Genomic DNA, 84234 nt, shown 5'->3' with positions numbered 1-84234 from the left:
GCGCGAGATCATGGCCTCGCTCGGCTTCCGCACCTTCAACGAGATGGTCGGCCAGGTTCAGCTGCTCGACCAGACCAAGCTGGTGGCGCACTGGAAGGCGAAGGGCCTCGATTTCTCGAAGCTGTTCGTCAAGCAGAAGGAAGACAAGGGCCAGAAGATCTATCACTCCGAGCGCCAGAACCATCATCTGGAGGCCGTGCTCGACCGCTCGCTGATCGAGAAGGCGAAGCCCTCGCTCGACCGCGGTGCGCCGGTGAAGATCGAGGCTGCGATCAACAGCACCAACCGCTCTGCGGGTGCGATGCTGTCAGGCGCGGTCGCCAAGATCTACGGCCATGCCGGCCTGCCGCAGGACACCATCCATGTCAGCCTCAAGGGCACGGCCGGCCAGGCGTTCGGCGCGTGGCTCGCCAACGGCGTTACCTTCGAGCTCGAGGGTGAAGCCAACGACTATGTCGGCAAGGGCCTCTCGGGCGGCAAGATCATCGTCAAGCCGCCGGCGAATAGCGGCATCGTGCCGGAGGAGAGCATCATCGTCGGCAACACCGTGATGTACGGCGCCATCCAGGGCGAGTGCTACTTCCGCGGCGTCGCCGGCGAACGCTTTGCCGTGCGCAACTCGGGCGCGGTCGCCGTGGTCGAAGGCGCCGGCGATCATTGCTGCGAATACATGACCGGCGGCATCGTGGTCGTGCTCGGCAAGACCGGACGCAATTTCGCGGCCGGCATGTCCGGCGGCATCGCCTACGTGCTCGACGAAACCGGCGACTTCAACAAGCTGTGCAATCTCAGCATGGTCGAGCTCGAGCCGGTGCTGTCGGAAGAGCTGATCAACGCCGGCACGTATCACCACTCCGGTGATCTCGAGGCGCACGGCCGGGTCGACGTGTTCCAGAACCTGCTCGCATCCGACGTCGAGCGTCTGCACGTCCTGATCACGCGCCATGCCAAGGCGACCGGCTCCAAGCGCGCCGCGGACATCCTTGCCAATTGGAAGGAATGGCTGCCCAAATTCCGCAAGGTGATGCCGGTCGAGTACCGGCGCGCGCTGCGCGAAATGGCCGCCAACGCGGACGCCGAGCCGAAGATCGCGATCGGGGCGTAAGGCATCACACCCGTCATTGCGAGCGTAGCGAAGCAATCCAGACTTTCTTCCTTGATGCAGACTGGATTGCTTCGTCGCTTCGCTCCTCGCAATGACGGTGAGGAAACAACAAAACGACTAAGCGGCAGGGACTTCGGGTTTAATGGGCAAGATCACGGGTTTTCTCGAAATCGAACGGCACGATCGCAAGTACACCCCCGTCGCCGAGCGCGTGAAGCATTACAACGAGTTCGTCGTTCCCTTGAGCGAGAAGGAAACGCGCGACCAGGCCGCGCGCTGCATGAACTGCGGCATTCCCTATTGCCACGGCACCGGCTCGGTCGCGCCGGGCACGCCCGGTTGCCCGGTCAACAACCAGATCCCCGACTTCAACGACCTCGTCTATCAGGGCAATTGGGAAGAGGCCTCGCGCAATCTGCACTCGACCAACAACTTTCCTGAATTCACCGGCCGCATCTGTCCGGCGCCGTGCGAGGCGTCCTGCACGCTCAACATCGACGACAACCCCGTCACCATCAAGACCATCGAATGCGCGATCGTCGACCGCGCTTGGGACAATGGCTGGCTGAAGCCTGAGATCGCCGCGGTCAAGACCGGCAAGAAGGTCGCGGTGATCGGCTCGGGTCCGGCCGGCATGGCCTGCGCGCAGCAGCTGGCCCGCGCCGGGCACGACGTGCATCTGTTCGAGAAGTACGCCAAGGCCGGCGGACTGCTCCGTTATGGCATCCCGGACTTCAAGATGGAGAAGGGCGTCATCGACCGCCGCGTCAAGCAGATGGAAGGCGAAGGCGTCACCTTCCACTACAACAGCCATGTCGGCGTGGACGGCAATGTCGATCCGCGCGAGATGCTCAACCAGTACGACGCGATCGCGCTGACCGGCGGCGCCGAAGCCCCGCGCGATCTGCCGATCCCCGGCCGCGAATTCGACGGCATCCATTATGCGATGGACTTCCTGCCGCAGCAGAACCGCCGCGTCTCCGAGGAGCCGCTGGGTGGCGTCAAGGAGATCCTCGCCGGCGGCAAGCATGTCGTCGTCATCGGCGGCGGCGACACCGGATCCGACTGCATCGGCACCTCGCTGCGCCAGGGCGCGCTGTCGGTGACGCAGCTCGAGATCATGCCCGCTCCGCCCGAGCGCGAGAACAAGGGCCTGACCTGGCCGAACTGGCCGCTGAAGATGCGCACGTCGTCGAGCCAGGCCGAAGGCGCAATCCGCGAGTTCGCCGTGCTGACGCAGAAGTTCACCGGCGAGAACGGCAAGGTCAAGAAGCTGCACTGCGTGCGCGTCGACGACAAGTTCAAGCCGATCGCAGGCACCGAGTTCGAGCTCGATGCCGAGCTCGTCCTGCTCGCGATGGGTTTTGTGCATCCCGTGCACGAGGGTCTGCTCAAGCAGCTCGCGGTCGACCTCGACCCGCGCGGCAACGTCAAGGCCAACACGCTTGATTACCAGACCTCGCGTCCGAACGTGTTCTCCGCCGGCGACATGCGCCGTGGCCAGTCGCTGGTGGTCTGGGCCATCCGCGAAGGCCGGCTGTGCGCCCGCTCGATCGACACGTTCCTGATGGGGAAGACGGATCTGCCGCGGTGAGTGTTACTCGCGGCCAAACTAGGCAACGGTGTCATCGCCCGGCTTGACCGGGCGATCCAGTATTCCAGAGACGTTTTTATTGAACCGAGAAGCCGCGGCGTACTCGATGTCCCAGTCAAGCCGGGGCATGACAGCGGAGTGAGTTGAAAGCTTGCCGCTTACTAAGACGCATCAGTTCAAATCCCTACGCGCCGCTAATTCTGCAACCGCACGCCCAGCATCACCACCGTGCCCTGCGAACTCGAGCCCGGCTGGTTCGAATCCAGGATGTCGTGGCGCAACGTGCCCTTGATCCAGATGTTGCGGTTGAGCTTGTAGATCAGATTGCCTTCGAGCGAGTAGGTCTTGTCGTTGCGATTCTGGCCCTGATAGTCGTAGGTGCCGTAGGTGAACTTGCCGACCGCCGTCAGCCAGCGGCGGAAGTCGTGGTCGACTTCGGCGGCATAGGTGTGCACCAGCACGCCGGAGGAGCCGGGGATGGTGGTTTCCGCGATTTGGGTGTCGGTGTTGAATTTCACCGTCGTCAGCCCGCTGGCGTTCCAGATCAGCGATCCCGAGGTGAGGAAGCCCGAGAGCTGGCTCAGGCGAGGGTCGACATAGTTGCGCGCGGAATAGCCGACCGAGACTTCGCCGGTGAGGATGCGCGAGAACTCGAAGGACGAGCCGACCTTGGCATAGCCGCCGTTTGAATCGCGCAAATAGCCGTTGCGATCCGCAGCCTGGTCGTGGACGCGGTTGTCGCCCTCGATCTCGACGAACGGTTTTAAGCCCGGCTTCAGCTCGTAGGAGAAGCGTCCGACGCCGCCATACTGGTTGAAGTCGCGGTCGTCATTGCTGAAGGTCGACCCGTCGGTGAGTTTTGAATCCGTGTAGGCGGTGCGATCGATCGTGGCGCCGGCGGCGACCTGGAAACGGTTGAAGGTCTGGTCGAATCCGAAGGTGCCGCCATAGGTGGCGTAAACAGGATATTTCTGCAGGCCGGCCTGCACGTTCGGGCTGCCAGGGTTGTCGGTGGCAAGCCGCAGCCGGAATTGCGAGGTCAGCTTGAGGTCGCGGTCGACGTCGTAGCGGCCGTCGACATGGCCGGTGAAGTCGGGGCGGTTGATCTCGACAGGCGACGGCGAGGGAAGTCCGTCGATCGTCGCCGGCATGTTGTTGGTGTAGCCGGAGAACGAGCCGCGCAAGTCTGCGACCAGCGCGTGGCGCTCCCAGTCGGACATGACAAGCAGATCCGGCGCGACGACATAGACAGGCGAGCCGACCGGCTTGCTGAGACGTGCAGGATTGGTGTCGTAGCCGGTGGAAAGCTCGAGCCCGCCCTTGATCAGAAAGCTGCCGGCGTAGTCGCCGACCGCGCCGAAGGCATCGTCGTCGACCTTGAGGCGGCGGCGCTGCGGCTGGCCGGGCACGGTGCCAGCCATCGCCGGCGGCAATGGCGTCTTGTTCGCGGTCTCCGACGGCGGCGGCGCAATACGGGGAGGACCGAGCGTGGAGACCGGCGGCGTTGCAGTTGGCACCGGCGAGCCGGGGCCGGCGGGCTTCTTCGGCTTCGGCTGGCCCGGATAGAGTTTTGGCTGCTGGCGCTTGCGATTAAGCGAGTCGTAGCCCGAGCTGCTCGCACCGTTCGCGGCGGGAAGGCCATATGTCGGGACCTGGCCAATTCGCGTTGTCGCGGGCGCGTCGCTCTTCTTGCGCGGATCCTCGTTGGGATCCGGCGGCTGCGGGGGCTGCGGAACCGCGTCCGACGGCGCCGGCAGGACGCCCGCCGTGCGGCGCGTCGGCAGCGTCTCAGGCGAAACGAAGCCGCCGCGGCTGGGATTGAACAGGTCGGGCGTGAGGCTCTGGGCGGCCACTGGTGAGCTTTCCAGCGCGGTCAGCAGCAGGCATGGCAAAGCGGCGCGAAAGACGTACGCGCGACTGCTCCGGCCCCTACCTGGAGGCGACCCCACGATGGAATAACTCCAACGAAATCAGATACTTCACTGATGGCCTTCCGCGAACGCGCGGAAACCATCGTTAATGGAGTTAAAACAATTATGGTTAATGACCCGTTGAGGGATTTGGCGGTCGCGTCGCCTCGGAAGCCGAGGCGTGCTAAGGAGGCGGCCAACGGGCTGACGCCCCTCCTCCCTGGACCTGAGCATGCCGAGTTCGAAACCGCTGATGACCTCCTCATCCGGCCTCACCCCCACGTCAGTCGAATCCGCACTCCGCACGCTGGAGACGGAGAGCGGCGGCATCAACGCGCTCGCCGCCGCCCTGCGCGGCCCGCTGGGCGAGGCGTTCGCCAGGGCGGTCGACCTGATCCGCAACGCCAAGGGCCGCGTCATCGTCACCGGGCTCGGCAAGTCCGGCCACATGGCGCGCAAGATCGCGGCGACCCTGGCCTCGACAGGCACGCCGGCCTTCTTCGTTCATACGGCTGAAGCCGCCCATGGCGACCTCGGCATGATCACGACCGACGATGTCATCATGGCGCTGTCCTGGTCCGGCGAGCAGCCAGAGATGAAGACGCTGGTGAACTATTCGGCGCGCTTTGCGATCCCGATGATCGCGGTGACGTCGAATGCGGCGTCCTCGCTCGCCCAGGCCGCCGACATCGTCATCGAATTGCCGAAGGCGCGCGAGGCCTGCCCGCACAATCTGGCGCCGACCACCTCGACCATGATGCAGGTCGCGATCGGCGATGCCATCGCGATCGCGCTGCTCGAAGGCCGCGGCTTCACCGCGCTGGAATTCGCCCACTTCCATCCCGGCGGCAAGCTGGGCGCGATGCTGAAATTCGTCCGCGACTATATGCGCACCGGCGCGGAAATCCCGGTCAAGCCTGAAGGCACCAAGATGTCGGACGCGGTGGTGGAGATGTCGGCCAAGGGTTTGGGCTGCGTCTGCATCGTCAATGACGCGAACGAGGCGGTCGGCATCATCACCGACGGCGATCTGCGCCGCCACATGCGGCCGGATCTTTTGACTGTGACGGTCGATGAGATCATGACCAGGCAGCCCAAGACCGTGCCGCCCTCGATGCTCGCAAGCGAGATGATCGAGGTGCTGAACACGCGCAAGATCACAACGCTTGTTGTGACCGAGGCGGACAAGGTGGTCGGCATCGTGCATCTGCACGATCTGCTGCGGGCGGGTGTGGCGTAGGTCCTACGGCTCTCTCCACGTCATTGCGAGTGTAGCGAAGCAACCCAGAATCTTTCTGCGGGGACGGTCTGGATTGCTTCGTCGCATCAGCGCAAAATTGCTTCGTAATTTTGTTGCGAGCTCCTCGCAATGACGCATGGTTAGACTGTTGGAAACCGCGCCGCGTTCTCCTCCAGCGGCAGCCTCAGCCCGTTGGCCAGATACGACACCGTGCGATAGAAGCCGCACAGCAGCATGATCTCCAGGATCTGCGCCTCGTCGTAATGCGCGGACAGCGCGGCGAACTCGGCGTCGGTGAACGTCGCGCGGGTGTGCAACGCGTCCACCGCTGCGATCAGGGCCTGCTCGGCCGCGGACCAGCTGGCCGAATTCGCATCGCCCCCCACCGTCGCACGAACCTCATCCTCGCTAAGCTTCGCCGGGCCGGCGAAGATCGCGACATGGACGCCCCATTCATATTCGCATCTGTTCAGCGCGCAGGTCCGATCGATGACGATCTCGCGCTCCCGCAACGATAACGGCCCGGGATCGAGCAGGCCGCCGGCACGAAACTTGTCCCAGGCGCGGCTGTGGCCGGCCATCACCCGGAAAAGCATTAGCGGCGGCGCGCCGCGCATGATGCGGTCGAACTGCGCCTGGATCTCCGGGGGATAAGGCTGATCGAGCGCGGCGATACGAGGAGCCGGGGATGACATGGGCATCTTCCTTGCTACAATTATTGTAGCAACACGCTACATTATCTGTAGCACGACGCAAGAGGGTGTGATGGCGAAACAGACGGGCTCAGGGGAACGTCGCGTGCGCGGCTCGCGTACCGGGCGGCCGATCATGGCGCTGCTCGACCTGCTCGGGCGGCGCTGGGCCTTGCGGATATTGTGGGAATTGCGCGCGGAGCCTCTCACCTCGCGCGCATTGCGCACGGCCTGCGATGAGGCTTCGCCGACGGTGTTGCAAGTGCGGCTGACGGAGTTGCGCGAGGCGGGGTTTGTGGAGCTGGGCGACGGCGGAGGCTATGGCCTGACACCGGTGGGCCGGGAGCTGTGCGAGACGTTCATGCCACTGCACAGGTTTGCGGAGAGGTGGCGCAGCAAGAGTGGCGCCTAGCTAGGTCTGGCAATCCAGCCTCAACAAGCTCGTCATTGCGAGCGCAGCGAAGCAATCCAGAATCTTTCTGCGGCAACAGTCTGGGTTGCTTCGCTACGCTCGCAATGACCGCACCTACGCCGCGGCCACCGTTAGATTCACGCCATCCACCTGCACCACCTTCACACGCGTCCCTGCCGGAGTGTCCGGGCCCGCCACGCGCCACACCGTGTCGCCGATGCGCATGGTGCCGTTGCCGTCGATGATCGGCTTCTCCAGCGTGAACTCGCGGCCCAGCAACGCCTCGGTGCGCTTGTTGAGGAACGGGCTGGCGCTTGCATCGAACTTCGGTCGCGCAAGACGACGCCACACCGGCACGGCCGCGGCTGCGAACACCGCGAACATCACGAGCTGGATCTGCCAGGAGATGACGGTGGCGAACGAGATCAGGCCGACCAGGAGCGCGGCGAGCCCCAGCCAGAACAGGAACACGCCCGGCGCGATCACCTCCAGCGCCATCAGGAGGAAGCCGAAGATCAGCCAGTTCCAGGTGCCGAGCGATACGAACATGTCGGTCATGACACGACCTCTTTATGTTGGCGCACGACCCTAAGGTCATGCGCCGTTCCTCAACCCTGCCGCGGCGGAACCGCCGGCGGCGTGCCGCCAGCCGGCGGCACTGAGCCGGTGCGGCGCGCGGCGGCGGCTGCAGACGCAGCACTTTCGCCGAACGTTGCCTTGGCGATCTCGCCGATGCCGGCGAGCGAACCCAGAATGCTGGTGGCCTCGATCGGCAGCATGATGATCTTCTGGTTCGGCGAGTCGGCCAGTTGGCCGAACGCCTTGATGTATTTGTCGGCAATAAAATAATTCAGCGCAGCCACGTCACCCTTGGCGATGGCCTCACTCACCATTTGCGTCGCCTTGGCCTCGGCCTCTGCAGACCGCTCACGCGCCTCGGCGTCGCGAAACGCAGCTTCCTTGCGGCCTTCGGCCTGGAGGATCTGGCCCTGCTTGGCGCCCTCAGCGCGCAGGATCTCGGACTGGCGCGCGCCTTCGGCCTGAAGGATGTCGGCGCGCTTGACGCGCTCGGCCTTCATCTGCCGCCCCATCGCCTCGACGAGATCGGCCGGCGGCACGATGTCCTTGATCTCGATGCGGTTGACTTTCAGGCCCCACGGCGAGACCGCGGCATCGACGACGCGCAAGAGGCGCTCGTTGATCTCGTCGCGGTGCGACAGCACCTGGTCGAGGTCCATAGCGCCCATGACCGAACGGATGTTGGTCATGGTCAGCACGATGATCGCCTGCTCGAGATTGGCGACCTCATAGCTCGCCTTCGCTGCATCGAACACCTGGAAGAAGGCAACGCCGTCGACCGTCACCGTCGCGTTGTCCTTGGTGATCACCTCCTGCTCGGGGATCGAGATCACCTGCTCCATCATGTTGATCTTGCGCCCGACGCGATCGAAATAGGGCACGATGAGATTGAGGCCGGGCGTTAGCGTATGGGTGTATTTACCGAACCGCTCGATGGTCCAGTCATAGCCCTGCGGCACCGTTTTCACGCCGGCAATCAGCGTGATGATGACGAGCAACACCAGAACAATCGCGAAAATATCAAAACCGCTCATATCTCCTCCAAGGCAGGAAAGAACCCGGGAAACAGGCCCTTCCCGCGCTGTCATTGGTCGGGATCAGCACCCTACCGGTTCAGCGGTCGCTTTTCACGTCGGCATGCGCGCGATTCTGAACAAGGCGCACGGAGCGGGAACGGTCACGATTATGTATTTTTCGAAGGGCTCTTGAAAGCGTACGGCGGCAGACCTAGCGGCAAAGATTAACAAACTGCGACGCTACTCGATGACGTCGTTCGCGATTGCGAGCAGCCCGGCGGGAAGCGTAACGCCGATCGCCTTGGCCGCCTTCACGTTGATCGCAAGCTCGAACTTCGTCGGATTCTGGACCGGAAGGTCGGCGGCTTGCGCGCCCTTTAGGATGCGATCGATATAGCCCGCGGCACGTCGCAGCTGCTCGGCACTGTCGGTGCTGTAGGACATCAGCCCGCCTTCATCGACGAAGGCGCGGCTCCAGAACACCGACGGCAGATGCGATTCCGCGATCGCTGCCAGCAGAGGCGCGCGATTGGCCATGGTGAAAAAGTCGGGCAGCACCAGGAATCCGCCATCCTTCCGCGAGGCCAGCGCGGCGATCGAGGCTGCATCATGCACCGCCGCGGGCTCGACCACGACATCCAGCGTCCGCGCAGCCTCCTCGAGCGTGCGCAGCATCAGGGCTGCGAACGGCGCGGTGGCGGGATTGTAGACGACGAAGGCGCGAGAGACCTTTGGCGTGACCTGCGTCAGCATCTCCAGCCATTTGCCGGCAAGCGGGCCGTCATAATCGGTGAAGCCGGTGATGTTGCCGCCGGGATGGGCCAGATTTTGCACAAAACCCTGGCTGACGGGATCGGTGACCACCGCGAACACGATCGGAATCGTAGCGGTGCGCTGCCGCAGCTCCTCCACCGAGGGGGTGCCGATCGCGAGCAGAACGTCCGGCTTGAGCGCGATCAACTCGTCGGCGAGCCGGGCGATCGGAGCGCGATCACCACCTCCGTTGCGCCAGTCGACCCTGAGATTGTCTTGCTCCTTCCAACCATGGGTGGCCAGCGCCTCGACCAGGCGGGCCTGCCCGATCACGTCATCGGCCGTGACCGAAAGCACGCCCAGTCGGCGCAGCTCGCCGGTCTGCTGCGCCAGGGCTGAGAGCGGCAGCACCGTGATCGTTCCCAGAAGCGCCAGGCAGTCGCGGCGGTTCATGGAACGCTCCCTAGATCCAGGCACATTAGATCCAGCCTTGCAGCTCCCGCAGCACCAGCGTGCGGATCACGTCCATGCCCGGATCGCTATCGTTCAGGCAGGGGATCGCGGAAAACTGCTCGCCGCCATTGTGCTTGAAGATCTCGGCATTCTCCTGCGCGATCTCCTCCAGCGTCTCGAGACAGTCGGCGGAAAAGCCCGGCGTCACCACCGCGATGCGACGCACGCCTTCTTTCGCCAGGCGTTCCATCGTCTTGTCGGTATAGGGTTGCAGCCATTCATCATTGCCGAAGCGCGACTGGAAGGTCAGCAGCAGCTTGGTGTCGTCCATGCCGAGCCGGCGACGCAGCGCCTGCGTCGTCGCGACGCAATGGCTCTGATAGGGATCACCCTTGTCGACATAGGATTTCGGCATGCCGTGAAAAGACGCGACGATCAGCTCGGGCTTGAAGGATAAATTCGCCAGATGCAACTCGATCGAGACGGCGAGCGCCTCGATATAGGCCTCGTCCTCGTAGTATGGCGGCGTCACCCGCAGCGTCGGCTGATTGCGCAGGCCGGCGAGCACACGGAACACCTCGTCGCAGACGGTCGCCGAGGTCGAGGCGGAATATTGCGGATAGAGCGGCACCGCAAGGATGCGCTCGCATCCCTTCGCGATCAGCGCATCGATCCCCGCCTTGATCGAGGGATTGCCGTAGCGCATCGCCCAATCCACCACGACATGCGCGCGATCAGACAGCGCGGCGGCGAGCTTGTCGGCTTGCGACCGCGTGATGGTCTTCAGCGGCGACTCGTTCTTCTCGACGTTCCAGATCTTCTGGTAGTCGAGCGCCTTGGTGCGGGGGCGGCTGCGCAGGATGATGCCGTTCAGCACCAGCTGCCAGATCAGGCCCTGGGCCTCGATGACGCGAGCGTCCGACAGAAATTCCTTCAGATAGACCCTCACGCCGGCGGCGTCGGCCGTATCGGGCGTGCCGAGATTGACCAGCAGCACGCCGACGCGCGGCTGGCCGGGCTGAACGGTCGGCTTCGCTGAAACGATGGGGGCCAGGGTCTCCATGGCCAGTTGGGTCGCGCGTTGCTCCGAACTTGTCAAGATGAGGCCGGTTTCGCTAGGGTCCCGTCCAAGCGGGGGAGGGAAGATGACGCTCGCGGAATGGTGCGTTCTCGGGGCACTGTTGCTCTATCTCGTAACGATCGTCTCGATCAAATGGATCAGGTTTCGCGGCTTCGACAATTCGCGGCCGCGCGATCCCGCCTTTTATGAGGACGCCATCTCGCAGCGCGCGCTTGGCGCGCACCAGAACGGCATCGAAACCTTCCCGTTCTTCGCTTTCGCCGTCCTGCTCGCCGAATTCCGCGACTCGCCGCAGCGCCTGATCGACGAGCTCGCGGTGTTGTTCCTGATCGTGCGGGTGGCCTATGTGCTGACCTATCTCGGCAACCGGCCGACGCTGCGTTCCATCCTCTGGAGCATCGGCTTTGCGCTCAATCTGGCGATCTTCTTCATGCCGATGTTGAAGAAGTTTTTGCCGGTGTGACCTTTCTTTTTCCTTTTCCCCTTGTGGGAGGGAAGAAAGCTAGAAACACGTCGTCCGTTCGGCCGCGATGTAGCCAAACAGCAGCCCCGCTCCGAACAGCAGCACCAGGGCCGCCGCACCAAATTCGATGCCGCGCATGAACAGCGCACCGCCGCCGTCGCGGCCCGCGCTGAGGCGGCCGGCGATGTCCTTGGCCGAGACTGCGACCAGGGCGATGGTCGCGACCGTGATCGCGGTGCCCAGCCCCATCAGGAAGGTTGCGGCAATGCCGGCCCAGAACAGGCCCTGGGCGAGCGCGAATACCAGCACCAGGATGGCGCCCGAACAGGGGCGGATGCCGACGGTCAGGATCGCGGCAAAGCCGCGCCGCCAGCCGCCGGGGCCGGCCAGCTCGCTCGGGGTGGGTCCATGGGAATGGCCGCAATGCTCGTCATGGACATGATCATGCCCGTGATGATCATGGTGGTCGTGGTCATGATGATCATGCGCATCATGATGGTGATGGCCGTGATCATGATGGTCATGCGGCACGCCCGCTATGGCGGGCACGGGCTGCGTCACCTGGAGCGCGCGGATGAAGGTGCGGCCCTTGGTCCAGGTCAGGCGCAGGCCGAACAACGCGATCAGGGCGTAGCTTGCGATCTCGATGGCCCCTTCCGCCTTGCACATGGTCCTGGCGGTCGCGTTCAGGATCCAGGCCGAGATGCCGACGATCAGGATCGCCACCAAGGACTGCATCAGCGCCGAGGCCAATGACAGCGTGATGCCACGCCGCGCGGTCTCGCGGTTGGCGACGAGATAGGAGGCGATCACCGCCTTGCCGTGGCCGGGGCCGGCCGCATGGAAGATCCCGTAGGCAAAGGAGATGAAGAGCAGCGTCCACACGGCCGAGCCGTCGGATTTGGCAGCGCGGATGGTCGACGACATCTGGCGATAGAATTCGGACTGCTTTGCCAACAGCCAGCCGATGAGGCCGCTGGCCTCCGGCTCGGCCGCTGGTGCCTGCTTCGGCGCGCCGAACGGATTTTGTGCCAGGACATGGTGAAGCGCCGCATCCGCCAGGCTGGCGGCGAGGAGAATGGCGGCGCAGGTGAGGAACCCGCGCCCAAGCGGCGAGAGATGCGGCTTCAAGGGCAATCCACCGTGATCTTGTTGGCGAACATCATGCCGAAATTGGCATTCGGGCCGTCCATGAAGGTCTGCTCGTTGAGCTTCTGCGCGGTCGCGGTGCCGTCGCTCGGACGATCGAGCTTCATCTGGCAGCCTGACGGCGCGCCGACCAGCTTGACGGGATTATCCTTGGTCATCTGGAAGTCGATGAAGAACGAACGGTCGAACACTTCCAACACCAGCTGCTTGGGCTTGAGCGGGGTCTTCAGCGGCAGTGTAAAGTGCAGGGTCAGCACCGTGTCCTTGTAGTCGAGGAAATAGTCGACCGGCTCGCCGAAGCGCTCCTTCTTGCCGTCGGCCTTCGCGAAGGTGAAGTAGGCATATTCCTTCAGCGACTCGACATTGGTCTGCGCCAGCGGCCCGAGCTCCTCGCGGGTATAGGCGCCCTTCTTCTTGGCCTCGAGCCCCTGCACCGCATAGGCCGAGAACATGTCGTCAAAGGTCCAGGCGTGGCGCACGCCGGTGATGCTGCCGTCCTCTGCGTAGAGCAATTCGCTTGAAGCGGTGATCCAGACATGCGGATGCGCGATCGCTGCGCCTGATGCAAGCAGCAGGCCGGCGGCGAGCAGCCATCCCAGCAGGGTGCGCATGCCGATCAGGCCGCCTTGTCGTCGAGCAGGCCGCGGCGGCGGAGCAGCGCGTCGGGCTCGGGCGGACGACCGCGGAAGGCCTCATAGGCCGCTTCCGGATCGACCGATCCACCGCTCGAATAGATGTCGTCGTGCAGGCGCTTGGCGACGTCGGGATCGAAGATGTTGCCGGCTTCCTCGAACGCGCCGAAGGCATCGGCGTCCATCACCTCCGACCACATGTAGCTGTAATAGCCGGCGGCGTAGTGGTCGCCCGTGAAGATGTGGCCGAACTGCGTCGGCCGGTGCCGCATCGAGATTTCCTCGGGCATGCCGATCTTCTCCAGCTCGCGTTTCTCGAAGGCACCGACGTCCTGTGCGGCGGCGGCCGGCTGGGAGTGGAACTCGAGATCGACCAGCGCCGAGGAAACGAACTCGACCGTGGCAAAGCCCTGGTTGAATTTTCGCGCGGCGAGGAAGCGCTTGAGCAGGTCGTCCGGCAGCGGCTCACCGGTCTGGTAGTGGCGGGCGAACTGCTGCAGCACCTCGGGCCGCTCCTGCCAGTGCTCGTAGAGCTGCGACGGCAGCTCGACAAAGTCGGTGAACACAGAGGTGCCCGACAGCGATGGATAGGTCACGTTGGAGAGCATGCCGTGGAGGCCGTGGCCGAACTCGTGGAACAGGGTGCGGGCATCGTCCGGCGACAGCAGCGAGGGCTCAGCTCCGGCGCCCTTGGCAAAATTGCAGACATTGATGACGAGCGGCGCGATGTCGCCATCGAGCTTCTGCTGGTCGCGCAGCGAGGTCATCCAGGCGCCGGAGCGCTTGGACGGCCGGGCGAAGTAGTCGCCGTAGAACAGCGCCTTGTGCTTGCCGTCAGGGCCCTTGACCTCCCAGACCCGCACGTCGGGGTGCCAGACCGGCACATCCTTGCGCTCCTCGAAGGTGACGCCGAACAGGCGCGTGGCGCAGTCGAAGGCGGCCGCGATCATGTGATCGAGCGTCAGATAGGGCTTGATCGCGGCGTCGTCGAAATTGGCGCGCTGGAGGCGGAGCTTCTCGGCATAGAAACGCCAGTCCCAGGGTGCGAGCTTGAAATTGCCGCCCTCTTCCGTGATCAGCGCCTGCATCTCGTCGCGATCGGCGAGCGCTCGCGCCCGGGCCGGCTTCCAGACCCGCTCCAAGAGGCCACGCACCGCGTCCGGCGTCTTGGCCATGGAATCCTCGAGCCGGTAGGCGGCGAAGGTCGGGTAGCCCAGGAGCTTGGCGGTCTCCTCGCGCAGCTTCAGGATCTCGCCGATGGTCGCGTTGTTGTCGTTGGAATTGCCGTTGTCGCCGCGCGCGATGAAGGCCTTGTAGACCTTCTCGCGCAGGTCGCGGCGGCCTGAGCTCTTCAGGAACGATTCGACCGACGAGCGCGACAGCGTGACGATGGCCTTGCCTGCCATGCCGCGATCTTCTGCCGCAGCCTTGGCGCCGGCGACAAAGCTCTCCGGCAGGCCCTGGCGGTCGGCCTCACCGAGCTCCATGAACCAGTCCTGCTCGTCGCCGAGCAGGTGATGGCTGAAGCCGGTCGCGAGCTGAGCCAGCTTCTCGTTGATCTCGGCCATCCGCGTCTTGGCCTCGTCGGACAGGCCGGCGCCGGAACGGTGGAAGCGGGTGTAGGTGCGCTCCAGCAGGCGGAGCTGCTCCGGATTGAGGCCGAGACTGGCGCGGTTCTCGTGCAGCTGGGCGATGCGGCCAAACAGCACGGCATTCATCATGATCGGATTCCAGTGCCGCGCCATCCGCAAGGAGACCTCCTTGTCGATGTCGAGGATGGCCGGGTTGGAATGCGCCGAGACCAGGTCGTAGAAGACGGAGGCGACCTTGTTCAGCAGCTTGCCGGAGCGCTCCAGCGCCGTGATGGTGTTGGCGAAGTCGGGCGCAGCCGGATCATTGGTGATCGCCGCGATCTCGGCGGAGTGATCGGCGAAGGCCTGCTCGAAGGCCGGCAGGAAATGCTCCGGCACGATCTCGTTGAAGGGCGGGGTCGCAAACGGCGTCACCCAGGCCTTCAGCAGCGGATTGGTCTCGGAGTCCGTAGTTTGGCGGGGGTCTAACATCGCAAGTCTCGTTTTTTGAGGCAATTTGTTGGGGCCAGCTATAGCACGCGATGGGGCTTTTTTGGGCCATTTGGCCTTGCTCCCGCCCGCCTTTTCGGGGAGATTGCGGCCCTCGAAACACCGGACCGTAAACGCCCATGAACGCGCCCTCTTCGTCTTCCCGTCAGATCGTCTGGCCGAGCGTCATCACCGTCATCAGCGCCGCCATCCTGATCGGCGCCGAGGTGTTCGGCGCGGCGTTTGCCGGCGGCTGGGCGCTCGCGATTCTGGCTGGCCTCGGTGACCAGGGCGCGCACATCCTTCAGGCCGTGCTGTTCGCACTCGGCGTGCTGGTCATGACGGCGTTCGTCCGCGCAGCTCAGCGCGTCGAGCCGTTCTTCAAGCGCCGCTGAGGCGCCTCGCGCGACAGAGTCACGCACGACACAGAAAACTTAACGCGCGTTCATCTTCCGCGTCGCTCGCGCAACACTGCGCAAGCAGATGTTAGGCAATTCTGTTCTCAGCCTAAAAAAATTCTTGCGAAGCCGAGTCAAAACCCTTATGTGCGTTTTTGCCCAATTTCGCACGTGCCTGTGGTCGTGTGTCAGTCGGTAGGTATCCGGACAAGAGGCCGGACAGCCGCCAAGGGGTGAAGAAGCCGAGGGGCTCTTCGGAAGTGCAGAAGCCGGAAGGTTGAAGCAGACTCCGAAGCGTCCAGCATCTCTCTCAAAGAGATGCCTTGTCGAAGGTGACTTCGCTCTTTGCAACCGTGACTGGCAGCCGGAGGCGAACCGGCGCACCCCGCTCTCAACGGGGGACGCGACTTAAAGCAACGACGGATCGGGCTTTTTTGGTCTCTACCGGCATTCCAACGCCGGCGCGGGCTACTGAAAAGGCTTGTCCTTCATTGCCAGGTGAGCGGGCGGGAAACTCTCCCAACCAATCCACGGCAGCACAGTCTGGTTTGAGTCTTTTGGCTTCAGCGCGCCTCCATCGCGCGATGTGGCCGAAGCACTCTTATCCGACGTCACGTTGATGCGGATCCCGTCGCTGGGACCGTTGGAGAGTGCGATGACCGAACGCATCCAGGAATTCCTGCGCAACCGCCGCAAGGAAGGTCTCGACACCGAGCCGTGCCTCGTCGTCGACCTCGAGGTCGTGCGCGACAATTACCAGAGCTTCGCCAAGGCGCTGCCCGACAGCCGCGTGTTCTACGCCGTCAAGGCGAACCCGGCGCCGGAAGTGCTGGCCTTGCTGGCCTCCATGGGCTCCTGCTTCGACACCGCGACCGTCGCCGAGATCGAGATGGCGCTGGCCGCCGGTGCGACCCCCGACCGCATCTCTTTCGGCAACACGATCAAGAAGGAGCGCGACATCGCGCGCGCCTTCGCGCTCGGCATCCGCCTTTTCGCGGTGGACTGCGTCGCCGAAGTCGAGAAGGTCGCCCGCGCCGCTCCCGGCGCCAAGGTGTTCTGCCGCATCCTCTATGACTGCGCCGGCGCCGAATGGCCGTTGTCGCGCAAGTTCGGCTGCGACCCGGAAATGGCGGTCGAGGTGCTCGACGTCGCCAAGCGCCTGGGCCTGGAGCCGTGCGGCATCTCCTTCCATGTCGGCTCGCAGCAACGCAAGGTGAAGGCGTGGGATCGGGCGCTGGCGATGGCCTCGCAAGTGTTCCGCGACTGCGCCGAGCGCGGCATCAACCTGACCATGGTCAACATGGGCGGCGGCTTCCCGACCAAGTACCTGAAGGACGTGCCGCCGGTCGTCACCTACGGCCGCTCGATCTTCCGCGCCCTGCGCAAGCACTTCGGCAACCAGATTCCGGAGACCATCATCGAGCCGGGCCGCGGCATGGTGGGCAACGCCGGCATCATCGAATCCGAGGTCGTGCTCATCTCCAAGAAGAGCGACGAGGACGAGGTGCGCTGGGTGTACCTGGACATCGGCAAGTTCGGCGGTCTCGCCGAGACCATGGACGAGTCGATCCGCTACGCCATCCGCACGCCGCATGACGGCGCGGACATGACCCCGTGCGTGCTCGCAGGTCCCACCTGCGACAGTGCCGACGTGCTGTACGAGAAGAACCCGTATCCGCTCCCCGTCACGCTCGAGATCGGCGACAAGCTGCTGATCGAAGGCACCGGGGCCTATACGTCGACCTACTCGGCGGTGGCGTTCAACGGCATCCCGCCGCTGAAGACCTACCACATCTAAGCGCCTCTCTGTCCGAGGCCTGACGAACCCGGGAGCCGGCTTGCCGGCTCCTCATCCGACATTTCAATCTGACGACGCCTTGGACGGGCGTGCTGCACGCACGCCGGTTCAAGCGGGGACTGACGCGCCATGACTGCTTTTCGGAAGCCACAAGTCGCCCTCACCTCGAAAGCCGCTCCGTTCGCGATCCGCAGCGAGCGTGCCGTCGACGTCGCGATGCGTGAAACGCTGCTGGATGCCTGCTTTGGCGAGAACCGCCATGACCGCACCTGCCAGCGCCTGCGCGACGGACGTACACCAGCCGCAGGGCTTGCCCTGTCGGCCGTGCGCGAGGGGACACTCGTGGGAACCGTGCGGTTGTGGCACGTCAGCGCCGGAGGCAGGCCCGCTCTGGTCCTCGGACCACTGGCAGTGGACCCTGCCTGCCGCGAGCTCGGGATCGGCGCCGCGCTGATGCAACAAGCGCTGGCCGCCGCCCGGGCGCGCGGGCATGACGCCGTGATCCTGCTCGGCGATGCGCCCTACTACGCCCGCTTCGGCTTCTCGGCCGAGAAGACCGGCGCGCTGGTGCTGCCCGGCCCGTTCGAGCGCGACCGCCTGCTGGCGATCGAATTCACCGACGGCGCACTTGACGGCGCCGAGGGGATGATCGTCCCGACTGGGGCGTCCTTGGCCAAACGGAGGGTGGTTCGTCCCCTCCAGGCGCACGCGGCGTAAGGGATAGCCTTCATGGTGACGACCGAAGCCGCATTCAGCGGCAGCGCCCGGCCGCACCTGCACCAGGCCTTTCCTTTGGGGTTGCGTGAGCCCTGGAAACGCCCTTTAAACCCCACGAAATCCCCCTTTCAATCGAGGCCGAACCCATGCCCCGTCGCCTGATTTCCACCGGCTCCCCCCTCGAGAAGAGCGTCGGCTACAGCCGCGCCGTGATCGACGGCGACTTCGCCTTCGTCGCGGGAACCACCGGCTATGACTACACGACGATGACGATGCCCTCGGATGTCACGAGCCAGTCACGCAACTGCTTCAAGACCATCGAAGCGGCCCTGAAGGAGGGCGGTTTCGAGATGGCCGATATCGTCCGTGCGACCTATTACGTCACCGACGCCAGCACCATCGACGCCCACTTCGCCGTCTGCGGCGAGGTTCTCGGCGACATCAGGCCGGCGGCGACCTTGCTGGTCGTCAGCGCGCTCGCCAAGCCCGAGATGAAGGTCGAGATCGAAGTCACCGCCAAGCGCCGCAGCATCTGACAAGCGCCGCAGCGCTTAAATCCCCCCACCAATTGTCCGCCAGCACGTTCCGGAGAAGCATCCCATGAGCGCCCCCTCGCAGATCTACGCGAAGATCACCGGTCCGATCGTCATGGTCGGCTTCGGCTCCATCGGCAAAGGCACCTTGCCGATGATCGAGCGGCACCTCGATTACGACAAGTCGCGCGTCACCGTGATCGATCCCAAGGATGAGGGCCGCAAGGCGCATTGCGAGAAGCATAATGTGCGCTTCATCCAGAAGGCCGTGACCAAGGACAATTACCGCGAATTGCTGACCCCGCTGCTCACCGAAGGCGGCGGCCAGGGCTTTTGCGTCAATCTCTCTGTCGACACCGGCTCGACCGACATCATGGAGCTCTGCAACGAGATCGGCGCGCTCTATATCGACACCGTCAACGAGCCCTGGCTCGGCTTCTATTTCGATTCCTCGAAGGGGCCGGAGGCGCGCTCCAACTACGCGCTGCGCGAGGCGACGCTGGCTGCCAAGCGGGCGCGCCCGGCGGGCTCAACCACGGCCGTCTCCTGCTGCGGCGCCAATCCCGGCATGGTCTCCTTCTTCGTCAAGCAGGCGCTTCTCAACGTCGCCGCCGATCTGAAGCTCAATGCGCCGAAGCCGAAGACCAAGGCCGAATGGGCCGACCTGATGCGGCAGGCCGGCATCAAGGGCATCCATATCGCCGAGCGCGACACCCAGCGCGCGAAGAAGCCGAAAGAGCCCGACGTCTTCGTCAATACCTGGTCGGTGGAAGGTTTCCTGTCGGAAGGCATGCAGCCGTCCGAGCTCGGCTGGGGAACCCATGAGAAATGGATGCCAGAAAATGCGCATTCCCATGAAGCCGGCTGCGGCGCGGCCATCTATCTGATGCAGCCCGGCGCCAACACGCGCGTGCGCACCTGGTGCCCGACGCGCGGCGCGCAGTACGGCTTCCTCGTCACCCACAACGAGTCGATCTCGATCTCCGATTACTTCACGGTGCGCGACGCATCGGGCAAGGCGATCTACCGGCCGACCTGCCACTACGCCTATCATCCGGCTGACGACGCCGTGCTGTCGCTGCATGAATTGTTCGGCCGCGCCGGCAAGATGCAGGAGAAGCACCACATCCTCGAAGAGGACGAAATCGTCGACGGCATCGACGAGCTCGGCGTGCTCTTGTTCGGCCATGACAACAATGCCTACTGGTTTGGCTCGCAGCTCTCGATCGAAGAGACCCGCGCACTCGCCCCCTATCAGAACGCCACCGCCCTGCAGGTGACCTCCGCCGTGCTCGGCGGCATGGTATGGGCGCTGGAGAACCCCAGGGAAGGCATCGTCGAAGCCGACGAGATGGATTTCGATCGCCTGCTGGAAATCCAGCTGCCGTATCTCGGCCCGGTGAAAGGCTTCTACACCGATTGGACGCCGCTGACGGACCGTCCGGGCCTGTTCCCTGAGGACATCGACACCAGCGATCCCTGGCAGTTCAAGAACATCCTGGTGCGGTGAGCGGGCTCACTGACACAAACAGCGAAAACAACCCCATGCACAGTAGCCGGCATCGGCCGGCATGACGCCATTCTGTTTTTTCGAAAACAACTTGCGGCGTCGGGCAAAACAGTGGCATTATGGCATCGTGTGAAATCCGACATCGACACCAGCGATCCCTGGCAGTTTAGGAATCTTCTGGTGCGCCGACGGGCGCACCGGTTCGAGCTCCGATGAACGGGAGGCTAATAGCCTTCCGTCGGCCCGGGTGCTAACCAACCGCCCGGTCGCACGGCAACCGGGAGGTCCGCATGAAACTTATCGCCTGCATCGCGGGAGGCGTCAGCTTCCTGATCGCGTCCCACGCGTTAGCCGCGGACACCGGTCAATTGCCCTGCAAGACCACGCAGGAATGCAACGAGAACGCCGCCAAGATCGGCGCCAACGCCCCCAGGGACGCGCAACCCTCGACCAGCAAATCGGACGCCGCAGAGGACCAGTTCTACTGGCTCAACAAGATCAACAAGGCCTCCACCGTGATGCTGTTGGAGGAAGGCATCTTCCCGAAAGACACCGGCCAGCTGATCGCCGGGGGCGTGGACTACACGATCCGCCAGGCGCGTGAGCCCGGTGGCAAGCGCCCGAGCGACGTCCTTCAAATCGAAAAGATCATGACCGACAAGGTCGGCGAGGAGGCCTCCGTCATCCACGCCGGGCGCAGCCGTCAGGACATGTACGCGACGTTTCGCGCTGCCAAGCTGCGCAACCAGACGCTGGATTTCGCCGAGGCGCTGCTCGGCTTGCGCGCCAAGATGCTCGCCAAGGCGGCCGACAATCTCGATGCGCTGATGCCCGGCTACACCAACGGCGTGCAGGCGGTGCCGATCACCTATGGTCATTACCTGCTGGCCTATGAGGAATCATTCGAGCGCGACCAGCAGCGCGTCAGCGAGGCCTATCGCCGGCTCAACCTCAGCCCGATGGGTGTCGGCGTCATGTCCGACTCGATCTGGCCGCTGAACCGCGCGCGCCTCGCCCAGCTGCTCGGTTTTGACGGCATCGTCGAGAATTCCATGGATGCCAATCAGGTGATTCCATTCGACAACCAGCTCGAGGCCACCGCGATCGCCAATTCGGCCGCCATCCGCATCGGCGCGATGATGCAGGACCTGCACACGCAATACGCCGAGGTGCGACCGTGGCTGTTGCTGCAGGAGGGCTCGACCTACACCAGCAGCTCGATGCCGCAGAAGCGTAATCCGGGTTTGATCATGCAGGCGAGGATCGCCGCTTCAGATGTAGTGGGGCTGTCGGCGGCGGTGTCGATCCGCGCTCACAACGTCGTGTCGGGCATGGTCGATTACAAGTCCGAGTCCGAGGACATCGGACTGTTCCCGCGTGCCGTCAACATGGTCACTGCCACCAACCGGGTGTTCGATGCGATCGTGGTCAACAAGGCGCGCGCCAGGGAAGAGCTGGAGAGCGACTGGACCTCGACCATGAACCTCGCCGAGCTGCTGTTGCAGGCACACCAGATCCCGTTCCGTGTCGGACACGGCTTTGCATCACAAATGGTCAGCTACGCGCGGCCGCTGGATCTCACGCCCAAGACCATACCCTTCAGCCAAGTGACCGACCTCTTCGACAAGACGCTTGCCAAATTCAACATGCCGGCGAGGCCCTTCCCGATGAGCGAGGCCGAATTCAGGGAGGTGATGTCCCCGGAATGGATCGTGGCGCACACCAAGGGCGTCGGCGGGCCGCAGCCGGAGGAGACTGCACGCATGCTCAAGGTGGCCCAGCAACGCCTCGATGCCGACAAGCTCTGGCTTGCCGCCCAGCGCGACAAGCTCGCAAAGGCCGATGCCGCGCTCGATCAGGCGTTTGCGGCGCTTTTGCCGAACGACGCGGCGCACTAACAACCGCGGACCGGGGCGCGTCATGCCGCGCCCCGCCCACTCAAATCACTTCGCCAAATTACTTGGCCATGTAGTCGAACGCAACGCTGCCGAGCCCGAGCGTCAGGTCAGCCTTGAAGTGCAGCGCCGAGACCACCTCACGCACCGGCAATCGGGCGACATCGCAGAGCGCGTGAGGAAACAGGCCGAGCGCGGCGGGGCCGGTCCAGGCTTCCTTCAGCGTGATGTCCTCGAGATGGAAGCGCACCAGCTCGCAGATCCGCGGGCTACCGTCGACATGCGGGATGATCTTCAGGATGAAGTTCGGTGCCTTCATCGGCTGCAGCACCGCGTCAAGGTCGACCTTGCGGTGCTTGTAGCCCATGGTCGCGGAGGCACAGAGCACCGAACCATAATGCAGCGAGCCGACCAGCACGTCGCTCTCGACCTCGATCTTCGGCCGCGCCAGCTTCTTCGGAAAGCCCCACAACTCGCGGCCGCCGGCGATCGGGCCTTCGTCGTCGAGATACATCGCGTGGGTGTAGGCGCCGAGCTCGCCCTTGAAGCGGACCGGGATCACCTGGCCGGTCTCGGTGTAATCGCCGAACCCGGTCGAGTCGGGCATGCGGATGAATTCATATTTCACCACCGGCTCTGCCACCTCGAGCGGCTCGGGCACGATGGCGGCAAGGGCTTCGGGATCGGTCCTGTAGGTGATGATGAAATATTCGCGGTTGAAAAAGCGATATGGCCCCGGCGGGAATGACGGGTTGGTGAGCGGCATCGAATAAGCGTTACGGCGAACGTCCTCGATCTTCATGGGGGCCCCATCTGTCGTTGGTTTGACAGATTATGGAGCGAGCCGGGCGCCGAGGCGAGATCGTTAAATCGGCAATAGTCGTCACATACGCGTCAGGATGCGCGGCAGCCGCAGCTATTTCTTTTCAAGCGGCGGCGCGATTTTCTCGGCCGGGGCCGGCGGCAATGCCGGCTTGGCTGCACCCGCGGCACCCTGCGTCTGCGGGTCGGGGCGCGCCGGCTCGGGTGCCGGCGTGGTCGGCCGGTCGCCGCCGGGCTTGGCCTCCGCGGGCGTCTTGGTTTGATCATCGGACGGTGTGCCCTGAAGCGGCTGGGTTGCCTGCGCCAGCTCCGTCCGGCTCTCCGCGCGGATCTGGGCCAGCGACACCACGGACACCACGACCCCCGCTGCGAACAGTGAGCAGGCAATGGTGAGATCGAGCTTCAGGTTTCGCTTGTTGTTCTGGCCGGTCATGTCGATCACCGCCTTTGTCCACGGGATCAACGAATTTCAACGGCTGCGGTTCCGAACCCGGCAAATCGGGAGCCGCTGTTCCGCGCCAAAAGGCCGCGTTTATTCCGTGGTGCTGACTTCCCAGGTGGCGTGGCGGACGCCGGGCAGGTGCTGGAGATCGGTCGCCACCGCGTTCAGCTCGTTCGGATCGACCGCGCTCGCTACCAGCTTGGCGACGATCTCCAAAAGGTCGTCATCTCCGATCTCGACCACATCGACATCGGCCACCGGATATTTGGCGGCCTCGAGCTTGTCGATGAGACGATCGCGCATGTCGGGCAAGGCGTCGGTCGTGACCGCGAGCTTGAAGTAATAGGTCGCTTCCAGCGCTTTTTCATTCAGCGGAATGCGGTTGATGGCATTGACCAGCGGGCGCAGCATCGTGTTGCCGGCAATAACGAACACAGTGAGCGCCGCGGCCTGCGCAACCATGTCGGCACCGGCGCAGGAGCCGACGGCGGCCGAGGCCCACAACGTCGCCGCGGTGTTGAGGCCGCGCACGTCCATGCCCTGCTTCATGATGACACCGGCCCCCAGGAAGCCGATGCCGGAGACGACATAGGCGATCACGCGCACCGCGCCGTCGGCGCCGTCCAGATGCATGGCGAGATCGACGAAGGCCGCAGCACCAACGGCAACCAGCACGTTGGTGCGCAGGCCGGCGGTGCGCTGGCGATATTGCCGCTCGGCACCGATCAGCGTGCCGAGCACGAAGGCCGTGAACAGGCTGATCAGCGTGTCGGCGAAGTCGGCAAGCTGGAAGGTCGTCAGAAAGCGCATGAATGTCAGCTGCGATAGGGTGGGCAAAGCGAAGCGCGCCCGCGGCTCTCATCAAAGGAAAAAGATCGTGGGCATGGCGCAAGGGCGCCTTTGCCCCACCCTACGGCCTGAAGGATGACAGTTTAAAGCTCGAGAAGCCCGCCATCCCCATTTTCGTCGGCGAAGGCCAGCAGCGTGCCCTTGGCATTCCAGGCGAGCCCGGCCACGGGCGGCGTGCCGTTGCGGCGGACCAGGATCTCGGCGCCGTCCTCCATCCGTACCATCAGCACGGTGCCGTCGCTGTAGCCGCAGGCCAGGATGTCGTTCTTCGGATGGCAGGCCACCGCCGCGACACGCGCCTGCAACGGCGCGAGCATCGCGGGCTCCTTGCCCATCGGGCCGTCCTTGCTGGCGAACGGCCAGATGATCACGGTGTCGGCGCCCGAGGTCGCCAGGCCCTTGCCTCCGGCGCTCCAGGACATCGAACGGACTCGGCCGGGATAGCCGGTCATGCGCATGTGCCTGTTGTCGGCGAGCCGCCAGCCATGCAGGGCCGCCTCGTGCATCGAGGTGACCAGGAACTTGTTGTCAGGGCTGAAGGTGACGCCGAGATGGGAGCCGGCCCAGGGCAGGAATTCGGCCGAGCCCTCCATGTTCGGAAACCACAACGTCGCTCCGTTGTAATGCGCGATCGCGAGCCGCAGCCCCTTCGGCGCGAAGGCGAGACCGCCGACGGTCGAGGGAACGTCGAGCGACTTCTCTTCACTCTTGCCGCTCTTGACGGTCGCCGTCTTGCCGGCCGACCAGGCGTAGGCGCCGTCGGGATGCAGCGCGACCGCATCGATCCAGCGCCGCTTCGGATCGGTGGCAAGCAGCGTCACCTCGCCCTTGGCGTCGAGCGAGACGACCTTGCCGTCGTCGCCGCCCATGATGAGGCGCTTGCCGTCGGAGGCGGTCGAAAGAATGCCGCCGCTGTGTACGGCAACTGTGGTGACCTCGCCCTTGTCGTCGACGAACGCCACGTTCTCCTCGCCGCCGACGAAGGCGGCGCGGGGGCCGAGGAAATGCACGGAGGTCACCCCCATGCCGAGCGCAACAGGCTTGACGCGGTCGGTGACGGAGACGATCGAGGCGGAATCGGGGGCCGGCGTAAACTCTTTCATCACGAGACGATGCAACTCTCGAAACCTTCGCGAATGGCCTTCTCAGGCAATTCGCGGCCGATGAAGACGAGGCGGCTTTCGCGTTTCTCGCCGTCCTTCCATTTCCGCTGGTGGTTGCCCTCCAGCATCATGTGGACGCCCTGGAAGACGTAGCGGTCGTCGTCGTCGTGGAAGGCGAGGATGCCCTTGGAGCGCAGGATCTTGCCGCCCTCGACCTGCACCAGGTTCTGGAGCCAGGGCATGAACAAGTTCGGATCGAGCGGCTTGTCGGTCTTGAGCGAAAGCGACTGCATGTCCTCGTCGTGATAGTGCTTCAGGCCGTGGCCATGATCATGGTGGTGATCATGATCGTGGCCATGATGGTGGTGATGATCATGGGCGTGGTCGTGATCATCGGCCTCCAAAAAGGAGGGCTCGATGTCGAGGATGCGGTCGAGGTCGAACGCGCCGCGGTCGAGCACGTCGGCGAGCGCCACCGAGCAGCGCTCGGTGCGATGCAGCTTCGCATAGGGGTTGATGGCGCGGATACGGGCCTCGACTTCGGCGAGCTCCGGCTTGGTGACGAGATCGGTCTTGTTCAGCACGATGACGTCGGCAAAGGCGATCTGGTTCTTGGCCTCGGGCGCGTCCTTGAGCCGGTCGGACAGCCATTTGGCATCCGCGACCGTAACGACCGCATCGAGGCGGGCATTCTTCTGCACGTCCTCATCGACAAAGAAGGTCTGGGCCACAGGCGCCGGATCGGCAAGACCGGTGGTCTCGACGATGATGGCGTCGAACTTGCCCTTACGCTTCATCAACCCGTCCATGATGCGGACGAGGTCGCCGCGCACGGTGCAGCAGATGCAGCCATTGTTCATCTCGAACACTTCCTCATCGGCGCCGATGATGAGGTCGTTGTCGATGCCGATCTCGCCAAACTCGTTGACGATGACGGCGTATTTCTTGCCGTGGTTCTCCGACAGGATGCGGTTGAGCAGCGTGGTCTTGCCGGCACCGAGATAGCCGGTCAGGACGGTCACGGGAATTTTCTGGGCGGTCGCTTCAGACATAACAACTCCGGATCGGGCTCTTCCGCGCGACGCGAGGCGGCGGGGTGGCCCCCTGCCCTAATGGTCAAGCGCGCTGGTCAGGGCCTTTATATTGTGCCTGACCATGTCAATGTAAGTGGGTGCAAGCCCCTTTTCGCCGGTCAAACCGTCCGAAATCAGGGTCCCGCCGACCTTGGCGCCGGTCTCGGCCGCGATCCGCCGGATCAGGCGGTCATCGCTGATATTTTCGAGGAAAACGGCAGGGATGCTCGCGGCCTTGATCTGGCCGATGATGGCGGCGATGTCCCGCGCGCTGGGCTCGGTCTCGGTGGAGACCCCCAGGGGCGCAATGAACTGGATGCCGTATTCGGCGGCGAAATAGCCGAAGGCATCATGGGTCGAGATCACCTTGCGCCGCTCGGGCTGGATATTGGCCACGGCGTCGCGGACCTCGCGGTCGAGCGCTTCGAGCTTTTCCAGATAGGCCTTGGCCTGGGCGCGGAAGAAATCCGCATTATCAGGGTCGGCGGCGGCCAGCGCGTCGGTGATGTCGGCTACGTAGATCTTGGCATTGGGTACGGACTGCCAGGCATGCGGATCGGCGGCCGAGCCCAGCTTCAAGGGCGCGATGCCAGCGCTTGCGGTGACGACCTGCGCCTTGCTTCCTGCCGACTGCACGAGGCGCGGCAGCCATCCTTCCAGTCCGAGCCCGTTGACGATGACGAGCTTCGCCTCCGCCACGCGCTTCGCATCGCCGGGCGCCGGGGTGTAGACATGCACATCGCTGTCGGGGCCAACCAGCGTCGTCAGATTGACCTTGTCGCCGCCGATCGTGTGGACGAAATCCGCCAGGATCGAGAAGCTCGCGACGACATTGATCCGCTCGGCCGCTTGCAGCGGCGAGGCGATCAGCAGCGAGGCCAAGACGAGAAGGACGCGCATCGTCACGCCTCCAGATGCCGGCCGGGAAACATCTGCCTGACGACGCCGCCGACGCGGCCGAACAGAACGGAGACGATGTAGAACACCGTTGCCACCAGAATGATCGCAGGGCCCGAGGGTATGCGGGTCTGGAATGACAGCACGAGGCCGGCATAGCCTGAGACCACGGCCGCGACGACCGCGATGCAGATCATGACGGTGAGATCGCGCGACCAGAACCGTGCGATGCCGGCCGGCAGGATCATCAGGCCGACCGCGAGCAAGGTGCCGAGCGCCTGAAAGCCGTTGACGAGGTTGATCACAACGAGCGCGAGGAAGGCGAGATGCGCGGGGCCGCCGGCCCGGCTGACTGTGCGCAAAAATAATGGATCGACACTCTCGATCACCAGCGGGCGGTAGATCACAGCAAGCACCAGCAACGTCACCGTGGCGTTGAAGGCGACCACCAGCAGCGTCTGGTCGTCCATCGCCAGGATGTTGCCAAACAAGACATGAAGCAGGTCGATATTGGTGCCCTTGATCGAGACGATGGTGACTCCAAGCGCCAGCGAGGCCAGATAGAAGGTCGCGAGCGAAGCGTCCTCCTTCAGCCCGGTCGAGCGCGCCACCACGCCGGCAAGGATCGCGACGGCAAAGCCCGCGATCAGGCCGCCGGCCGTCATCGCGAACAGATTGAGGCCGGAGAGCAGGAAGCCGACCGCGGCGCCGGGCAGGATCGCATGCGCCATGGCATCGCCGACGAGGCTCATCCGCCGCAGCATCAGGAACACGCCGATCGGCGCGCCCGCCAGCGACAGGGCGATGACGGCGGCGAGCGCCCGCCGCATGAACTCGAATTCGGTGAACGGACCGATCAGCGCGTCATGGACCATCTGCGATCACGCCGCCCGTGAGCTGACATCGTCAGCCGCGCAAGCCGTGGCGCTATCGTCGAAGGCCTCGCACATCCGCATCGCGATCATCAAATTCTCGGGCGTCAGCACCTCCGCCGTCGGCCCCCAGGCCACGGGGCCGCGCGCCAGCACCAGGGTCTCGCTGAAATGGGTGCGCACCATCTCCATATCGTGGAGGGCGGCGAGCACGGTGCGGCCCTCGTGATGCCAGTGCTTCACCAGCGCAAGCAGATCGGCCGTCGTCTTGCTGTCGATGGCATTGAAGGGCTCGTCGAGCACGATCAAGCGCGCGTCCTGGAGCAGCACGCGTGCGAACAGCACGCGCTGCATCTGCCCGCCGGAGAGCGTGCCGATGGGACGGTTCTCGAAACCATTGAGTCCCACGGACGCCATCGCGCGAAGAATCTTTTCGCGTGCGGCCTTGCCGATGCCGCCGAACAGGCCCGTCCCGCGCCACAGCCCGGTGCCGACGAAATCGAACACCGAGATCGGGAAGGTGCGGTCGATGTCTGCGCTCTGCGGCAGATAGGCGATGTCGCGGGCGTCCAACCCGCCGAGATGGATACTGCCGTCGAGCGGCTTGAGGATGCCGACGATGCCGCGCAGCAGCGTCGACTTGCCGGCGCCGTTGGGGCCGATCACGGCGACCAGCGCGCCCGATGCGACCTCGCCATTGAGATGGTGCACGGCCGGATGGCGATCATAGCCAAGCGTGACGTTGCGGAACGCGAGCTGGGCCATGGTCACCTCATCGCCAGCCAAACGATGCCCCAGAGCACCGCGCAAACGGCAATGGCGGCCGACAGACGGCCGGCCATGGTCATGCGCAGGATCGACCAGGGCGCATCCTGGGCCGGATGCGGCGAGGCGGCGTCGTGGACATGGGCGTGGGTGTGGTCGTGCCCGTGCGAATGCCCATGGTCGTGGGAATGGCCATAGGAGCGGCCAGAATGACCATGGGCGTGATCGTGGCGGTGGGTGTGGGACGCGGCGGGAACCATGCGCTCGATGTTATATTATAACATTACAGATGTCCACGACCGACTCAGGGGCGCCGCGCGGGGCAATTCCGCGCAGCAAAAAGGCGGCCGCGCGAGCGACCGCCTTTTTGTCATTCCGGGGCGCGCGAAGCGCGAGCCCGGAATGACGAGGTGAGATCTCAGGCCTTCTCGAACAGGGACTCGACGTATTCCCAGTTCACGAGGTTCTCGACGAACGCCTTGAGGTAATCAGGACGGCGGTTGCGATAGTCGATGTAGTAGGAGTGCTCCCAGACGTCGCAGCCGAGGATCGGGGTGGCGCCATGCACCAGCGGATTCTCGCCGTTCGGGGTCTTGGAGATCTCGAGCTTGCCGTTCTTGACCTGGAGCCAGCACCAGCCCGAGCCGAACTGTCCGACGCCTGCCGCCTGGAAGTCGGTCTTGAACTTCTCGAAGCCGCCGAGGTCCTCGTTGATCTTCTTCTCGAGCTTGCCCGGCAGCTTGGTGCCGCCGCCATTGGGCTTCATCCAGCTCCAGAAGTGGATGTGGTTGTAGTGCTGGCCGGCATTGTTGAACACCGCGGGGTTCTTGCCGAACGAGCCCTTGACGATCTCCTCAAGGGACTTGCCTTCCCATTCGGTGCCCTTGAGCGCGTTGTTGCCGTTGGTGACGTAGGCCTGATGATGCTTGTCGTGGTGGAATTCCAGCGTCTCCTTCGACATGAACTGGCCGAGGGCGTCATAGGCGTAAGGGAGTGGGGGCAGCGTGAATGTCATGGGTTCTTGTCCGCAACTGGTGGGGAACGTGTTCTAACGGTCACCCCTTATAGAAGGTTCCTGCGCCGTTAAATACCGCCAATTTGCGAAAAGGCGTGATGTGACGGCATGGCCCATTTGCGTCCCGCCCGCGGATGGAATTTAATCCCCAAATTATTATTGCGAATGAAATGTTTAACTTGGGGGTGGTTGAAATGTCCAAGCTCAAGTCCGCCTGCATTTTCAGCACGCTTGCCGCCATCTTCCTGCTGACGTCTCCGCAAAGCGATGCCGCCAGTGTTACCGTGCGCGCCAAATTCTCGTTCGACGCGCTGGCCGATTGCCAGCAGCCTTCCGTGAAGGATTTTCCTGTCCATGCCGAGGGCACCGGCACGCTCTCGACCGACCGCACGGCGACGCTCGACATGCAATCCAATGTCGAGGGCCATATGCAGTACACGGCAAAGCTCGGCGCCAAGCCGACGGAAGCCGTCGGTGGCTCCGCCTCGCTGCGCGTAGCGGGCCGGCACACCCTCAAAGCCGTGCGCGAATATCCGAACAACTACATCATCGTCTACATGACCGTGATCGGTAACGCCTGCTCGCTCAAGATCGAGAACAAGCTGAAGCCGGGCCAGCGGCAATATGCCTTCCAGGGCAATATCGGGACCGCGCTCTGCTCGAGACCACGGATCGTGCGCAGCGAGTGCACGCCGTATTGAGCGGCCTCTATTCGCAGAAAGAGTTGCCGCCATAAACGAAGCAGTGGCGGCCGCCGCCTCCCGTGGCGCGCCGCGGGGCTGATGTCGCCTTGCGTTCGGGACGCTTCTCGCAGGTGTTCTTCGGACCCAGCACGTAGCCATCGTCGCAGACGATCTTGACGCAAGCCTCCCCTGCCGCGCGGAAGCCGCGGTCGCATTCGAGCGGGCACACACGCCCCGTCCTGGCGCGGACGCTGTCCAGCGCATCGAGACTTGCGAGCTTGATGTCGAATTTGGTGCCGGCATTGTCGTTGAACGCGGCGAGCGCCCGCCGCGCGGCCGCATCCCAGTCGCCGCCGACCTCGCCTGCCTTGCAGCCGACCCGCTTCAGCTCAGTCTGGAGCAGACGCGGAAGGTCCGGCGGCAATGAGAGCTGCGGCTTCGTTTCGGCCGGGGCGCGCGAGGCGACCACCATCTCGGCGGGCTTGACCGGCTCTGCCGCCGGGGGCGCCGGTTTTGCCTCGGCTTCCGCCACCGGCGCCGGCGGCTTGCCCTGCTCCAGCTTGTTGCGCTGGGCCTTGGCGAGATCGGCGTAAAAGCCATTCGGATGCGCTGCGATGAAGGAGTTCCACGCCTCCCGCGTGCCGACGCGCTCGGCCAGCTCGTAATCGGCGCGGGTGTCCGCGTTGGTGGCCGAGGCAGGCGCCGCGGCCGGCACCAGCACGACATCGTTGCCGCCGAGCGAGCCATAGACGAACGGCTCCTGCCTGTTGGCGGTCGCATTCATCACATCATCGCGGACCAGCCTGAACGCCTTGCCGAGCTCGAGGCCCGGCGTTCCCAGATATTTCAGCAGCGCGGTCGTGAAGGGACTGTTTTTGGTATCGCCATCCATGGCGGTCGATCCGCCCTTTGCAGCGAAGGCGACGAGGGTATTCGGCCGCGACGGCTCGACGCCGGCAAGACCCCGGCCAAGCGAACGCGACGCCACCGTCCGCTTCATGCTCTTGACGAAGGGATTGTCCCTGCAGGCATCGAGGATGACGAGGCGCAATTGCTTGGCCGGCTCGATGGCCTGCAGGATCCGATCGAGCGCAATCGCCTCGTCATAGGCGTCGGTGTCGCGCTCCAGGACGGCATCGACAGGAATCAGGTAGTTGGTCCCGTCGACCTCCATGCCATGACCAGCATAGTAAATCACGGCGATGTCGGCATCGCGCGCCTTCTCGGTGAAGTCGCGCAGCGCGCGCCGCATATCCGTGTTCTTCAGGTCGCGGCGGCTCTCCACGACATCGAAAGCAGTCTTCCTGAACAAGTCGGCAATGGCACTGGCGTCATTGGCCGGATTGGCAAGCGCCACGACATTCTGGTAGTTGGAGTTGCCGACCACGAAAGCCACGCGCTTGTCAGCCATTGCGGGGCCGCTAGCGCAGCCAACCAGCAAGACCGTGAGCAGAGAGGCGACCAGCCGGCGCATCGAAACTCCCGCGTTCCAACGGGCGAGCATATCATTCAACTCTATCCCGGCAACCGAGCGCCGTCTGTGATAGAAATCACCAACCTTCTGCCGCCCTGCAACAAATCCAACATCGTCATGAGCATCGAAATCGACATTTTGAACGGCGACGCCTCGTGGCCAATCGCAAAGGCGCTACATCAAGCCGTCTGGGGACCTCATATCGCCGAGAAGCAGCCCTGGGGGCACGTCAAATGGGCCAATGCCGATTTGCGCGTACTGATCGAGACGCCCGAGGACGGCCTCGTCTGTCATGTCGGCATCTACTTCCGCACCGTCACCTGGAATGGACAGAAGGTGCATGTCGGCGGGATCGGCGGCGTCTGCACGCGCGAGGATCGCCGTAACAGAGGCTATGCGACCATGGCGATCGACGCAGCGGTGCATACCATGCGCGCCAACGAGGCGGTTCGCTTTGCACTGCTGTTCTGCGAGCCGCACAATGTCGCGTTCTACCAGGCCCGCAGCTGGCTGCCCTTCAAGGGCGAGGTCTATTGCGAGCAGCCGGAGGGGCGAATCCGCTTCGACTACATGGCGCCCTATGTCTTCAACATCGTGCGCGCGCCGACGCTCGGCACCATCGACCTGTGCGGCCTGCCCTGGTGAGAGATTCGCCGTGGCAAATGAGCGCGGGAATGTGATTCCATCAGGCGTTGCACGATCCTAGTTTGCTGCTATTGAGACGCCTCCATTCCGAGGTCCCTCCCCCATGTTCCGCAGATTTGCCGTTCTCACCGTCCTTCTGGCTGCCCTGTCGGGCGCGACGACCGCCCAGAGCGCCGAGGCGAATGGGACCTGGCTCACCCAGGCGGGCGATGCCCGCGTCAAAATCAGCAAATGCGGCGGCGGCATCTGCGGCCACATCGTCTGGCTGCGCGAGCCCATGGACACCGCGACCGGCCAGCCCGCGACTGACAGCAAGAATCCCAATCCAGCGCTTGCCAAGCGGTCAATGATCGGACTGCCGCTGTTCTCCGGCATGCAGCCCGCAGGACCGAACAGATGGTCGGGCCAGATTTACAATGCCGACGACGGCAGCACCTATGCGAGCAGCATCACGGTGACATCGGCTGAAAGTCTGCGGGTCGAAGGCTGCGTCGGCGCGCTCTGCGGCGGCGAGACCTGGAGCCGCGTGGGGCGTTAGGTTGCTGCCGCCGCCATCGCCTTCAGCGCCGTTGCCGCCGAGGCGTAGCCGCCGCGCGCGCCGTCGATGAAGTGCACGTGATCGCTGCGCAGCGTCGAAGGCGTGAAGCAAGTCATCATTGCGGCGTCCTGCTGATAGAGGCCGTAGCGCACGACACCGTCGCGTGCAGCCGCGGCGAGACGATCGCTCAACGCCCGCTCGAGCTCTACCGTGCAGTCAAGGATCATGCGCAGGCCATCGTCATATTTGCGGAAGTCGGAATTCTCGACCACCTGGCGCTTGTAGACCTTTGGCAGGAAGCCCCCGGCCTTGATGTCGAAGCGCATCAGGATATAGGCGAAAAACGTAAAGGCGAGCAGGCCGGCGCGGCGTCTGAACAACGACCCTCCGCGGATTGCCCGCGCCTCGTAGTCCAGCCCCTGCGGCGGCCATTTCAGCGGCGGCCCCTGCGGCGGCACGGGACGGCCTGCATCCGGGCTGCGCTCGACGAGATGAATGATGTCCTCGATCACCTTGCGGAACGCGAGCGGGTCGGCGCCAGCAGCCGGCATCACCAGCACCGACAGGATCAGCCCGCGCGAGGCGGGCATCACCTCGAAGCGGCAGGACAGGCCAGAGAGATCAGGCTGCGTGCCGGGAGGCGCCTCGGTCACCGCGAACTCCCCACGCTTCATCGCCGCGTCAGCCCAGGCGAGGCCGCCGCCGGAGAACATGGCATAGGACAAATTGGCCGACGGGCCGAAACGCGCAACGCGCACGTCGAGGCCCTTGGCGCGGATGGCACTGACGGGCACCAGCGCGACGCGCATCTTCAGATCGAGGTCTTCCCGTACCCAGGTCGCGGTCGCGGCCAGCGCTTCGCGCGCCAGTTCGAGATCATCGGGCGCAACGGCAAAACTCGCGCCGTCGCCGCCGAACACGAAGGGAAATTCGCGGCCCTCCAGCGCATTCGTCACCGCCGCGATGACGGCGGCCCCGGCCATGTTGACCGCCTTGTAGCGCTGCGCCGCGATGGCCTTGGTGGAATCGACGATGTCGGCGACGCCGATGCACCAGTCGTCAGGCAGCGGCAGGTACAGCGCAGGATCCATCAGGCTGGTGAAGCCACGGAAGACGGGGATGCTGCCGTAAAAGGATTCGCCTGGGATCATCGGATGAAGCCGGATGGTTGGGACGCGTCCGAACGAGATACGTGGCAGGATCGATCGGGGTTCACCCCGAGGGCGATCTTTGGCCGAAATGGCGCCGGACGACAAGGTCGCGCCGCGCCGCAATGCCGCATCTCGTCATTGATCAGCATCAAACAGCCGACCGGAGATCATGCTTACGCTCGGGTTGTCTATGTGTCACACGGGACCATCAGGGGTGTCTGACTACGACAACAAGGATTCCGACCGTCCGGTACGTCGACGTACCGGCCTCGACATCATCAGTGCCGTCAAGATGCCGGAGGGGCTGACTGCGGCCGTGGACGCCTGGGCTGAGACCCAGCAATTGTCGCGCGCAGCTGCGATCTGCAAACTGGTCGAGCTGGGTCTCAAGGTCGCTCCGGCAGCGCCGACGTCACCACACATCACGGTCGCATCCGACGCCGCCAAGATCGAAGAGATCGCCGTGCACGAGATCGAGGGACTGCTCGATCCCGCCTTGCCCGCGGACGAGCGCGAACGCCGTATTCGCCGGCTGACCGAAGGGCCGCCGGAATTCTCGCACGCACGGATTGACCTTCCGAAACCCGAGACGTAAGCGCGGACGCGCGCTAGTGCAGTTTCTCATCCTGGCGCTTGCGCAAGCTCGGCGACGGCGCGTCATGACAGCCGATCAGGCGCACGAATTGCTGCGGATACATCTCGTAGCCGTGGCTACCGGAATTTTGATGCGACATCGGCGGGCAGCGCGCATCGTCCAGTTTCGCGGGCGACCGCTCCGCGGATGCCCGGCCCTCAATCGCAACGTTGACGTTTGGCGTTGCCATGGACTGCTCCCTTTCGTTTAGGGCAGTTCGATTGACATAACCCAATCGATGACGCGGCATCTTACGACCAAATCCGGCTCGTTGTCATTGTGCCGGATCAACGTCATTTTGTCGGTCGGGTTCCGTCTCAGGCCGTATTCCCTGCGTCGATCGTGAACACGGTGCCGGTCACGTTGCGACCGCCGTCGCCGAGCAAATATTCAACCATGCGCGCGACGTCGTCGGTTTCTGGCAGGCGGCGCAGCGCACTGCGGCCAGCGATGCGCTTGCGACTCTCGTCGGAGAGATTGTGCGTGAGCTCGGTATCGATGAAGCCGGGCGCAATCGCGTTCACTGTGATGCCGAGCTTGCCGACCTCACGCGCGAGCGAGCGGGTGAAGCCGGTCGCCGCCGCCTTGGTGGCACCATAGACCGAGAGGCCGTTATAGCCTGTCGTCGCGATGATCGAGGAGATGTTGATGATGCGGCCGGCGCCATCGGCCATCATCTGGCGCGCCACATATTTGGTGAGGATGATCGGGGACAGCACGTTGAGCTGCACCAGCGCCTCGATCTCCGAATTGTGCATGGTGGCGAGTAGGCCCTCGGTGCCAAGGCCGGCATTGTTGACGAGGCCGTAGATCGGGCCGAATTCGTCGCGCACGAGCTTTGCGAAGGCCGGGATCGCATCGATCACCGCCAGATCGCACGCACGGAAATGCAGTCGTCCCTCGGAGGCAGCGATCTCGGATCTGAGCTCGTCACTCTCGCGCCGCGCGGCCGCGATCACGTTGTAGCCTGCGCCGACGAGACGCCGGCCGATCGCAAGCCCAATGCCGCGGCTGCCGCCGGTAACGAGAACATTATGCATCGGTGCGCGCCAGTTTGCCGGCCGGGGTGACGTCGAGCGCCTCGACGAAGCGGATCACCGCAGGCACCTTGTGCGAGGCAAGCTGCGCGCGACACTGATCCAGGATCTGGTCCCGGATCTCTTTGGCTCGTGCCGGATCGGTGCCTTCAGCGAGGATCACGTCGGCGACGACGATACCGCCGGTGATCGGGCTGCGGCGAGACTTGGCCCGCGACATCCGCACATCGGGATGCCGGTTGATCGCCGCCTCGATCTCTTCCGGATGGACCTTCAGCCCACCGATATTGATGATGCCGCCGCGACGGCCGACGAAATAATAGCGGTCGCCGCGCAACTCGACGATATCGCCGCTGTCGACGAAGCCGTCGCCATCTGTTAGCGCCGCGGCGTTGCGGCCGATATAGGCGTGCGCCGTGCGCGTCGAGCGAATGCGCAGGGAGCCATCGACGACCTTCATCTCGACGCCGTTGCGGTTGCCGAGATAGTCGGCCGGGAAACCTTCGAGCCCGTCATTGACGGCGAAGCCGACACCGGCCTCGGTCGAGGCATAGGCGTGACCGACGGAGGAGCTGGGGAATGCCGCCTTCAGGCCGTCCAGCACCGCCTGGTCGGCGATTTCGCCGGAGAGGCGAACGTAACCTGGCGCGAACTGCGCCGCCGAACCGCTCATCAGGAGCTTGCGCCAGTGCGAGGGCGTGCCGGAAATGTGGGAGACCCCGCGCGCGTTCAGCCGGGCAACGTGATCGGCGAGCGCTTCATGCGGGTCCGACAGCACCATCGAGCCGCCGGAAAGGATGGCGCGGAGGAAGATCTGCAAGCCGCCATAGCGGCGGATGTCATAGAACGTGGCCCAGACAGGCGCGGGCCCCTTGGCAGGGCCTTCCGCAACGATCGCGCCGGTGAGCGCTTCCAGCGTGTGACCGACGATCTTCGGCACGCCTGAGGTGCCCGAGGTCAGCATCAGCCACTCGGTCGCGCGTTCGGTCTTCGCGGGCGTGGTGGCTTGAAGCGGCAATTGTGCCGTGACGACCAGCGACACGCCGGCGTCGGCCCAGCGATCGGGCTCGTCGGAGACAACGGCATCGATCCCGGCATCCGCGATCACCGCGTCAAGATGCGCCGGATTGAGGTCGGGCGGGCACAGCAGCATGCGGCGGGCGATGCCGTCGAGCTCGATCATGGCAAGGCCCGAGCGGAGCTGGTCCGACAGCTTGAGCAGGACGGCGCGGCCGGACAGCTCGCGCAAGCGGCCGCCCAGCACGGTCTGCGACAGGACGTCGGTCAGCGACACGACATCATGTGCATCCGACAGCGTACGTCCCTTCAGCTCCGCGCCGAGATGGTCGCGGAGCGCAAAGACCTCACGCGGGGACATTTTCGTAGGCCCGCACGAAATCACCCACGGTGGCGGGGAACGCAGCGTCCTCGGAAATGGTAAAGGGATCGACGCCGGTCTCGTCCTCGAGACGAGCGACCAGGATCGCGAAGGCGAGCGAGTCGAAGCCCGTCTCGTGCAGGGACAGATCATCCGTGAGCGCTGGAAGCTTGACCTGCTGTTCCTTTGCGATCTGCTGGATCGCCTCGATGACCTTGGACCTTACCGACATGGCTGGCTCGCCTCTTCCTTCGTTAATCGATAGTATGTCTTGCGGCGGCTCTTGATGACCGCCTCCCATGCCGTCTGTTTACCCGACAGAAGTAAATGGCCTCTTGGACAATTCAGATAAAATTGGACCTATCTGCCGATTTTGCTGCGGCTAGAGCCTGATCGTCCCGTCCACGATCTGCGCAAAAGCACATGAATCGAGCGCGATATATGCGCCGGATTTCGGCTCCAGCATGAACAGCGGTTCGGCGATCGCGGCTGGGTCAAACCCCTCGCGCGCGAGGTCGCCCTTCTTCTGCTTGAAGGTCTCGGTCGCATCGAGCTCGCGCGAGATGCGGATAAAGACCGGGCGGGCATAGGCCGGCAGACGCCGGGCGAGATAAGCCGGCAGCGCTTCGATGTCAAAACCCTCGTTAACCACGATCGCGCTCATGCCGGCACGACCATCGGCGCCGGGAATATTGACGCCATAGGTCATGGCATCGATCACGCCGGTGAAATCGCGCACGGCGTCATTGACCTCCGAGGTCGCGACGTTCTCGCCCTTCCAGCGGAAGGTGTCGCCGATTCGATCGACGAAATGGAAAAAGCCCTTGTCGTCGAGCCGCATCAGATCGCCGGTGCGGAACCAGGCATCGCCCTTGGTGAAGACGTCGCGCAAAATCTTCTTCTCGGTTTCGCCCGCGTCAGTGTAGCCCTCGAAACGGCCGCCCCCCTCCTCGGCCTTGCCAATGCGGCCAATCGCCTCGCCGGCCTCGCCGCGGGCGCAGGCGACGCAGAATCCCTCGTTGTTGCGCAACGGCACGCCGCTGTCGGGGTCGAGCTTGACGAGACTTGCCGGAAAGCGATGCGCAAGCAGCGGCGGGATGCGGCCGATTGCGCCCGGCTGTCCCTCGACGTTGAACAGCGAGAAATTGCCTTCGGTCGCGGCATAAAATTCGAGGATTCGCGGAATCGCGAAGCGGCTCTGGAAATCCTCCCAGATATCGCCGCGCAGGCCGTTGCCGCAGACCAGCCGCAGCCGATGGCGGTTCTCGTATTCCGACGGCGGCGCCTTGAGCAGATAGCGGCAGAGTTCGCCGATATATTGAAACAGCGTGCAATCGTGCCTGGCGATGTCGGGCCAGAAATTCGAGGCCGAAAACTTCTCCGCGATCACCACCGAGCCGCCGGCGGCCAGCATGCTGCACGGCGCGACGATGCCACCAACCGAATGGAACAGCGGCAGGCAGTCATACAGCCGATCCTGCGGCGTTGCGCCCGTGAGGCCGGCGAACCAGAATCCCCAGTTCAGGATGCGGCGGTGGCTGATGCTGGCAGCCTTCGGCAGGCCTGTCGTGCCCGACGTGTAGATCAGCAGCGCGCGGTCATCGATGGTGACGTCGCCGTGCTCGTCAGGCGACAGCGCCCCGTCATCGAGCGCGGCCAGCGCGACATCGATCGCGCGCTCGCTGCGGGCATCGCCATGGCTCCAGATTTTCGCCTCGGTCTTCAGATGCGGAATTGCGCTGGCCAGCGTCTCCGTCAGTTCGTGCGCGACGATGAGATGCGAGGGCTTGGCCACATCGATGCAATGCGCGAGTGACTGACCGACAAGCTTGGTGTTCAGCAGCGCCACCACGCCGCCAACGCGGCTGATGCCGAGCCAGGCTGCGACGTAGTCGATGCCATTTGGCATGATCAGGCCGATTGTGTCGCCCTTGACGACGCCAACCGAGCGCGCCCAGCGCGCATAGCGATTGATGCGTTTCGACAGACCGTCATAGTCGAGCTCGGCATCGTCCGTCACCAGTGCAACGTGGTCAGGCTGGCGCCGCGCCCAGTCGTCGACGACATCGGCGAACAGGCGGCCGGGCAACGTCTCGATCCGCGCGGTCAGCTCGATCGCCTTCAGCCAGATCTTTGAGGCCGAAGGCGCGCGTGCGGCCTTGGCTTGTTCGATGACGCCAGTGGTCATGCTGTTCATTCTTTCGGGCGGTATCCGCTTGTTCCCTCAAGCTTAGCCCGCACGCCCTGCGCAGGTGTTAAGAGACAAGGTAAAACTCGGTTAGCTCTCGATTAACTGCGATCATCCTTTACCAAGCCGACGGGATCGGCGTGCGGCCTGGCGCAATTCTTGCGATAGCAAGTCCAGTCATTCGGACGCGCTGCGCGCGCGATGAGCTGGAGGCCACGATGATCACCAGGCGACATTTGCTACAGGGCACGACCTGCGCCGCAGCTGCGCTCGCGGCGCCGCGCGCCTTTGCCGTCGGCAACCCCTCCTATCCTTCACGCAGCGTGAAATGGGTGGTGCCTTACGCACCCGGCGGGGCCACCGACATGCTCTCCCGGCTGATCTGTCAGCGGCTGTCCGACCGGCTCGGCCAGACATTCATCGTCGAGAACAAGCCCGGCGCCGGCAGCAATATCGGAACGCAGGCCGTGATCACCTCCGCACCGGACGGATACACGCTGCTGCTGACCTCGACGGCGAACGCGATCAACGCCTCGTTCGACCCGACCCTGCCCTATGACTTCGCCAAGGGCATCGCACCGGTTGCCGGCGTCGCGCGCATTCCGCTGGTGCTGGTCGTCAACAATGACTTGCCGGTGAAGAGCGTCGCCGACTTCATCGCCTACGCCAAGGCCAATCCCGGCAAGATGTCGATTGCATCCTCCGGCATCGGCACCTCGCTGCATCTCTCCGGCGAGCTGTTCAAGTCGATCGCCGGCGTGCAGTTCGCGCACGTTCCGTACCGTGGCTCCGCGCCGGGCCTGACCGATGTGATGAGTGGCCAGATCCAGGGCATGTTCGACAACGTCACCTCGTCCTTCGAGCTGGTACGTGCGGGCAAGCTGCGCGCGCTCGGCGTCACCACGCGCGAGCGTTCGGACATCCTGCCCGACGTGGCGCCGATCGCGGACACGCTGCCCGGCTATGAGACATCCTCGTTCTACGGCGTCGGCGCGCCCTATGACACGCCCCGCGAGATCGTCGATCTGCTCAATCGCGAGATCGACACGGCGTTATCGGACACCGGAATCAAGGGCCGCATCGCCGAACTCGGCGCGATCCCGCTGCATGGCAATGCCGGCGAGTTCGGCGGCATGCTCGTCGCCGAGACCGAGCGATGGCGCAAGGTGGTGTCGCTGTCGGGGATCAAGAAGGAATAGCGCGGCTCCGCGCGCAAGGCGGATCGATCACCCGGACGGGTGACCGCTCGATTCTAACCGTGCCGCCTGTGGTACGGGCGCGATGGCGGCGTGATCGTCGTATAATACGGATTGACGTCGCAGGATGCGGCAAGACCGGACGCCGTGGCGCGGCACTGCTCCAGCGATGTGAAAGAGCAATCGAACCAGTCAGAGCCGCCGCCGGTAGGGCCTCCAGTGTAAACGTGCATACATACCGGATAGCGGGGGTCGTAGCGCTGGGCGCTGGCAGGCGTCGCAACTTGCAACGTGGCGATCGCGATGATGGTGAGGAGCAGGGTGCGCATCGGAAATTCCTCGAATCGGCGGCAACGGCGGGCGTCGTGCCGGTTCATATCCCACAATCCGACGACGGTAGCGACCGTTTCGCAACATACCTCTTCCGCTTTTGACGCAATTGCGAAAGGGCAGGCAAGTTACCCCTTGGCCTGCAGAAAGTGCATATCTAAGAAAGCCTGTTCGACAAAGGTCGCAAGCGCCCTGCGCAGGATTCCGTTCGCAAGCCCCCTCGAAGGGACTAGTCTCGTGCCTGACAACGCCGGCCCCGGACCGATGATGTTCCAGGGCAATCAACAAACATATGGGCTGAAGGAAACGCACATTCGCGCATGAGCTCTCTCGGGCGCGGCTCCGCTTTGCGCGAGAAGATGCGCTGACCAGTCGATGGTGTCAGGGCATGCAAGAGAGCTTCTCGTCTCCGTTCATCCGCTATCCGATCGGCACCTCGCTACTGATGGCGGGCATCCTGTTCGTGGGCCTCGTGGCCTACCCTCTGCTGCCGGTTGCACCATTGCCGCAGGTCGACTTTCCGACCATTCAGGTCTCCGCCTCGCTTCCCGGCGGCAGTCCCGAAACCATGGCCTCGTCCGTGGCGCAGCCGCTTGAGCGGCAGCTCGCGCAAATCCCCGGCATCACGCAGATGACCTCGACGAGTTCGCTCGGCTCGGCATCGATCACCATCCAGTTCGATCTCAATCGCCTGATCGATGCCGCGGCCAACGACGTGCAGGCTGCGATCAACGCGGCGAGCGGCCAATTGCCGAAGAACCTGCCCTCACCTCCGACCTATCGCAAGGTCAATCCGGCGGACTCGCCGATCATGATCCTGTCGGCGACATCAGAGACACTTCCGCTCACCACCGTCAGCGATCGCACTGACGCTCAGCTCGCACAGCAGATCAGCCAGATTCCCGGCGTCGCCCAGGTGTTCGTCGGCGGGCAGCAGAAGCCTTCCGTGCGCATCCAGGTCGATCCGGCCAAGCTGGTCGCCAAGGGACTGTCGCTGGAGGACGTGCGCAACCAGATCGCGATCGCCACCACGGACAGCCCGAAGGGCAACATCGACGGCACGCGGCGCGCCTATACCGTCTATGCCAACGACCAACTGCTCGAAGCCAGCCAGTGGCAGGACGTCATCGTCGCCTATCGCAACGGCGCGCCTTTGCGGATTCGCGATATCGGCGAAGCGGTATCGGGGCCCGAGGACATGAAGACCGCGGCCTGGGCCGACGGCAAGCGCGGCGTCTTCCTGGTGATCTTCAAGCAGCCGGGGGCCAACGTCATCGACACGGTGAACCGCATCAAGGAGAAGTTGCCGCGGCTGATCGCGGCGATCCCGCCGGCGATCAAGATCAAAATCATCAGCGACCGCACCATCACCATCCGCGCCGCGGTCGACGACGTACAGATCACGCTGATGATCACCATCATGCTGGTGGTGATGGTGATCTTCGTGTTCCTGCGAAGCTTCTGGGCTACGATCATCCCGAGCATCACCGTGCCATTGGCCCTGCTCGGTGCCTGCTCCTTGATTTGGGTGTTCGGCTACTCGCTGGACAATCTGTCGCTGATGGCGCTGACCATCGCGGTCGGCTTCGTGGTCGACGACGCCATCGTGATGCTGGAGAACATCACGCGCTATGTCGAGCGGGGCGAGAACCCGGTGACCGCCGCTTACAAGGGCGCGGCCGAGATCGGCTTCACCATCGTCTCCATCAGCATCTCGCTGGTCGCCGTACTGATCCCCCTGCTGCTGATGGGCGGCATCATCGGCCGGCTGTTCCGCGAATTTGCGGTGACGCTGTCGATGGCGATCTTCGTCTCGCTCATGGTTTCGTTGACGCTGACACCAATGATGGCTTCGCGCTTTCTGCGCTCCGATCACGAGGCCCGCGCCGGCCGCTTCTACCAATGGAGCGAGCGGCTGTTCGAGCGCCTGCTCGGCGCCTATGAGCGCGGGCTCGACCTCGCGCTGCGGCACAGCCTCATCACGCTCTGTGTTTTCTTCGGCACCGTCGCGCTGTCGGCCCTGCTGTTCATCCTGATCCCGAAGGGCTTCTTCCCGCAGCAGGACAATGGCTTCCTCACTGCGGTGTCGGAAATGTCCCAGGATGTCTCCTTCACCGAGATGAAGCGGCGTCAGGAGGAACTCAATGCCATCGTGCAGGCAGACCCAGCCGTCGATTCCATCGCGATGTTCATCGGCGGAGGCGGCACGGCGCTGAATTCGGGACGCATGTACGTCACGCTGAAGCCGATCGGGGAGCGCGACGCCAATGCGCAGCAAATCATTGCGCGGCTGCGGCCAAAGCTCGCCAAGGTCGAGGGCGCCCGCCTCTATATGCAGGCCTCGCAGGACGTCCGGCTCGGCGGCCGCGCCACCCGCACCCAGTTCGAATTCACGCTCCAGGACGCCAATCTTACCGAGCTGAATACGTGGGCGCCAAAAATCCTGGGGGAGATGAGAAGCCTGCCGGAACTTCGTGACGTCGCCACTGACCAGCAGACCGAAGGCACGACGCTGCAGCTGACGATCAACCGGGACACCGCCGCACGCTATGGCATCCAGCCGCAGCTGATCGACGACACGCTCTACGACGCGTTCGGCCAACGCCAGGTGGCCCAATATTTCACGCAGACCAATAGCTATCACGTGGTGCTCGAGATCACCCCCGCGCTGCAAGGCAAGCTCGACACGCTCGACAAGCTCTACATCAAGTCGCCGTTGACAGGCGACGAAGTCCCGCTCTCGGTCATCTGCCGCTGGAACAACGACCCGGTGCGTCCGCTCGCGATCGCGCATCAGAGCCAGTTTCCGGCAGTGACGATCAGCTTCAACCTGGCCGAGGACGTTGCGCTCGGACAGGCGACCGCGGCCGTGATGCGCGCGGTCAGCGAGATGGGCGCGCCGCCAACGCTGTCAATGAGCTTCCAGGGGACTGCGCAGGCGTTCCAGCAGTCGCTCGGCACCGTACCGATGCTGATCCTCGCCGCGCTCGTCGTCGTCTACCTGGTGCTCGGCGTCCTCTACGAGAGCTACATCCATCCGCTGACCATCCTGTCCACACTCCCGTCGGCCGGCGTCGGCGCAATCGCGATTCTGATGATCGCAGGCTTCGACTTCAGCCTGATCGCCTTGATAGGCGTCATCCTCCTGATCGGCATCGTCAAGAAGAACGGCATCATGATGGTTGACTTCGCCATCGCTGCCGAGCGCGAGCAGCACCTGACGCCGGAGCAATCGATCCGCCAGGCCGCGCTGCTGCGCTTCCGGCCGATCATGATGACCACGATGGCGGCCTTGCTCGGCGGCGTGCCCCTGATGCTCGGCACCGGGACGGGCGCGGAAATCCGCCAGCCGCTCGGCTACGCCATGGTCGGGGGCCTCATCGTCAGCCAGGCACTGACCTTGTTCACGACGCCCGTCGTCTATCTCTACCTCGACCGCTTCTCCAACACCCTGTCACGCTGGATGGAGAAGAAACCGGAGGCGGAGGTCGAGCTGGAAGAGCAGGAGGACGCGGCAGAGTAACTAACGCACCCCTCGGCCCCCGTGATTGCGAGCGAAGGGATCCAGGACTGCCTCCGTGGAAACATCTCTGGATGGCTTCGTCGCATCAACGCAAACTTGCCACGCAATTTGTCGCAAGCTCCTCGCAATGACGGCGGGGGGAGATGGGCCTCAGCCCAGCCCCTGCAACACCAGCCGGTTCAGCCTTGCAGCAAACGCGGCCGGATCTTCCGGCAGTTCGCCATCCAGGATCTGCGCTTGTTCGAGCAGGAGCAGGCTGAGATCGTCGACCGTCGTCGAGCCGGCCTGGGCCCTGGTGATCGCCGTCACCATGGGGTGACGCAGATTGATCTCCAGGATCGGCTTGGTCCGCATGCCGCGGTTCTGCTGCGCCAGGATGCGCTCGAGCTCGCGGCTCGGACCCTGGCTGTCGGCGACGAGGCAGGAGGCGGAGCTGGTGAGGCGGGTCGAGGCCTTGACGTCGCTGACGCGCTCGCCGAGCGCCGCCTTGATCACTGCGATGGTGGCGGCCTCGTCCGCGGCAGGCTCCTCCTTCTTTGCCTCGTCCTTGTCGTCGACGCGCGGGATCAGGTCGAGATTGAGCTCGCCCTGGCTCAGCGACTTCAGCGGCTTGCCCTCGAACTCCGTCGGCATCGAGGTCCAGAAGGCGTCGACCGGATCAGACAACAGCAGCACCTCGATGCCGCGCGCGGTCGCGGCTTCCAGCCGCGGGCTGGACTTCAGCCGCTCGATGCTGTCGCCGACGAGATAATAGATCTCGGTCTGGTTCGGCTTGAAATCGGCCACGACGTCCTTGAGCGCGCGCTTCTCACCGGTCGTGGTGGTGAAGCGCGACAGCGCCAGCAGCTTCTCGCGGCGCTCGAAATCCTCGTAGACGCCCTCTTTCAGCACCGCGCCGAAGGCATCCCAGATCTTTGCGAAATTCTCCGCGTCCTTTTCGGCGAGGCTTTCGAGCTCATTGACGACGCGGGTCGCCACCGCTTTGCGGATCTGCGCCAGCTGCGGATTGTTCTGCAGCATCTCGCGCGAGATGTTGAGCGGAAGATCCTCGCTGTCGACGACGCCGCGGATGAAGCGGAGATAGCCGGGCAACAGGTCGGCATCATCGGTGATGAAGACGCGCCGGACATAGAGCTTGACGCGGCCTTTGCGGTTCGGCTCGAACAGGTCGAACGGCTTGGTCGAGGGCGCAAACAGCAGCACGGCGTAGGAGTATCGCCCCTCCGCACGGTAGTGCAGCGTCATCGCGGGGTCGTCAAAGGCGGACGCGATCTGCTGATAGGCCTTCTTGTAGTCCTCAGGCGAAAGCTCGGATTTCGAGCGCTGCCAAAGCGCGCTTGCCGAATTGATCTGGCGCGGATCGCCCTCTTCCGGCACGAGCTCGATCGGGAACAGGATGTTGTCGGAGTAGGCGCTGACGATGCGCTCGATCTCGTATGTTTCGAGATATTTCTTGGCGTCATCCTTCAGGTGCAGGACGATCTCGGTGCCGCGCGCCACGCGGGCCGCCTCCTCGTCACTGGCGCGCGCGATCTCGAAGCCGGAGCCGCCTGACGATGTCCAGCTCCAGACGTCGCTTTCGCCGGCGCGGCGGCTTATCACCACGATCTTCTCGGCGACCATGAAGGCGGAATAGAAGCCGACGCCGAACTGGCCGATCAGGCCAAGCCCGTCCTTGGCCTCCTTCAGCTTCGACACGAAGGCCTTGGTGCCGGAGCGGGCGATGGTGCCGAGATGGTCGATCAGCTCCTGCCGCTCCATGCCGATGCCGTTATCGGCAATGGTCAGCGTTGCGGACGCCTTGCTCGGGATAATGCGGATCTTGAGCGCGTCGCCCTCGCCCAGCAGGGCGGGACTAGCAATCGCCTCATAGCGCAGCTTGTCGCAGGCATCCGAGGCGTTGGAGACCAGCTCGCGCAGGAAAATGTCGGTCTCCGAATAGACGGAATGCACCATCAGGTGCAGGAGCTCGGAAACCTCAGCCTGGAAAGGCTGCGTATGCGTGGCCGTATCGGACGTCGTCATGCGTTTACCCGGTCAATCAGAAATGGAGAAAGCCGGGATATAACGCGATGGGACGGCGGATCAAGTGCGCGTGCAAAGCCGCCTTCCCGACGGGAGGACGTTTTTGCGCGGAGGGCCGATGCGGATCAGGTCACGCAGCGGCCAGGCTGCAGCAGCTTGGCGACCTCGGTCAGGGAGCTGACCATCGGCTCGCAGGCGATCGTGGGCTTGCGGCCCGGCGTCAGAAGCAACGACGCCGGCTTGGCGTTGCCGGTCTCGGTGACCGCGGGGACCCGCAGCAGCACGGACGTATCGGCAAGGTCGTTCAACCGCATCGAGACGGTACGAGTCGGAACCGCCGCCGGCTTCAGGTCGGCGAGGCGGTCGGACTTACCGGCGCGGTTGACGTTATGAGTTGCGAGGTTGCGACCTGAGGTTTGGCCCGGCTGGTCGGCCAGCGCTTCCCAGCGCTCGGCCAGATCCTGGCCGGAAGCCAGTTGCACGGCGCCGACCTGAACGGCGCCCAGCGTCGCTATAAGCGCGACGGCACCAAAAATTACCTTTTGAATCTGTGGCATGACTATCGGTCCCTCGCCCCATGGCGATCGCGGGAACAACGCGAGGGGAGGACCGGAGTTTCCCAGAAGTTAAGATCACTTAACCGTGTGCCAAATTCACGCCAGAGCGCACAAAAGCCGCTTAAAAAATTTTGCGACCACTGGGAACGACTCTCTTGGCTGGGAGTCGTCTCAACAGCCGGCTATTCCCCCCTGCCCCATAAGCCGGCGACGTAGGGCGCGACTGTGGTGATGCCAGTCGCGCCTTACTTTTGTCTGGGGCTCACCTTGCTTGCAGACTATTTGGCCTTCCCCGCCAGCCAGTCCCGTCCCTCGCCATAGAGCTTCTCGACCTCGGGGCCGATCAGGCCCGGCATGTCGCGCTTGACCTTGTAGCCGATCAGCTCCTGCATGTAGGCGAGGTGGCGGTAGCCTTCGGGCAGCGCAGCGAGCGCTTGCTGGTCGAGGCGAAGCTCTGCTGCCGGATCGACCGGATCGATCCGGTCCTTCTCGTAGATCGGCTGGCGGCGGACGATGCCCCACTGATCCTTTCGCTTCTCCAGGAAATCGTAGAAGCGGCCGGTGCAGACGACGTCGCAGAGCACGTCGTGCACCAGGGCCCGCTGCGAAATCGTCATCTTGGTTTGCGCAATGGCACGCTCGCGCGAAAGGTCGATGCTGCTGCCGCCAAGGAAATGCAGAATGCGCACGCCCGTGGCAAAGCCTTCCTGGCTGACCCGCATGAACTCCCGCGCCGGCCCCTGAAACCAGGTGGCGGACATCCAGCCTTCCTCGTGCCAGACGGTGGCAAAGCGCTCCCAGTCGCCGGCATCGCGCCACACCGCCCAGTTCTCGACGAGGTCGCGGATGGCGAGGCGGTCGAGCAGTTGCTGGTCCATGGGTACGTCTCCGATTGTCGAGATGCACGAGGTATGGGCGGCGAATTCAATACCAGTCAAGCGGGCACGAAAAATCCGGCGTGCCTCGCGGCACGCCGGATCGAACGTCATCGCCAGATGGCTGGTCGCGCTACGCCGCCGGGGCCTTCGGCGCGCGGTTGCGCGAGTTGCGCTGGAAGAACAGCGCCTGGCTCGCCACCGCCGACACCATCGCGGGCTGGAACGGTTTTGAGATCAGGAAGGCCGGCTCGGGGCGTTCGCCGGTGAGGAAGCGCTCGGGATAGGCGGTGATGAACACGACAGGCACCTCGAAGGTGCGCAGCAGCTCGTTTACCGCATCGAGGCCCGAGGAGCCGTCGGCGAGCTGGATATCGGCGAGGATGAGGCCCGGCCGCTTGTTCTTGGCCAGCGCCACGGCATCGGCATGGGTGCGCGCGACGCCGACGACATTGTGGCCGAGATTCTTCACCAGGCTCTCGAGGTCCATGGCGATGAAGGTCTCGTCCTCGATGATCAGCACGTCGGTTGCGATCTCCGCCGCCATCTCGCGGCCGGCGGCGTCAGCCAGCCGGCGCGTCTCGGCAACGTCGGTGCCGAGGACGAAAGCGACTTCCTCTTCCGAAAAGCCCTCGAGCGAGAGTAGCAGGAAGGCTTGGCGCGGCAGCGGCGTGATATTGGACAGCCGGCGTTCCGGCGGCATCGGCAGTGTCGCCACCTCGGAATCGTCATTGACCGAAACCGAATTCCAGATCTGGGTAAACAGCCGGAACAGGCCGGCCCGCGGCCCATGGCTCTCGTCGAGCACTGACGGATCTCCCAGCATGGCTTCCAACATGGCTGCGACATAGGCGTCGCCGGAGGCCTGGCTGCCCGTCAGGGCGCGCGCATACCGGCGCAACAACGGCAAGTGTTCAGCAACGAGCTGTGAACGGGACATCCCCACTCCATTCATCATCGGGCCAACCTTGAGGAACCAGGCAACATGAGGGGAGGCCCGGGTTCCCCTGCTGGGGCTGATTACGCCTCAGGATAAGAAAAGTTCCCTTTGGCTGGGAACTTTTTGTCGAACCCTGAATTGAACTCGTCCAGGGAACGGCTCCCGGTTGAGAAAACTTCTCTATTTTGCAGTCACTTAACTCGGGGAAACGTGGAACAGGTCATGAAAGATCTCAAGTCTCAAGCCAGCAAAAGCACGACCCCCGGCAAGGGAGGCCTCACTCCGGAGATCCAATCCCGGATAGGGCATCAACTGCGCGCGATGTATGATGATGTCGTGCGGCAGGGGGTTCCGGACCGGTTCGCGGAGCTCATCAAAAAGCTTGATGCGCCGGGAGGTGGGTCTCCAAACGAGAATGGGGCTGGGGGCTCCAACGACAACAATGGGAGGGACTAATGCCTCTCACAAACTCCCTGCGTGACGACATTCTGGCGGCCGTGCCAAGCCTGCGCGCGTTCGCCATATCGCTTAGCGGCAATGCCGACCGCGCCGACGATCTGGTGCAGGAGACGCTGCTCCGCGCGCTCGCCAACATCGACTCGTTCCAGCCCGGCTCCAATCTGCCGGCGTGGCTGTTCACGATCCTGCGCAATCTGTTTCGCTCCGACTATCGCAAGCGGCGGCGTGAGGTCGAGGACGCCGAGGGCAACTATGCCAAGACGCTGAAGACGCAGCCTTCGCAGAACGCTCATCTCGAGTTCGAGGAGTTTCGCACCGCGCTCGAGAAGCTTCCCCAAGATCAGCGTGAGGCGCTGATCCTGGTCGGAGCCTCTGGCTTCTCCTATGAGGATGCGGCCTCGATCTGCGGCTGTGCCGTCGGCACCATCAAGAGCCGCGTCAACCGCGCGCGCTCGAAGCTCGCCGCGCTGCTCTATGTCGACGGCGCCGAGGACTTCGGGCCCGACGAGACCGTGCGCGCCGTGATCGGCGGCAGCGGCGGATAGCGCGTCATTTGATCAAGGCAGCTCGCGAAGGCGGCCGTTTGTGCGGCCGTCTTTGCGCGCGTGTGAACAAGCCAACTCGGCTCGAGTCATGTCTCGACGAACGTCACTGTGTCAGCGACTGATGCGCGCGAGGTGCGGTAACTGTTGACCTTGTGCGCATGATCGGCATAGCCGAACGAGATGCCGCAGACGACACGGCGGTCGTCGGGCAAGTTGAAGTGGCGGCGGATCAGGCCGGAATGGCGCGCCAGCGCGGCCTGCGGAATCGTGCCGAGCCCGAGCGCTTGCGCGGCGAGCATGAAATTTGAAACATAGGCACCGCAGTCGATCGCGCCATAGATGCCGAGCGGCTCATTGGTGTGAATGATCGCGACATGCGGCGCGCCAAAGAAATTGTAATTCTCCAGCGCCTGCTTGGCGTAACCCATCTTGTCGCCGCGCGGGATGCCGAGCGTGTTGTAGAGCTGAAAGCCGCTCTCGCGGCGGCGCTCGAGATAGACGCCGACATATTCGCGCGGCGGCGTGAAATCATAATCGTCACCAAGGCCGCCTGAGGCCTCCTTGTAGATCAGTTGGCGGAAGCGCTCTTTCGCCTCGCCGCTGGCGATGATGACCTGCCAGGGCTGGCTGTTGCACCAGGACGCGGTCCGCTGCGCCGTGGTCAGCACATGCTCGATAGTGGCGCGATCGACCTCCTTGGGCAGGAAGGCGCGCACGGAGTAACGCTCGTTGAGGAGCTCTTCGAGCACGCCGATGCGGTCGTTTTGGTTGACTTTAGCGTCCATGATCTAGCTCGCGTCGCTTTCTTCGTAGGGTGGGTTAACCCCGCGGATTGCGCGAAGCGCAAACCGCGCGGCGTAACCCACCACTTCTGTCTCCTCTGCGGAAGCTAAGAGGTGGGTTACGCTGCGCTAACTAACCCACCCTACGATTCCGTGATTGAAGTTGTCACCGCCCCTTGGTCGGGATCTTGTTGTAAGGCACATCCTTGTCGACGCGGATATCCCCCGGCAATCCCAGTACCCGCTCGGCGATGATGTTGCGCAAGATCTCGTCGGTGCCGCCGGCAATCCGCATCGAGGGCGAGGACAGCAGCATCTGCTGAAACTGGCCGTGCACCGTCTCCTCGTCGCTGCCGGTGAGCACTCCGGCCGCGCCCTGGAGGTCCATGGCGTAGGTCGCGATGTCCTGGAGCATCATGCCCGAGACCAGTTTGCCGATGGAGTTCTCCGGTCCCGGCCGCTCGCCTTTCGACAGCGCCGAGATCGCGCGGTAGCTGGTGTATTTCAGCCCGCTCGACTTCACCGCCCAGCTCGCAAGCTTTGAGCGCACAGCGGGATCGTCGATGGCGAGACCATCCTCCAGCGTCAGGTTCGAGCAAAACTCGAACATCTCAGGGACGCCGGTCGCGAGCCGCGCGCCGATCGACATGCGTTCGTTCATCAGCGTGGTCAGCGAGACGCTCCAGCCTTCGCCGACCGCGCCGAGACGCTGGCTGTCCGGGATGACGACATCAGTGAAATAGACCTCGTTGAACTCCTGCATGCCGTTGGCCTGCTTGATCGGCCGCACCTCGACACCAGGGCTCTTCATGTCCAGGAAGAACATGGTGAGGCCCTTGTGCTTGGGCACATTTGGATCGGTGCGCGCGATCAACAGACCGTAGTCGGAGTAATGCGCGCCGGAAGTCCAGATCTTCTGGCCGTCCACAACCCAGACGTCGCCCTTCTTCTCCGCGCGCGTGCGCAGGCCCGCGACATCAGAGCCGGCGGACGGCTCGGAGAACAGCTGACACCAGATCTCCTCGCCCGAGGCGAGCTTCGGCAAATAGCGGCGCTTGGCGTCCTCGGTGCCCCAAGCCATCACGGTCGGGCCGCACATGCCCTCGCCGATCTGGAATGGCTGCGTCAGCTTGCCGTAGACGCCCTCTTCCTGCTGCCAGATCACGCGCTCGATCGGCGTGGCGCCACGACCACCATATTCCTTCGGCCAGTGCAGGCAGGCCCAGCCGCCTTCGGCCTTCTTCTTCTGCCAGGCCTTGCCGACCTCGACCATGTCGTGCTTGGCAAGCCTGATGCGGCCGAGCGAGGATTTTGACAGCTCCTGCTCGAACTCCTTCGGCGCGTTGGCGGTGATCCATTTGCGCGCGGTCTCGCGGAATGCGGCTTCCTGCGGGGTATCGTCGAAATTCATGGCGAACCTCTACCCTCTTCCCCTGGTCGGGATCTTGTTGAACGGCACGTCCTTGTCGACCCTGATGTCGCCGGGCAGGCCCAGCACCCGCTCGGCGATGATGTTCCGCATGATCTCGTCGGTGCCGCCTTCGACGCGGGTGCCCGGCGCACGCAGCAGCATCGCCTGGAAGCGGCCGGCGAGCTCGGCATCCTCGCCGCTGACGACGCCGGCGGCACCTTGCAGATCGAGTGCGTAGGTCGCGACGTCCTGAATCATGGAGCCCGCCACGAGCTTGCCGATCGAGTTCTCCGGACCAGGCCGCTCGCCCTTCGACAGCGCGGAGATCGCGCGCATGCTGGTGTATTTCAGCCCGCTCGCCTTCACCGCCCAGTTGGCGAGCTTCGAGCGCACCGCGCGATCCTCGATCGCCGGACCGTCATCGAGCATCAGGCTGGAGCAATATTCGAACAGTTCGGGGAAACCGGTCGAGACGGCCGCACCGATCGCACTGCGTTCGTTCATCAGAGTGGTCAGCGAAACGTTCCAGCCGTCACCGACCTCGCCGAGGCGCTGATGGTCGGGGATGCGGACATTGGTGAAATAAACTTCGTTGAAGTCGGACGCACCGCTCGCCTGCTTGATCGGCCGCACTTCGACGCCCGGGCTCTTCATGTCCAGGAAGAACATGGTGAGACCCTTGTGCTTGGGCACGGTGGGATCGGTGCGGGTGAGCAAGATGCCGTAGTCGGAATAATGCGCGCCCGACGTCCAGATCTTCTGGCCGTTGATGACCCAGTCGTCGCCATCCTTCTCTGCGCGCGTGCGCAGGCCAGCGACATCGGAGCCGCCGGCCGGTTCGGAGAACAGCTGGCACCAGACCTTCTCGCCTGATGCGAGCGGCGGGAGGTAGGTGCGCTTATGCTCCTCGCGTGCGAACGCCATCATGGTCGGCCCGCACATGCCGTGGCCGATGATGAACATGCGGGACAGCTGGCCGAACGGCCCCTCCTCCTGCTGCCAGATCACGCGCTCGATCGGCGATGAGCCGCGGCCGCCATATTCCTTTGGCCAGTGCAGGCAGGCCCAGCCGGCATCGGCCTTCCTCTTCTGCCAGGCCTTTGCAACCTCGAGAATGTCAGCGTTCCTGAGCACGGTACGACCGAGCGAGGATTTGCGCAGATCCTCCTCATATTGCTTCGGCGCGTTGGCGCCGATCCACGCCCGCGCGGTGGCGCGGAATTCGGCTTCCTGCGGAGTGTCGTCGAAGTTCATGACAGTGTCCTTCGCCTAAGCCGCGTTCTTCTTGCGCATGCGATCGATCAGTTGATCTTCCCAATAGGTGAGGCTGCCGAGCCCGAGTGCCATCGCGTTGGCGCGACGGTAGTACATGTGGCAGTCGAACTCCCAGGTGAAACCCATGCCGCCGTGAACCTGGATGTTGTTCTTGGCGCAGTGCTGGAACGCCTGCGTCGCGCTGATGCGCGCGGCGGCAGCGGCTTCCGGCAGTTCGGCCGCGTTGGTCGAGAGCGCCCAGGCGCCGTAATAGCTGTTGGAGCGCGCCAGCGTCGCCGAGACATACATGTCCGCGAGCATGTGCTTGATCGCCTGGAACGAGCCGATCTGGCGGCCGAAGGCGATACGGTCGAGCGCGTAGTCGCGGCCCATCTCCAACGCGCGGTCAGCGCCGCCGACCTGCTCGAAGGCGCACAGCACCGCGGCGCGGTCGAGCACCTCGGTTAAAATGCTCCAACCCTCGCCGGCCACACCGAGCGGCTCAGCCTTGGCATCTTTGAAGGTGATCTCGGCCTGACCACGGGTCGGGTCGAGATTGGTGAGGCTTTTCACCTCGACGCCGCCTGCCTTGAGGTCAACGAGGAACAGCGAGATGTCACCGTCGCGCCCGCTCGATCCCGTGCGCGCTGCAACCACAGCAAAGTCAGCAATCGCGCCATCGGGCACCGGCTTCTTGACGCCGTTGAGCACGCCGTTCGCAGCCGTAAGCTTGACGTTCTTCGGCGCCGGATTGCCCTTGCCCTCGAACAGCGCCAGCGTGCCGATCGCTTCGCCCGAAGCGATGGCGGGCAGCCACTTCTTCTTTTGCGCGTCACTGCCGGCGATCAGCAGCGCTTCGGCGGCAAGATAAACTGTCGAGGAGAATGGCACCGGCGCATTGGCGCGGCCCATCTCCTCAGCGATCACGCAAAGCTCGAGATGGCCGGCGCCGGCACCGCCGAACTCCTCGGGGATTGCAACGCCGAGGAAGCCCATCTCGGCAAGGCCCTTCCAGAGTTCCTTGTCGTAAGGCGTCTTGCCGTCGAGCACGACGCGCACGGCTTTGGGTGAGCATTTTTCTGTGAGGAATTTGCGCGCCTGGTCACGGAGCTGTTTCTGGTCGTCAGAGAAATCGAAGTTCATGGCGGCCTGCCCTCTTATTTGTTGTTAGAGACCGTCATTCCAGGGCGTCGCGTAGCGGCGAGCCCGGAATCCATTTCACCGCCTTTATGCGGCCCGATGGATTCCGGGTTCGCGCTGCGCGCGCCCCGGAATGACGAGTGGAGAGAGAAGTGCTTCATCGCAGCACGATCACATCCTGATCCGGTTTGTCCGCATAGAGCCGCTCGACCAGCGCCGCGCGGCGCTCGAGGCCGGCGCGCTGGTTGATATAGCCCTTGTCGGTGAGCTCGTTGCCGTCGATCGAAGGCGGCTCGACCATCAGCATCGCGCGCGCGATGATACGGCTGCTGGCGCCCTCGCATTCCTTGTTGTGGGCCTGGAGGCCGCGATTGAAGCACGCAATCACCTCGGGATGCTTCACCGCATCCTCGAAGCTGAGATCGGGATTGCCGACGAGCTGGCGGCATGCATGCAGGTTCGGCCAGGCAAGGAGCCCGATGAAAGCGCGATCCTGCCCTGCAACCAGCGCGTCATGCACGACCGGCGTCGCCGCCGCGATCGCGTCGGTGCGGAGCGAGCCGACATGAACGAACGTGCCGGTGGTGAGCTTGAAGTCCTCGACGACCCGACCCGCAAAGATGATGCCCTTCACCGGATCGTTGTCGTCGACGAAAATGCCGGCGTCGCCGATGCAGTAAAAGCCTTCTTCGTCGAACATCTTCTTGGTGAGATCGGGCTGGCCGAAATAGCCAGGCGTGACGTTGACGCCGCGCAGCCGCAACTCGTATTTCGAGCCGCACGGCACCATCTTCAGCTCGACGCCGGGGAACGGCAGGCCGATCAGGCCGACGCGTTCGGTGTCCCAATAGGTGCCGGTCGAAGTCGGCGCGGTCTCGGTCGAACCCCAGCCAGTGTAGAACACGATGCGCTCACCGGTGGTCTTGACCGCAAGCGCCTGCATGCGATCGTAGAGATCGTCGGGCAGCCGCGCACCGCCATAGGCCATAATCGAAAGGTTCTTGAAGAAGGAGCGGCACAGCGCGTCGTCCTTTTCCATCGCCGCCGCCAGCGCAGCATAGCCGGCCGGCACGTTGGCATAATAAGTCGGCGAGATCTCGCGGAGATTCCTGATCGTCTCCTCGAGCTGTCCCGGCATCGGCCGGCCGTCGTCGATATAGAGCGTGCCGCCATCGACCAGCACCGGATGGAACGCGGCATTGCCGCCCATGGTGTGATTCCACGGCATCCAGTCCAGCACCACCGGCAGCGGACCGCCCGGGATGCGCGGCCGCACCTGCATCATCATCGCGGCATTGGCGCACATCATCTCTTGCGTATTGATGACGGCCTTGGGCATGCCGGTCGAGCCCGACGTGAACAGCAACTTGCCGACGGTGTCGGGCGTGATCTTCGCGATCGACTCCTCGACATCCTTCGTCACAGGTGTTGCCGCAAGGTCGGCAAAGCTGACGCTCTTGACGCCCTCACAGGGCCGGGAGACGTGCACGACAGTGACGCCGGTGAGATCGAGGGCTTTCAGCGCCTTTTCGAAGGTCGGGCCGTCCTGCACCATCACCACAGCCGGCTTGATCAGGTCAAACAGATACTTCAGCTTGACGTGATCATGGCTCATCAAGGAGTAAGCCGGCGACACCGGGGCCGCCGGGACGCGTGCCTGCATCGCCGCCTGCGTCATCAGCGCGTGCTCGATCGAATTGCCGGAGAGGATCGCGACCGGGCGTCCGTCGAGTTTGAGATTCAGCAGCGCCTGCGTCAGCGCATCGACCGTGCGCTTGGCTTCGCCATACGAGACTTTTCGCCATTCGCGGTTCGGGCCGCCGCGCTGCGCGAGCCAGATGCGCTCGGGCGCTTCCCTGGCCCATTTCGCCAGCGAAGCCGGAAGATGCTTTTCGTAAGCCTGCAGCGGAATGCGCGACTTCAGCACCACCGTGCCATCAGCGCGGCGCTCGACATCGATGTCGCGCGCGAGCCACTCGACCCTGCGAAAGGCGGGCTTTGACATCACCGCCGCCGCGCTTCCACTCATTTTGCGTCTCCCGGAATTTCTTGTCCTTTGCGGATATTCGTTGTTCAGCGCTTGATATAGACAGGCTTTCGCTTCTCAAGGAAGGCCCTGATGCCTTCCGAAAATTCCTCGGAGCGGCTGCACAGGACCTGGTTGCGGTCCTCCATCGCGATCGCGGCTTCCAGCGATCCTGCATCGACGCTCATGTTAAGACATTCCTTTGACAGGCGCAGCCCCACCGGCGAGGCCGTGATCATCGCATCGACGTAAGGCTCGGCGGCCGCGTCGAGCTTGTCTTCGTCCACGACCTCAGAGACGAGCCCGACCGCAAGTGCCCGCTCCGCGCCGATGAAGCGTCCCGTGAGGATCAGTTCCGACGCCACCGACACGCCGACCAGCCGCGGCAGGAAATAGCTGGTGCCGATGTCGCAGCCGCCAAGGCCGAGCTTGATGAAGGCGCAGTTCATCCGCGCCGACTTCGTCGCAATGCGAATGTCGGAGGCCAGCGCCAGCGCAAAACCGCCGCCGGCCGCCGCGCCCTGCACCAGCGACAGGATCGGCTGCGGACAGCGGCGCATCAGCATCACGATGTCGGCGATGCGTCGCTGCGAATCCAGCGACTCCGTGACGCCAGGCGGCTCCTGCTGCCCGGCGCGGCGCGCCATCGCCGCCTTCAGATCGAGGCCGGCGCAAAAATTCTTGCCGGCACCGCGTAGCACGACGACGCGTGTGTCGCGGTTGCGCTGGAGTCCCTGGAAATAGACGTTGAGCGCATCGATCAGCGCAGGATCGAGCGCGTTGAGACTGTCAGGCCGATTGAGCGTCACCCGGTCGACGCCGTCGTCATGCTCGATCAGCAGCGGTTGGGACATGGAAAGCCTCGTGCTAGCCGCGAGTCACGGCGCCGATTGCTGCGCCCTCTCCCCTTGTGGGAGAGGGCATGTACTTCGCTAGCCACATACTCGCTTGGGTGAGGGGTCTGTCTCCGTGGAGAGAACCTCTCATCCGGCGCTATAGCCGATGCAAAGCATCGGCGTCCTACTAAGGACGGCGGCCGGAGGCCGCCTATGCCACCTTCTCCCACAAGGAGAGAAGGGAAGAGCCTACCGCGGAGCCATGCGGATGGCGCCGTCGAGGCGGATGGTCTCGCCGTTGAGCATCGCGTTCTCGACGATGTGCACGGCGAGTGCGCCGTACTCCTTGGCATCGCCAAGGCGCGAGGGATGCGGCACCTGAGCGCCCAGGCTCTTGCGCGCCTCCTCATTGAGACCCATCAGCAGCGGCGTGAAGAATAAGCCGGGCGCGATGGTGTTGACGCGAATCTTCTGGCTCGCGAGATCGCGTGCGGCAGGCAAGGTCAAACCGACAACGCCGCCCTTCGAGGCCGAATAGGCGATCTGGCCGATCTGGCCTTCATAGGCGGCCACCGACGCGGTGTTGATGATGACGCCGCGCTCCTCACCAACAGGCTCGATCGTGACGAGGCGCTCGGCGAACAGTCGCAGGCAGTTGAACGTGCCGATCAGATTGACGTTGATGATACGCGCGAACTTTTCGAGCGGGTAGACGCCATCGCGGCCGACGATGCGCTGCGAACCGCCGATGCCGGCGCAGTTCATCAGCACGCGAGCAACGCCATGCGCGGCTTCCGCCTTGGCGATCGCAGCCTTGATCTGCTCCTCGCTGGTGACGTCGGCATGAAGCGCGATGCCCTTCACTTCCGCGGCGACCTTCTCGGCGTTCTCCTTGTTCTGGTCGATCACGCCGATCTTGGCGCCCTTGGCCGCCATGGCGCGCGCGGTCGCTTCGCCGAGACCCGAGCCACCACCGGTGATGAGAACGGCTACGTCTTTCAATTCCATGACAGGCTACCTTTCCTTGGGCGTTTCTTCTCTAGACTTACTTATGAGTCCTGGCCGGATTATCCGGCGGCAGCAGCTTCCTCGGCTTGCGTGAGGATGCCACCGCAGATCAGCGTTTCCATGTGCTTGATGTATTGCCGGCAGACTTCGTCGGTGACCGGGCCGACGCCGGTCGCGCGAGACATCGCGTGCCGGCCGAAGAACAGATGATCGCAAGCGCCGATCAGGCTGGTGTAGAACAACACCGGATCGGTCTGTCGGAATTCACCGCGGCTGACGCCTTCGTCGAGCAGGCGGCGATGAAAGTCGAGCAGCGGCGCGACGAAGAATTTCGAGACTTCATCGGCGGAGCCGGCAACGCTCTCGTGCAGCAGATAATGGATCAGCCGGTTCATGTAAGGGAACCGGTGATAAGCGCGGATGATGCCGGCGATGTGCAGCTTCAGTTTTGCCGTCGCTGTAATCGGCTGCGCCAGCAGATATTCGAGATTGGACATTTCGGTCGCGGCATCGCGCGCGAGCAGCGCCAGCAGCAGGCCGTCCTTGTTGCCGAAATGATATTTGACCAGCGCTGCGTTGGCGCCTGACTTCTGGGCAATGTCGGAGAGCGAGATCTCGATCGAGGAGCGTTCGATCATCAACTCGCTTGCGGCCACGAGCAATTTCTCTGCCGTGGAATTTCTTCCGCTAGGGAGCCTGCTCGGTACACTGGTAGTCACGGAGATCCCTTGTCCTCGTCGCCTCAAGCGGGCCGCAGATAAGCCCAAGCAGCGCCTCCCCACAAGAGTTAATTGATCGATTGACTAAACGATATCCCGGCCCTTAAAACCCCGAAAACCCAATTCAGAACAATCATGGGAGAGACCGAAATGGCCGAGGCTTATATCGTCGCCGCTGCGCGTACCGCGGGCGGGCGCAAGGGGGGCCGCCTCGCCGGCTGGCATCCGGCCGATCTCGCTGCCAAGGTGCTGGACGAACTGGTCGATCGCACCAAGGTCGATCCCGCGCTGGTCGAGGACGTGATCATGGGCTGCGTGATGCAGGTCGGAGAGCAGTCCAACAACGTCGCGCGCAACGCGATCATGGCCTCGAAGCTGCCGGAGAGCGTGCCGGGCACCTCGATCGACCGTCAGTGCGGCTCCTCGCAGCAGGCGTTGCACTTTGCAGCACAGGCCGTGATGTCCGGCACCATGGACGTGGTGATCGCGGCCGGCGTGGAATCCATGACGCGCGTGCCGATGGGCCTGTCCTCGCAGCTGCCTGCCAAGAACGGCTTTGGCAATTACAAGAGCCCTGGCATCGAGGCGAGATATCCGAACATCGTATTCAGCCAGTTCACCGGCGCCGAGATGATGGCCGAGAAGTATGGGCTGTCGAAGGATGACCTCGACGAATATTCGTTCCAGAGCCATCAGCGCGCAATTGCGGCCACCCAGGCGGGTCACTTCAAGAAGGAGATCGTGCCTCTCGAGATTGTCAGAGCCGACGGCAGCAAGGACACCCACCACATCGACGAAGGCATCCGCTTCGACGCCACGCTCGAAGGCATCAAGGGCGTCAAGCTGATCGCCGAGAACGGCAAGCTGACTGCCGCCAGCGCCAGCCAGATCTGCGACGGCGCCTCGGGCGTCATGGTCGTCAACGAGCGCGGCCTCAAGCAGCTCGGTGTGAAGCCGCTCGCACGCATCCACCACTTGACCATGACCGGCGGCGATCCCGTCATCATGCTCGATGCGCCGCTGCACGCCACCAAGAAGGCGCTGGAGAAGGCCGGCATGAAGGTCGACGACATCGACCTGTTCGAGGTCAACGAGGCCTTCGCCTCGGTGCCGACGGGCTGGCTGAAGACCACCGGTGCCGATCCAGCGCGCCTCAACGTCAATGGCGGCGCCATCGCACTCGGTCATCCACTCGGCGGCTCCGGCACCAAGCTGATGACGACGCTGGTCCACGCGCTGCACCAGCGCGGCAAGCGCTATGGTCTCCAGACCATGTGCGAAGGCGGCGGAATGGCCAACGTGACGATCGTCGAACGACTGTAAGAAGAAAAGCGAAGAACAAATGGCGAGTGGTGACTGGTGATGGGGAGTGGCTTCCGCCCCTATCGCCATTCACCGCTCGCCTCTTTTTTTTAGGAAACGCCATGACGCATCCGTCCATCTACGCGAAGAGCACGCCTGACAAGATCGCCTACCAGATGGCCGGGACCGGCAAGGCGATCACCTATCGCGAGCTCGACGAACTCTCGAACCAGGGCGCGCAGCTGTTCCGCTCGCTCGGCTTGAAAGCCGGCGACCACATCGCGCTGTTGATGGAGAACCGCCTCGCCTTCATGGAGATCTGCTGGGCCGCGCAACGCAGCGGGCTCTATTACACCGCGATCAGCCGCTACCTGAAGCAGGACGAGATCGACTACATCATCGGCGATTGCGGCGCCAAGGTCGTGATCACCACGCCGAAATGCGCTGAGCAGATCAAGGACCTGGTCAAGGGCGCACCGGGCGAACCGATCTTCTACATGGTCGACGAGCCCCTGCCCGGCTTCCGCTCCTACGACAAAGAGGCAGCGGCGCAACCGACCACGCCGATCGCGGACGAGGTCGCCGGTTACGACATGCTGTATTCGTCGGGCACGACCGGCCGACCCAAGGGCATAAAGAAAGCGTTCGAAGGCAACAAGATTGAGGTGCCGAACGCATTCCTGCGCGTGCTCTGCGCCGACATGTGCGGCATGAATGCCGAGAGCACATATCTGTCGCCGGCACCGCTCTATCATGCGGCTCCTCTGCGCTTCAACATGATGGCGATCGTGCTGGGCGGCACCTCCATCATCATGGAGCATTTCGACGCCGAGGAATTCTTAAAGCTCGTCGAGAAGTACAAGGTCACCCAATCCCAGCTCGTACCGACCATGTTCGTGCGCATGCTGAAGCTGCCGGACGAGGTCCGCGCCAAATACGATGTCTCGACGCTGAAGGGCGCAATCCACGCCGCCGCACCCTGCCCGGTCGACGTGAAGGCCAAGATGATCGAATGGTGGGGGCCGATCCTGATCGAGTATTATGCTGGCTCGGAAGGCAACGGCGTCACCGTCTGCAACTCGCAGCAATGGCTGGAGCATCGCGGCAGCGTCGGCCGCGCCGTAGTCGGCAAGATCAAGATTTTGGACGAGAACGACGAGGAGCAGCCGGTTGGCGAGATCGGCACGGTGTATTTCGCCGACGCGCCAGCCTTCACCTATCACAACGACCCCGAGAAGACGAAGAAGGCCTACAACGCCAAGGGATGGTCGACGCTCGGCGACGTCGGCTATCTCGACAAGGACGGCTTCCTGTTCCTCACCGACCGCAAGTCCTACATGATCATCTCGGGCGGGGTGAACATTTACCCGCAAGAAACCGAGGACGTGCTGATCACGCACCCCGAAATCGCCGACGTCGCCGTGTTCGGCGTGCCGAACGAGGAGATGGGCGAAGAGGTCAAGGCGGTGGTGCAGCCGCACGACATGAAGAGCGCCGGCAAGCAGCTCGAGGCCGAGTTGATCGCCTACTGCAAGACCCGCCTCTCCGCCATCAAATGCCCGCGCTCGATTGATTTCGAAGCCGAGCTGCCGCGCACGCCGACGGGCAAGCTGGTGAAGCGGCATCTGCGCGACAAGTACTGGCCGAAAACCGCGGCGAAGATTTAAGGCTCAATCAAACAAACTCGGCGTGTGGTTCACCAGCGCGCCTTCGATCTCGAGCATCTTCAGCTTCGTCACCACGCCGCCATTCGCCGAAAAGCCGCCGGGCTTGTTGCCGGCAGCGAGCACACGGTGGCAGGGCACGATGATCGGACAGGGGTTGCGGCCGAGCGCCTGGCCGACGTCGCGCGACAACTGGACGCCACCGAGCTGCTTGGCGATGTCGCCATAGGTGATGGTCTTGCCGGGCGGGATGGCGCGGGCGATCTCGTAGACGCCGCGGTTGAACTCGGGAACGCCGTCGAGATCGAGCTCGATATCGGTGAGGTCGTCGCGTTCGCCCGCGAGCAGTTTGGTCATGCGGTCGATCGCGTGCTGCACCTCGGGAGTCGGCTCCGCCTCGGTGGCGTCGGCATGGCGCTGGCTGATCCGGGTGCGGATCTTCTGCTCGCCGCCCATCGGAAGCTGCGTGCCGTTGATGCCGCGCGGGCCCCAGGCGATGGCGCAGAGGCCGATTCTGGTGTCGAACAGGGCGAAATGCTGGTCGGTCATGGCTTGGTTCCTGGCTTGCGTCCTCTCGCATGCCCCCAATGTGATCTCGGTCTAAATCTAGGCTTGGAAATAGTTGCGATCCACCCGGTTTCCGGGAATCTTGCACAGGAGTTCCGCACACCTTTCCGCGAGCCGAGAATGCAAAGCCTCCACGTCCTTGGATACGACATGCCCTATCTCGACGTGGGCGAGGACAGAGACAGGCCGCCGCTGGTCTGCGTGCATGGCTCGCTCTCCGACTTCCGCGTCTGGGGCTGCGTGCTCGGGCCGTTGACGCAGCGGCACCGGATGATCGTCCCCAGCCTGAGGCACTTCTTTCCGGCCAAGTGGAATGGCGTCGGCGATACCTATTCGATCGTCCAGCATGTTAGTGACGTCATCGCCTTCATTGAGAAGCTCGACCTCGGCCCGGTCGATCTGATGGGCCACTCCCGCGGCGGCCACATCAGCTTCCGCGTGGCGCAGCAGCGGCCTGATCTGCTGCGGCGGCTCGTTCTTGCCGAGCCCGGCGGCGAGCTCGATGCGAGCCTTGATCCCGACTATGCTGGCGGCCCGTCGCCGCTGCTGGCGCGCTTCACGGCTTCGGCCGAGAAGATCGCAGCCGGCAATGTCGATGGCGGTCTCGCCGTGTTCGTCGACACGCTGGAGGGCGCCGGCACCTGGCCGCGGCTGCCGGCGATGGTGAAGCAGAATCTGCGCGACAACGCGTACACGCTGATCGGCCAGGTCCGCGACAACCGCCCGCCTTTCTCCAAAGCGGATGCGGAGGCGATTCTGATGCCGACGCTGTTCATCCTGGGCGCGCGGACCAAGGGCCTGCTGCCGAAAGTGCTGCACGCGCTCGCGGCACACGTACCCTATTCCAGGACGGCGATCATCCCGAACGCGACGCATCCGATGTTCGAGCAGGCGCCGCAGAAATATTCCGAAGTCGTCCTCGACTTTCTGGCGAGCTGAATCATGCAGAGCTTCCGCGTCAACGGTTACGACATGGCCTATCTCGAAGTCGGCGAGGGCCATCCGCTGGTCTGCGTGCATGGCACGCTCGGGGATTTCCGCACCTGGTATTCGGTGCTCGGCCCGCTATCGGCCAATCATCGCGTGATCGCGGTCAGCCTGCGGCATTTCTTCCCTGAACATTGGGACGCCGTCGGCGATGACTACAAGATGGCGCAGCACGTCTCTGACGTGATCGCCTTCATCGAACAGGTCGAACCCGGACCAGTCGACCTGATGGGCCATTCGCGCGGCGGGCACATCGCCTTCCGCGTCGCGCAGGCGCGGCCTGAGCTGTTGCGAAAACTTGTGCTGGCCGAGCCCGGCGGCGATCTCGACGCCAGCCTGCCGGTGCCGGAAGGCACGCCTGCCTACCCACCGCTCGCGGCGAAGACGATACGCTCGGTCGAGATGATCCGCGCCGGCGACATCGAAGGCGCGCTGCAAAATTTCTATGAAGGCATCGAAGGCGACGGCTCGTGGCGGCGCGTGCCGGCGACGGCCAAGCAGCAATTGCGCGACAACACGCTGACCTTCCTCGGCCAGATCAATGAGCAGCGGCGGCCTTACACGCTCAGCGATGCGCAGGCAATCAAGACGCCGACGCTGCTGATCGGCGGCGGCGCCACCACCGGCAGCCTGTCGGTGATGTGGCGCGTGCTGGCCGCGCACATCGCCGGTAGCAAGACGGCGGTGATTCCCAATGCTGGACACTGGATGTTCGAGCAGGCGCCGCTGGAGTTTGGCGAGGCGGTGAGCCGGTTCCTGACGGAGTAGCTCTCGCCTCGCATACAGGGAAAGGCCTCACACCTTCCAGACGCCGACAGGCATCTTGATGGTCGCGTTCAGCCGGTTCCAGACGTTGATCGTCGCGATCGCGAGGATCAGGGTTGCGAGCTCGCGCTCGTCAAAATGCTTGGCGGCCTCGTTCCAGATCGCGTCCGGCACCGGATCCTCGCGATCGGCAACGCGCGTGACCGCCTCCGTCAGCGCCAGCGCGGCGCGTTCGGCGTCGGAGAAATAGGGCGCCTCCCGCCAGGCGGAGACTGCGAACAATCGCTCGTCGGTTTCGCCCAGCTTGCGGGCGATCTTGGGATGCATGTCGACGCAGACGCTGCAGCCGTTGATCTGGCTGGCGCGCAGATGCACCAGTTCCAGGAGCTTTTCCGGCAGGCCTTGCTTGGTGAGGTTGGCGAGGGCTTGAAGGAGGTTCATGGCCTCGGGCAGGACCATCACCGGGTGATTCATGCGGGCGTCATCATGTCTCGTCTCCATAGATCGAATTTCGAAGGTTCCGGTCACATCTGCCGGATTGGCTTCGTCTTGGGCATGACGGATCGCGACGAGGGACTGTGACCGATGACCGAAGAAAATTTTCTGACCCTGCAGTTCGAGGCCAACCGCGACCATCTGCGCGCCGTCGCCTACCGGATGCTGGGCTCGCGCGGCGAGGTCGACGATGCCGTGCAGGAGGCGTGGCTGCGGCTGAGCCGCAGCGACACGTCCGACGTCGCGAACCTGAGAGGCTGGCTGACCACCGTGGTCGCCCGCATCTGCCTCGACATGCTGCGCGCGCGCAAGTCGCGCAAGGAGGATCCGATGGGCCCGCATGTACCCGAGCCGGTCGACGAGACGCGGGAGCGGGAGGCGGAGATGGCCGATTCCGTCGGCGCGGCGCTGCTGGTCGTGCTGGAGACCTTGCAGCCGGCGGAGCGGCTCGCCTTCGTGCTGCATGACATGTTCGCAGTGCCCTTCGAGGAGATCGCGCCGATCGTCGGGCGCTCGGTCGATGCCTCCAGGCAATTGGCAAGCCGCGCGCGGCGACGCGTGCAGGGCGTACCGGTGCCGGAGGCTGACCTGTCGCATCAGCGCACGATCGTCGATGCTTTTCTCAAGGCCTCGCGCGAAGGCGATTTCGAAGGATTGCTGGCGGTGCTCGACCCCGATGTCGTGTTGCGCGCCGACGACGCCGTGGTGCGGCTGGGCTCGCCGCCGGAGGTCCGCGGCGCGGTGGCGATTGCGCAACTCTACAAGGGTCGCGCCCAGGCGGCGCGCACCGCGCTGGTCGATGGCGCGATCGGGGTCGCTGTCATCCTCGGCGGACATCTGCGCATCGCGCTGCGCCTTACCTTCAACGGGGACCGCATCGCCGGGATTGAGGCCATGGCCGATGCAGAGCGGGTTGCCGCGCTGGATGTGGAGGTGCTGGAGAGCTGAGGCGGCCCTATCCACCGAAACAACCCCATGCACAGTAGACCGCTCTAATAGAATCAAAGGCTTACGCGACCAAAAAAGACAATATTGACGGGCTCGCCCTCTAACGATATCTTCGCATACGGAATTCTGTATTCCCTTTTCGGAGCCCGCCGGCGTGATTCCTCTCGACCCGCTCCCGAGCCTGATCGACCAGGTCTACGCCCGGATCCTGGAGGCGATCTCGGATCGCACGCTTCAGCCCGGCCAGCGCATCCGGCAGAACGAGCTCGCCGACAAGCTCGGCGTGTCGCGCCAGCCGGTGTCGCATGCGCTGCATCTGTTGCATCGTCAGGGCCTCGTCGCCGAAAGCGGCAAGCGCGGCTTTGAAGTCACCCAGCTCGATCCCGCGCGCATTCGTCAGCTCTACGAGGTGCGCGGCGCCATCGACGCGCTCGCGGCCCGGCTTGCAGCCCAGCGTGCCGCAACTGATGCTGCCGGTCGCGCGCGGCTTGAGGCGGCGCTCGCCGCCGGACGCCGCATCGATCGCAAGACTGCGCTCACGGATCTGATCGCGCTCGATGTCGAATTCCACCGCGCTATCTACCAGCTCGCGGGCAATCCCGTGATCGAGGAAACGATCACGCCGCAATGGCCGCATATGCGCCGCTCGATGGCAACCGTGCTGTCCGAGCTCGACTATCGCGGCAGCGCCTGGGCGGAACACGCCGATATCGCCAAGCACATTCTCTCAGGCGACGCTGACGCGGCCGAGCGCGCGGCGCTGGCCCACGCGCAGACGGCGGGACGGATGACTGAGGAGAGATTGAGGGCGACGGACGAGGTGGCGGCGTAGCTGCAACACGCGCCGTCATTCCGGGGCGGTCCGCAGGACCGAGCCCGGAATCCATCGGACGGCAGAGACTGAGGATGAATGGATTCCGGGCTCGCGCTTCGCGCGCCCCGGAATGACAACAAGAACAATACAGGAGGACGACCCATGAAACTGTCCCAGGAGCAATTGGAGTTCTTCCAACGCGAGGGCTGGCTGTTCCTGCCCGAACTGTTTACCCAGGAGGAGGTCGATCTCCTCGCGCGCGAGGCGGTCGGCATTTATGATACCAACCGGCCGGAGGTCTGGCGCGAGAAGAGCGGCGCGCCGCGCACGGCCTTTGCCGCGCATCTCTACAACGAGGCCTTCCGCATTCTCGGCGCGCATCCGCGCATGATCGAGCCGGTCGAGCAGGTGTTCGGCGAGCCTGTCTACATGCACCAGTTCAAGATCAACGCGAAATCGGCCTTCACCGGCGACGTCTGGCAGTGGCATCAGGATTATGGCACCTGGAAGCGCGACGACGGCATGCCGGAACCCCGCGCGATGAACATCGCGATCTTCCTCGACGAGGTGATGCCGATCAATGGTCCCTTGATGCTGGTGCCGCGCAGCCAGGACGCCGGCGATCTCGAAGCCTCCCATGACCTCGCCACCACCTCCTATCCGCTGTGGACGCTGGACGAGGACACGGTGACGCGCCTCGTCAAGCAGGGCGGCATCGTCGCGCCGACCGGCAAGCCCGGCGGCATGCTGATGTTCCACGGCAATCTCGTGCATGGCTCGAGCGGCAACATCACGCCGTATCCGCGCAAGATCGTGTACCTGACGCTGAACGCGGTCTCGAACTACATCCGCACCCCGACGCGGCCGGAGTATATCGCGCACCGCGATTTCACGCCGATCAAGACGGTGGCTGATGACGCGCTGGTACGGCTTGCAAGAGCGCCGCGGCAGGCGGCGGAGTGATCTGTCATTCCGGGGCGCGCCCCCTTGGGCGCGAACCCGGAATCAATTGGGCCGCAGAGACTGTGGATGGATGGATTCCGGGCTCGCGCTTCGCGCGCCCCGGAATGACGACGACCTTTGATTGTTGCACCTACGGATTTCCAACATGAACCTCTTCCGCCTCCTCCAGGCCCGCGCGTCCGCCGGAAAACCTGTCCGTGTCGCGCTGATCGGCGCCGGCAAATTTGGCTCGATGTTCCTCGCGCAGGTGCCACACACGCCGGGGCTCGAAGTGCCTATCATCGTCGACATCGACCGCGACCGCGCGCGCGAGGCCTGCCGCACCGTCGGCTGGGACGCCGAGCGCATCGCCAAAACCGTCTTCACCGATGACGGCGCACGCGCCATCGCCGGCGGGGCGATGGATGTGGTGGTGGAGGCGACCGGCAATCCCGCCGTCGGAATCCGTCACGCGCGCGCGGCAATCGCGGCGGGCAAGCACATCGTGATGGTGAACGTGGAGGCGGACGTACTGGCAGGCCCGCTGCTGGCCGAGGAAGCGCGCAAGGCAGGCGTGGTCTATTCGCTCGCCTATGGTGACCAGCCGGCGCTGACCGCCGAGATGGTCGACTGGGCGCGCGCCACAGGTTTTCGCGTCGTCGCCGCCGGCAAAGGAACGAAATATCTGCCTGCCTATCACGACGTGACGCCTGACGGCGTCTGGCAGCATTATGGTCTCACCGCCGGCGAAGCGCAGTCGGCCGGCATGAACCCGCAGATGTTCAACTCCTTCCTCGACGGGACCAAATCGGCGATCGAGATGGCCGCGATCGCAAATGCTTGCGCCCTCGACGTGCCCTCGGAGGGACTTCTGTTTCCGCCCTGCGGTGTCGACGATCTGCCGCACATCATGCGGCCGCGGTCGCGCGGCGGCGTGCTGGAGCGGTCGGGCGTCGTCGAGGTCGTCTCTTCGCTGGAACGCGACGGCCGGCCGGTGTTTCGCGATTTGCGCTGGGGCGTCTATGTCGTGCTGGAGGCGCCGAACGACTACGCCGCCGACTGCTTCAGGCAGTATGGCCTGAAGACCGACGCCAGCGGGCGCTTTGCCGCGATGTACAAGCCCTATCATCTGATCGGGCTCGAGCTGAACATCTCGGTGCTGTCGGCTGCGCTACGAGGCGAGCCGACCGGCCAGCCATACGGCTTCCGCGGCGACGTCGCGGCGGTCGCCAAGCGCAACTTGCGCGCTGGCGAAATGCTCGACGGCGAAGGCGGCTACACCGTATGGGGCAAGCTGGTGCCGGCAGCCACGAGCCTGAAGGCCGGTGCCCTGCCGATCGGCCTCGCCCATCGGCTCAAGCTGAAGCACGACGTCGCCCATGGCGAGATCGTGCGCTGGAGCGACGTCGAGTTCGACGCGAACAGCGAGACGATCAAGACGCGCAAGGCGATGGAGGCGGCGTTCGTTAAGCTCAGCCCAGGAAAGCAAATCGCATGAAAGCCCAGACTTTGCTTCGTATCGCGCGTCCCACCAACGATCTCGACGCAGTCATCGCGTTCTACAAGGTCGGGCTTGGACTCAGCGAGCTTTATCGCTTTGAACAACACGAGGGTTTCGACGGCGTCATGCTGGGGCGCACCGGAGAATCCTGTCATCTTGAGTTTACCCGGGCACACGGCCACGATGCGGGCAGGGCACCGAGCAAAGAGAACCTCCTCGTCTTCTATTTTCCCCTGAGATCGGAGTGGGAAGCGGCTGTCTCGCGCATGCAGCATCACGGCTATTGTCCGGTTCAGCCTTTCAATCCCTTCTGGGAAACACACGGCGTCACGTTCGAAGACTGCGATGGATATCGCGTAGTCCTGCAAAATTCCAACTGGCCTGACGAATGACAAGCTCCTAGAGCACCACGACTTTCGTGTGCAGAGGCACCTGCCCGTAGAGATCAATGATGTCCTGATTCATCATGCGGATGCATCCGGACGAGACCGCCTTTCCAATCGATTCCGGCTCGGTCGTGCCGTGGATGCGATAGCGGGTGTCTTGTCCGTCCCTGAACAGATAGAGCGCTCGTGCGCCGAGCGGATTACCCTCTCCGCCGTCCATGCCGCCCGCCCATCTGGTATAGCGCTTCGGCTCACGCGCGATCATCGCCTCGGTCGGGGTCCAGTGCGGCCATTCCCGCTTGAGCTGGATGTTCGCCGTGCCCGTGAATTCGAGGCCGGCGCGACCAACCCCGACTCCGTAGCGAACGGCCCTGCCGCCTTCTTTGACGAGGTACAGAAAGCGATTATGCGGATCGACTACGATCGTTCCAGGGGGCTCCGTCGTACGGTAATCGACGACTTGGCGCAGAAAGCGCGGGTCGACCGACGACACGTCGATCGCATCGACGGTGAACTTCTCCGAGGGTATCGCCGCATAATGCCCTGCGCCGGCCGAATCGCGTTCGGCAAGGCGGGGCGCATCGGTTGTAACGCATCCTGCCGCGGTCAAGGGAAGTGCGATCGCCACGAAGAGTGTCCTGGCGATTCTCTGAAAATTTGCGAGCATAAGTTGGAGTTCTCGAGTTTAGTTGCGTCAATCGGCCTTCTGACCGGCTTGCCTGGCGCGGGCGTCGGCCACGACGTGCTGGAAACCGTCGTATGTGAGCGCCTGATTGACCTTGTAGGGGCCGACGAGGAAGCCCGGCGTTCCCTGGAAGCCGACCGCGTCGGCAATCGCCAGGTTTCGCTTGAGCAGACCGGTGATAGCCGCGTCGTTTGCCTTGATGTCGGCATTGAGGCGGTTCATGTCGACGCCGGAGTTACGCACTGCGTCGATCATCTGCTGCTGCGGAATTCCGTAGCCGGGGACACTCATCAGGGCGTGATGCGCAGCGAGATATTTATCCTGGTATCTTGCTCCAAGCGCGAGCTTAGCGCCGACGATCGAGCTTGGGGCCAGCACCGGCCAGTCCTTGTAGACGAGTTTTATCTTTCCGTCCGCCTTCACGAGACGCTCGAGATGAACGGCGGCATCCTTACAGAACGGACAATTATAGTCGAAGAAGTCCACGATCGTGATATCGCCTTCAGGATTGCCCGCTGTCGGCGCTTCGGGATCAGCAAGGATCATCTCGCTTGTGATTTCGTTTTCAGCGCTGCGCGCGAAGGTCTTGGTGAGCAATAGCGCGGCGGTTCCGGCAAGGCGGAGGAAGGTCGAGCGGGAAACTGCTTTACTCATGTGTTGCTCCAGGAGATGCTTGCGTTAACCGCGTTCGGCTACGGAGATCTTGTCCAGGAGGTCGCGCACGGCGGTCGCGCCGATCGTTCTGGTGCCGTCGACTTCCCGGCCTGTGGCGTTGAGAAAGACCAGCGTTGGAGGGCCAACCACCTCGAACCGCTCCATGAGCCTCCTGCTCGCGAGGTTGTACCGTGTCATGTCGGCCCGGATCAGACGCAGCGTCCTCAGCCGCTGGCGCACCGCCTCATCCGCGAAGACGGTACGCTCCATCAACCGGCACTCAGTGCACCACTCGGCCGAAAAATCGATCAGGACGGGGCGCCCCTCCACACTGGCGGTGGCGATGGCCGTGTCGAGATCATGCTCATTGGTTATCGTTTGAAAGCCGTCGGATTCGAGGCCAGATGCGGAGATGGGCAGGGTCACACCCGCCCATGCGAATGGCTGCAGAGGCGCGTACCATCCGGTGATGCCTCCAATGGTCACAAGCCCACCATAGATCGCGAGCGTACCGGCTGCCATTGCGGACGCCACACGTCCCCAGTGCGGCGTGGATCGGGCGCTGTCCGGTTGCGGCCACCCGAGCCAAAATGCGATCCCGACGAAAAACGCTCCCCACGCGATTGCGATCAAGGGCAGTGGCAAGATCCGTGACATCATCCAGATTGCGACGCCGATGAAGACGATGCCGAACGCTTGCTTGACACGAACCAGCCACGGCCCGGACTTGGGCAGAGCTGTCGCTCCGAAGGCCCCAACCACCAGCAACGGCAGGCCCATGCCTAGACCGAGCGAGAACAGTGCCGCCGAGCCGCGCATCGCTTTTCCGGTCTGCGCAATATAGACCAAGGCCGCCGCCAGCGGCGGCGTAACGCAAGGACCGACGATGAGAGCGGAGGTGAAACCGAGCAGCGCTGCCCCGCCGATCGATCCTGGGCGGCCCGCCCCGAGCGTCAGCCGCGCGCTCCACGCATGCGGTCCCCGCAGCTCATAGAATCCGAACATCGAGAGAGCCAACATCACGAACATCAGACTCATCAGGGCGACGGCGCCCGGAGTCTGCAAGATCGCCTGAAGGTTGCCACCGAACCAGGCGGCGAAAACTCCGAGCACGCCATAGGCGCTTGCCATCGCGAGCACGTAGGATGCGGACAGCAGAAAGCCCTGCGCCGGCGATAGCTTCTCAGCAGAGCGCGTCAGCATGCCCGACAGAATCGGCACCATGGGAAGAACGCACGGCGTGAAGGCGAGCAGCACTCCGAAACCGAGAAAGGCGAGCAAGGTCGGAAGGAGGCTGCCGCCCAGATCAGGTGTGGTCGCACTGGCAGGCGAAACGTCACCAGGAACCGTAGGCGCCGGATCCTCGGCCGCCGACGCGGACAGCGAACGCATCTCCTCCTTTCTATCGTCGGCATCGCGAACGATCAACGTTGCGAGGTCGATGACCTTCGTGATCGGCGGATAGCAGATCGTATTCTCGCCGCAGCCCTGATAGGTGACGTGAAGCTCGCCGGTTTCCGGCAGCGCGTTGATAAGAGCGGTCGCTTGGTGGTGGTAGACCTCGGTCGGTCCGAAGGTTGGATCGTCCTTGGTCTCGCCCCGTGTGGTCACGACCTTGAGCGCCTCGCCACCGAGGCTTGCCGCGATCCGGTCACGATAAAGATAGTACCCCGGTTCAATCGACCAGAAGAGCTCGACACCTTCCTCTTCACCTTGTGTGACGTCGAATCTGAAGGCCTCGTCGGGTGGCTTCGGTCCCGCCGCGGCCGCGCCGAGCCAAAAGGCCTGAAGGAGAAAGGTAACAAACCAGATCGTCCGCACGTAAGACATGGAAAGCCTCGCCTGATTGCGAACGTCGATCTGGCGAGCTCACCTTAAGCCAGCCTTAAGGCTGAAGGGCGACGGGCTTGACGGCAGAGGACAAAGCCATGCGTATTCTCGTCGTCGAAGACGATCCTGTCCTGTCAGATGGTTTGCGGACCGGGCTCGGCATGTTCGGCGCTACGCTCGACGTTGTGGAGAGCTGCGCGGACGGACGTGCCGCGCTGGCAGGCAGCGAATTCGATGCTCTCGTTCTCGACCTTATGCTCCCGGACGGGTCTGGGCTCGATCTGCTCGCCGACCTGCGGGCGGCCGGCGACCGCACGCCGGTGCTGCTGTTGACCGCGCTCGACGAAATCGCCGATCGCGTCAAGGGCCTCGATGCGGGTGCAGACGACTATCTCGGCAAGCCGTTCGACCTGGATGAACTCGGCGCGCGGCTGCGCGCCATCGCTCGGCGTCAAAATGGGCGGGCTTCGCCGCTGCTGTCCTGCAACGGCATCGTGCTTGATCCTGCCACCATGTCGGCGGCCGCGAATGGCGAGAGGGTCAGCTTGTCGCGGCGCGAATTCGCCGTGCTGCAGGCGCTGATGGAGCGGCCAGGCGTGCTGCGTTCCAAGGACGCGCTGGAGGCCAGCCTCTACGGCTGGCAAGAGGAGATCGAGAGCAATACTGTGGAGGTCCACATCCACAAGCTCCGCGCCAAGCTCGGACGACACGCGATCGAGACCGTGCGCGGAATCGGTTACCGCATCCGGGTGGGCGCATAATGATGTCGCTGCGGACGAGACTCTTCCTGATCCTGGTGGCGGCTACAGGCGTGATCTGGCTGTTCGCCATCGGATGGATCTATGTCGGCACAAAGCATGAGGTTGAAAGTGTGCTCGACGCCCGGCTCCAGGAAGCCGCGCGCATGGTGGCTTCGCTCGTGCCAACCAAGGGCGTCGCGACCCCTGAGGCAAGCCACGACGCGCTTGACGGAATACCGATCTACGAGCGCCAGCTTTCCTGCCAGATATGGTCGCTCGACGGCCGTCTGGTCGCGCGGTCGAGTGGGGCACCGCGCGCCAGACTCAGCGATACCGAAAGCGGCTTCTCCCAACGCGACATCGACGGCGAGAGCTGGCGCGTCTTCACCGTCGAGGATGCCGACAAGGGCATCCGCGTGCTGGTCGGCGATCGCCTCGGCATTCGCGAGCATCTGGTCGCTGGCATCATCAAGGGGCTTCTTACTCCGACGCTGCTGATCGTTCCACTGCTCGGTTTCCTGATCTGGTCTAGCCTCTCCAGCGGCTTGCGGCCGCTACGCACGCTTGCGCGCGAACTTCAGACCCGCGGCGCGGATGACATGAGCCCGGTGCAGGCGGATCGGGCCCCGCCCGAGATCCTGCCGATGACGGCCGCCCTCAACGCGCTCTTCGAGAAGGTCGAAAGCGCGCGGCAACATGAGCGCGAGATTACGGCGTTTGCAGCCCACGAGCTTCGCACGCCGCTTGCAGGCCTGCGGACCCAGGCGCAAGTCGCGATCAGCGCCAGCGATCCGCCGGCGCGCGAGCGGGCGCTGCGGCAGATCCTCATTGCGGTCGACCGCACCACGCGGCTCGTTCGGCAATTGCTGGCAATGGCGGATCTCGATGCCCGCCACGACGCACGACCAGACGCCGCCGTCAATCTCGGAGCCGCCATCGACGAGATCGTTGACGCCGCCCGGGGCCATGACCGCATCCGCGTGGAGATCGAGCCGGCATTAAGCAGGACGACGGTAACGGCAAACGCGGCACTGCTCGCGGTAGCACTACGCAATCTGCATGAGAATGCTGTTGAACACACTTTTGACTCCGGCCTGGTGCGCTGGCGCGTCAACAGCGATGCCGACGCGCTCGTGATCGCCGTCGAGGACGAAGGTCCCGGGATCCCGCCGGACGAACTGAAACTCGTCACACGTCGCTTCTTCCGCGGCCGTCTGAAGCGCCCCAGCGGCAGTGGGCTGGGGCTGTCAATCGTCGAGCTGGCTCTGCGAGCCAACGGGGCCCGACTTAATCTCGTCAACCGCGGCGACCGCAGCGGACTGCGCGCCGAGATCGTGTGGCCGTTGCCTTCGGACAAGGCCCCCGTCCGGACTCGGCGATCCAGCGCGGTCCTCCGCTTTGTGACCAAGACGTCGTGAGACCGGAGCTTGCACATCGCAGGAGCACAGGGCGATGAAAACGGAGCAACTCATCAACGCACTGGTGGCCGACATCGGCCCGCGGCGCTCCTTTCTTCGCTCCTTCGTCTACGCCACCGCCTCGGGGGTCGCCTTCGACGCTGTAGTTTTCTTTGCAGCGATCGGTCCCAGGCCGGACATTGCGGCCGCGGCCGAGACCTGGCGGTTTCTGTTCAAATTCGTGGTTACACTTGCACTTGCCGTGCCAGCTACGACGCTGGCCTACCGGTTGGCCGCGCCTGCAATGTGGCGCCGATGCCGGTTCGAAGTACTCATGGTGCCGCTTTGCCTGTTGCTTGCGGCGACGGCGTTCGAGCTCGATCTCGTGCCCCCCTCGCTGTGGATGGTTCGCCTGGTCGGTTCGAACTCGGTGAACTGCATGACGCTGATTCCGGTTCTGGCTCTGGCTCCGCTGACATGTTTCCTCATCCTGCTGCGTAGCGGAGCCTCGTGCGATCCGGGATTGACCGGCGCAGTGGCGGGTCTCGCCGCGGGCGCGATCGCTGCCACGTTCTATGCGCTCAACTGCTTCGATGACAGTCCGCTATTCGTGATCACGTGGTATCCGATCGCGATGTCGACGACCGCGGCGGGCGGCTATTACGGCGGCCGGCGCTTCCTGACCTGGTGACGGAGGACCTGCCCTTAAGATCCGCTTAAGCCTGTAGAGCGATCGGTGCGCACTCAAGCACAAGAATCAGGATGGACCTCGTGAGTGCATTGTCATCGGACCGCCAACGCTTCTTGATCGCCGGCTGGACGAAACTGGCCGGCAATCTTTCGGGCTGGAGCGCATGGCCGCTTCGCCTCATCGTGGGCTATGGCTTCATCATCCATGGGTGGGCGAAGCTGAGCCGCGGCCCCGAGAGCTTCGCGGCCTTCCTGCACGCCCTTAATGTGCCTCTTCCGCTGTTCTTTGCCTGGGCTACCACGGTAACCGAACTGATTGGAGGCCTCTGCGTGCTGTGCGGCGCGTTCGTCGCAGCGGCGAGCGTGCCGTTGTCGGTCGTGTTGCTGGCTGCGCTCTTCACGGTCCATCTCCATTACGGCTTCTTCTCCGTCAAGCTCGCGGGTATTTCTCCGGACGGAGTGAAGTTCGGCCCGGTGGGTTACGAGCACATCCTTCTCTATCTTGCCGGTCTGATCAGCCTTGCGATCGGTGGCGCGGGACCAATTTCATTGGATGGATGGCTTATCCGTCGCGCTGGCAGAGATCGCGTGAGGTCGGACGCAAAGGACGGTCTCACAGGCCGGCTTCGTACCCATCTTTCGGAGCTGTAGCGTTCTTGGTTCAAACCTGACGTCGGAGGAGAGGTCAGCGTGACTGTCAAGAGGTGAATGAGAGAGTCTCTTGGGATTCGGATTTGATCGAATCAAACTGACTGATGGTCGGATGCGGCTGATCCGCCGGACCTCGAGTGAGCTTACAAACGGGCTCTTCGAGCGATCCATATCCCTCGATTTCGGAGCGAAGCTCGGCTACTGAACGCATGATCCGCTCGAATGACTCAGCTGCCCGCAGGCGGTCGCCACCCCGTGACACCAGCTGACTGATGCTTGCCAGCAGGATGCTCGATTTCTCGATGCGCATCAGCTGCTCGTCAAACGCGCCAAATTCGTTCCCACCCGGGAATTCCGATGCCAGCTCATCACAGAGCCTTGTGAGCTCGGAGACGAACTCATCTGATGACAGACCGTGATCGGGACAGGGGAATTGCAGGACGTTGTCGCGCTCCATTCGGGCCTCCGTCTGCTATACGACGCTCGCCCGGCTTTGGATCAGTCCGCACCCGCTGAATGAGCTGCCCTTTTGGTTGGCGGCGGCCGAAGCTTAAGCCATGAGGACACGCTTCCCTGGAACCGGCGGGATCACTATTCCGCGGGAACCTGTCAAGTGGTGGCGAATTATCTCCATTCCGCCTCCAGAGTCCTCGTTGAATGAAAACAACCGCCGCCGCGGATCCCCGAAGCCTTGAGTTGCTCATTAACGGGATCGTCGATTACGCCATCTTCATGCTCGATACCAACGGCTTGATCAGGACCTGGAACAAGGGCGCTGAACGGCTCAAGGGTTACGTGGCCGACGAGATCATCGGAAAGCCTTTTTCGACCTTTTACACGCCTGAAGATCGGCAGAAGGGCCTACCCGCCAAGGCGCTGGCCACCGCGTCGGAGACAGGACGCTTTGCGTCCGAAGGCTGGCGCGTCAGAAAGGATGGCAGCCGGTTCTGGGCGCTCGTCGTTCTCGACGCCATCCGTGACGAGGAAGGCGGTCTCGTCGGGTTCGCGAAGGTGACGAGAGACATCACCGAGCGGCAACAGGCCCATAACGACCTCCTGGAAAGCGAGCGACGATATCGCCGCCTCGTTGAAGCCGTCGTCGACTACGCCATTTTTCAACTCGATCCTTCCGGCAATGTCGCGACCTGGAACCCCGGCGCCGAGCGCATCAAGGGGTATCGGCCGGAGGAGATCATCGGCCGACATTTCAGCACCTTCTACACGCCAGAGGATCTTGAAAAGGGCGTGCCGAAATTGGCGCTGAGGGAGGCCGCCGAAAAAGGGCGGTTCGAATCCGAGGGCTGGCGGTTGCGCAAGGACGGCACGCGCTTCTGGGCCTCTGTCGTCATCGACAGGATTACCGACGAAAGCGGCACGATCATCGGCTTTGCGAAGGTCACGCGCGATCTCACCGAGCGGAAGCAGGCCCAGGACGAGCTTCAGCGGGTCCAGGAGCAACTGGTTGCATCCCAGAAGCTCGAAGCGGTCGGACAGCTCAGCGGCGGCATCGCTCATGACTTCAACAATCTCCTGATGATCGTGCTGGGAAATCTCGAGAATGCAGAACGCAACAGCCGCAATGTCGGAGGACCGAACCTCCATCGCGCGCTTGCAAACGCGAAGCGCGGCGCGCAACGTGCCGCGGCGCTGACATCTCGGTTGCTCGCCTTCTCGCGCCGTCAGGCGCTCGACCCAAAGCCGATCAACCTCAACGGCTTCCTGAGTGGGCTCCAGGAGTTCCTTCAGCGCACATTGGGTGAGCGCATCGAAGTGCAGACGGTCGGCGGCGCCGGCCTCTGGCAGATCGAGGCGGACGTGAACCATCTGGAATCGACCATCGTCAACCTTGCGATCAATGCCCGTGATGCGATGCCTGACGGCGGGAAGCTGACCATCGAGGCGGCCAATGTCTCCGCTGACGAAGACTATTCGCGTGCGAACCCGGAGCTCGCAGCCGGCCAATATGTCGTCATCAGCGTCAGCGATACCGGCAGCGGCATGACGCCGGAGGTCCTCAATCACGCGTTCGAGCCGTTTTTCACGACCAAGGAGCCTGGACAGGGGACCGGTCTTGGCCTGAGCCAGGTCTACGGCTTCGTCAAACAGTCCGGCGGACATGTGAAGATCTACAGCGAGGTCGGGGAAGGCACGAGCATCAAGATGTACTTCCCGCGTCACGCGGGCAGTGCGCAGCCCAGCTCCGAGGATGCGGACGAGTTCGTAGCGGAAGGCGCCGCTGTAGAAACCATTCTCGTCGTCGAAGACGATGTCGATCTCAGGACCTACGTTTCGGACGTCCTGCGCGATCTCAACTATCGGGTCCTGGCTGCCGGCAGCGCGCAGGCCGCCATGACCATTTTATTGCAGGAGGATCAGCACCTGGATCTGCTTCTGACCGATGTCGTCATGCCCGGCATCAATGGTCGTGAGCTGGGACGGCGCGCGCAGCAGGTCAGGCCCAAGCTGAAGATTCTCTACATGACCGGTTACTCGCGCAACGCAGTCGTTCACCAGGGGCGCCTCGACGAGGGGGTCGATCTGCTGGAAAAGCCCGTCACTCAGGCAAGGCTGGCGCTGAAGATTCGCGAGCTTCTGGATCGAAGGTGAAAACACAAAAGTCTGATGGATGAGATTCGACTGGCGCGCCGACGAAGGTGCATTCCCTCCCCCCTTGTGGGGAAGGGCTAGGGAGAGGAGTAGCCCAGGAAAAGGTGCCGGTTGTTGAAGATGTGTCGTGTGTGTGGGGGCGCCACGGATGGCGTCCCCGTGTGGCACCCCCCTCCCTGACCCTCCCCCACAAGGGGGGAGGGAACGGAGAAAGCGCGGCAAGCTTAACGAGCTTGCCGGGCGCTCGGCCCCAGGTCTATGAGCCCCAGATCCACAAGCGTGCGATGGAAACGACGTTTCCGTTCGGAGGCTGATGCGAAGTAAGCTTCCCGGCAGTCATCCAGCAAGCTCGCGCGGGTGGCAAATATCGGATCGAGCGCAATGCCGGCCCGTTGCAGGGCGACAGTGCCAAGGAAGGCGATATCGAGGTCGGCGCCTCGTCCGGGGCTGAAGTGCGGGATATTGAGGGCTTCAATCGCGTAGAAGGTACGAAACGCTCTCCGCCCATCTCCCGGTCGTTTCAGCTGTCGATCGATCTGCTTCGTCAGCACGGGTTGATGATCCCCGTAATGCACGATGAGGACAGGCCGGTCAGGAAAGCTGCTTGCCAGCTTGGCTCTGGCGGCTTGCCAGGCCGACGCGGTCTCTGCCAGTCGCGTGTAGTACTCGGCGTATTCGGCATTGGGGAGGCTGGCCTTGGCAAAGGCGCGTTCTTTCTCGAGTCGACCTGAGGGCACCAGCTGCCTGCTGTGCGGACCGTGATTGAAATTGGTCAGCGCATAAAGGAATCTCGGTGTCTGGTCGTGAGCGACCCTCTTGGCATAGGCATTGACGACCGCATCCAGAAACACTGCATCGGAATTTGTTGCCTCGAAACGCCTGGTATCGAATGGCGGAGGAAGTTCGTCGACGAAGATGCGCTCGTCGATGCCGATCGAGCCGTAGAATTTATCGTAGCTGAGGAATCCGCGGCGGCAGCTGGATATCAGTGTCGTCTTGTAGCCGAGCGACGCCAGGGAACGCGGCAAGCTGCTATGAAAACGGCCGGCGCCCTTCTTGAAGAGATAGTAGGCGCTCGAACCGAAGCTGGCGCTTGAAAGACCGGTCAGCAGGCTGAATTCGGTTTGCCACGACCCTCCACCAAAGATGTCGACGTTCAGGTGGCCAAATTCCGCACCTGGCGGGGACAGGAAAGCCTCCACACTCGACTCGACCGGCAGGCCGAAAATACGCGGGTCGAAGACGGACTCGTGCTGGATCACGATAATGTCGGGCGAACAGGTGGAACGCGCTGGCACCGCCTCCCTCAAGGGCAGTGGCTCGCTCGCGATATCGCTCAGCGCCAACGCGCCGAACTGTCGCCAGCAAGCGGGGTCGACCAGCGAGGCCATGAAGGTCGCGTAGAAGCACCGCCCTTGCGTCAGAGTAAGCCGCAAGGACGCAACGCCCTTTGACGCGGAAGCCTTGGCAAAGCCGATGAGCGCCAGAAGGAACAAGAGAACCCGCAATGTGGCGGGAACGGGAGACCCCGCCGCATAGAGCAGAACCGCGCCCGAAGCGAAGGCGAAGAGCGCGCTTCCTGCCAGAACGCCCAGCATCATGCGCGGGTATTGCAAGACAAAAAATGGGACCGTGCCCGCAAACGCCAGGGGCAAATCAGAGACGGTCAGCTTGAGTGCGCTGTGGTCGAACTTGACTGAGGATATGCCGGCGATTGCCACCGCCAGCATGCCGGACAGCAGGATCGCCCTCTCGACATCGGCAAGAAGCAGCAGCAACAGGGCAGCATTGAACAGGAGCGCCGCGATCGCGAACGGCAGATGTTCAACGTTCCGTTCCGTCAGCGCAACAGCGGCAATGACTGCCACGAGAATGAAAATCAAAGTCATGGAATCAGGATGCCCCGAGCATTTGAATTATGCAATTTGGGGGACGGACCGACAGTGAAGACCCGCAAGGCCATGGATTTGGCGTTCGCAGCGCAACATAGAGCGGCAGGGGGGCCGACCAAGCACGATCGGGCTGCGGTCGAGAGCGCCTCGCGTGACACCTTCACCCCTGTTGGCCTATCGCAACAAATCGCTGGCCTGGATGCAGGTGGCAGAGCTGAGCTTCGACAGCTTCATGATGCGGATGCGGACGTAATGGCCCGCGCGCTGTGAGCGATCAAACGACGAAAGCCCCGGAGAGGTCTCCGGGGCTTCTTGTAGTTGCGGCGATGACGGTCTCGTAGGGTCGGCAAAGGCGCGACAGCGCCGTGCCCACGTTCTTATTGGTTCGGACAAAAGTCGTGGGCACGCTCCGCTTTGCCCACCCTACGGCACCTTTGCTTAGGCGCGCGCCACATCCTCAATTCTGATCGTCGCCCAGCGCTGCGACGAGCTTGTCGTAATACTTGCCGACGAGATCGATGTTGGCCTTGTTCTCGACCGCGGGCGCCGGGGTCTTCAAGGCCTGGTTGAGCTCGTCGAGCGCTTCCTTCTTGTCCTTGGCCGGCATCTTCTTGTCAGCCTCGACCTGCGCGATCTGCGATTTGATCACGGCGTCGTTGCCGACATATTTCTTGGTTGCGGGATCGAAGCCGCCGAGCACGAGGCTGATGTTGTCGACGACGTTGTTGTAGTCGTCATAGCTGGCAAAGCCGTGCTTCTTGGCGACGCCGTCGAGCTGGGCGATCACCTTCGCGTCGGGCGCGGTGTTCTCCGGCAGCTTTTCCGTGATCGCATCCATGTCCTTCTGTGCGGCAAGCACGCCGTCGAGTTGCTTGTCGGTGAGCGCCATCTGCTTGAGCGTCGGAGCCTGCGCGGGGGCGGCCTGCTGCGCCGGTGCGGGCTGTTGCTTGGCTTGCGCGAACGCGGTGCCGGAGGAGGCGAGCGCGGTTACGGACACAAGGCACGCGACGCCGAACGCGGTGAGGGCGGGACGAAGCAATGCTGGCATGAAAGTCTCCTCCTGAGGGGGATGGCTGTTTCGATCGCGGAAGTTTGGGCCGTGGAAGGTCTGACCGTCAGAAACTAGGGAACCCGAAATGAACTCCGCATGAACTCTGTGAGTCCCAGCTAGCGGCCGATCATGGCTGAATGATCACAACCCCGTGGTGAGTCTCGCGATCACCAAACATTGTCCTGCGAGCAATCCTCTGTTGCGCGGGACCTTTCGTCTCACCAATGCTCGAGGTCAGCAGCAGCAAGAAACAAGCATGCCGACCTATCGAGGCGCCTGCCACTGCGGCGCGGTGACATTCAGGCTGATGTCAGACATCGCCGAACCCGCGACCTGTGACTGCTCGCTATGCAGGCAGAGGAACGCGCTGATGACGAAGGCCCATGAGGGCGCACTCAAGATGCTCGGCGGTGGGGAGTTGCGTACGCCTACGAGGAAGGCCGCCTTGTTTGACGGAGGCGAACGCTGCAGGTCCTAGGGGTAATCCTAGGAGAAGCGCTATGACGATTTCGAGGGCGGAGGTGATCACATCGGTCGAGCGGCGGCGCCGGTGGTCGCAGGATGAGAAGGAACGGCTTGTTGCAGCGTCGCTCGAGACCGGTGCCAATGTTTCCGAGGTGGCTCGCGTGGCCGGGCTTCATGTGAGCCAGCTGTTCAGGTGGCGTAAGGAGCTTTGCAAGCATGGTGAAGCGAGTGTAGCGCCGTTCGTGCCTGTCGAGATCGGGCCGTCTATGCCGCCGCGGGAGGTTGCCGAAGTGCCATTGGCGCCGGCGCGTCGGCGGAAGAGCCAAGGCATCATCGAGATCGACCTTGGTAGTGGGCACCGCATCCGGGTCGATGGCGATGTGGACGGAGACGCGCTACGTCGCGTTCTCGATGCTTTGGTCCGCCGATGATCCCGGTTCCGACTGGCGCGCGAGTGTGGCTCGCGACCGGCTACACGGACATGCGCCGAGGCTTTCCGTCGTTGGCTCTCCAAGTGCAGGAGGTGCTGCGCAAGGACCCGCTTAGCGGTCATTTGTTTGTCTTCCGCGGTCGCCGCAGCGATCTTGTGAAGCTGATCTGGCACGATGGCCAGGGAGCATGCCTTTTTACCAAAAGACTCGAGCGAGGAAGGTTCATCTGGCCATCGGTTGCAGGCGAAGCAGTGACGATCTCGTCGGCGCAATTGAGCTATCTGTTGTCCGGAATCGATTGGCGCACCCCGCAAGAAACCCAGCGTCCGACGCGGGTCGGATAACGGTTTTGGGTTTGAATCTGCCGCTCGATCTGATTCAATGGCTCCATGATATCGAAGCCGGACGACCTCCCGTCGGACCTTGTCAGTGCGTTGGCCGCGCTGCAAGCCGAGCGTGAGGCACGGCTACGAGCCGAAGCGATGGCTGCCAGCGCGCAGGCGGAGCTGTCGGATAACGCGGCGCTGATCGCGCATCTCGAGCTACGGATCGAGAAGCTCAAACGCGAACTGCACGGGCAGCGCTCCGAGCGCACGGCGCGCCTGATCGAGCAGTTGGAATTGGAGCTCGAAGAACTCGCCACCACGGCGAGCGAGGATGAGCTTGCCGCGCAGGCCGCAGCGGCGAAGACGCAGAACGTCCGCCCCTTCACGCGCAAGCGGCCGGTGCGCAAGCCATGGCCGGACGACATAGAATGCGAACGCGTCGTCATTGAGGCTCCCACGACCTGTGCCTGCTGCGGCGGATCGCGGCTGGCGAAGGTCGGCGAGGATGTGACCAAGACGCTGGAGGAGATCCCGCGTCGCTTCAAGGTCATCGAGACGGTGCGCGAAAAGTTCACCTGCCGCGATTGCGAGAAGATCAGCCAGCCGCCTGCGCCGTTCCATGCCACCCCGCGCGGCTTCATCGGCCCACAACTGCTGGCGACGATCCTGTTCGACAAGTTCGGTATGCATATCCCGCTCAACCGCCAGAGCGTGCGATTTAAGGCCGAGAGGATCGATTTACCGCTGTCGACGTTGGCCGACCAGGTCGGCCACGGGACCTTCGCCGTCATGCCGCTGTTCCAGCTGATCGAGCACCATGTGCTCGCGGCCGAGCGCCTTCATGGGGACGACACCACCATCCGCATCCTGGCGAAGGGCAAGTGCACGACCGGCCGGATCTGGACGTATGTGCGGGATGACCGGCCGTTCGCCGGGCCTGCGCCGCCGGCGGCGGTTTACTACGCTTCGGGCGACCGTCGCGGCGCACACCCCCAGAAGCATCTGGCCACCTTCACCGGTATCCTACAGGCGGACTGCTACAGCGGCTTTGAGCCCCTGTTCGACCCGCAGAGGAAGGTTCTACCGATCGCGCCGGCATTTTGCCTGGCCCATGCGCGGCGGGGCTTCTTCGAGTTGGCTGACATCGAGAAGAATGCTCGGGAAGGCAAGAAGGGCAAACCGGTCTCTCCGATCGCGCTGGAGGTGGTCAAGCGTCTCGACGCCCTGTTCGAGATCGAGCGCGCCATCAACGGCCGAAATGC

At 63.6% G+C, this 84234-nt stretch carries 85 protein-coding genes; 37 read left to right on the top strand and 48 right to left on the bottom strand.

All coding sequences use genetic code 11. The features are described from left to right. On the top strand, positions 1 to 1105 hold a 1105-nt coding region (locus tag L6639_RS38805; RefSeq protein WP_465251684.1), incomplete at its 5' end, for a GltB/FmdC/FwdC-like GXGXG domain-containing protein. Positions 1106 to 1247: 142 nt separating this feature from the next. Next, on the top strand, positions 1248 to 2699 hold the full coding sequence (locus tag L6639_RS38800; RefSeq protein ID WP_237866659.1) for a glutamate synthase subunit beta: 1452 nt from the start codon (positions 1248 to 1250) through the stop codon (positions 2697 to 2699). Between the two features lie 194 nt (positions 2700 to 2893). Here L6639_RS38800 and L6639_RS38795 read toward each other — a convergent pair whose 3' ends face one another. Next, positions 2894 to 4648 (bottom strand): outer membrane beta-barrel protein, encoded by a 1755-nt coding sequence (locus L6639_RS38795; RefSeq protein ID WP_237866658.1) that lies wholly within the window; start codon positions 4646 to 4648, stop codon positions 2894 to 2896. A gap of 193 nt (positions 4649 to 4841) precedes the next feature. Here L6639_RS38795 and L6639_RS38790 point away from each other — a divergent pair, with 193 nt between their 5' ends. Next, a complete protein-coding gene (locus L6639_RS38790) occupies positions 4842 to 5849 on the top strand; it encodes a KpsF/GutQ family sugar-phosphate isomerase (protein ID WP_237866656.1) in 1008 nt (335 codons plus the stop codon). Between the two features lie 140 nt (positions 5850 to 5989). On the opposite strand, the gene L6639_RS38785 is transcribed toward L6639_RS38790, so the two are convergent. Next, a complete protein-coding gene (locus L6639_RS38785; RefSeq protein ID WP_237866655.1) occupies positions 5990 to 6544 on the bottom strand; it encodes a carboxymuconolactone decarboxylase family protein in 555 nt (184 codons plus the stop codon). A gap of 70 nt (positions 6545 to 6614) precedes the next feature. Between L6639_RS38785 and L6639_RS38780 the strand changes: the two genes are divergently transcribed. Beyond that, positions 6615 to 6953, top strand: a complete 339-nt coding sequence (locus tag L6639_RS38780; protein WP_237866650.1) for a winged helix-turn-helix transcriptional regulator — start codon at positions 6615 to 6617, stop codon at positions 6951 to 6953. Positions 6954 to 7067: 114 nt separating this feature from the next. On the opposite strand, the gene L6639_RS38775 is transcribed toward L6639_RS38780, so the two are convergent. From L6639_RS38775 to hemH, 4 genes are all read right to left on the bottom strand, one after another. After that, entirely contained in the window at positions 7068 to 7511 is a 444-nt protein-coding gene (locus L6639_RS38775; protein WP_237866649.1) for an NfeD family protein, read from the bottom strand. Positions 7512 to 7561: 50 nt separating this feature from the next. After that, positions 7562 to 8566 carry an SPFH domain-containing protein gene (locus L6639_RS38770; RefSeq protein ID WP_237866648.1) on the bottom strand — a complete coding sequence of 335 codons (1005 nt, stop codon included), beginning with the start codon at positions 8564 to 8566 and terminating at the stop codon, positions 7562 to 7564. 222 nt (positions 8567 to 8788) lie between these two features. Beyond that, complete coding sequence (locus tag L6639_RS38765) at positions 8789 to 9754, bottom strand: ABC transporter substrate-binding protein (RefSeq protein WP_237866647.1); 966 nt, start codon at positions 9752 to 9754, stop codon at positions 8789 to 8791. A 25-nt stretch (positions 9755 to 9779) separates the two neighbouring features. After that, complete coding sequence (gene hemH / locus L6639_RS38760; protein WP_237866644.1) at positions 9780 to 10817, bottom strand: ferrochelatase; 1038 nt, start codon at positions 10815 to 10817, stop codon at positions 9780 to 9782. Between the two features lie 82 nt (positions 10818 to 10899). On the opposite strand from hemH, the gene L6639_RS38755 reads away from it, so the two are divergent. Then, entirely contained in the window at positions 10900 to 11298 is a 399-nt protein-coding gene (locus L6639_RS38755; RefSeq protein ID WP_237866643.1) for an MAPEG family protein, read from the top strand. 39 nt (positions 11299 to 11337) lie between these two features. Here L6639_RS38755 and L6639_RS38750 read toward each other — a convergent pair whose 3' ends face one another. The 3 genes from L6639_RS38750 to L6639_RS38740 are packed head-to-tail and all read right to left on the bottom strand — an operon-like array spanning position 11338 to position 15142. Then, complete coding sequence (locus tag L6639_RS38750) at positions 11338 to 12429, bottom strand: nickel/cobalt transporter (RefSeq protein ID WP_237866642.1); 1092 nt, start codon at positions 12427 to 12429, stop codon at positions 11338 to 11340. Further along, entirely contained in the window at positions 12426 to 13064 is a 639-nt protein-coding gene (locus tag L6639_RS38745; protein ID WP_237866667.1) for a DUF1007 family protein, read from the bottom strand. Before L6639_RS38745 ends, L6639_RS38750 begins: the two co-directional genes overlap by 4 nt. Next, positions 13064 to 15142 (bottom strand): M3 family metallopeptidase, encoded by a 2079-nt coding sequence (locus L6639_RS38740; RefSeq protein WP_237866641.1) that lies wholly within the window; start codon positions 15140 to 15142, stop codon positions 13064 to 13066. Before L6639_RS38740 ends, L6639_RS38745 begins: the two co-directional genes overlap by 1 nt. 137 nt (positions 15143 to 15279) lie before the next feature. Here L6639_RS38740 and L6639_RS38735 point away from each other — a divergent pair, with 137 nt between their 5' ends. Next, the gene (locus L6639_RS38735) at positions 15280 to 15534 is read left to right on the top strand and encodes a hypothetical protein (RefSeq protein WP_237866640.1); all 255 of its coding nucleotides are present in this window, start codon (positions 15280 to 15282) and stop codon (positions 15532 to 15534) included. A gap of 471 nt (positions 15535 to 16005) precedes the next feature. Here the strand turns inward: L6639_RS38735 and L6639_RS38730 are convergent, their stop codons facing one another. Further along, positions 16006 to 16206 carry a hypothetical protein gene (locus tag L6639_RS38730; RefSeq protein ID WP_237866637.1) on the bottom strand — a complete coding sequence of 67 codons (201 nt, stop codon included), beginning with the start codon at positions 16204 to 16206 and terminating at the stop codon, positions 16006 to 16008. On the opposite strand from L6639_RS38730, the gene L6639_RS38725 reads away from it, so the two are divergent. From L6639_RS38725 to L6639_RS38705, 5 genes are all read left to right on the top strand, one after another. Continuing rightward, entirely contained in the window at positions 16193 to 17335 is a 1143-nt protein-coding gene (locus tag L6639_RS38725; RefSeq protein ID WP_074117099.1) for a type III PLP-dependent enzyme, read from the top strand. The genes L6639_RS38730 and L6639_RS38725 overlap by 14 nt on opposite strands. Before the next feature lie 129 nt (positions 17336 to 17464). Next, positions 17465 to 18052 carry a GNAT family N-acetyltransferase gene (locus L6639_RS38720; RefSeq protein ID WP_237866636.1) on the top strand — a complete coding sequence of 196 codons (588 nt, stop codon included), beginning with the start codon at positions 17465 to 17467 and terminating at the stop codon, positions 18050 to 18052. Between the two features lie 146 nt (positions 18053 to 18198). After that, positions 18199 to 18588, top strand: coding sequence for a RidA family protein (locus tag L6639_RS38715; protein WP_237866635.1), 390 nt, complete (start codon positions 18199 to 18201; stop codon positions 18586 to 18588). A 64-nt stretch (positions 18589 to 18652) separates the two neighbouring features. Beyond that, positions 18653 to 20095, top strand: a complete 1443-nt coding sequence (locus tag L6639_RS38710; protein WP_237866634.1) for a homospermidine synthase — start codon at positions 18653 to 18655, stop codon at positions 20093 to 20095. Positions 20096 to 20385: 290 nt separating this feature from the next. Continuing rightward, positions 20386 to 21993, top strand: coding sequence for a lyase family protein (locus L6639_RS38705; RefSeq protein ID WP_237866633.1), 1608 nt, complete (start codon positions 20386 to 20388; stop codon positions 21991 to 21993). Positions 21994 to 22051: 58 nt separating this feature from the next. Here L6639_RS38705 and L6639_RS38700 read toward each other — a convergent pair whose 3' ends face one another. The 10 genes from L6639_RS38700 to L6639_RS38655 form a co-directional block, all read right to left on the bottom strand. Next, positions 22052 to 22792: an acetoacetate decarboxylase gene (locus L6639_RS38700; RefSeq protein WP_237866632.1), complete on the bottom strand. Its 741-nt coding sequence runs from the start codon at positions 22790 to 22792 to the stop codon at positions 22052 to 22054. A gap of 114 nt (positions 22793 to 22906) precedes the next feature. Beyond that, positions 22907 to 23245: a hypothetical protein gene (locus L6639_RS38695; protein WP_237866665.1), complete on the bottom strand. Its 339-nt coding sequence runs from the start codon at positions 23243 to 23245 to the stop codon at positions 22907 to 22909. 99 nt (positions 23246 to 23344) lie between these two features. Then, positions 23345 to 24064 (bottom strand): MgtC/SapB family protein, encoded by a 720-nt coding sequence (locus tag L6639_RS38690; protein WP_237866630.1) that lies wholly within the window; start codon positions 24062 to 24064, stop codon positions 23345 to 23347. A gap of 122 nt (positions 24065 to 24186) precedes the next feature. Beyond that, positions 24187 to 25206 carry a WD40 repeat domain-containing protein gene (locus L6639_RS38685; RefSeq protein WP_237866663.1) on the bottom strand — a complete coding sequence of 340 codons (1020 nt, stop codon included), beginning with the start codon at positions 25204 to 25206 and terminating at the stop codon, positions 24187 to 24189. Next, positions 25206 to 26258 carry a CobW family GTP-binding protein gene (locus L6639_RS38680; RefSeq protein ID WP_237866629.1) on the bottom strand — a complete coding sequence of 351 codons (1053 nt, stop codon included), beginning with the start codon at positions 26256 to 26258 and terminating at the stop codon, positions 25206 to 25208. Before L6639_RS38680 ends, L6639_RS38685 begins: the two co-directional genes overlap by 1 nt. Positions 26259 to 26315: 57 nt before the next feature. Then, positions 26316 to 27179: a metal ABC transporter substrate-binding protein gene (locus L6639_RS38675; RefSeq protein WP_237866625.1), complete on the bottom strand. Its 864-nt coding sequence runs from the start codon at positions 27177 to 27179 to the stop codon at positions 26316 to 26318. 2 nt (positions 27180 to 27181) lie between these two features. Then, the gene (locus L6639_RS38670; RefSeq protein ID WP_237866624.1) at positions 27182 to 28051 is read right to left on the bottom strand and encodes a metal ABC transporter permease; all 870 of its coding nucleotides are present in this window, start codon (positions 28049 to 28051) and stop codon (positions 27182 to 27184) included. 6 nt (positions 28052 to 28057) lie between these two features. Then, positions 28058 to 28813, bottom strand: a complete 756-nt coding sequence (locus tag L6639_RS38665) for a metal ABC transporter ATP-binding protein (RefSeq protein WP_237866623.1) — start codon at positions 28811 to 28813, stop codon at positions 28058 to 28060. 2 nt (positions 28814 to 28815) lie between these two features. Then, positions 28816 to 29073 (bottom strand): hypothetical protein, encoded by a 258-nt coding sequence (locus L6639_RS38660; protein ID WP_237866622.1) that lies wholly within the window; start codon positions 29071 to 29073, stop codon positions 28816 to 28818. Positions 29074 to 29231: 158 nt separating this feature from the next. Next, entirely contained in the window at positions 29232 to 29828 is a 597-nt protein-coding gene (locus L6639_RS38655) for a superoxide dismutase (protein WP_084808431.1), read from the bottom strand. A gap of 194 nt (positions 29829 to 30022) precedes the next feature. Between L6639_RS38655 and L6639_RS38650 the strand changes: the two genes are divergently transcribed. Next, entirely contained in the window at positions 30023 to 30529 is a 507-nt protein-coding gene (locus L6639_RS38650; RefSeq protein ID WP_237866621.1) for a hypothetical protein, read from the top strand. Positions 30530 to 30536: 7 nt separating this feature from the next. On the opposite strand, the gene L6639_RS38645 is transcribed toward L6639_RS38650, so the two are convergent. After that, entirely contained in the window at positions 30537 to 31985 is a 1449-nt protein-coding gene (locus L6639_RS38645) for a caspase family protein (RefSeq protein WP_237866620.1), read from the bottom strand. Positions 31986 to 32102: 117 nt separating this feature from the next. Here L6639_RS38645 and L6639_RS38640 point away from each other — a divergent pair, with 117 nt between their 5' ends. Both L6639_RS38640 and L6639_RS38635 read left to right on the top strand, forming a co-directional pair. Then, complete coding sequence (locus tag L6639_RS38640; RefSeq protein ID WP_237866619.1) at positions 32103 to 32630, top strand: GNAT family N-acetyltransferase; 528 nt, start codon at positions 32103 to 32105, stop codon at positions 32628 to 32630. Between the two features lie 103 nt (positions 32631 to 32733). Continuing rightward, positions 32734 to 33168: a DUF2147 domain-containing protein gene (locus L6639_RS38635; RefSeq protein WP_237866618.1), complete on the top strand. Its 435-nt coding sequence runs from the start codon at positions 32734 to 32736 to the stop codon at positions 33166 to 33168. On the opposite strand, the gene L6639_RS38630 is transcribed toward L6639_RS38635, so the two are convergent. Beyond that, positions 33165 to 34319 (bottom strand): DUF3095 domain-containing protein, encoded by a 1155-nt coding sequence (locus L6639_RS38630; RefSeq protein WP_237866616.1) that lies wholly within the window; start codon positions 34317 to 34319, stop codon positions 33165 to 33167. The genes L6639_RS38635 and L6639_RS38630 overlap by 4 nt on opposite strands. Positions 34320 to 34509: 190 nt before the next feature. Here L6639_RS38630 and L6639_RS38625 point away from each other — a divergent pair, with 190 nt between their 5' ends. Beyond that, positions 34510 to 34914 carry a hypothetical protein gene (locus L6639_RS38625; protein WP_237866662.1) on the top strand — a complete coding sequence of 135 codons (405 nt, stop codon included), beginning with the start codon at positions 34510 to 34512 and terminating at the stop codon, positions 34912 to 34914. Between the two features lie 13 nt (positions 34915 to 34927). Here the strand turns inward: L6639_RS38625 and L6639_RS38620 are convergent, their stop codons facing one another. The 5 genes from L6639_RS38620 to L6639_RS38600 all read right to left on the bottom strand — a co-directional run bounded on the left by L6639_RS38620 (position 34928) and on the right by L6639_RS38600 (position 39565). Continuing rightward, positions 34928 to 35143: a hypothetical protein gene (locus L6639_RS38620; protein WP_237866614.1), complete on the bottom strand. Its 216-nt coding sequence runs from the start codon at positions 35141 to 35143 to the stop codon at positions 34928 to 34930. Positions 35144 to 35270: 127 nt separating this feature from the next. After that, complete coding sequence (locus L6639_RS38615; protein ID WP_237866613.1) at positions 35271 to 35993, bottom strand: SDR family NAD(P)-dependent oxidoreductase; 723 nt, start codon at positions 35991 to 35993, stop codon at positions 35271 to 35273. Continuing rightward, positions 35986 to 37368 carry a class I adenylate-forming enzyme family protein gene (locus tag L6639_RS38610; protein ID WP_237866611.1) on the bottom strand — a complete coding sequence of 461 codons (1383 nt, stop codon included), beginning with the start codon at positions 37366 to 37368 and terminating at the stop codon, positions 35986 to 35988. The genes L6639_RS38615 and L6639_RS38610 overlap by 8 nt, the downstream gene beginning before the upstream one ends. Further along, on the bottom strand, positions 37355 to 37600 hold the full coding sequence (locus L6639_RS38605) for an acyl carrier protein (RefSeq protein WP_237866610.1): 246 nt from the start codon (positions 37598 to 37600) through the stop codon (positions 37355 to 37357). Before L6639_RS38605 ends, L6639_RS38610 begins: the two co-directional genes overlap by 14 nt. A gap of 150 nt (positions 37601 to 37750) precedes the next feature. Then, the gene (locus L6639_RS38600; RefSeq protein WP_237866609.1) at positions 37751 to 39565 is read right to left on the bottom strand and encodes a long-chain-acyl-CoA synthetase; all 1815 of its coding nucleotides are present in this window, start codon (positions 39563 to 39565) and stop codon (positions 37751 to 37753) included. Between the two features lie 209 nt (positions 39566 to 39774). On the opposite strand from L6639_RS38600, the gene L6639_RS38595 reads away from it, so the two are divergent. Then, complete coding sequence (locus L6639_RS38595) at positions 39775 to 40755, top strand: Bug family tripartite tricarboxylate transporter substrate binding protein (RefSeq protein ID WP_237866608.1); 981 nt, start codon at positions 39775 to 39777, stop codon at positions 40753 to 40755. Between the two features lie 53 nt (positions 40756 to 40808). Here L6639_RS38595 and L6639_RS38590 read toward each other — a convergent pair whose 3' ends face one another. Continuing rightward, the gene (locus tag L6639_RS38590) at positions 40809 to 41081 is read right to left on the bottom strand and encodes a DUF3551 domain-containing protein (RefSeq protein WP_237866660.1); all 273 of its coding nucleotides are present in this window, start codon (positions 41079 to 41081) and stop codon (positions 40809 to 40811) included. A gap of 389 nt (positions 41082 to 41470) precedes the next feature. On the opposite strand from L6639_RS38590, the gene L6639_RS38585 reads away from it, so the two are divergent. Further along, entirely contained in the window at positions 41471 to 44605 is a 3135-nt protein-coding gene (locus L6639_RS38585) for an efflux RND transporter permease subunit (RefSeq protein ID WP_237866606.1), read from the top strand. Positions 44606 to 44755: 150 nt separating this feature from the next. On the opposite strand, the gene htpG is transcribed toward L6639_RS38585, so the two are convergent. The 4 genes from htpG to L6639_RS38565 form a co-directional block, all read right to left on the bottom strand. After that, positions 44756 to 46630 (bottom strand): molecular chaperone HtpG, encoded by a 1875-nt coding sequence (gene htpG / locus L6639_RS38580; RefSeq protein ID WP_237866605.1) that lies wholly within the window; start codon positions 46628 to 46630, stop codon positions 44756 to 44758. Between the two features lie 125 nt (positions 46631 to 46755). Then, positions 46756 to 47187 carry a hypothetical protein gene (locus L6639_RS38575; RefSeq protein ID WP_237866604.1) on the bottom strand — a complete coding sequence of 144 codons (432 nt, stop codon included), beginning with the start codon at positions 47185 to 47187 and terminating at the stop codon, positions 46756 to 46758. A 278-nt stretch (positions 47188 to 47465) separates the two neighbouring features. Next, complete coding sequence (locus L6639_RS38570) at positions 47466 to 48065, bottom strand: nuclear transport factor 2 family protein (protein WP_237866603.1); 600 nt, start codon at positions 48063 to 48065, stop codon at positions 47466 to 47468. 130 nt (positions 48066 to 48195) lie between these two features. Then, positions 48196 to 49002, bottom strand: a complete 807-nt coding sequence (locus L6639_RS38565; RefSeq protein ID WP_177243503.1) for a response regulator — start codon at positions 49000 to 49002, stop codon at positions 48196 to 48198. Positions 49003 to 49224: 222 nt separating this feature from the next. On the opposite strand from L6639_RS38565, the gene L6639_RS38560 reads away from it, so the two are divergent. Then, positions 49225 to 49458 carry a NepR family anti-sigma factor gene (locus tag L6639_RS38560; protein WP_194478017.1) on the top strand — a complete coding sequence of 78 codons (234 nt, stop codon included), beginning with the start codon at positions 49225 to 49227 and terminating at the stop codon, positions 49456 to 49458. Further along, a complete protein-coding gene (locus L6639_RS38555; protein WP_128954138.1) occupies positions 49458 to 50006 on the top strand; it encodes a sigma-70 family RNA polymerase sigma factor in 549 nt (182 codons plus the stop codon). The genes L6639_RS38560 and L6639_RS38555 overlap by 1 nt, the downstream gene beginning before the upstream one ends. A gap of 86 nt (positions 50007 to 50092) precedes the next feature. Here the strand turns inward: L6639_RS38555 and L6639_RS38550 are convergent, their stop codons facing one another. The 8 genes from L6639_RS38550 to L6639_RS38515 form a co-directional block, all read right to left on the bottom strand. Beyond that, entirely contained in the window at positions 50093 to 50791 is a 699-nt protein-coding gene (locus L6639_RS38550) for a nitroreductase (RefSeq protein WP_237866602.1), read from the bottom strand. 163 nt (positions 50792 to 50954) lie between these two features. Then, positions 50955 to 52199 (bottom strand): acyl-CoA dehydrogenase, encoded by a 1245-nt coding sequence (locus L6639_RS38545; protein WP_237866601.1) that lies wholly within the window; start codon positions 52197 to 52199, stop codon positions 50955 to 50957. A gap of 9 nt (positions 52200 to 52208) precedes the next feature. Next, positions 52209 to 53453 carry an acyl-CoA dehydrogenase gene (locus tag L6639_RS38540; RefSeq protein WP_237866599.1) on the bottom strand — a complete coding sequence of 415 codons (1245 nt, stop codon included), beginning with the start codon at positions 53451 to 53453 and terminating at the stop codon, positions 52209 to 52211. Between the two features lie 15 nt (positions 53454 to 53468). Continuing rightward, on the bottom strand, positions 53469 to 54596 hold the full coding sequence (locus tag L6639_RS38535; RefSeq protein WP_237866598.1) for an acyl-CoA dehydrogenase family protein: 1128 nt from the start codon (positions 54594 to 54596) through the stop codon (positions 53469 to 53471). Positions 54597 to 54750: 154 nt separating this feature from the next. After that, entirely contained in the window at positions 54751 to 56622 is a 1872-nt protein-coding gene (locus L6639_RS38530; protein ID WP_237866597.1) for an AMP-binding protein, read from the bottom strand. A gap of 44 nt (positions 56623 to 56666) precedes the next feature. Beyond that, positions 56667 to 57473, bottom strand: coding sequence for an enoyl-CoA hydratase/isomerase family protein (locus L6639_RS38525; RefSeq protein ID WP_237866596.1), 807 nt, complete (start codon positions 57471 to 57473; stop codon positions 56667 to 56669). 231 nt (positions 57474 to 57704) lie between these two features. Further along, a complete protein-coding gene (locus tag L6639_RS38520; RefSeq protein ID WP_128968562.1) occupies positions 57705 to 58463 on the bottom strand; it encodes an SDR family NAD(P)-dependent oxidoreductase in 759 nt (252 codons plus the stop codon). A 59-nt stretch (positions 58464 to 58522) separates the two neighbouring features. Beyond that, complete coding sequence (locus L6639_RS38515; RefSeq protein ID WP_237866594.1) at positions 58523 to 59125, bottom strand: TetR family transcriptional regulator; 603 nt, start codon at positions 59123 to 59125, stop codon at positions 58523 to 58525. A 207-nt stretch (positions 59126 to 59332) separates the two neighbouring features. Here L6639_RS38515 and L6639_RS38510 point away from each other — a divergent pair, with 207 nt between their 5' ends. Further along, positions 59333 to 60505, top strand: coding sequence for an acetyl-CoA C-acetyltransferase (locus L6639_RS38510; RefSeq protein ID WP_237866590.1), 1173 nt, complete (start codon positions 59333 to 59335; stop codon positions 60503 to 60505). Positions 60506 to 60606: 101 nt separating this feature from the next. Then, positions 60607 to 62151, top strand: a complete 1545-nt coding sequence (locus L6639_RS38505) for an acyl-CoA synthetase (RefSeq protein WP_237866589.1) — start codon at positions 60607 to 60609, stop codon at positions 62149 to 62151. A gap of 3 nt (positions 62152 to 62154) precedes the next feature. Here the strand turns inward: L6639_RS38505 and L6639_RS38500 are convergent, their stop codons facing one another. Beyond that, entirely contained in the window at positions 62155 to 62697 is a 543-nt protein-coding gene (locus tag L6639_RS38500; protein ID WP_237866587.1) for a methylated-DNA--[protein]-cysteine S-methyltransferase, read from the bottom strand. Between the two features lie 138 nt (positions 62698 to 62835). On the opposite strand from L6639_RS38500, the gene L6639_RS38495 reads away from it, so the two are divergent. After that, on the top strand, positions 62836 to 63654 hold the full coding sequence (locus tag L6639_RS38495; protein ID WP_237866586.1) for an alpha/beta fold hydrolase: 819 nt from the start codon (positions 62836 to 62838) through the stop codon (positions 63652 to 63654). Positions 63655 to 63657: 3 nt separating this feature from the next. Next, the gene (locus L6639_RS38490) at positions 63658 to 64470 is read left to right on the top strand and encodes an alpha/beta fold hydrolase (RefSeq protein ID WP_237866585.1); all 813 of its coding nucleotides are present in this window, start codon (positions 63658 to 63660) and stop codon (positions 64468 to 64470) included. A 27-nt stretch (positions 64471 to 64497) separates the two neighbouring features. On the opposite strand, the gene L6639_RS38485 is transcribed toward L6639_RS38490, so the two are convergent. Continuing rightward, positions 64498 to 64968, bottom strand: a complete 471-nt coding sequence (locus tag L6639_RS38485; protein WP_237866584.1) for a carboxymuconolactone decarboxylase family protein — start codon at positions 64966 to 64968, stop codon at positions 64498 to 64500. A gap of 84 nt (positions 64969 to 65052) precedes the next feature. Between L6639_RS38485 and L6639_RS38480 the strand changes: the two genes are divergently transcribed. The 5 genes from L6639_RS38480 (at position 65053) to L6639_RS38460 (ending at position 69559) form a co-directional block, all read left to right on the top strand. Continuing rightward, the gene (locus L6639_RS38480) at positions 65053 to 65910 is read left to right on the top strand and encodes a sigma-70 family RNA polymerase sigma factor (RefSeq protein WP_237866583.1); all 858 of its coding nucleotides are present in this window, start codon (positions 65053 to 65055) and stop codon (positions 65908 to 65910) included. Between the two features lie 154 nt (positions 65911 to 66064). Continuing rightward, positions 66065 to 66742: a GntR family transcriptional regulator gene (locus L6639_RS38475; RefSeq protein ID WP_237866582.1), complete on the top strand. Its 678-nt coding sequence runs from the start codon at positions 66065 to 66067 to the stop codon at positions 66740 to 66742. Between the two features lie 144 nt (positions 66743 to 66886). After that, complete coding sequence (locus L6639_RS38470; protein ID WP_237866581.1) at positions 66887 to 67687, top strand: phytanoyl-CoA dioxygenase family protein; 801 nt, start codon at positions 66887 to 66889, stop codon at positions 67685 to 67687. A 145-nt stretch (positions 67688 to 67832) separates the two neighbouring features. Beyond that, on the top strand, positions 67833 to 69164 hold the full coding sequence (locus L6639_RS38465; protein WP_237866580.1) for an NAD(P)H-dependent oxidoreductase: 1332 nt from the start codon (positions 67833 to 67835) through the stop codon (positions 69162 to 69164). After that, entirely contained in the window at positions 69161 to 69559 is a 399-nt protein-coding gene (locus tag L6639_RS38460) for a VOC family protein (protein ID WP_237866579.1), read from the top strand. Before L6639_RS38465 ends, L6639_RS38460 begins: the two co-directional genes overlap by 4 nt. 7 nt (positions 69560 to 69566) lie before the next feature. Here L6639_RS38460 and L6639_RS38455 read toward each other — a convergent pair whose 3' ends face one another. From L6639_RS38455 to dsbD, 3 genes are read right to left on the bottom strand one after another with little or no spacing between them, the layout of a single operon-like run. Beyond that, on the bottom strand, positions 69567 to 70220 hold the full coding sequence (locus L6639_RS38455) for a L,D-transpeptidase (RefSeq protein ID WP_249798528.1): 654 nt from the start codon (positions 70218 to 70220) through the stop codon (positions 69567 to 69569). A gap of 27 nt (positions 70221 to 70247) precedes the next feature. Continuing rightward, positions 70248 to 70892: a DsbA family protein gene (locus tag L6639_RS38450; protein WP_237866576.1), complete on the bottom strand. Its 645-nt coding sequence runs from the start codon at positions 70890 to 70892 to the stop codon at positions 70248 to 70250. A gap of 24 nt (positions 70893 to 70916) precedes the next feature. Further along, the gene (gene dsbD, locus L6639_RS38445; RefSeq protein ID WP_237866575.1) at positions 70917 to 72722 is read right to left on the bottom strand and encodes a protein-disulfide reductase DsbD; all 1806 of its coding nucleotides are present in this window, start codon (positions 72720 to 72722) and stop codon (positions 70917 to 70919) included. Between the two features lie 98 nt (positions 72723 to 72820). Here dsbD and L6639_RS38440 point away from each other — a divergent pair, with 98 nt between their 5' ends. The 4 genes from L6639_RS38440 (at position 72821) to L6639_RS38425 (ending at position 76200) form a co-directional block, all read left to right on the top strand. Further along, entirely contained in the window at positions 72821 to 73483 is a 663-nt protein-coding gene (locus L6639_RS38440; RefSeq protein WP_237866573.1) for a response regulator, read from the top strand. Continuing rightward, complete coding sequence (locus L6639_RS38435; RefSeq protein ID WP_237866571.1) at positions 73483 to 74880, top strand: ATP-binding protein; 1398 nt, start codon at positions 73483 to 73485, stop codon at positions 74878 to 74880. Before L6639_RS38440 ends, L6639_RS38435 begins: the two co-directional genes overlap by 1 nt. Before the next feature lie 34 nt (positions 74881 to 74914). Then, on the top strand, positions 74915 to 75550 hold the full coding sequence (locus L6639_RS38430) for an NrsF family protein (protein WP_237866569.1): 636 nt from the start codon (positions 74915 to 74917) through the stop codon (positions 75548 to 75550). A 113-nt stretch (positions 75551 to 75663) separates the two neighbouring features. After that, on the top strand, positions 75664 to 76200 hold the full coding sequence (locus tag L6639_RS38425; RefSeq protein ID WP_237866568.1) for a DoxX family protein: 537 nt from the start codon (positions 75664 to 75666) through the stop codon (positions 76198 to 76200). A gap of 46 nt (positions 76201 to 76246) precedes the next feature. Here L6639_RS38425 and L6639_RS38420 read toward each other — a convergent pair whose 3' ends face one another. Beyond that, entirely contained in the window at positions 76247 to 76657 is a 411-nt protein-coding gene (locus tag L6639_RS38420) for a hypothetical protein (protein ID WP_237866567.1), read from the bottom strand. A 200-nt stretch (positions 76658 to 76857) separates the two neighbouring features. On the opposite strand from L6639_RS38420, the gene L6639_RS38415 reads away from it, so the two are divergent. After that, entirely contained in the window at positions 76858 to 78807 is a 1950-nt protein-coding gene (locus L6639_RS38415; RefSeq protein WP_237866566.1) for a hybrid sensor histidine kinase/response regulator, read from the top strand. A 224-nt stretch (positions 78808 to 79031) separates the two neighbouring features. Here the strand turns inward: L6639_RS38415 and L6639_RS38410 are convergent, their stop codons facing one another. Continuing rightward, complete coding sequence (locus tag L6639_RS38410; protein ID WP_237866564.1) at positions 79032 to 80696, bottom strand: sulfatase-like hydrolase/transferase; 1665 nt, start codon at positions 80694 to 80696, stop codon at positions 79032 to 79034. Positions 80697 to 81156: 460 nt separating this feature from the next. Then, complete coding sequence (locus L6639_RS38405) at positions 81157 to 81747, bottom strand: hypothetical protein (protein ID WP_237866563.1); 591 nt, start codon at positions 81745 to 81747, stop codon at positions 81157 to 81159. Positions 81748 to 82006: 259 nt separating this feature from the next. On the opposite strand from L6639_RS38405, the gene L6639_RS43760 reads away from it, so the two are divergent. The 4 genes from L6639_RS43760 to tnpC form a co-directional block, all read left to right on the top strand. Continuing rightward, positions 82007 to 82228, top strand: a complete 222-nt coding sequence (locus tag L6639_RS43760; protein ID WP_476727270.1) for a GFA family protein — start codon at positions 82007 to 82009, stop codon at positions 82226 to 82228. Between the two features lie 43 nt (positions 82229 to 82271). Beyond that, on the top strand, positions 82272 to 82646 hold the full coding sequence (gene tnpA, locus L6639_RS38400; RefSeq protein ID WP_188108385.1) for an IS66-like element accessory protein TnpA: 375 nt from the start codon (positions 82272 to 82274) through the stop codon (positions 82644 to 82646). 23 nt (positions 82647 to 82669) lie between these two features. Next, on the top strand, positions 82670 to 82990 hold the full coding sequence (gene tnpB / locus L6639_RS38395; protein WP_430644539.1) for an IS66 family insertion sequence element accessory protein TnpB: 321 nt from the start codon (positions 82670 to 82672) through the stop codon (positions 82988 to 82990). Between the two features lie 45 nt (positions 82991 to 83035). After that, positions 83036 to 84234: IS66 family transposase (gene tnpC, locus L6639_RS38390; protein ID WP_237866561.1), on the top strand; the 1199-nt coding region annotated here is incomplete at its 3' end.

Origin of the sequence: Bradyrhizobium zhengyangense (assembly GCF_022012555.1) — a bacterium.
In the GTDB taxonomy this organism is placed as follows: Bacteria; Pseudomonadota; Alphaproteobacteria; order Rhizobiales; family Xanthobacteraceae; genus Bradyrhizobium; species Bradyrhizobium zhengyangense.
This window is presented reverse-complemented; position numbering and strand designations above follow the sequence as displayed.

Excerpts from the sequence above, each read along its gene's own strand:
- L6639_RS38800 (WP_237866659.1), top strand. The coding sequence starts at position 1,248 with ATGGGCAAGATCACGGGTTTTCTCGAAATCGAACGGCACGATCGCAAG.
- L6639_RS38790 (WP_237866656.1), top strand. The coding sequence starts at position 4,842 with ATGCCGAGTTCGAAACCGCTGATGACCTCCTCATCCGGCCTCACCCCC.
- L6639_RS38785 (WP_237866655.1), bottom strand. The coding sequence starts at position 6,544 with ATGTCATCCCCGGCTCCTCGTATCGCCGCGCTCGATCAGCCTTATCCC.
- L6639_RS38780 (WP_237866650.1), top strand. The coding sequence starts at position 6,615 with ATGGCGAAACAGACGGGCTCAGGGGAACGTCGCGTGCGCGGCTCGCGT.
- L6639_RS38775 (WP_237866649.1), bottom strand. The coding sequence starts at position 7,511 with ATGACCGACATGTTCGTATCGCTCGGCACCTGGAACTGGCTGATCTTC.
- L6639_RS38770 (WP_237866648.1), bottom strand. The coding sequence starts at position 8,566 with ATGAGCGGTTTTGATATTTTCGCGATTGTTCTGGTGTTGCTCGTCATC.
- L6639_RS38765 (WP_237866647.1), bottom strand. The coding sequence starts at position 9,754 with ATGAACCGCCGCGACTGCCTGGCGCTTCTGGGAACGATCACGGTGCTG.
- hemH (WP_237866644.1), bottom strand. The coding sequence starts at position 10,817 with ATGGAGACCCTGGCCCCCATCGTTTCAGCGAAGCCGACCGTTCAGCCC.
- L6639_RS38755 (WP_237866643.1), top strand. The coding sequence starts at position 10,900 with ATGACGCTCGCGGAATGGTGCGTTCTCGGGGCACTGTTGCTCTATCTC.
- L6639_RS38740 (WP_237866641.1), bottom strand. The coding sequence starts at position 15,142 with ATGTTAGACCCCCGCCAAACTACGGACTCCGAGACCAATCCGCTGCTG.
- L6639_RS38735 (WP_237866640.1), top strand. The coding sequence starts at position 15,280 with ATGAACGCGCCCTCTTCGTCTTCCCGTCAGATCGTCTGGCCGAGCGTC.
- L6639_RS38725 (WP_074117099.1), top strand. The coding sequence starts at position 16,193 with ATGACCGAACGCATCCAGGAATTCCTGCGCAACCGCCGCAAGGAAGGT.
- L6639_RS38730 (WP_237866637.1), bottom strand. The coding sequence starts at position 16,206 with ATGCGTTCGGTCATCGCACTCTCCAACGGTCCCAGCGACGGGATCCGC.
- L6639_RS38720 (WP_237866636.1), top strand. The coding sequence starts at position 17,465 with ATGACTGCTTTTCGGAAGCCACAAGTCGCCCTCACCTCGAAAGCCGCT.
- L6639_RS38715 (WP_237866635.1), top strand. The coding sequence starts at position 18,199 with ATGCCCCGTCGCCTGATTTCCACCGGCTCCCCCCTCGAGAAGAGCGTC.
- L6639_RS38710 (WP_237866634.1), top strand. The coding sequence starts at position 18,653 with ATGAGCGCCCCCTCGCAGATCTACGCGAAGATCACCGGTCCGATCGTC.
- L6639_RS38705 (WP_237866633.1), top strand. The coding sequence starts at position 20,386 with ATGAAACTTATCGCCTGCATCGCGGGAGGCGTCAGCTTCCTGATCGCG.
- L6639_RS38700 (WP_237866632.1), bottom strand. The coding sequence starts at position 22,792 with ATGAAGATCGAGGACGTTCGCCGTAACGCTTATTCGATGCCGCTCACC.
- L6639_RS38695 (WP_237866665.1), bottom strand. The coding sequence starts at position 23,245 with ATGACCGGCCAGAACAACAAGCGAAACCTGAAGCTCGATCTCACCATT.
- L6639_RS38690 (WP_237866630.1), bottom strand. The coding sequence starts at position 24,064 with ATGCGCTTTCTGACGACCTTCCAGCTTGCCGACTTCGCCGACACGCTG.
- L6639_RS38685 (WP_237866663.1), bottom strand. The coding sequence starts at position 25,206 with ATGAAAGAGTTTACGCCGGCCCCCGATTCCGCCTCGATCGTCTCCGTC.
- L6639_RS38680 (WP_237866629.1), bottom strand. The coding sequence starts at position 26,258 with ATGTCTGAAGCGACCGCCCAGAAAATTCCCGTGACCGTCCTGACCGGC.
- L6639_RS38675 (WP_237866625.1), bottom strand. The coding sequence starts at position 27,179 with ATGCGCGTCCTTCTCGTCTTGGCCTCGCTGCTGATCGCCTCGCCGCTG.
- L6639_RS38670 (WP_237866624.1), bottom strand. The coding sequence starts at position 28,051 with ATGGTCCATGACGCGCTGATCGGTCCGTTCACCGAATTCGAGTTCATG.
- L6639_RS38665 (WP_237866623.1), bottom strand. The coding sequence starts at position 28,813 with ATGGCCCAGCTCGCGTTCCGCAACGTCACGCTTGGCTATGATCGCCAT.
- L6639_RS38660 (WP_237866622.1), bottom strand. The coding sequence starts at position 29,073 with ATGGTTCCCGCCGCGTCCCACACCCACCGCCACGATCACGCCCATGGT.
- L6639_RS38655 (WP_084808431.1), bottom strand. The coding sequence starts at position 29,828 with ATGACATTCACGCTGCCCCCACTCCCTTACGCCTATGACGCCCTCGGC.
- L6639_RS38650 (WP_237866621.1), top strand. The coding sequence starts at position 30,023 with ATGTCCAAGCTCAAGTCCGCCTGCATTTTCAGCACGCTTGCCGCCATC.
- L6639_RS38645 (WP_237866620.1), bottom strand. The coding sequence starts at position 31,985 with ATGCGCCGGCTGGTCGCCTCTCTGCTCACGGTCTTGCTGGTTGGCTGC.
- L6639_RS38640 (WP_237866619.1), top strand. The coding sequence starts at position 32,103 with ATGAGCATCGAAATCGACATTTTGAACGGCGACGCCTCGTGGCCAATC.
- L6639_RS38635 (WP_237866618.1), top strand. The coding sequence starts at position 32,734 with ATGTTCCGCAGATTTGCCGTTCTCACCGTCCTTCTGGCTGCCCTGTCG.
- L6639_RS38630 (WP_237866616.1), bottom strand. The coding sequence starts at position 34,319 with ATGATCCCAGGCGAATCCTTTTACGGCAGCATCCCCGTCTTCCGTGGC.
- L6639_RS38625 (WP_237866662.1), top strand. The coding sequence starts at position 34,510 with ATGTGTCACACGGGACCATCAGGGGTGTCTGACTACGACAACAAGGAT.
- L6639_RS38620 (WP_237866614.1), bottom strand. The coding sequence starts at position 35,143 with ATGGCAACGCCAAACGTCAACGTTGCGATTGAGGGCCGGGCATCCGCG.
- L6639_RS38615 (WP_237866613.1), bottom strand. The coding sequence starts at position 35,993 with ATGCATAATGTTCTCGTTACCGGCGGCAGCCGCGGCATTGGGCTTGCG.
- L6639_RS38610 (WP_237866611.1), bottom strand. The coding sequence starts at position 37,368 with ATGTCCCCGCGTGAGGTCTTTGCGCTCCGCGACCATCTCGGCGCGGAG.
- L6639_RS38605 (WP_237866610.1), bottom strand. The coding sequence starts at position 37,600 with ATGTCGGTAAGGTCCAAGGTCATCGAGGCGATCCAGCAGATCGCAAAG.
- L6639_RS38600 (WP_237866609.1), bottom strand. The coding sequence starts at position 39,565 with ATGAACAGCATGACCACTGGCGTCATCGAACAAGCCAAGGCCGCACGC.
- L6639_RS38595 (WP_237866608.1), top strand. The coding sequence starts at position 39,775 with ATGATCACCAGGCGACATTTGCTACAGGGCACGACCTGCGCCGCAGCT.
- L6639_RS38590 (WP_237866660.1), bottom strand. The coding sequence starts at position 41,081 with ATGCGCACCCTGCTCCTCACCATCATCGCGATCGCCACGTTGCAAGTT.
- L6639_RS38585 (WP_237866606.1), top strand. The coding sequence starts at position 41,471 with ATGCAAGAGAGCTTCTCGTCTCCGTTCATCCGCTATCCGATCGGCACC.
- htpG (WP_237866605.1), bottom strand. The coding sequence starts at position 46,630 with ATGACGACGTCCGATACGGCCACGCATACGCAGCCTTTCCAGGCTGAG.
- L6639_RS38575 (WP_237866604.1), bottom strand. The coding sequence starts at position 47,187 with ATGCCACAGATTCAAAAGGTAATTTTTGGTGCCGTCGCGCTTATAGCG.
- L6639_RS38570 (WP_237866603.1), bottom strand. The coding sequence starts at position 48,065 with ATGGACCAGCAACTGCTCGACCGCCTCGCCATCCGCGACCTCGTCGAG.
- L6639_RS38565 (WP_177243503.1), bottom strand. The coding sequence starts at position 49,002 with ATGTCCCGTTCACAGCTCGTTGCTGAACACTTGCCGTTGTTGCGCCGG.
- L6639_RS38560 (WP_194478017.1), top strand. The coding sequence starts at position 49,225 with ATGAAAGATCTCAAGTCTCAAGCCAGCAAAAGCACGACCCCCGGCAAG.
- L6639_RS38555 (WP_128954138.1), top strand. The coding sequence starts at position 49,458 with ATGCCTCTCACAAACTCCCTGCGTGACGACATTCTGGCGGCCGTGCCA.
- L6639_RS38550 (WP_237866602.1), bottom strand. The coding sequence starts at position 50,791 with ATGGACGCTAAAGTCAACCAAAACGACCGCATCGGCGTGCTCGAAGAG.
- L6639_RS38545 (WP_237866601.1), bottom strand. The coding sequence starts at position 52,199 with ATGAATTTCGACGATACCCCGCAGGAAGCCGCATTCCGCGAGACCGCG.
- L6639_RS38540 (WP_237866599.1), bottom strand. The coding sequence starts at position 53,453 with ATGAACTTCGACGACACTCCGCAGGAAGCCGAATTCCGCGCCACCGCG.
- L6639_RS38535 (WP_237866598.1), bottom strand. The coding sequence starts at position 54,596 with ATGAACTTCGATTTCTCTGACGACCAGAAACAGCTCCGTGACCAGGCG.
- L6639_RS38530 (WP_237866597.1), bottom strand. The coding sequence starts at position 56,622 with ATGAGTGGAAGCGCGGCGGCGGTGATGTCAAAGCCCGCCTTTCGCAGG.
- L6639_RS38525 (WP_237866596.1), bottom strand. The coding sequence starts at position 57,473 with ATGTCCCAACCGCTGCTGATCGAGCATGACGACGGCGTCGACCGGGTG.
- L6639_RS38520 (WP_128968562.1), bottom strand. The coding sequence starts at position 58,463 with ATGGAATTGAAAGACGTAGCCGTTCTCATCACCGGTGGTGGCTCGGGT.
- L6639_RS38510 (WP_237866590.1), top strand. The coding sequence starts at position 59,333 with ATGGCCGAGGCTTATATCGTCGCCGCTGCGCGTACCGCGGGCGGGCGC.
- L6639_RS38505 (WP_237866589.1), top strand. The coding sequence starts at position 60,607 with ATGACGCATCCGTCCATCTACGCGAAGAGCACGCCTGACAAGATCGCC.
- L6639_RS38500 (WP_237866587.1), bottom strand. The coding sequence starts at position 62,697 with ATGACCGACCAGCATTTCGCCCTGTTCGACACCAGAATCGGCCTCTGC.
- L6639_RS38495 (WP_237866586.1), top strand. The coding sequence starts at position 62,836 with ATGCAAAGCCTCCACGTCCTTGGATACGACATGCCCTATCTCGACGTG.
- L6639_RS38490 (WP_237866585.1), top strand. The coding sequence starts at position 63,658 with ATGCAGAGCTTCCGCGTCAACGGTTACGACATGGCCTATCTCGAAGTC.
- L6639_RS38485 (WP_237866584.1), bottom strand. The coding sequence starts at position 64,968 with ATGGAGACGAGACATGATGACGCCCGCATGAATCACCCGGTGATGGTC.
- L6639_RS38480 (WP_237866583.1), top strand. The coding sequence starts at position 65,053 with ATGACCGAAGAAAATTTTCTGACCCTGCAGTTCGAGGCCAACCGCGAC.
- L6639_RS38470 (WP_237866581.1), top strand. The coding sequence starts at position 66,887 with ATGAAACTGTCCCAGGAGCAATTGGAGTTCTTCCAACGCGAGGGCTGG.
- L6639_RS38465 (WP_237866580.1), top strand. The coding sequence starts at position 67,833 with ATGAACCTCTTCCGCCTCCTCCAGGCCCGCGCGTCCGCCGGAAAACCT.
- L6639_RS38460 (WP_237866579.1), top strand. The coding sequence starts at position 69,161 with ATGAAAGCCCAGACTTTGCTTCGTATCGCGCGTCCCACCAACGATCTC.
- L6639_RS38455 (WP_249798528.1), bottom strand. The coding sequence starts at position 70,220 with ATGCTCGCAAATTTTCAGAGAATCGCCAGGACACTCTTCGTGGCGATC.
- L6639_RS38450 (WP_237866576.1), bottom strand. The coding sequence starts at position 70,892 with ATGAGTAAAGCAGTTTCCCGCTCGACCTTCCTCCGCCTTGCCGGAACC.
- dsbD (WP_237866575.1), bottom strand. The coding sequence starts at position 72,722 with ATGTCTTACGTGCGGACGATCTGGTTTGTTACCTTTCTCCTTCAGGCC.
- L6639_RS38440 (WP_237866573.1), top strand. The coding sequence starts at position 72,821 with ATGCGTATTCTCGTCGTCGAAGACGATCCTGTCCTGTCAGATGGTTTG.
- L6639_RS38435 (WP_237866571.1), top strand. The coding sequence starts at position 73,483 with ATGATGTCGCTGCGGACGAGACTCTTCCTGATCCTGGTGGCGGCTACA.
- L6639_RS38430 (WP_237866569.1), top strand. The coding sequence starts at position 74,915 with ATGAAAACGGAGCAACTCATCAACGCACTGGTGGCCGACATCGGCCCG.
- L6639_RS38420 (WP_237866567.1), bottom strand. The coding sequence starts at position 76,657 with ATGGAGCGCGACAACGTCCTGCAATTCCCCTGTCCCGATCACGGTCTG.
- L6639_RS38415 (WP_237866566.1), top strand. The coding sequence starts at position 76,858 with ATGAAAACAACCGCCGCCGCGGATCCCCGAAGCCTTGAGTTGCTCATT.
- L6639_RS38410 (WP_237866564.1), bottom strand. The coding sequence starts at position 80,696 with ATGACTTTGATTTTCATTCTCGTGGCAGTCATTGCCGCTGTTGCGCTG.
- L6639_RS38405 (WP_237866563.1), bottom strand. The coding sequence starts at position 81,747 with ATGCCAGCATTGCTTCGTCCCGCCCTCACCGCGTTCGGCGTCGCGTGC.
- L6639_RS43760 (WP_476727270.1), top strand. The coding sequence starts at position 82,007 with ATGCCGACCTATCGAGGCGCCTGCCACTGCGGCGCGGTGACATTCAGG.